This window comes from Janthinobacterium sp. GW822-FHT07A03, from assembly GCF_058798815.1.
In genome coordinates this window covers 810,955-926,297 of sequence record NZ_JBXAKW010000001.1, presented here as the reverse complement: position 1 = coordinate 926,297, position 115,343 = coordinate 810,955, and the positions used below count along the sequence as shown (strand labels likewise).

83 protein-coding genes and 2 tRNA genes (1 of these 85 running past the window's edge) are annotated in these 115,343 nt (G+C 64.7%); 34 read left to right on the top strand and 51 right to left on the bottom strand.

All coding sequences use genetic code 11. From position 1 onward, the window contains the following. On the top strand, positions 1 to 521 hold the 3' portion of the coding sequence (locus AC1RJW_RS04195; protein WP_493043680.1) for a cysteine hydrolase family protein. 121 nt of this gene lie to the left of the window's left edge; the window shows 521 of its 642 coding nt (coding positions 122–642); the start codon falls outside the window, past its left edge; its stop codon occupies positions 519 to 521. Positions 522 to 530: 9 nt separating this feature from the next. Here AC1RJW_RS04195 and AC1RJW_RS04190 read toward each other — a convergent pair whose 3' ends face one another. Then, positions 531 to 1,022 carry a hypothetical protein gene (locus AC1RJW_RS04190; RefSeq protein WP_092794470.1) on the bottom strand — a complete coding sequence of 164 codons (492 nt, stop codon included), beginning with the start codon at positions 1,020 to 1,022 and terminating at the stop codon, positions 531 to 533. Between the two features lie 150 nt (positions 1,023 to 1,172). On the opposite strand from AC1RJW_RS04190, the gene AC1RJW_RS04185 reads away from it, so the two are divergent. Both AC1RJW_RS04185 and AC1RJW_RS04180 read left to right on the top strand, forming a co-directional pair. Then, on the top strand, positions 1,173 to 1,736 hold the full coding sequence (locus AC1RJW_RS04185) for a YdcF family protein (RefSeq protein ID WP_493043678.1): 564 nt from the start codon (positions 1,173 to 1,175) through the stop codon (positions 1,734 to 1,736). Positions 1,737 to 1,756: 20 nt separating this feature from the next. Further along, positions 1,757 to 2,932, top strand: a complete 1,176-nt coding sequence (locus AC1RJW_RS04180) for an alpha/beta hydrolase (protein WP_493043676.1) — start codon at positions 1,757 to 1,759, stop codon at positions 2,930 to 2,932. Positions 2,933 to 2,936: 4 nt separating this feature from the next. Here AC1RJW_RS04180 and glpK read toward each other — a convergent pair whose 3' ends face one another. The 8 genes from glpK to glpD all read right to left on the bottom strand — a co-directional run bounded on the left by glpK (position 2,937) and on the right by glpD (position 12,107). Beyond that, the gene (glpK, locus tag AC1RJW_RS04175) at positions 2,937 to 4,430 is read right to left on the bottom strand and encodes a glycerol kinase GlpK (protein WP_493043674.1); all 1,494 of its coding nucleotides are present in this window, start codon (positions 4,428 to 4,430) and stop codon (positions 2,937 to 2,939) included. A gap of 73 nt (positions 4,431 to 4,503) precedes the next feature. Then, a complete protein-coding gene (locus tag AC1RJW_RS04170; RefSeq protein WP_034779106.1) occupies positions 4,504 to 6,231 on the bottom strand; it encodes an ABC transporter substrate-binding protein in 1,728 nt (575 codons plus the stop codon). A 72-nt stretch (positions 6,232 to 6,303) separates the two neighbouring features. Next, positions 6,304 to 6,609: a DUF2160 domain-containing protein gene (locus AC1RJW_RS04165; RefSeq protein WP_493043672.1), complete on the bottom strand. Its 306-nt coding sequence runs from the start codon at positions 6,607 to 6,609 to the stop codon at positions 6,304 to 6,306. A gap of 1 nt (position 6,610) precedes the next feature. Continuing rightward, on the bottom strand, positions 6,611 to 7,417 hold the full coding sequence (locus tag AC1RJW_RS04160) for a carbohydrate ABC transporter permease (RefSeq protein WP_414654679.1): 807 nt from the start codon (positions 7,415 to 7,417) through the stop codon (positions 6,611 to 6,613). Beyond that, a complete protein-coding gene (locus AC1RJW_RS04155) occupies positions 7,414 to 8,298 on the bottom strand; it encodes a carbohydrate ABC transporter permease (RefSeq protein WP_034754965.1) in 885 nt (294 codons plus the stop codon). Before AC1RJW_RS04155 ends, AC1RJW_RS04160 begins: the two co-directional genes overlap by 4 nt. Beyond that, positions 8,298 to 9,398, bottom strand: a complete 1,101-nt coding sequence (locus AC1RJW_RS04150; protein ID WP_493043669.1) for an ABC transporter ATP-binding protein — start codon at positions 9,396 to 9,398, stop codon at positions 8,298 to 8,300. The genes AC1RJW_RS04155 and AC1RJW_RS04150 overlap by 1 nt, the downstream gene beginning before the upstream one ends. 1 nt (position 9,399) lies before the next feature. Next, a complete protein-coding gene (locus AC1RJW_RS04145) occupies positions 9,400 to 10,494 on the bottom strand; it encodes an ABC transporter ATP-binding protein (protein ID WP_493043667.1) in 1,095 nt (364 codons plus the stop codon). A 74-nt stretch (positions 10,495 to 10,568) separates the two neighbouring features. Further along, positions 10,569 to 12,107, bottom strand: a complete 1,539-nt coding sequence (glpD, locus tag AC1RJW_RS04140; RefSeq protein WP_493043665.1) for a glycerol-3-phosphate dehydrogenase — start codon at positions 12,105 to 12,107, stop codon at positions 10,569 to 10,571. A 226-nt stretch (positions 12,108 to 12,333) separates the two neighbouring features. Here glpD and AC1RJW_RS04135 point away from each other — a divergent pair, with 226 nt between their 5' ends. From AC1RJW_RS04135 to AC1RJW_RS04125, 3 genes are all read left to right on the top strand, one after another. Further along, a complete protein-coding gene (locus AC1RJW_RS04135) occupies positions 12,334 to 13,092 on the top strand; it encodes a DeoR/GlpR family DNA-binding transcription regulator (protein ID WP_193316641.1) in 759 nt (252 codons plus the stop codon). A gap of 356 nt (positions 13,093 to 13,448) precedes the next feature. Continuing rightward, a complete protein-coding gene (locus tag AC1RJW_RS04130; protein WP_046684031.1) occupies positions 13,449 to 13,952 on the top strand; it encodes a MarR family winged helix-turn-helix transcriptional regulator in 504 nt (167 codons plus the stop codon). 85 nt (positions 13,953 to 14,037) lie between these two features. Further along, entirely contained in the window at positions 14,038 to 14,955 is a 918-nt protein-coding gene (locus AC1RJW_RS04125) for a pyridoxal-phosphate dependent enzyme (protein WP_493043662.1), read from the top strand. Between the two features lie 3 nt (positions 14,956 to 14,958). On the opposite strand, the gene AC1RJW_RS04120 is transcribed toward AC1RJW_RS04125, so the two are convergent. The 7 genes from AC1RJW_RS04120 to AC1RJW_RS04090 form a co-directional block, all read right to left on the bottom strand. After that, entirely contained in the window at positions 14,959 to 16,962 is a 2,004-nt protein-coding gene (locus AC1RJW_RS04120) for a diguanylate cyclase domain-containing protein (RefSeq protein ID WP_493043660.1), read from the bottom strand. Continuing rightward, on the bottom strand, positions 16,959 to 17,489 hold the full coding sequence (gene cysC, locus AC1RJW_RS04115; RefSeq protein ID WP_493043658.1) for an adenylyl-sulfate kinase: 531 nt from the start codon (positions 17,487 to 17,489) through the stop codon (positions 16,959 to 16,961). The genes AC1RJW_RS04120 and cysC overlap by 4 nt, the downstream gene beginning before the upstream one ends. A 63-nt stretch (positions 17,490 to 17,552) precedes the next feature. Then, on the bottom strand, positions 17,553 to 20,222 hold the full coding sequence (locus tag AC1RJW_RS04110) for a molybdopterin-dependent oxidoreductase (protein ID WP_493043656.1): 2,670 nt from the start codon (positions 20,220 to 20,222) through the stop codon (positions 17,553 to 17,555). A gap of 22 nt (positions 20,223 to 20,244) precedes the next feature. After that, positions 20,245 to 21,471 carry an NAD(P)/FAD-dependent oxidoreductase gene (locus tag AC1RJW_RS04105; protein ID WP_493043655.1) on the bottom strand — a complete coding sequence of 409 codons (1,227 nt, stop codon included), beginning with the start codon at positions 21,469 to 21,471 and terminating at the stop codon, positions 20,245 to 20,247. Then, complete coding sequence (gene nirD, locus AC1RJW_RS04100; protein ID WP_493043654.1) at positions 21,468 to 21,830, bottom strand: nitrite reductase small subunit NirD; 363 nt, start codon at positions 21,828 to 21,830, stop codon at positions 21,468 to 21,470. The genes AC1RJW_RS04105 and nirD overlap by 4 nt, the downstream gene beginning before the upstream one ends. Before the next feature lie 3 nt (positions 21,831 to 21,833). Next, positions 21,834 to 24,398 (bottom strand): nitrite reductase large subunit NirB, encoded by a 2,565-nt coding sequence (gene nirB / locus AC1RJW_RS04095; protein ID WP_493043653.1) that lies wholly within the window; start codon positions 24,396 to 24,398, stop codon positions 21,834 to 21,836. A gap of 10 nt (positions 24,399 to 24,408) precedes the next feature. Further along, positions 24,409 to 25,701, bottom strand: coding sequence for an MFS transporter (locus tag AC1RJW_RS04090; protein WP_493043651.1), 1,293 nt, complete (start codon positions 25,699 to 25,701; stop codon positions 24,409 to 24,411). A 337-nt stretch (positions 25,702 to 26,038) separates the two neighbouring features. Between AC1RJW_RS04090 and AC1RJW_RS04085 the strand changes: the two genes are divergently transcribed. From AC1RJW_RS04085 to AC1RJW_RS04075, 3 genes are all read left to right on the top strand, one after another. Continuing rightward, positions 26,039 to 27,760: a CehA/McbA family metallohydrolase gene (locus AC1RJW_RS04085; protein WP_493043649.1), complete on the top strand. Its 1,722-nt coding sequence runs from the start codon at positions 26,039 to 26,041 to the stop codon at positions 27,758 to 27,760. A gap of 129 nt (positions 27,761 to 27,889) precedes the next feature. Continuing rightward, complete coding sequence (locus AC1RJW_RS04080; protein ID WP_493043647.1) at positions 27,890 to 28,318, top strand: RcnB family protein; 429 nt, start codon at positions 27,890 to 27,892, stop codon at positions 28,316 to 28,318. 204 nt (positions 28,319 to 28,522) lie between these two features. Continuing rightward, positions 28,523 to 30,628, top strand: coding sequence for a prolyl oligopeptidase family serine peptidase (locus AC1RJW_RS04075; protein ID WP_493043645.1), 2,106 nt, complete (start codon positions 28,523 to 28,525; stop codon positions 30,626 to 30,628). Between the two features lie 130 nt (positions 30,629 to 30,758). Here the strand turns inward: AC1RJW_RS04075 and AC1RJW_RS04070 are convergent, their stop codons facing one another. Continuing rightward, complete coding sequence (locus tag AC1RJW_RS04070) at positions 30,759 to 31,382, bottom strand: glutathione S-transferase family protein (RefSeq protein WP_493043643.1); 624 nt, start codon at positions 31,380 to 31,382, stop codon at positions 30,759 to 30,761. 254 nt (positions 31,383 to 31,636) lie between these two features. Between AC1RJW_RS04070 and AC1RJW_RS04065 the strand changes: the two genes are divergently transcribed. Beyond that, on the top strand, positions 31,637 to 34,330 hold the full coding sequence (locus AC1RJW_RS04065) for a M1 family metallopeptidase (RefSeq protein WP_493043641.1): 2,694 nt from the start codon (positions 31,637 to 31,639) through the stop codon (positions 34,328 to 34,330). Between the two features lie 502 nt (positions 34,331 to 34,832). On the opposite strand, the gene AC1RJW_RS04060 is transcribed toward AC1RJW_RS04065, so the two are convergent. Next, positions 34,833 to 35,711, bottom strand: coding sequence for a LysR substrate-binding domain-containing protein (locus AC1RJW_RS04060; protein WP_493043639.1), 879 nt, complete (start codon positions 35,709 to 35,711; stop codon positions 34,833 to 34,835). A gap of 111 nt (positions 35,712 to 35,822) precedes the next feature. Between AC1RJW_RS04060 and AC1RJW_RS04055 the strand changes: the two genes are divergently transcribed. Then, entirely contained in the window at positions 35,823 to 36,725 is a 903-nt protein-coding gene (locus AC1RJW_RS04055; RefSeq protein ID WP_493043637.1) for an alpha/beta fold hydrolase, read from the top strand. On the opposite strand, the gene AC1RJW_RS04050 is transcribed toward AC1RJW_RS04055, so the two are convergent. Genes AC1RJW_RS04050 through AC1RJW_RS04040 form a run of 3 tightly spaced genes read right to left on the bottom strand, consistent with a single transcriptional unit; the run spans position 36,722 to position 52,792 of the window. Further along, positions 36,722 to 37,759: an OmpA family protein gene (locus AC1RJW_RS04050; protein ID WP_493043635.1), complete on the bottom strand. Its 1,038-nt coding sequence runs from the start codon at positions 37,757 to 37,759 to the stop codon at positions 36,722 to 36,724. The two genes, AC1RJW_RS04055 and AC1RJW_RS04050, sit on opposite strands and share 4 nt — an antisense overlap. 41 nt (positions 37,760 to 37,800) lie before the next feature. Beyond that, entirely contained in the window at positions 37,801 to 41,106 is a 3,306-nt protein-coding gene (locus AC1RJW_RS04045; RefSeq protein ID WP_493043633.1) for a hypothetical protein, read from the bottom strand. Between the two features lie 52 nt (positions 41,107 to 41,158). Continuing rightward, positions 41,159 to 52,792 (bottom strand): hypothetical protein, encoded by an 11,634-nt coding sequence (locus tag AC1RJW_RS04040; protein WP_493043631.1) that lies wholly within the window; start codon positions 52,790 to 52,792, stop codon positions 41,159 to 41,161. A gap of 589 nt (positions 52,793 to 53,381) precedes the next feature. On the opposite strand from AC1RJW_RS04040, the gene AC1RJW_RS04035 reads away from it, so the two are divergent. Further along, positions 53,382 to 54,119 (top strand): YceI family protein, encoded by a 738-nt coding sequence (locus AC1RJW_RS04035; protein WP_493043629.1) that lies wholly within the window; start codon positions 53,382 to 53,384, stop codon positions 54,117 to 54,119. Here AC1RJW_RS04035 and AC1RJW_RS04030 read toward each other — a convergent pair. Then, entirely contained in the window at positions 54,082 to 54,711 is a 630-nt protein-coding gene (locus AC1RJW_RS04030) for a LysE family translocator (protein WP_493044202.1), read from the bottom strand. The two genes, AC1RJW_RS04035 and AC1RJW_RS04030, sit on opposite strands and share 38 nt — an antisense overlap. A gap of 94 nt (positions 54,712 to 54,805) precedes the next feature. On the opposite strand from AC1RJW_RS04030, the gene AC1RJW_RS04025 reads away from it, so the two are divergent. Then, complete coding sequence (locus AC1RJW_RS04025; RefSeq protein ID WP_493043627.1) at positions 54,806 to 57,769, top strand: hybrid sensor histidine kinase/response regulator; 2,964 nt, start codon at positions 54,806 to 54,808, stop codon at positions 57,767 to 57,769. On the opposite strand, the gene AC1RJW_RS04020 is transcribed toward AC1RJW_RS04025, so the two are convergent. After that, complete coding sequence (locus tag AC1RJW_RS04020) at positions 57,754 to 58,665, bottom strand: alpha/beta hydrolase (RefSeq protein WP_493043625.1); 912 nt, start codon at positions 58,663 to 58,665, stop codon at positions 57,754 to 57,756. The genes AC1RJW_RS04025 and AC1RJW_RS04020 overlap by 16 nt on opposite strands. 2 nt (positions 58,666 to 58,667) lie before the next feature. Beyond that, positions 58,668 to 61,805, bottom strand: coding sequence for an NAD(P)-binding protein (locus tag AC1RJW_RS04015; RefSeq protein WP_493043623.1), 3,138 nt, complete (start codon positions 61,803 to 61,805; stop codon positions 58,668 to 58,670). A gap of 200 nt (positions 61,806 to 62,005) precedes the next feature. On the opposite strand from AC1RJW_RS04015, the gene AC1RJW_RS04010 reads away from it, so the two are divergent. Beyond that, a complete protein-coding gene (locus tag AC1RJW_RS04010) occupies positions 62,006 to 62,554 on the top strand; it encodes a phosphohydrolase (RefSeq protein ID WP_099411896.1) in 549 nt (182 codons plus the stop codon). 362 nt (positions 62,555 to 62,916) lie between these two features. Beyond that, entirely contained in the window at positions 62,917 to 63,516 is a 600-nt protein-coding gene (locus tag AC1RJW_RS04005) for a response regulator (protein WP_493043622.1), read from the top strand. 416 nt (positions 63,517 to 63,932) lie between these two features. Here the strand turns inward: AC1RJW_RS04005 and AC1RJW_RS04000 are convergent, their stop codons facing one another. Then, positions 63,933 to 64,154: a hypothetical protein gene (locus tag AC1RJW_RS04000; protein ID WP_493043620.1), complete on the bottom strand. Its 222-nt coding sequence runs from the start codon at positions 64,152 to 64,154 to the stop codon at positions 63,933 to 63,935. A gap of 219 nt (positions 64,155 to 64,373) precedes the next feature. Between AC1RJW_RS04000 and AC1RJW_RS03995 the strand changes: the two genes are divergently transcribed. Next, a complete protein-coding gene (locus AC1RJW_RS03995) occupies positions 64,374 to 64,961 on the top strand; it encodes a chromate transporter (RefSeq protein ID WP_493043618.1) in 588 nt (195 codons plus the stop codon). Beyond that, positions 64,958 to 65,542, top strand: a complete 585-nt coding sequence (locus tag AC1RJW_RS03990; RefSeq protein WP_493043616.1) for a chromate transporter — start codon at positions 64,958 to 64,960, stop codon at positions 65,540 to 65,542. Before AC1RJW_RS03995 ends, AC1RJW_RS03990 begins: the two co-directional genes overlap by 4 nt. Before the next feature lie 2 nt (positions 65,543 to 65,544). Here the strand turns inward: AC1RJW_RS03990 and urtE are convergent, their stop codons facing one another. From urtE to AC1RJW_RS03955, 7 genes are all read right to left on the bottom strand, one after another. Next, complete coding sequence (gene urtE / locus AC1RJW_RS03985; RefSeq protein WP_493043614.1) at positions 65,545 to 66,243, bottom strand: urea ABC transporter ATP-binding subunit UrtE; 699 nt, start codon at positions 66,241 to 66,243, stop codon at positions 65,545 to 65,547. 2 nt (positions 66,244 to 66,245) lie between these two features. Beyond that, positions 66,246 to 67,076 carry an urea ABC transporter ATP-binding protein UrtD gene (urtD, locus tag AC1RJW_RS03980; protein ID WP_493043612.1) on the bottom strand — a complete coding sequence of 277 codons (831 nt, stop codon included), beginning with the start codon at positions 67,074 to 67,076 and terminating at the stop codon, positions 66,246 to 66,248. Further along, positions 67,073 to 68,194, bottom strand: coding sequence for an urea ABC transporter permease subunit UrtC (gene urtC / locus AC1RJW_RS03975; RefSeq protein ID WP_493043610.1), 1,122 nt, complete (start codon positions 68,192 to 68,194; stop codon positions 67,073 to 67,075). The genes urtD and urtC overlap by 4 nt, the downstream gene beginning before the upstream one ends. Next, positions 68,191 to 69,777, bottom strand: coding sequence for an urea ABC transporter permease subunit UrtB (gene urtB, locus AC1RJW_RS03970; RefSeq protein WP_493043608.1), 1,587 nt, complete (start codon positions 69,775 to 69,777; stop codon positions 68,191 to 68,193). Before urtB ends, urtC begins: the two co-directional genes overlap by 4 nt. A 122-nt stretch (positions 69,778 to 69,899) precedes the next feature. Beyond that, positions 69,900 to 71,153, bottom strand: coding sequence for an urea ABC transporter substrate-binding protein (gene urtA / locus AC1RJW_RS03965; RefSeq protein ID WP_493043606.1), 1,254 nt, complete (start codon positions 71,151 to 71,153; stop codon positions 69,900 to 69,902). A 186-nt stretch (positions 71,154 to 71,339) separates the two neighbouring features. Then, positions 71,340 to 72,128, bottom strand: a complete 789-nt coding sequence (locus AC1RJW_RS03960) for a DUF4349 domain-containing protein (protein WP_493043604.1) — start codon at positions 72,126 to 72,128, stop codon at positions 71,340 to 71,342. A gap of 16 nt (positions 72,129 to 72,144) precedes the next feature. Beyond that, complete coding sequence (locus AC1RJW_RS03955) at positions 72,145 to 72,744, bottom strand: transglutaminase-like domain-containing protein (protein ID WP_493043602.1); 600 nt, start codon at positions 72,742 to 72,744, stop codon at positions 72,145 to 72,147. A 263-nt stretch (positions 72,745 to 73,007) separates the two neighbouring features. Here AC1RJW_RS03955 and AC1RJW_RS03950 point away from each other — a divergent pair, with 263 nt between their 5' ends. From AC1RJW_RS03950 to AC1RJW_RS03940, 3 genes are read left to right on the top strand one after another with little or no spacing between them, the layout of a single operon-like run. Beyond that, positions 73,008 to 73,595 (top strand): DUF2760 domain-containing protein, encoded by a 588-nt coding sequence (locus tag AC1RJW_RS03950; protein ID WP_493043600.1) that lies wholly within the window; start codon positions 73,008 to 73,010, stop codon positions 73,593 to 73,595. Next, positions 73,592 to 75,460: an Hsp70 family protein gene (locus AC1RJW_RS03945; protein ID WP_493043598.1), complete on the top strand. Its 1,869-nt coding sequence runs from the start codon at positions 73,592 to 73,594 to the stop codon at positions 75,458 to 75,460. Before AC1RJW_RS03950 ends, AC1RJW_RS03945 begins: the two co-directional genes overlap by 4 nt. Before the next feature lie 5 nt (positions 75,461 to 75,465). Next, positions 75,466 to 78,231 carry an Hsp70 family protein gene (locus tag AC1RJW_RS03940; RefSeq protein ID WP_493043596.1) on the top strand — a complete coding sequence of 922 codons (2,766 nt, stop codon included), beginning with the start codon at positions 75,466 to 75,468 and terminating at the stop codon, positions 78,229 to 78,231. Position 78,232: 1 nt separating this feature from the next. Here AC1RJW_RS03940 and AC1RJW_RS03935 read toward each other — a convergent pair whose 3' ends face one another. The 4 genes from AC1RJW_RS03935 to AC1RJW_RS03920 form a co-directional block, all read right to left on the bottom strand. After that, positions 78,233 to 78,916, bottom strand: coding sequence for a PEP-CTERM sorting domain-containing protein (locus AC1RJW_RS03935; RefSeq protein WP_493043594.1), 684 nt, complete (start codon positions 78,914 to 78,916; stop codon positions 78,233 to 78,235). A 295-nt stretch (positions 78,917 to 79,211) separates the two neighbouring features. Next, positions 79,212 to 80,753 carry a CHASE2 domain-containing protein gene (locus tag AC1RJW_RS03930; RefSeq protein WP_493043592.1) on the bottom strand — a complete coding sequence of 514 codons (1,542 nt, stop codon included), beginning with the start codon at positions 80,751 to 80,753 and terminating at the stop codon, positions 79,212 to 79,214. Between the two features lie 120 nt (positions 80,754 to 80,873). Next, positions 80,874 to 82,202, bottom strand: a complete 1,329-nt coding sequence (locus tag AC1RJW_RS03925; RefSeq protein WP_493043590.1) for a serine hydrolase domain-containing protein — start codon at positions 82,200 to 82,202, stop codon at positions 80,874 to 80,876. A gap of 28 nt (positions 82,203 to 82,230) precedes the next feature. Beyond that, positions 82,231 to 83,703: an alginate export family protein gene (locus AC1RJW_RS03920; protein ID WP_493043588.1), complete on the bottom strand. Its 1,473-nt coding sequence runs from the start codon at positions 83,701 to 83,703 to the stop codon at positions 82,231 to 82,233. A 225-nt stretch (positions 83,704 to 83,928) separates the two neighbouring features. Between AC1RJW_RS03920 and AC1RJW_RS03915 the strand changes: the two genes are divergently transcribed. Beyond that, entirely contained in the window at positions 83,929 to 85,071 is a 1,143-nt protein-coding gene (locus AC1RJW_RS03915) for a sigma-54-dependent Fis family transcriptional regulator (protein WP_493043586.1), read from the top strand. 143 nt (positions 85,072 to 85,214) lie between these two features. After that, complete coding sequence (locus AC1RJW_RS03910; RefSeq protein WP_493043584.1) at positions 85,215 to 87,023, top strand: NAD(P)-binding domain-containing protein; 1,809 nt, start codon at positions 85,215 to 85,217, stop codon at positions 87,021 to 87,023. Between the two features lie 176 nt (positions 87,024 to 87,199). Here AC1RJW_RS03910 and AC1RJW_RS03905 read toward each other — a convergent pair whose 3' ends face one another. Beyond that, the gene (locus AC1RJW_RS03905) at positions 87,200 to 87,766 is read right to left on the bottom strand and encodes a YceI family protein (protein ID WP_493043582.1); all 567 of its coding nucleotides are present in this window, start codon (positions 87,764 to 87,766) and stop codon (positions 87,200 to 87,202) included. A gap of 472 nt (positions 87,767 to 88,238) precedes the next feature. Between AC1RJW_RS03905 and AC1RJW_RS03900 the strand changes: the two genes are divergently transcribed. From AC1RJW_RS03900 to AC1RJW_RS03885, 4 genes are all read left to right on the top strand, one after another. Next, positions 88,239 to 88,697, top strand: a complete 459-nt coding sequence (locus AC1RJW_RS03900) for a YbaN family protein (protein ID WP_493043580.1) — start codon at positions 88,239 to 88,241, stop codon at positions 88,695 to 88,697. Positions 88,698 to 89,021: 324 nt separating this feature from the next. After that, on the top strand, positions 89,022 to 89,831 hold the full coding sequence (locus AC1RJW_RS03895) for a methionine ABC transporter ATP-binding protein (RefSeq protein ID WP_219134546.1): 810 nt from the start codon (positions 89,022 to 89,024) through the stop codon (positions 89,829 to 89,831). After that, the gene (locus AC1RJW_RS03890; RefSeq protein ID WP_493043577.1) at positions 89,824 to 90,498 is read left to right on the top strand and encodes a methionine ABC transporter permease; all 675 of its coding nucleotides are present in this window, start codon (positions 89,824 to 89,826) and stop codon (positions 90,496 to 90,498) included. The genes AC1RJW_RS03895 and AC1RJW_RS03890 overlap by 8 nt, the downstream gene beginning before the upstream one ends. 25 nt (positions 90,499 to 90,523) lie before the next feature. Next, positions 90,524 to 91,351, top strand: a complete 828-nt coding sequence (locus tag AC1RJW_RS03885) for a MetQ/NlpA family ABC transporter substrate-binding protein (protein WP_219888994.1) — start codon at positions 90,524 to 90,526, stop codon at positions 91,349 to 91,351. A 76-nt stretch (positions 91,352 to 91,427) separates the two neighbouring features. On the opposite strand, the gene AC1RJW_RS03880 is transcribed toward AC1RJW_RS03885, so the two are convergent. Together AC1RJW_RS03880 and AC1RJW_RS03875 are read right to left on the bottom strand one after the other, a co-directional pair. After that, complete coding sequence (locus tag AC1RJW_RS03880) at positions 91,428 to 92,045, bottom strand: OmpW/AlkL family protein (protein ID WP_493043575.1); 618 nt, start codon at positions 92,043 to 92,045, stop codon at positions 91,428 to 91,430. Between the two features lie 145 nt (positions 92,046 to 92,190). Further along, on the bottom strand, positions 92,191 to 93,087 hold the full coding sequence (locus AC1RJW_RS03875) for a LysR family transcriptional regulator (protein WP_493043572.1): 897 nt from the start codon (positions 93,085 to 93,087) through the stop codon (positions 92,191 to 92,193). A 251-nt stretch (positions 93,088 to 93,338) separates the two neighbouring features. On the opposite strand from AC1RJW_RS03875, the gene fur reads away from it, so the two are divergent. The 7 genes from fur (at position 93,339) to AC1RJW_RS03840 (ending at position 98,045) form a co-directional block, all read left to right on the top strand. Beyond that, positions 93,339 to 93,776 (top strand): ferric iron uptake transcriptional regulator, encoded by a 438-nt coding sequence (gene fur, locus AC1RJW_RS03870; RefSeq protein ID WP_475415326.1) that lies wholly within the window; start codon positions 93,339 to 93,341, stop codon positions 93,774 to 93,776. Positions 93,777 to 93,845: 69 nt separating this feature from the next. Then, on the top strand, positions 93,846 to 94,208 hold the full coding sequence (locus AC1RJW_RS03865; protein WP_493043570.1) for a MerR family transcriptional regulator: 363 nt from the start codon (positions 93,846 to 93,848) through the stop codon (positions 94,206 to 94,208). Between the two features lie 73 nt (positions 94,209 to 94,281). Next, complete coding sequence (locus AC1RJW_RS03860; RefSeq protein WP_493043568.1) at positions 94,282 to 94,872, top strand: NAD(P)H-dependent oxidoreductase; 591 nt, start codon at positions 94,282 to 94,284, stop codon at positions 94,870 to 94,872. Positions 94,873 to 95,052: 180 nt separating this feature from the next. Further along, positions 95,053 to 96,258 carry a SpoIIE family protein phosphatase gene (locus AC1RJW_RS03855; protein WP_493043566.1) on the top strand — a complete coding sequence of 402 codons (1,206 nt, stop codon included), beginning with the start codon at positions 95,053 to 95,055 and terminating at the stop codon, positions 96,256 to 96,258. Positions 96,259 to 96,322: 64 nt separating this feature from the next. After that, positions 96,323 to 96,880 carry a SiaB family protein kinase gene (locus AC1RJW_RS03850; protein ID WP_070222302.1) on the top strand — a complete coding sequence of 186 codons (558 nt, stop codon included), beginning with the start codon at positions 96,323 to 96,325 and terminating at the stop codon, positions 96,878 to 96,880. Positions 96,881 to 96,902: 22 nt separating this feature from the next. Then, a complete protein-coding gene (locus AC1RJW_RS03845; RefSeq protein ID WP_475415322.1) occupies positions 96,903 to 97,301 on the top strand; it encodes a DUF1987 domain-containing protein in 399 nt (132 codons plus the stop codon). Between the two features lie 3 nt (positions 97,302 to 97,304). Further along, positions 97,305 to 98,045, top strand: coding sequence for a GGDEF domain-containing protein (locus AC1RJW_RS03840; RefSeq protein WP_493043563.1), 741 nt, complete (start codon positions 97,305 to 97,307; stop codon positions 98,043 to 98,045). A gap of 14 nt (positions 98,046 to 98,059) precedes the next feature. Here the strand turns inward: AC1RJW_RS03840 and AC1RJW_RS03835 are convergent, their stop codons facing one another. The 9 genes from AC1RJW_RS03835 to AC1RJW_RS03795 form a co-directional block, all read right to left on the bottom strand. Beyond that, complete coding sequence (locus AC1RJW_RS03835) at positions 98,060 to 98,770, bottom strand: substrate-binding periplasmic protein (protein ID WP_493043561.1); 711 nt, start codon at positions 98,768 to 98,770, stop codon at positions 98,060 to 98,062. Positions 98,771 to 98,942: 172 nt separating this feature from the next. Then, positions 98,943 to 99,038 (bottom strand) — tRNA-Sec (locus tag AC1RJW_RS03830). Positions 99,039 to 99,058: 20 nt separating this feature from the next. Then, positions 99,059 to 101,014, bottom strand: coding sequence for a selenocysteine-specific translation elongation factor (gene selB, locus AC1RJW_RS03825; protein WP_493043559.1), 1,956 nt, complete (start codon positions 101,012 to 101,014; stop codon positions 99,059 to 99,061). Beyond that, on the bottom strand, positions 101,011 to 102,420 hold the full coding sequence (gene selA / locus AC1RJW_RS03820; RefSeq protein ID WP_493043557.1) for an L-seryl-tRNA(Sec) selenium transferase: 1,410 nt from the start codon (positions 102,418 to 102,420) through the stop codon (positions 101,011 to 101,013). The genes selB and selA overlap by 4 nt, the downstream gene beginning before the upstream one ends. Continuing rightward, positions 102,417 to 103,472 (bottom strand): formate dehydrogenase accessory protein FdhE, encoded by a 1,056-nt coding sequence (gene fdhE / locus AC1RJW_RS03815; protein WP_493043555.1) that lies wholly within the window; start codon positions 103,470 to 103,472, stop codon positions 102,417 to 102,419. The genes selA and fdhE overlap by 4 nt, the downstream gene beginning before the upstream one ends. A 140-nt stretch (positions 103,473 to 103,612) precedes the next feature. Then, positions 103,613 to 104,284, bottom strand: coding sequence for a formate dehydrogenase subunit gamma (locus tag AC1RJW_RS03810; RefSeq protein ID WP_493043553.1), 672 nt, complete (start codon positions 104,282 to 104,284; stop codon positions 103,613 to 103,615). Then, on the bottom strand, positions 104,274 to 105,194 hold the full coding sequence (gene fdxH, locus AC1RJW_RS03805) for a formate dehydrogenase subunit beta (RefSeq protein ID WP_070313216.1): 921 nt from the start codon (positions 105,192 to 105,194) through the stop codon (positions 104,274 to 104,276). The genes AC1RJW_RS03810 and fdxH overlap by 11 nt, the downstream gene beginning before the upstream one ends. 13 nt (positions 105,195 to 105,207) lie before the next feature. Continuing rightward, entirely contained in the window at positions 105,208 to 108,279 is a 3,072-nt protein-coding gene (gene fdnG, locus AC1RJW_RS03800; RefSeq protein WP_493043551.1) for a formate dehydrogenase-N subunit alpha, read from the bottom strand. Between the two features lie 294 nt (positions 108,280 to 108,573). After that, positions 108,574 to 110,724, bottom strand: a complete 2,151-nt coding sequence (locus tag AC1RJW_RS03795) for a TonB-dependent receptor (RefSeq protein WP_493043549.1) — start codon at positions 110,722 to 110,724, stop codon at positions 108,574 to 108,576. Between the two features lie 382 nt (positions 110,725 to 111,106). Here AC1RJW_RS03795 and AC1RJW_RS03790 point away from each other — a divergent pair, with 382 nt between their 5' ends. After that, positions 111,107 to 112,816, top strand: coding sequence for a methyl-accepting chemotaxis protein (locus tag AC1RJW_RS03790; RefSeq protein WP_493043547.1), 1,710 nt, complete (start codon positions 111,107 to 111,109; stop codon positions 112,814 to 112,816). A gap of 54 nt (positions 112,817 to 112,870) precedes the next feature. Here the strand turns inward: AC1RJW_RS03790 and AC1RJW_RS03785 are convergent, their stop codons facing one another. From AC1RJW_RS03785 to AC1RJW_RS03775, 3 genes are all read right to left on the bottom strand, one after another. Further along, the gene (locus AC1RJW_RS03785; protein ID WP_493043545.1) at positions 112,871 to 113,323 is read right to left on the bottom strand and encodes a hypothetical protein; all 453 of its coding nucleotides are present in this window, start codon (positions 113,321 to 113,323) and stop codon (positions 112,871 to 112,873) included. 67 nt (positions 113,324 to 113,390) lie between these two features. After that, positions 113,391 to 114,878 carry a SulP family inorganic anion transporter gene (locus tag AC1RJW_RS03780; protein ID WP_493043543.1) on the bottom strand — a complete coding sequence of 496 codons (1,488 nt, stop codon included), beginning with the start codon at positions 114,876 to 114,878 and terminating at the stop codon, positions 113,391 to 113,393. 276 nt (positions 114,879 to 115,154) lie between these two features. Continuing rightward, a tRNA-Cys gene (locus AC1RJW_RS03775) sits at positions 115,155 to 115,228 on the bottom strand. Positions 115,229 to 115,343: the final 115 nt, after the last annotated feature.

Genomic DNA, 115,343 nt, shown 5'->3' with positions numbered 1-115,343 from the left:
CCGCCATGGCCGCCGCCCGCGCCGCCGGCGTGCCCGTCATCGTCGTCCAGCACGATGCGCCGGAAGCTTCTCCCATCTTTGCAAAAGGCAGCGACGGCTGGCAGCTGCATCCGCAAGTGGCCGCCTTTGCCGCCGACCACCGCATCAACAAGAGCATGGGCAGCGCGTTTGCGGGCACGGACTTGCGCGCATGGCTGGAGAGCCACGGCATCGACACCCTGACGGTGATCGGCTACATGACGCACAACTGCGACGCCGCCACCATCTACCACGCCGCGCACGACGGCTTGCAAGTCGAGTTCCTGCAGGACGCCACCGGCACCCTGCCCTACGCCAATGCGGGCGGCACGGCCAGCGCCGAGGAAATCCACCGCGTCTTCAGCAGCGTGTTCCACTCGAATTTCGCCGCCGTCGCCAGCACGCAGGACTGGCTCGACGCCGTGCGCGAAGGCAAGCCGCTGGAAAAGGACAATATTTATCTGTCGAACCAGCGCGCGCGCAAGGCGGCTGTCGCCGCCTGAGTTGGCTTCTTAAAAGCGCCGGTGCCCGTCATCGGCGTCGCAGCGGCCGCTGAACTTGATCATGCCGTCGACCGTGATCACGCCGCTGCGGCGGTTGATCACCACGGTGGGGCGGTTCAGGGCGTTCAGACGGAAACGGCCGCGGATTTCATCGTGGCCCACGATCAAATCCATCAGATCCCACCAGCCGTCGTTGCTGTCGCCATGAATCGGTGGAATCAGCTGCTTCGGCAAACGGATTTGCGCCGCGCTGCCCTGGATACTGACGTTGACGGCCGTATCGAAACGGCTCTTGCCCGTTTCCACGGTGGATTTCTGCACATATTGATGCTTGTCATTGTCCCATTCCATGCCGGAACGATTTTCCATGACGGTTTTTTCTGCCTCGCCATAGCAGACGAGCTGGATATCATCTCCGCGCCCGGCACGTTCGGCATGCTCATACTGGTCCGCCTGGGCGGCGAAAGCGATGGCAATCAGGATGCTGGATACGGCTGTCATGCTGGTTCTCCAATGCAAGTAAGGGGATCAGGTTGCCAGATCACCAAGCTTAGCATAGGCGAAAATCCACCTGCGTCGGCTTGCGAATGGTCAATTCGCGGCGCGATCTGCTACAGTCGCGCTCACGAAAAACCTGCCGGATGCCTGACGATGCGAAGATTGACACTGACCGCCCTGCTGGCGCTGATAACGTTCCTGCTGGCCACGGCCGCCCTGGTGCTGGAGGGCCTCGACGACAAGCTGGCCCCGGCCGACGTGATCGTCGTGCCTGGCAACACGATCCTGCCCGACGGCACGCCCAGCCCCCGCCTGCAGGCGCGGCTCGACGCGGCGCTGACGCAATTCCAGGCAGGCCGGGCGCCGCACATCCTCGTCAGCGGGGCGACGGGCAAGGAAGGGTTCGACGAGGCCGCGGCTATGGCCCGCTACCTGCTCAAGCACGGCGTGCCCGCCGGCGCCATCCTTGAGGATAATCAAGGCTGGACCACGGATGCCACGGCCCGCAACGCGGCGGCATTGATGCGCGCACGCGGCTGGAAGACAGCCATGGTCGCCACGCAATACTTTCACGTGCCCCGCTTCCGGCTGGCGTTGGAACGGGCCGGCATCACCGTCAGCGGCAACGTGCACGCGCCCTATTTCGAGTTGCGCGACTTTTATTCCACTCCCCGGGAAACTGTCGGTTATGCGGTGTACTATACATTTCACCATTAATTAAAAACAGGATGGAATGCATGCAGAAGTTGCTGATGGTTTTGATTGCCGTTTTCGGCCTCGTTAATTCCAGCTTCTCTCAAAACAAAGAAGAGTTTCCTCTGCGCGATTTCACGAAATGCAGCGTACAGAATAAAGAGGCTGGATATACAAAAGCATGCAAGGATGAATTAAGCAGCACGGACATCGAGAAATCTCGGGAATCCGCCGCAAAAAAGCCCTTTTCCATTGCAGTACAAGGCGATACGCTAACAGTCACGGCCAGGGTTGCCGCTAGCGATATCACGTTCGCGCGCAAACCTTATCTCTGCTGCGACATACAGGCTTATCTCGATCCGCTTGGCGATGATCTCTATGCGGCGAAATTTCGCTGGCATGACATGGATAAATCGCTGCTGGAATTGCGCTTGTTTAATGTAGCTCAACCATCGAATGGTAACGCCACTTACCATGGCAGCAAGGAATTCCTTGCCCCACGCAACGATATCGATCAATCCGTACTGCAAAATGCCGGCATGGCACTGACTGAACGCGCATTTAAAATCAGCCAAGAATTTGGCGTGCGCAAGGTCACTGTCATCAAGGGCCGCGCTTGCCTGCAGAACTTAACGGTTTGCCAGGTGATTTACATGGCCGATGGCCAGTCGCTGGTTTTTCTGGTCAAGAACGCCTTGCTCGACCAGCGCGATTTGAGCCACTTTGTTTTCGTGGGTATCTATAACGCGGAAGCCAAGGAAAATACCAATAACATCCGAATCGATGAGCTGTTATTTGGCTACCATCCGGCACGCTATGACGCTTTCATGCATTTTTCCACTGTAACCCTCATACAGGAAATAGAAGGAGAAGACCTTCCGTTGGCGCGCTACAGTGCTGGCTATTCGAATGGCGGCGCCTGGGCGTACGATATGCTGCTGGCCAGGCCCGACGTATTTTCAGGCGCGATTATCATGTCGCCCGCCGAATGGAAGTCACGAGCGGATACCCGTCTAACGGAGCGCCGCGTCTTCATCGGCGCCGGCCACCTGGAAAGCGGGTTCCTTGCCAATGCGCGCGCGATGGCGCCGGATGTGCGTTCCCGTGGCGCCCTGGTGCAGGAAATCTACGTGCCGAGCGGCCACGGCATGAATACATGGACGAATATCTGGAGCCGCTCACTGCTGGCCCTTTCGGAAGCGGCAAGATACGGTCAATAAGGAGTCACTCGCTCCAGTCGCGCGAGCGCTCCACCGCGCGCTGCCATTTATGCAAGCGCGTCAGCCGTTCGTCGGCCGCCATGGCCGGCTCGAATCGGCGCCCCACCTGCCATTGGGCGGCGATTTCTTCCTGCGAGGCCCAGAAGCCCACGGCCAGGCCCGCCAGGTAGGCGGCGCCCAGGGCCGTCGTTTCCGTCACCACGGGGCGCACCACGGGCACATTCAAGATGTCGGCCTGGAACTGCATCAGCATGTCGTTGCGGGCCGCGCCGCCGTCCACGCGCAACTCGGATAGCGCAATGCCCGCGTCGTCCTGCATGGCGGACAACACATCGACGTTCTGGTAAGCCACGCCCTCCAATGCCGCGCGCGCGATGTGCGCCTTGCCCGTGCCGCGCGTGATGCCGATCAGGGTGCCGCGCGCGTACGGGTCCCAGTACGGCGCGCCGAGTCCCGCGAACGCGGGCACGAAGACCAGGCCGCCCGAATCGGGCACGCTGGTGGCCAGCGCTTCCACTTCGGACGAGTCGCGGATGATGCCGATGCCGTCGCGCATCCATTGCACGGCCGCGCCCGCGATGAAGGCGCTGCCTTCGAGCAAATAATCGGTTTGATTTGCATCAGGTCCCAGGCTCCAGCCCACCGTCGTCAGCAGCCGGTTTTTCGATGGCAGGGGGCGCTTGCCCACGTTCATCAGCATGAAGCAGCCCGTGCCGTAGGTATTCTTCGCCATGCCCGGTTTCAGACAGGCCTGGCCGAAGGTGGCGGCCTGCTGGTCGCCCGCGATGCCGGCGATCGGCACGGACACGCCCAGCAGGTCCACGCGCGTGTGCGCGGCCACGCCGCTCGATGGCACGACGTCGGGCAGCAGCGAGGCGGGAATGTCCAGCAGCGCCAGCAGGTCCGTGTCCCATTGCAGGGTATGGATATTGAACAGCATGGTGCGCGCCGCGTTGCTCGTGTCCGTCAAGTGGGCGCCGCTCATCTTGTAGATCAGCCAGCTGTCGACCGTGCCGAAGGCCAGCTCTCCCCGCTCGGCGCGCGCGCGGGCGCCGGCCACGTTGTCGAGCAGCCATTTCAATTTAGTTGCGGAAAAATACGCATCGAGCACGAGACCCGTCTTGCGCTGGATCACGTCCGCCTTGCCCTGTTCAACCAGCTGCTCGCAGTAGGCCGCGTTTCTCCGGTCTTGCCAGACGATGGCGTTGGCGACGGGTTCGCCCGTGGCGCGGTCCCACAGCACCGTCGTTTCGCGCTGGTTGGTCACGCCGATGGCGGCCACGTCGGATGCCGCCACGCCGCTGTCGCGCAGCACCTGCTGCAGCACACCCTCTTGCGAGGCCCAGATTTCGCCGGCGTCATGCTCGACCCAGCCCGGCTGGGGAAAAATCTGGCGAAATTCCCGCTGCGCGCTGGCGTGCGGCCGGCCCGCATGGTCGAACAGGATGGCGCGCGAACTGGTGGTGCCCTGGTCTAAAGCAAGTATGTATTTGGTCATGGTCGCTACTACATCAATACAGTGAAAAAAGGGCACGGACAAGCGCCCGTGCCCCGGGGACAGCGGCGGCAGTTTACCTTACCTTGCCTTCTTTCCAAGCCTGCAATAATTTATCGTAGGCAATCGTTTCACCCTTCGGCTTTTCATTCGCCAGCTTTTTCCAAGGGGCATGCTGGTCCGACAGATACTGGTTCGGATCGACCTTCGGATTGAGCTTGGGCGCGCACGCCTTCATGCCGGCCCGCTGCAGGCGCGCCATGACCTGGTCCATTTCCTCGGCCAGGTTATCCATGGCGGCTTGCGGCGTTTTTTCCGCCGTGATGGCCGTGGCCACGTTCTTCCACCACAACTGGGCCAGCTTCGGATAGTCGGGCACGTTGTTGCCGGTCGGCGTCCACGCCACGCGGGCGGGGCTGCGGTAGAACTCGATCAAGCCGCCGTATTCATTCGCGTGCTTGGTAAAATAATCATGGCGGATGTCGGAATCGCGAATAAAGGTCAGGCCGACGATGGATTTCTTCAGCGACACGGTTTTCGACGTGACGAATTGCGCGTACAGCCAGGCGGCCGCCTTGCGGTCATCGGGCGTGGACTTGAACAGGAACCAGGAACCGACGTCCTGGTAGCCGTTCTGCATGCCCTCTTTCCAGTACGGACCATGCGGCGACGGCGCCATGCGCCATTTCGGCGTGCCGTCCTTGTTGACCACCGGCAAGCCCGGTTTCGTCATGCCGGCCGTAAATGCCGTGTACCAGAAGATTTGCTGGGCGATTTCGCCCTGCGCCGGCACGGGACCCGATTCCGAGAAATTCATGCCGTTCGCCTGCGGCGGCGCGTATTTCTTCATCCAGTCGATATATTTCGTCAGCGCAAAGACGGCGGCCGGCGAATTGGTGGCGCCGCCGCGTGACATCGAGGCGCCTACGGGCGTGCACTTGTCGGCCGCCACCTTGATGCCCCACTCGTCGACGGGCATGCCGTTCGGAATGCCCTTGTCGGCCGCGCCAGCCATCGACAGCCAGGCATCGGTAAAGCGCCAGCCCAGGGACGGATCTTTCTTGCCGTAATCCATGTGGCCGTAGACTTTCTTGCCGTCCAGTTCCTTCACGTCATTGGTAAAGAAGTCGGCGATGTCTTCATACGCGGACCAGTTCTGCGGCACGCCCAGCTCGTAGCCATACTTGGCCTTGAACTTGGCTTGCAAATCCTTGCGCGCGAACCAGTCGGCGCGGAACCAGTACAGGTTGGCGAATTGCTGGTCGGGCAGCTGGTACACCTTGCCGTCCGGCGCCGTGGTAAAGCTGATGCCGATGAAATCTTTCAGGTCCAGGCCCGGATTCGTGAATTCCTTGCCCTTGGCGGCCATGTAGTCGGACAGCGGTTCCACGGCGCCATAGCGGTAGTGCGTACCGATCAGGTCGGAATCGGAAATCCAGCCGTCATAGATGCTCTTGCCGGACTGCATCGAGGTTTGCAGCTTTTCCACCACATCGCCTTCCTGGATGATGTCGTGGCGCACCTTGATGCCCGTGATTTCCTCGAAGGCCTTGGCCAGGGTCTTCGATTCGTAGACGTGGGTGTCGATGGTTTCCGAGACCACGGAAATTTCCTTGATGCCCTTGGCTTTCAGCTTGGCCGCCGCATCGATGAACCATTTCATTTCAGCAAGCTGTTGCTGCTTGCTCAGGCTGGATGGCTGGAATTCCTTGTCGATCCAGGTTTGCGCCTGCTTGGCGTCGGCCAGGGCCGCGTTCGACACGAGCATGGCCGCAGCCGCGAAGACCGTGAACTTCAATTTCATCGTGAATCTCCTTTTATAGTTTTTACCGGCCGCCTGCTGGCGGTACGGCATCCATCAACACCGGCAAGCCGGTCATCCCCAACGCATAACAATCAACAACACCACAAAACTGATGGCAGCCCCGATGGCCTGCTGCATTTCCGTGAACCCTGCCCACGCCAGGTTCACGTAGGCCGCCGTAAGCAAGCCGATGAACAGGCGGTCGCCGCGCGTCGTCGGCATGGGCAAAAAGCCCTTGCGTTCGATGCTGGGCGAGCGGATTTGCCACACCGTCATGCCGGCCAGCATCAAGCCGATGCAGATGAAGAAGATGGCCACTTCCGGCGTCCACGCCATCCAGCCGAACAGGCTGGCCGTGCTATCGCTTGTATTTTCCATGTCACACCCTCCCCATCGCAAAACCCTTGGCGATGTAATGCCGCACGAACCAGATCACCAGCGCGCCGGGCACGATGGTCAGCACGCCCGCCGCCGCCAGCACGCCCCAGTCCATGCCGGCCGCCGACACGGTGCGCGTCATGGTGGCGGCAATGGGCTTGGCATTGACGGAAGTCAAGGTGCGCGCCAGCAGCAGTTCCACCCAGCTGAACATGAAGCAGAAGAACGCCGTCACGCCCACGCCCGACTTGATCATCGGCAAGAAGATGCGGATGAAGAAGCGGGGAAAGCTGTAGCCGTCGATATACGCCGTCTCGTCGATTTCCTTCGGCACGCCGGACATGAAACCTTCCAGTATCCACACGGCCAGCGGCACGTTGAAGACCATGTGCGCCAGCGCCACGGCCAGATGCGTATCCATCAGGCCCACCGTCGAATACAGCTGGAAGAACGGCACGAGGAAGACGGCGGGCGGCGTCATGCGATTGGTCAACAACCAGAAGAATAAATGCTTGTCGCCGACAAAGTTGTAGCGGGAAAAAGCGTAGGCTGCCGGCAAGGCGACCGTGACCGACATGACCATGTTCAAGGCCACGTAGATCATGGAATTGATGTAGCCGCTGTACCAGGAACGGTCGGTAAAAATCGTGTGGTAGTTGGCGAACGTCCATTGCTGGGGCCACAGGCTCAAGACCCCCACGATTTCCTCGTTGGTCTTGAGCGACATGTTGAGCATCCAGTAGATGGGCAACAATGACGCCAGCAAAAAGACCACGAGGATGGTGCTGCTCATTTTCTTGTGCATCATTTCTGGTCTCCCGTGCCGACGCGCTGCATCCACGTGTACAGCACAAAGCAGAACAGCAGGATGATGAGGAAATAGATCAGTGAGAAGGCCGAGGCCGGTCCCAGGTCGAACTGGCCCACGGCCTTTTGCGTCAGGTATTGCGACAAAAAGGTGGTCGCATTGCCCGGCCCGCCGCCCGTCAGCACGAACGGTTCCGTGTAGATCATGAAACTGTCCATGAAGCGCAGCAAGACGGCGATCATCAGCACATTGCGCAGTTTCGGCAGCTGGATGTAGCGGAACACGGCCAGGCGCGAGGCGCCGTCGATGCGCGCCGCCTGGTAGTACGCGTCGGGAATGGCGCGCAAGCCCGCATAGCACAGCAGCACGACCAGGGGCGTCCAATGCCAGATATCCATCACCATCACCGTCAGCCAGGCGTCGAGCGAATTGCCGTTGTAATTGTAGTCAAAACCCAATTGATTCAGGGTATAGCCCATCAGGCCGATGTCGCCGCGGCCGAAGATTTGCCAGATGGTGCCCACCACGTTCCAGGGAATCAGCAAGGGCAGCGCGATCAGCACCAGCGCCAGCGACGCCTTCCAGCCATCGGCCGGCATGCACAGGGCAATCAAGATGCCGAGCGGAATCTGGATGGCCAGCACGGAGCCGGAAAACAGCAGCTGGCGCAGCAAGGCGCTGTGCAGGTCGCCGTCGAGCATGACCATGCGGAACCACTCGGTGCCCACGAAGACCTTTTGCGTGGGACTCAGAATGTCCTGCACGGAATAATTGACCACCGTCATCAGGGGCAGGATGGCGGAAAAGGCCACGCACAGCAGCACGGGCAAGATCAGTAGCCAGGCGCGGCGGTTGTTATCGGTTTTACCGTTATGTATCATCAGGCCACCCGCTTATCGTTGACATAGAACAAGGTACGCTGCGGCGGAAAGCGCAGCCGCACGGCATCTCCCGCGACGGCATCGATGGCGCGCAGCTTGGCCGCCACCGTGGCGCCGCCCAGCTGGAATTCCGCCAGGTAATGCGTGCCCATGTTGCGCACGGCCGTCACCGTGGCGTCCAGGCAATGATCGCTCCCCGCGCCGCCCTCGCCCGCCTTCAGGCATGCGACGAATTCCGGCCGCACGCCCAGCGTGATCCTGCCTCGTGCGCCAGCCAGGGCCGCGCGGGCGGCGGTGGACACGGCCAGCGGCTGTCCCGCCACCCTCGCCCCGCCATCATCCAGCGTGCAATCGAGCAAATTCATGCCCGGATTGCCGATGAAATAGCCGACAAACGTGTGTTCCGGTTCCTCGAACAGCGCCTGCGCGCTGCCCGTCTGCACCACCTCGCCCTGCGTCATGACGACCACCTGGTCGGCAAAGGTCAAGGCTTCCACCTGGTCGTGCGTGACGTAGATCAAGGACAATTTCAGTTCGTGGTGGATTTCCTTGAGTTTTCGGCGCAGCAGCCATTTCAAATGCGGGTCGATCACCGTCAGCGGTTCGTCGAACAGCACGGCCGCCACGTCGGGGCGCACGAGCCCCCGTCCAAGCGAAATCTTTTGCTTGGCGTCCACGGACAAGCCGCTGGCGCGCAGTTTCAGGTCGCCCGTCAGCTCCAGCATCTGCGCCACCTGCTGCACGCGCTTTTTCACCTCGCTCTCTTTCCAGCCGCGATTACGCAGCGGAAACGCCAGGTTGTCGTGCACGGTCATGGTGTCGTAGATGACGGGAAACTGGAATACTTGCGCGATATTCCTCGCCTCGGTCGGCAACTGCGTCACATCCTTGCCGTCGAACAGCACCTTGCCATGCGACGGCTTCACGAGGCCGGAGATGATATTGAGCAAGGTCGTCTTGCCGCAGCCGGACGGTCCCAGCAAGGCGTAGGCGCCGCCGTCGTGCCACTCCATGCTCATGGGCCGCAGCGCATAGTCGGCGGGCGCCGCCGGGTTCGGTTTGTAGGCGTGGGCCAGGTCCACCAGTTCGATGCGCGCCATGTCAAGCTCCTCCTTGCGCAGGAGCAAACAGCAGCCCGCCGTCGTCGGCGAAGATCAGCAAGGCGTGCGGCTGGCAATACACGGTGCAGGCGCTGCCGATCTCCAGGTTGTGCACGCCGCCCAGCTGGGCCACCAGGGCCAGCTCGCCCCGGCGCGCATGCACATAGGTTTCCGAGCCGCTGATTTCCGCCAGGTCCACCGTAGCTGCGATGGCCACGTCGCCCTCGGACTGCGGCGACAGATGCAGGCTGTGCGCACGCACGCCGAGGATCACCTCCGTGCGGCCCGCCAGGCGCGCGCGCTGTGCGCTGCTCAGGTGGATGGCCAGGCCGTCCGCCGCCTGCGCCACGCCGTGACCATCCACGCGGGCGGGAATCAGGTTGATCGGCGGATCGCTGAAGGTGCGCGCCACGGCTATGGAATTGGGCGCGTTGAAGACGTCCAGGGTCGGCCCCTGCTGCAACAGGCGTCCTTCGTGCAGCACGGCCACGTGACCGCCCAGCTGCAGCGCTTCCAGCGGTTCCGTGGTCGCGTACACGACCGTCGTGCTGCCGCTGGAAAACAGTTCCGTCAATTCGCGGCGCAATTCCTCGCGCAATTTGTAGTCGAGGTTGACTAGGGGCTCGTCGAGCAGCAGCAGCGACGCATCCTTGATCAGCGCGCGCCCCAGCGCCGTGCGCTGCTGCTGGCCGCCCGACAGTTCGCCGGGCGTGCGCTGCAGATACGGCGTGATATGCAGGCGCTCGGCCAGCGCCAGCACTTTCGCTCGGATCTGCTCCTCGGGCACCTTGCGCAAGCGCAAGGGCGAAGCGATATTGTCGTAGACGGTGAAGGCCGGATAATTGATGAATTGCTGGTACACCATGGCCAGGTTACGTTTGCTGACGGGCACGCCCGTCACGTCGACGCCGTCGGCCGTCACCGTGCCCCCGCTGGGCTTGTCCAGGCCCGCCATCACGCGCATCAGGGTCGTCTTGCCGGCACGCGTGGTGCCCAGCAAGACGTTGATGGCGCCCGGCACCAATGCCAGCGACATCGGATATAAAAAGTCGTCAGCCCCCTGCTTCCTGCTGATCTTGTCCAGTACCAGTTGCACGCGCTTCTCCTCCAGTGATGTGTTCTTATTCTTCGCCGCGCCCTCTGCGGGGTGCGGTCGCTTACGTGTGCTGCCTACGACGTCAACGGATGCTGCAACAGCCAGGCGTCGAGCCTGCCCGCCGTCTCGCGCGGCAGGTGCAGGCCCAGCTTGGAACGCCGCCACAGGATGTCGGCCGCGCTGACGGCCCATTCATGGCGCCGCAGATAATCGACTTCCGCCGCATACAGGCCGGCGGCGATTTCCTCGCCCATGGCCGCCATATCCGTCCGCCCGGCCAGCAGCACGTGGATACGCGTGCCATAGGTGCGTGCATAGCGCGCCACCAGTGCCGCCGGCAGCCACGCATAGTCGCGCTGCAAGCCCTGCACGAACTGGCCGAACTCGCGCACGGACCGGTTCTGCGGCGTGCTGCCGAACACATCGCCGCCGGGCAGGCAGGCGTTCGCCGTCCAGGCCGGCCGCGCATTGCCAAGCACCGGCGCCAACAACGGTGCGAGCACATCGAGCGCTTCCTCCGCCAGCTTGCGGAACGTGGTGATCTTGCCGCCGAAAATACTCAGCAGCGGCGCCCCTTCCTGGTCCAGCTCGAAGCGGTAATCACGCGTGACGGCCTTGGCGTCGGCCGCCGCGTCTTCCACCAACGGGCGCACGCCGGAATACGTCCACACCACGTCGGCCGGCACAATGGGCTTGCTGAAATAGTAACTGGAAAGCTCGCACAAGTAACGAATTTCCTCGTCATCGATTTCCACCTTGCCGCTGTCGCCGTGGTAGTCGAGATCGGTAGTGCCGATCAGGGTGAAATCGTGCTCATACGGAATGGCAAACACGATGCGCCCGTCCGGATGCTGGAAGATATACGCGTGATCATGCTCGAACAATCGCCTGACGACGATATGGCTGCCCTTGATCAGGCGCAAATGCCGGCCCTGTCCGCCGGGCGCCGCCTGCTGCAGGAATTCTGCCGTCCACGGCCCGGCCGCATTGACGACGCTGCGCGCGCGCACGGAAAGCTCGCGCCCGTCGCCTTGCAGCAGGGTCGCCAGCCAGGAAGCGTCCGCACCCGCGCCATCGCGCCGCAGCGCCGTGCAGCGCGTCTGCGTCAGGATGGTCGCGCCCTTGTCCGCCGCGTCGATGGCGTTCAGCACCACCAGGCGCGCATCGTCGACCCAGCCGTCGGAATACACGAAGCCACGCTTGAACTGGGGTTTTAACGGTTTGCCGGCCGCGTGGCGCGTCAGGTCGATGCCCTGCGAGCCAGGCAGGATTTCCCGCTTGGCCAGCATATCGTACAGAAACAGGCCGGCGCGTATCAGCCAGGCCGGGCGCTGGCCCTGGGCGTGCGGCATGACGAAGCGCAAGGGCCACATGATGTGCGGCGCCGAGCGCAGCAGCACTTCGCGCTCGATCAGCGCCTTGCGCACGAGGCCGAATTCATAGTATTCGAGGTAGCGCAGGCCGCCGTGTATCAACTTGGTGGAAGCGGACGAGGTATGGGCGGCCAGGTCATCCTTTTCGCACAGCACCACGGACAAGCCCCGTCCGGCCGCGTCGCGCGCGATGCCGGCGCCATTGATGCCGCCGCCGACCACCAGCACGTCGCATGCCATCGTTGTCTCCACACCTTGCTGTGCTGCGGCCATCGGAACTCCGTGCATGTCAGGGAAAGGCCGGCGAGGAAAGACTAGGCATCGCCGGCGACTGTCGTTAAGATCAATACAGATGCATTTCGAATGCAATATGGATAAGATACGCCAGATTTCGAATCGATAGCAACATATTTTTATCACTATTTGTTCGTTTCTGTTCGTTTGTGATTTCTAAAGAGACAAGCCCATGATTTTGAATCCCCGCCAGCGCCGCCTGCTCGAAGTGGTGCGCCAGAAGGTCACCATGTCCGTCGAGGAGCTGGCGCAGCAGCTGGACGTGACGCCGCAAACCGTGCGCCGCGACGTCAAGCAGATGGAAGAAGCGCGCCTGCTGGCCCGTTATCACGGCGGGGTCGGCTTGCCCTCGTCCGTGGAAAACATCGATTACAGCCAGCGGCAAGTGTTCAACAGCGACGCCAAGCGGCGCATCGCCGCCGCCGTCGCCGCGCAGGTGCCGCACGGCTGTTCGCTGCTGATCAATATCGGCACGACGACCGAGGAAGTGGCGCGCGCGCTGGGCCGCCACACGGGCTTGCACGTGGTGACGAACAACCTGAACGTGGCCGCCATCCTGGCCGACAACGCCGCCTGCGAAGTCATCGTGGCCGGCGGCGTGGTGCGCGGGCGCGACCGCGGCATCGTCGGCGAAGCCACCATCGACTTCATCCGCCAGTTCAAGGTCGACATCGGCATCATCGGCATTTCCAGCATCGACGAGGACGGCAGCCTGCGCGACTTCGACGCGCGCGAGGTCAAAGTGGCGCAGGCCATCATCGAACAGTCGCGCGAAGTATGGCTGGTGGCCGACCAGCATAAATTCGGCCGCAAGGCGCTGGTGCGCCTGGCCGACCTGGCGCAAGTCGACATCCTGTTCACGGATGCGCCGCCGCCGCCCCGCTTTGCCGAAGTATTGCGCGAGGCGGGCGTGAAGGTGGTGCTGGCCTGAACGGACCGCCATTTCTGCAGGAAAACCTCACGCTGTCGCGTGGGCAATACGTCGTGTGTGGGGCAGCAAACAGAATGATATGAAATATTTATCAATTCGGCAAAAATGCTGTTACCATTGATACAACATGAGTTATTTTTTTAATCTTCCTCTCTAGCAATACGATTATTTGCTTGATATTGCTTTTTATCCATTTAGAGCAAGAAAAAAGGAAAAAATTTTTGCCGGTAAGTGATTTCCTGTGAAAACAGTGTTAGAAATACCTCAAGCACGACGATTGTTCCCCAACAAACCACTCGACAGCAAGCGTGAAGGCCTTAACCATGCCGGCAACGCCGCCCAGTGAAGGAAGAGAAATGAGCCATAATTTTGAATCGGCCGCCATGCCGCAAGCCGCCCATCCCAACAGCGTCCCCGTCAGCGAGCTGGAAGCCCATCTCGGTTACTGGCTGCGTTTCGTTTCCAACCACGTTTCCCACAGCTTCCAGAAAAAAGCCGAAGCCAATGGCGTGACGGTGTCCGAATGGGTGGTGCTGCGCGAAATGTTCCGCCTGGGCTGCACCTCGCCCACGGTGCTGGCGCAAGTGTCCGGCATGAGCAAGGGCGCCGTGTCGAAACTGATCGACCGCCTGGAAAGCAAGGGCATGGTCAGCAAATCCATCCTGCTGGCCGACCGCCGCCAGCACTCGATCGAACTGACCACGGAAGGCGAGGCGCTGGTGCCCGTGCTGGCCGAGATGGCCGACCAGAACGACGAGGAATTCTTCGGCAAGCTGCCGCGCCAGCTGCGCGACGACCTGCTCGAGGCGATGAAGGAAGTGGCGCGCACGCACCAGCTCAAGAGCGCTCCGCTGAACTAGCTGCAGCCATATTCCGGGCAAGGGTGACACGCTGGCGCGGGCGCTTCGGCTATGATGCAGGCCTGACTGTTTACCAGGAACACGCATGGCCCTGCACATCGAAACTCCCTTGCTCAACTCGCGCGCCCTGAGCCTGCACAGCGAACGCGCCATCTGGCTCAAGCTCGAAGCCTTGCAGCCGCCCGGCTCCTTCAAGATCCGCGGCATCGGCCTCGCCTGCGAAGAATATGCGCGGCGCGGCGCCAGCCGCTTCATTTCCTCTTCCGGCGGCAATGCCGGCATCGCCGTCGCCTATGCGGGACGCCAGCTGGGCATTCCCGTCATCGTCGTCGTGCCGGAAACGACGAGCGAACGGGCCAAGGCCCTGATCGCCCAGGAAGGCGCCGAAGTCATCGTGCACGGCGCCGCCTGGCAGGAAGCCAACGCGCTGGCGCAATCGATGCTCACGCCGCAAGACGCCTTTCTGCACCCGTTCGACGACCCGCTGCTGTGGCAAGGCCATGCCGGCATGATCGATGAAGTGGCCCGCGCGGGCCTGAAACCGGACGCCGTCGTGCTGTCGGTGGGCGGCGGCGGCCTGCTGGCCGGCGTGGCCGAGGGCTTGCAGCGCAACGGCTGGGACGACGTGGCCCTGGTAGCCGTGGAAACCGCAGGCGCCGCTTCGCTGGCAGCCGCCGTGGCCGCGCGCGAACACGTGGCCCTGCCGGCCGTGAGCAGCATCGCCACCTCGCTGGCCGCGCGCCAGGTCTGCGCGCAGGCCTACGCCATCAGCCAGACGCGCCTGCTGCACAGCGTGGTGGTGTCGGACCGTGCCGCCGTCGACGCCTGCCAGCGGTTTATTGCCGACCAGCGCCTGGTGGTGGAACCGGCCTGCGGCGCGGCGCTGGCAGCCGTCTACGGCAAGGCGCCGGAACTGGCGCCCTACCGCAATGTGCTCGTCATCGTCTGCGGCGGCGTGACGGCCACCACGCAGCAGCTCGACCACTGGAGCGCCACCCTGTAGTCGCTACGGCGCCGCCTCGAGCAGCGCCACGCCGTCGCGGCCCTGCCCCTTGGCGGCGTACAGGGCCTGGTCGGCCAGGTCCAGCAGCTGCGCCGGCGTCAGCGCGCCTTCGCGGAAGATGGCCATGCCGACGCTGGTCGTCACCGGCAGCGGGCCGCCGGCCAGCGCAAACGGCTGGCGGATGGCCTCGACGATCTTGGCGCCGACCTGGCGCACTTCGGCCGCGCCGTTCACGCCTTCGAGAATGATCACGAATTCATCGCCGGCCAGGCGCGCCACCAGGTCGCTGGCGCGCACGCTGCGCACCAGGCGCGCGGCAAATTCCTTCAGCACCTCGTCGCCCGCCTTGTGCCCCAGGCTGTCGTTGATGGCCTTGAAACGGTCGATATCGAGATACGCCAGCGCCATCGGCGCGCGCGCTGCCCGCGTGCGCTGCATGCTCAATTCCAGCTGCTCGTCGAAACGGCGCCGGTTGGCGATGCCCGTCAGGATATCCGTGGCGGCGGCGAACTGCAGCGCCGTATGCACGGCCCTGGTCTTGGTGATTTCGTGGATCAGGCCATACACGCCTTCCACCGCGCCGCTCTCGCCCACATCGGGCACGTAGCTGGTCTGGAAGGCGCGCTGGCCGGCGTCGCCGTCGCCGCCGATGGTAAATTCATAGTCGACCTCCTCGCCCGCGAAGGCGCGCCGCAGGTATTGCTCGCGCAGCTGGTAGGCTTCCTCGCCCAGCACCTCGCGGATCGACTGCATCATGCTTTCCCGCCGCGACCTGCCGAACCATTTTTCAAACGTCGCGTTGATGAACTGGTAGCGGTGCTCGCGGTCGATGTAGACGATCACCACGGGGACGTGGTCCGTCAGCAGTTTCAGGCGCCGCTCGCTGTCGCGCGTCTGCGCCTCGGCGATTTCGCGCTCGGCCACCAGCGAGTAAAAATCGCGGCTCAAGTCGCCGATCTCGTCGCGCCGCCCGATCTGCAGCGCCTCGATGCCCAGGCGCTGGCGGCGGATTTCATGCACATGGCGGCGCAGCCGCTCCAGAGGCTGCAACAGGCGCAGCACCACGCGCCAGCCGGCCAGGCCCGCCAGCGCCGCCAGCAGCACGGCGGCCAGCAGGATCTTGCTGCGGATGGCGTGCAGCGGCGCGAACGCGTCGCGCATGGGATACACGGACGCCAGTATCCAGCCCGTCGAGGCGATGCGATGGTAGGCAAACAGCGCATCGACGCCTTGCGTGGTGGTGCCCGTCAGCCAACCCTCGAAACCCTGCATGGCGCGCCGCGTGGGCACGCTGATGGGGCCATGCGCTTCGATATGCTGCATGATGCGCGACTTGTCGGGATGCTCGACGATGATGCCTTCGCCGGTCATGATGTACAGGTAGCCGCCCGTGCCGGGCTTGAGGGCGCCCAGGCGGCCCAGGAAATCGGGCTGGCGCAGGTTGACGCTGGCCGCCAGCACATAGCGCATGGCGCCCTGCGCGTCGAACACGGGCTGCGTCACCACGACGATGGGCATGCCGGAAATGCTGCCGTTGAGCGGCGCCGAGATCACCGAGCGCCGGGTCGCCAGCGTCTGTTCAAAGTAAGGTCGCCCCTTCACGTTCAGCGCCGCCTGCGGCTTGAAGGGACCCACGCTGGCCAGCACGGCTCCGTCGATGCCGAGCACGCCGGCCGTATAGAATTCCTTGCCCAGCACCGTTTGCGCGGCCAGGAAACGCTGCAGGCTGGCGCCGTCGTGCGCGCCGCTGGCCGCCAGGCTGTCGGCGATGGCGCGCAGCACGTTGCGCTTCGCGTCGAGTTCCTCGTCGATGAAGACGGCGGCACTGGCCAGCGAGACGTACTGCTGGCGTCCCGTCACGTCGCGCATGCCGCGCTCGGCCACGGACAGGGTGGCCAGCGCCAGCGAAGCGACGGCAGCGAGCACGAGCAGGAAGACGACCACGCTCATGCGCGCCTTCAGGCTGGCCGGCAGGCGCCGGCGCAGCCGAATTCGCCAGTTCCTCACTGGCGCTGCTGCAAAAGCCGGCAAATGCGTCCGACCGACTCGTCCAGCGCCAGGGCGCCCGTGTCCAGGGTCAGCGCGGCCGCCAGCGGCGCTTCATACGGCGCGGAAATGCCCGTGAACTGCGCCAGCTGCCCCGCCCGCGCCTTTTCATACAGGCCCTTGGGATCGCGCGCCTCGCACACGGCCAGCGGCGTGCTGACGTGGACTTCAATGAAATGCGCGGCGCCGATGATGGCGGCGGCCATGGCCCGGTCGGCGCGGTAGGGCGAAATGAAGGCGGCGATGACGGTCAATCCCGCCTCGTTCATCAGGCGCGCCACTTCGGCCACGCGGCGGATGTTTTCATGCCGGTCTGCCGGCGTAAAACCCAGGTCGCGGTTCAAGCCATGGCGCAGCTGGTCGCCGTCGAGCACCGCCACGGCGCGGCCCTGCGCCTTGAGCTGGCGCGCCAGCGCGTCCGCGATGCTGGACTTGCCGGCGCCGCTCAAGCCCGTCAGCCAGACCGTGTCGTATTGTCCTGCCGTCATCACATTGCCTCCCTTCTTGTAGAGCTGGCAATATAACAAAGCCGCGCGGGAAAGGACAGATTATCAGGCCGCGCTGCGCGCTTCGACCAGCAACTGTCGTATCTCCGGCACGCAGGAGCCGCAATTGCCGCCCGCCTTGACGCAGGCCGTCACCTGCGCCGCCGTCGTCAGCTTCTGCTCCACGATGGCGGCGCAAATGGTGTTGCGCCCCACGCCAAAGCACGAGCACACGGTAGGCCCCGCGTCGACGCCCTTGCCGATGGGCTGGCCCAGCAGTACGCCGGCGCGATCAAGCGCATCCATCTGCGCATGCGCAAACAGGCTGGCCAGCCAGCTGCGCGACGGCAGGTCGGGGCGCGGCGAGACATACACGCATTGCGCGATGCGCCCCTCCTCCAGGTGCACGGCGCGGTACACGCCGGCGCTGGCATCCGCATAATCGAGCCAGTCGGCATCCGGGTCGGTGACGCCGAGCAGCGCGCGCGCCCAGGCGCCCAGGTCGGCGATGCGCTGGCGGCCCGCCAGTTCGTAGCGCAGGAATTGCTCGCCCTGGATGCGCGTCCAGTGCGCCACGCCGTCCAGGTTCAGGGGCGTGCGGCTCAGGACAAACGCATGCCACTGCACCCGGAACTGCTCGATGCGCACGGGCGTGTGCTTGAATTCCGGTTCGCCCGAGACGGGATCGACGACCGGGTTGACGACGGCGCCCACGCGCGCGTCGGACGCATTCGCGTCGCTCCAGTGGATGGGCACGAAGACCTGGCCGCGCGCGATGCCGCCGCCGTGCACGACGCGCGCCACCATCGCGCCCCAGGCGCTGGAGACGCGCGCCAGTTCGCCCTCGCGCACGCTGTACAGCAGCGCATCCTGCGGGTGGATATCGATGAACGCTTCGGCGACATGGCCCGACAGTTTCGCCGCCTTGCCCGTGCGCGTCATCGTATGCCACTGGTCGCGCACCCGGCCCGTGTTCAGGATCAGCGGATAATCCTCGTCCGGCATGTTGCGCGGCGCGCGCGGCGCCGTGGGCACGAAGCGGGCGCGCCCGTCCGCATGCGCGAAGCGGCCGTCGCCGAACAGGCGCGCCCGGCCCTGCGGCCATTGCTGCGGCGCCAGGGCGTCGTATTGCGCCGCATCAAGGTTCTCCAGGCCCGCCAGGTTGAACAGCCGCGCCGTTTCCGCCCCGTTGCGGAAGGCGGACAGCCGTGCATGCTCGGCAAAAATGGCTTGCGGCGACGCGAAATCGAAACCCGCGTAGCCCATGCGCCGCGCCACGTCGCACAGCACGTCCCAGTCGGCGCGCGCCTCGCCCGGCACCGGCAGAAACGCGCGCTGGCGCGAGATGCGGCGCTCCGAGTTCGTCACCGTGCCATCCTTTTCGCCCCAGCCCAGCGCGGGCAGCAGCACGTCGGCATGCGCGTTGCTATCCGACTGCGCGCTGATATCCGACACCACCACCAGCGCGCACCTGGCCAGCGCGCGGCGCACCTGGTCGGCGTCCGGCATGCTCACCAGCGGGTTGGTGGCGATGATCCACACGGCCTTGACCTTGCCCGCTTCGATCGCGTGGAACAGTTCCACGGCTTTCAGGCCCGGCTTGTTCGCCATGCGCGGCGAGTCCCAGAAGGTTTGCACGGTGTCGCGGTGCAGCGGGTTGTCGAGATCGAGATGCGCCGCCAGCATGTTGGCCAGGCCCCCTACTTCGCGCCCGCCCATGGCGTTCGGCTGGCCCGTGAGCGAAAACGGTCCCATGCCGGGCTGGCCGATGCGCCCCGTCGCCAGGTGGCAGTTGATGATGCTGTTGACCTTGTCCGTGCCGGAGGACGACTGGTTCACGCCCTGCGAAAAGGCCGTGACGACCTTGCGCGTGGCGGCAAACGCCTGGTAAAACGCCAGCAAGGCTTGCGGGTCGACCTTGCACACTTTCGCCACCTGCAGCGGGTCGCCGCAGTCCACATGCGCCGCTGCCAGCGCTTCGTCGAGGCCGCGGCTGTGGCGCGTGACGAAATCGCCGGCGATCGCGCCCTCCTTCGCCAGGTAGCACAGCAAGCCGTTGAATAGCCACACGTCGGTGCCTGGTTTCACGGGCAGGTGCAGGTCGGCCAGCTCGCAGGTGGCCGTGCGGCGCGGGTCGATCACCACCAGTTTTACCTCCGGCCGGGTTTCGCGGATGCGGGCGATGCGCTGGAACAGGATCGGGTGGCACCAGGCCGTGTTCGAGCCCACCAGCACGACCATGTCGGCCAGCTCCAGGTCTTCATAGCAGCCGGGCACGATGTCTTCGCCGAACGCACGCTTGTGGCCGGCCACGGCCGACGACATGCACAGGCGCGAATTGGTGTCGATATTCGCGCTGCCCACGTAGCCCTTCATGAACTTGTTGGCCACATAATAATCTTCCGTCAGCAGCTGGCCCGAGACATACAGGGCCACGGCGTCCGGACCGTGCTCGGCTATGATGGCGCGCAAGCCGCCGGCGACTTGATCCAGCGCAATATCCCAGGACGTGCGCTGCAGCACGCCGTCGACGCGCACCTGCGGCTGCAGCAGACGGTTTTCCAGGCCCAGGGTATCGCCCAGGGCCGAGCCTTTCACGCACAGCTTGCCCAGGTTGGCCGGATGGCTGACGTCGCCGGCAATGCGGATGGCGCCGTCGGGCAGGCGAGTCGCTTCCACGCCGCAGCCGACGCCGCAATACGGGCAAGTGGTTTTCACGGGCATGCAAGTGGTCATGGAGGTATCCTGTTGGTCGCTGTCAGGCGGCCTGGGCGCACATCGCCTGGCCAAACAATAAATGGGCGCGCAGCTGGCTGATGTCGCGGCGCTGCTGGATCAGGTCGAAATACCAGGGACCGTCCTGCACGTCGCCATACAGCACGGCGCCGGCCAGGCGGCTGCCCTGCACCACGAGGCGCTTGTAGACGCCGCGGCGCGGATCGCGCAGCACCAGGTCTTCGCTGCCCTCGCCGCCGATGATGTCGCCGGCCGAATACAGGTCGATGCCCGTCACTTTCAACTTGGTGGCGCTGGCTTGCTGCACGTAGCGGCGGTGCCCGGCGCCGGCCAGGTGCGCGCCGCACACGCGCGCCTGCTCCCAGATGGGTGCGACCAGGCCGAAGGTGGCGCGCCGGTGCTGCACGCATTCGCCCACCGCGTACACGCGCGGGTCGTAGCTTTGCAGGCAGTCGTCGACGACGATGGCCCGTTCGCAGTGCAGGCCAGCCGCTTGCGCCAGCGCGATGTTCGGGCGCACGCCGGCCGTCATCACCACCAGGTCGGCGGGGATCGAGGTACCATCGGCAAAGCGGACTGCCTGCACGCGGTCGGTGCCGAGGATTTCCGCCGTTTGCGCCTGCATCAAAAACCGCAGGCCGCGCGCTTCCAGCGCCGATTTCAGCAGCATCGACGCGGGTGCGTCGAGCTGCTGGTTCATCAGGGCGCCGCTCATGTGCACCACGGTGACGTCCATGCCCTGGCGCTGCAAGCCGTTGGCCGCCTCCAGGCCCAGCAAGCCGCCGCCGATGACGACCGCGTGGCGGTGCTGGCGCGCCGCCCGCAGCATGGTGTCGACGTCGTCGATGTCGCGAAAACCGATCACGCCCGGCAGTTCATGGCCCGGCACGGGCACGATGAAGGGCGTCGAACCCGTGGCCAGCAGCAGGCGGTCATAGCGCACCTCGATGCCCGACAGCGCCTGCACGGTGCGCGCCTGGCGGTCGATGCGCACCACGGGGTCGCCCGCGTGCAGGGTGATGCCGTGCTGCGCATACCAGTCGCGCGCGTGCAGCATGATGTCGTCCACCGTCTTTTCGCCGGCCAGCACGGGAGACAGCAGGATGCGGTTGTAATTGCCGTGCGGTTCGGCGCCGAAGACGGTGATGTCGTACAGGTCCGGCGCGAGTGTCAAGAGTTCCTCGACCGTGCGCATGCCGGCCATGCCGTTGCCGACCACGACTAAAGACGGCCGTGCGGCGCTGTTCACAGGGCCACCCACACCATGCCGCCGAACACGCGCGCCGGCCAGGCGGCGACGGAATGCTCGGGCGCTTCGATGCACTCGCCGCTGGCCAGGTCGAAATGCTGCTTGTAGATGGGCGACGCCACCACGACGCGTTCGCCGATGCTGCCCACCAGCCCGCGCGACAGCACGGAAGCGCCCGCGTTCGGGTCGACATTGTCGATGGCGTACACGCGCGGCGCGGCATCGCCGACGCGGAACACGGCCACGTGGCGGCCCCCCAGCAGCGCGCATACGCCCGTGTCGGGCACGATGTCGGTCAAAGGGCAGATCGCCGTCCAGTTGTCGGCGCTGGCGCTGTTCAATTCATTCATCGCATTCATGGCTCAAGCCTCCACGGCAAGGATGGGGATCACGGTGCTGCGCCGTTCAAGGGGCGTGGCGGGCCGGATCTGGCCCCGCTCCTCGACGAACACCACGTTTTCATCGTTTTTTTCGCTGTTGACGAAGTGGCGGAAGCGCTGGCGCACGGCGGGGTCGGTGACGGCTTCCTTCCACTCGCAGGCATAGGTATCGACCACGTGCTGCATGTCCGCTTCCAGTTCGGCACCCAGGCCCAGGCTGTCGTCGAGGATGACGCGCTTGAGGTAATCGAGGCCCCCTTCCAGGTTGTCGCGCCACACGCTGGTGCGCTGCAGGCGGTCGGCCGTGCGCACGTAGAACATCAGGAAGCGGTCGACATAGCGCACCAGGGTCGCTTCATCGAGGTCGGACGCCAGCAATTCCGCGTGGCGCGGCTTCATGCCGCCGTTGCCGCACACGTACAGGTTCCAGCCCTTTTCCGTGGCGATCAGGCCGATGTCCTTGCCCTGCGCCTCGGCACATTCGCGCGTGCAGCCGGAAACGCCGAACTTGATCTTGTGCGGCGTGCGCAAGCCCTTGTAGCGGTTTTCCAGTTGAATGGCGAAGCCCACGCTGTCGGCCACGCCATAGCGGCACCAGGTGGAGCCGACGCAGGATTTGACCGTGCGCAAGGATTTTCCGTAGGCGTGGCCCGATTCGAAGCCGGCCGCGATCAGCTCTTCCCAGATGGCCGGCAACTGGTCGACGCGGGCGCCGAACAGGTCGACCCGCTGGCCGCCCGTGATCTTCGTATAGAGACCGTATTTTTTCGCCACCATGCCGACGGCGATCAAGCCATCGGCCGTCACCTCGCCGCCTGGCATGCGGGGCACGACGGAATACGTGCCATCCTTCTGGATATTGCCAAGGAAGTAATCGTTGCTGTCCTGCAGGCTGGCGTGCACGGGCGACAGCACGAAATCGTTCCAGCAAGACGCCAGGATATTCGCCGCCACGGGCTTGCACACGTCGCAGCCCAGGCCCTGACCATGCGCGCCCAAGAGTTCGCCGAAGCTGCGGATCTTGCCCACGCGGACCATGTGGTGCAATTCCTGGCGCGAGTACGCAAAGTGTTCGCACACGTGGTTGTTCACCATCATGCCCTGCTTCTGCATTTCCGCCTTCATGATCTGCGTCACCAGGGGCACGCAGCCGCCACACGCCGTGCCGGCCTTTGTGCAGCTCTTGAGGGCACCGATGGTGGTGGCGCCATCGGCGACGGCCGCGCACAGCGCGCCTTTCGAGACGTCGTTGCACGAGCAGATTTGCGCCGACTCGGGCAAGGCGTCCACGCCCAGTCCAGCCTTTTGCTGGCCGTCCGCCTGCGGCAGGATCAGGAATTCCGGCGATGCCGGCAGCTCGATCTTGTTCAGCATCATCTGCAGCAGGGTGCCGTATTCGCTGGCGTCGCCCACCATCACGCCGCCCAGCAGGTATTTGCCGCAATCGGAAACGACGATCTTCTTGTAGATCTGCTTGCGCTCATCCATGAACTGGTAGGAGCGGCTGCCCGGCGCATTGCCGTGCGGGTCGCCCAGGCTGGCCACGTCCACGCCCATCAGTTTGAGCTTGGTGCTCATGTCGGCGCCCTTGAACGAGGCTTCGCCCGCTCCTCCTTCTTCCTCCTGCAGCAGGTGGCGCGCAGCGATGCGCGCCATCTCGTAGCCGGGCGCCACCAGGCCGAACACCAGACCGCCCCACAACGCGCATTCGCCGATGGCGTAGATGTCCGGGTCGGAGGTGACGCAGCGGTCATCGATGGCGATGCCGCCGCGCGGTCCCACCTCCAGGCCGCAGGCGCGCGCCAGCTCGTCGCGCGGGCGGATGCCGGCCGAGAAGACGATCATGTCCGCTTCCAGGTGGCTGCCGTCGGCGAACTGCATGCGGTGCGTGGCCGTTTCTCCGTCAAGGATGGCCAGCGTATTCTTTTGCGTGTGCACGGTCACGCCCAGTTCCTCGATCTTGCGGCGCAGGACGCGCGCGCCGCCCTCGTCCACCTGCACGGCCATCAGGCGCGGCGCGAATTCCACCACGTGGGTGTCTAGCTGCAAATCGCGCAAGGCCTTCGCGCATTCGAGGCCCAGCAGCCCGCCGCCGATGACCACGCCCGTACGGGACTTGGCGCCCCAGGCCAGCATGGCTTCCAGGTCTTCGATGGTGCGGTAGACGAAGCAGCCGTCCCTCTCCTTGCCCGGCAGCGGCGGCACGAACGGCGTCGAACCGGTGGCGAACACGAGTTTGTCGTAGATCAAGACTTCGCCCGTGCTGGCCGTGACGGTTTTCGCCGCGCGGTCGATGGACACGGCCCGCGCATTGAGCTTCAACACGACGTTGCCCTTGTCGAAGAAGCCGGGCGCCACCAGCGACAGGTCGTCCGCCGACTTGCCGCTGAAAAATTCGGACAGGTGCACCCGGTCGTAGGCGGGGCGCGGTTCTTCGCACAGCACGGTGACGTGCAGGTGCGGCGCCGTGTCCAGCGCCAGCCGTTCGAGGAATTTATGCCCGACCATGCCATGGCCCAGGACGACGATGTTCAGGGGATGGTTCATTGCGCTCTCCTCAGGCCGCGGCCATGTTCGGTTCGGCCGCCAGGCCCGTGAAACGGGCGGCGATGGCGCACAGGGCCGAGATCACCACCAGCGCGCTGAGGATGATCAGGGTCTGGCGGATGTCGCCCGTGCCCTTCATCAGGAAACCGGCCGCCACGGCGCCCACGTTGCCGCCCGCGCCGATGATGCCGGCCACGCCGCCGAGGGCGCGGCTGTCGATGAAGGGCACCAGCGCGTAGGTGGCGCCGCACGCCATGTGGGTGAACAGGCCGAAGACCAGCATGGCGATGACGGCCCAGGTGACGCTGTCGACCTTGGCAAACCACAGCAGGCCCACGCCTTCGCCGATCATCAGCATGAACAGCAGGGTCACGCGGCTGTTCAGGTTGCCGCGCAGGGCCAGCTTGTCGGACAGCCAGCCACCGAGAGCGCGGGCGAACAGGGCTAGCAAGCCGAAGCTGCCGGCGGCCAGGCCGGCCGATTTCAGGGACAGGCCGAAATGGTCGACGTAGTACACGGCGGCGATGTTGTGGATGAAGATTTCGATGCCGAAGCAGGCGCCGTAGGTGACGAACAGCAGCCACACGCGGTAGTTGCTGCTGGCAGCCTTGAAGCTGGCCCAGCCGCCCTTTTTTCCTTCGACGGCAATGCCGGCGGCGCGCAGGTCCGAATAATTGCCTTCCGGGCAATCCTGCGTATAGCGCCAGTACAGCGCGGCCATGACCAGCATCAGCACGCCCGGCACCAGCAGGGCGATGCGCCAGCCCAGCGATTCGGACACGCCCAGCATCAGCACGGCGCCGAGCAGCAGCGGCATCAGCGCCTGCGCCGCGCCGCCGCCCGCATTGCCCCAGCCGGCGGCAGCCGCATTCGCCGTGCCCACGACGCGGGGCGCGAACATCACGGACGTGTGATATTGCGTAATGACAAAGCTGGCGCCCACGGCGCCGATGCCCAGGCGGAAGAACAGAAAGCTTTCATAGCTTTGCGACGCGGCCACGCCCAGCACGGGGATGGCGCCCAGCAGCAGCAAGCCCGTGTACGTCTTGCGGGGGCCGTAGCGGTCGCACAAGGGCCCGACGATCAGGCGCACGAGGATGGTGATGGCGACGGCGGCGATATTGATGTTCGCCACTTGCGCCAGGGAAAGGCCGAACTCGCCCTTGATGACCGGCATCAAGGGCGCGCAGGCGAACCAGGCGAAGAAACACACGAAAAATGCCATCCACGTCAGGTGGAATGCGCGCATGGGCGGCGTGGCGAGGGAGAAGAGCGCGATGCGCGTTGCTTTTTGGCTGGCCATGATAGGTTCCCGAAGTATCCCGAAAATAACAAAGATGCAAACAAAAACGGCGCCCGCCCCCGCCGATGAAAAAAATCAGCCAGAGCGGACGCCGTTGTCCAGGTGGTCCGTCGTTGGACCGTTGTGCGTTTATTCAGGGGATCGCCGTTGATCCGTATCTCCTGTTTAGCAAGCGCCGTGCCAGGCCCGCCTCAGGGGGCAGCCATCCTATTTGTACGGACTTTGCGCCAGATCATGGCACCTGGCAGTGCAGCCACGCCTCTTCTTGGTGCGCCAAGGAACTCGAACGTGGCAATGATTGTCTAATTATTATTGAGTTCATGAAGCGGAGGCCGGCATGCTCGGGCAACTGCAGCAATGGCAGCGGCGGCGCGGCATGGCGCGCGCGCTGGCATGCGTCTGCGTGGGTGCGCTCCTGATCGCCTGGAGTAACACTGCCGCAGCGCAAGATCGCTCCCCTGCGCCGAGAGAGCACAGCGAACTGGACGCGACCGTCTTCGCGCCGTTCCACGCCGCGCGCGGCGAGCGGGTCACGCAGGCGCGCACATTTGTCGTGCGGCTCGCCTATCCGGACGAAGGGCGCGCGCATGCCGTGCACTGGACCTTGACCTTGTCCGGCCCCGGCCCGCAAGGCGCCGTGCTGCGGCGCTGGTCGGGCACGGAACAGGTCGATGCGGGCGGCAAGAGCGTGAACTTGCCCTGGGATGGCCGCGCCGACGCCGATGCGCGCGAACGGCGCATGCTGGCGCCGCACGGCTTGTACCAACTGCGCCTGCTGGCCGTGGCCGATGCCGGCACGCCGCAAGAGGCGCAGGTGGAGCAGCAATGGCAAATCCAGGTACAGCGGGGCGCCAGCACGGCGCCCAGGGTGCCCGCCTTCCAGGCTGGCCTGCAGCAGCTGCCCAGCCTGGAAGGCCAGCCCGGCTACCGCATCGTCTACGCCAACCTGCACAGCCAAACGCGCCACAGCGACGGCGGCGCCCCGCTCGACGCCTGCCACGGCGCGCAGGAGCCGCAAACGGCGCCGTTCGGCCCCATCGATGCCTATAAATATGCGCAGGATCACGGCCTGGACACCCTGCTGACGTCCGAGCACAACCATATGTATGACGGCTCGGACGGCACCAACAGCGCGGCCGTGCCGGCCGAAGCGAAGGCCCTGTACCAGACAGGGCTGGCCGAAGCGGCCGCCTATACAAACGCCCACCCGGGCTTCCTGGCCCTGTACGGCATGGAATGGGGCGTCATCAACAAGGGCGGCCACCTGAACATCTTCAACAGCGACCAGTTGCTGGGCTGGGAAAGGAATGCCCAGGGCGAGTTGCTGGCCGACGTGGAAACGCCGAAAAGCAACTACGCCGCCCTGTACGCGCTGATGCGCGAACGGGGCTGGATCGGCCAGTTCAACCACCCCGCCTACGCGGGCCAGTTTCTCGTCGATGGCCAGCCGCTCGGCTACACGCCGGACGGCGACGCGGCCATGGTGCTGTGCGAAGTGATGAACACGTCCGCCTTTTCCACCAACGACCAGGAAACGGAAACGCGGCGCAGCAACTACGAAGCCGCCTGCAACCGGGCCCTGGCAGCCGGCTACCACGTGGCCTTCAGCAGCAACCAGGACAACCACTGCGCCAACTGGGGCGCATCGTACGGCAACCGCACGGCCGTGCTGGTGATCACCGATGCAGCGAATGCACCACTTTCACGCGAGCAACTCTTTGAAGCCCTGCGCGCGCGCCGCGTGTTTGCCACCATGGACAAGCACGCGCAGCTGCTGTTCACGGCAAATGGCAAGCTGATGGGCGAGCGTTTCGAGAATCGCGGGCCGCTGCACCTGGCCACCAGCTTCAGCAACAGCGCTGGGCAGCAAGCTGCCGCCATCGCCATCGTCCACGGCGTGCCGGGCGGCAACGGTTCCGTCACGCAAGTATCGGACCAGGCCGAGGTCACCGTCACGCCGGCGCCCGGCCCCCATTTCTATTACGCGCGGCTGACGCAGGACGACGGCAACATCGTCTGGTCGGCGCCCGTGTGGGTGATGCAGGGTCCGGAATCCTGAGCGCATGGCGCCGTGCCGGCAATCCGGGCCCATCCGTACGCCAGCGAACTGACGGAAAGGCGATAAGCATGTTCTTATCAGTAATGGTCAGGCCATTCGTGTCGGCCCATACTGAAAGAGGAGTCTCTGATGAACAAGCAAATCGTCGTATCCGCACTGATCGCGGCCCTGGCAGCAGGCAGCGCGTCGGTATCGGCCCAGGATCGCCATGACCAGAATGACCACGGACCGCAACGGCAAGAGCAACGCGGCGATGCCGCGCGCGACCACATGGACAACGGCGGCCAGCGTGGCGACAACGGCCGCGGGCATGCCAACGGGCACCAGAACAATGGCGCCAAGCATGCCGGCAATCGCGGCGTCGGCCCACGGCATGACCTGTACAAGGGCAACCGCCTGCCGGCCCAGTACCGCAGCAAGCAGCATGTCGTCAGCGACTGGCGCGGCCGCCACCTCAGCGCCCCGCCGCGCGGCCACCAGTGGGTACAGGTCGACGGCGACTATGTGCTGATGGCCGTGGCCACGGGCGTGATCGCGCAAATCATCCTCGGCAATTAAGCGCGGCATGTAATAGCCGCTCTTGACGCCCGCCAGCGCCGCAGAAAATACGGCCTGGCGATCCAGCAGCGAACATTATAGGAAATACATGCCAAAGCTACACTAATATCTACGTCACACTGGTTCCTCAAAGCAATCCATGGCACCATGAGCACGCCGTTTTGCCTGCAACGCGGCCTCCATCGGACCAACCAGGAACCCTATATGTCGTCATATCGCACCTTCGCCGGCAGCATGCTGCTCGGCCTGGCCGCAGCGGGCATTGCTCATGCGCAAGCCCCCGCCCCTGCCGCCGCCAATACCGATCCCCACCTGTGGCTGGAAGACGTCCTCGGCGACAAGCCGCTGGCCTGGGTCAAGCAGCACAACGCCGTCGCCACCAAGGAACTGGAAGCCCGGCCCGGCTTCCCCGCCCTGCAGGCGCGCCTGAAAACCATCCTCAATTCCAAGGAACGCATTCCCTCCGTCAGCAAGGAAGGCGAGTATTACTACAATTTCTGGCGCGACGCCCAGCACGTGCGCGGCATCTGGCGCCGCACCACCCTGGCACAGTACCAGTTGGCGGAACCGACGTGGGAAACCGTGATCGATCTCGACCAGCTGGCCGCCGGCGAGAACGAAAACTGGGTCTGGGGCGGCGCCTCCTGCCTGTATCCGAAAGGCGAACGTTGCCTCATTTCCCTGTCGCGCGGCGGCGGCGACGCCAAGGTGGTGCGCGAATACGACGTGGCCAGGCGCGCCTTCGTCGACGGCGGCTTCAGCCTGCCCGAAGCGAAGGGCAGCGCCAGCTGGATCGACCAGGATACCCTGTTCGTCTCCACCGATTTCGGCCCCGGCTCGATGACCAGCTCCGGCTACCCGCGCATCATCAAAGAGTGGCAGCGCGGCACGCCGCTGGCACAGGCGCACACCTTGTATGAAGCCAGGCCCGACGACCTGAGCGCGGGCGCCTACAAGGACTTCACGCCCGGCCACGAACACCAGTTCATCGAGCGGCAAATCGATTTCTACAGCGGCGAAACCTTCTTGCGCGACGGTGCGGATCTGAAAAAAGTGCCGAAGCCGGACGACGCGACGGCCTTCACCGTGCGCGATCAATTGATCATCACCCTGCGCTCGGACTGGAAAGTCAACGGCAAGACCTACCTGCAAGGCTCGCTGCTGGCCACGGATTTCAAGGCCTTCATGCAGGGCGGGCAGGCGCTGGAAGTGCTGTACGCGCCCACGGCCACGTCGTCGCTGGACAATGTCACGGCGACGAAGTCGGCCATCCTCGTGACCACCCTGGACAAAGTGAAGAACCGCCTGACGGAACTGCGCCACGTGAACGGCAAGTGGCAGCGCCGCGCCGTCGATGCGCCGAAGCTGGGCACCCTGGCCGTCAGCGCGCTCGACTCCGTCGACTCGGATCAGTATTTCCTGACGGTAACGGACTTCCTCAATCCGACCACCCTGTACCTGGGCACGGCGCAGAGCGACAAGCGCACGAAAATCAAGTCGCTGCCCGCCTTCTTCGACTCCGCGCCGTACAAGGTGGAGCAGTTCGAGTCGACGTCGAAGGACGGCACCAGGGTGCCCTACTTCGCCATCATGGGCAAGAAGACGAAATTCGACGGCCGCAACCCCACCGTGCTGTATGGCTATGGCGGCTTCGAAGTGTCGCTGAAACCGAGCTACAGCGGCACCACGGGCGTGGCCTGGCTGGAAAAGGGCGGCGTGTATGTGCTGGCGAATATCCGCGGCGGCGGCGAATTCGGTCCCCGCTGGCACCAGGCGGCGCTGAAGGAAAACCGCCAGCGCGCGTATGACGATTTCATCTCGGTGGCGCAGGATTTGATCAAGCGCAAGATCACCAGTCCGCGCCACCTGGGCATCATGGGCGGCAGCAATGGCGGCCTGCTGACGGGCGCCGTGCTGGTGCAGCGTCCCGACCTGTTCAACGCCGTCGTCAGCCAGGTGCCGCTGCTCGACATGCGCCGCTATAACAAGATGCTGGCCGGCGCCTCGTGGATGGGAGAATACGGCGACCCGGACGTGCCGGAACAATGGGCTTACATCAGCAAGTACTCGCCGTACCAGAACGTCTTCAAGGACAAGCAATATCCGCGCGTGCTGTTTACCACTTCGACGCGCGACGACCGGGTCCACCCTGGCCATGCGCGCAAGATGGTGGCGAAGATGGAAGAGCAAGGCCACGATGTGCTGTACTGGGAAAACACGGAAGGCGGCCACGCGGGCGCCGCCAACAACGACCAGCAGGCGCTGATGTGGGCGCTGACCTATACCTTCCTGCACGAGCAGCTGAAGTAAGTGGTGATGTCGGATTACGCGTTCCGCTAATCCGACCTACCGGGCTGTCGGTAGACGTAGGCCGGCGTAGGTCGGCTTAGCCCAACGGGCGTAAGCCGACAACATCGTTGAAGCGGCCCGCACGCATGGCCTACTTCGCCTGCGCGCTGGGGCGCTCGGCGATACGGTCGCGGTAGGCTTGCAAATTCTGCAATCCTTCCGCGCCGGGACGGTACTTCATCAGGCCGCGCGCAAATTCCAGCGCGCAAAAGGCCGTGATGTCGGCAATCGTAAAGCGTTCGCCGGCGATGTAGGGCTGCTGGGCCAGCACCTGGTCCAGCCATTGCGCCGTCTCGCGCAGCTTGCCCGCCTGCGCCGCAGCGAAATCGGGAAACTGCGGGTTTTCCAGCGCCACCAGGGCCGGATGGCCATGGCGTACCCAGTTGGCGGCGGCGCTGAACAGGTGCAGTTCCACGCGGCGGTCGGCCATTTCAATAAAGGCGCGTTCCTCGAATCCCTCGCCCATCAGGTTCGGCTGCGGCTGCAAGCCTTCCAGGTAGGTGCAGATGGCGCGCGTCTCGGTCAGCACGCGCCCGTCGTCCAGTTCCAGCACGGGCACGCGTCCCAGCGGGTTTTTCGCCAGGAAGGCGGGATCGCGGTGCTGGCCCGCCATCAGGTCGAGCGCCACTTCCTCGATGCCGGTGATGCCCTTCTCGGCGATGAACATGGTGACGCGACGCGGATTGGGCGTGCGGGGGCTGATAGTCAGTTTCATGTGCTTGGGTCTCGTCTCGTTATGGTGGCAGCCAATCCGCTGCGGGAATGGCCTGTGGCAGTACGGTCAGGCGTCCATCATACCAGCGCACCGGCATGGTGCGGCGCCTGTGGCGCGTTGACTTTGCCCCCGTTTCGCCTTAGATTGCTGTACGGGAACGCTGGCCGCCAGTTCCAGCGATGTCCCCCACACGTCATCGACGCCCGCAGCCTATCCGGCTGGCGGGCGTTTTATCCATGAACCAAGGGCATACCATGCATCGCACACCGACTCCGCGCTTCCGGCGCAGCCAACTGGCCGCCGCCGTCCTGGCACTGGCTTCCCTCACCGCAGCCCATGCGGACAACGCCGCTCCCGCCGCCAGGTACGTCTCGGCCAGCCATGCGCCCGGCACCACCACGCAGCTGCCGCGCGGCGTCACTCCCCTGCACTATATCGTGTCGATCACGCCGGACGCCGCCGCCTCTACCTTCAAGGGCGAGGTGGCCATCAAGGTGGCCGTCGACGCGCCGACCGCCAGCATCACCTTCAATGCCTTGAACCTGGCGTTTGCGGCCGCCGCCATCGAAGGCAAGGGCGGCAGCAAGCAGGTGACGCGCAAGATCGAGTTCGATGCGGACAAGCAGACGGCCACCGTGCACTTTGCCGAGCCCGTGGCCAGGGGCGAGTACCTGCTGCGCATCGATTACAGCGGCAAGATCGGCACGCAGGCCACGGGCCTGTTCTCGCTCGACTACGACACGCCGCAGGGCCGCCAGCGCGCGCTGTACACGCAATTCGAAAATTCCGATGCGCGCAGCATGCTGCCGTCGTGGGATGAACCGGACTACAAGGCCACCTTCGATCTCAACGTGGTCGTGCCGAGCGGCCAGATGGCCGTCGGCAACATGCCGATCATCAGCAGCGAGGAACTGGGCAATGGCATGAAGCACGTGTACTTCGCCACCACGCCGCGCATGTCGACGTATCTGCTGTTCTTCGGCCTGGGCGACTTCGAGCGGGCGACAACGATGGCCGACGGCACGGAGATCGGCGTCATCACCAAGAAAGGCGCGCTGGCGCAAAGCCGCTTCGCGCTCGACGAGTCAAGCGCCCTGCTGCGCGAATACAACGATTATTTCGGCGTGCGCTATCCGCTGCCCAAGCTCGACAACATCGCCGCGCCGGGCCGCAGCCAGTTCTTCGGCGCCATGGAAAACTGGGGCGCCGTCTTCACCTTCGAATACGGCCTGCTGCTCGACCCGGCCATCTCGACCCAGGCCGACAAGGAAAACATCTACACCACCCTGTCGCATGAAATGGCGCACCAGTGGTTCGGCGACCTGGTCACCATGCGCTGGTGGGACGACCTGTGGCTCAACGAAGGTTTTGCGTCGTGGATGGAAAGCCGTACCACGGAGCGTCTGCACCCCGAGTGGAACACGGCCCTGTCCAACGTGGGCGGGCGCGAGTCGGCCATGAGCCAGGACGCGCTGCGCACCACGCACCCGGTGGTGCAGCGCATCGCCACCGTGGAGCAGGCCAGCCAGGCTTTCGACGGCATCACCTATCAAAAGGGCGAAGCGGTGATCCGCATGCTCGAAGCGTACGTGGGCGCCGACACCTGGCGCACGGCCGTGCGCAGCTACATGCGCAAGCATGCGTATGGCAATACGGTGTCGGACGACCTGTGGCGCGAAGTCGATGCGGCCGCCGGCAAGCCTGTCAGCGCCATCGCCCATGATTTCACCTTGCAGCCGGGCGTGCCGATGATCACCGTGGGCGAGGCCGTGTGCAGGAGCGGCAATACGCGCGTGCGCCTGACGCAGACGGAATTTTCCAAGGACCAGCCGAACAAGAAACCGCTGTCGTGGAAAGTGCCCGTGATCGCCTCGACGGTCGGCAACGGCAAGCTGGCCACGGTGCTGGTCAGGAATGGCAAGGCGACCCTGAACGTGCCCGGCTGCGGCGCCCTGCTGGTGAACGCGGGCCAGAGCGGCTACTACCGCACCGTGTACGCGCCTTCCAACACGCGCGCGCTGGCGCGCAGCTTCGCGCGCCTGGCGCCGATCGACCAATTGGGCTTGCTGGCGGACAGCCAGTCGCTGGGCCTGGCGGGCGCGCAAAACCTGGGCGATTTCCTGGAACTGGTGAAAGCGACGCCCCTGTCGGCCGATCCGCAGGTGCTGGGCAAGGTGGCCGCCTCGCTGAACGGCCTGTATGAGCAGTACGCCGGCGCCCCCGCGCGCCAGCAGGCCTTCGGCCGCTTTGCCATGGCGCGCCTGGCGCCGATGATGGCGCAGACGGGCTGGGAAGCGCGCGCGGGCGAAGCCTCGAGCGTGGCGACCCTGCGCGGCCAGCTGATCGCCATCCTCGGCGACATGGGCGAGCCGGGCGTGCTGGCCGAGGCGCGCCGCCGCCATGCGGCCAGCGAGCAAGACCCCGCCGCCATGCCCGCGCCGCTGCGCCGCACCATCCTGGGCGTGGTGGCGCAGCATGCGGACGCCGCCACGTGGGAGCAGCTGCACGCCAGGGCGCAGCAGGAAAAGACGCCGCTGGTGAAGAACCAGCTGTACGACCTGCTGGCCTCGAGCGACGATCCCGCGCTGGCGCAGCGCGCGCTGGCGCTGGCGCTGACGGATGAACCGGGCGTGACGAACAGCCCGGCCATGATCTCGCGCGTATCGCGCACGCATCCGGAACTGGCCTTCGACTTCGCGCTGGCGCACCTGGAGCAAGTCAATGCGCGCATCGACGCCAGCTCGCGCAGCCGTTACTTCCCGCGCCTGGCGGCCGCGTCGGCGCAGCCGGACATGATCGCCAAGCTGGAAGCGTACGCGCAGGCGCACCTGCCGGCCGGCGCGCGCGGCGACGCCGACAGCTCCGTGGCCGGCATCAAGTACCGCATCAAGCTGCGCGCCGAGCGGCTGCCGGCCGTCGATGCATGGCTGGCGAAACAGGCGGGCTGATTGGCTTTCCCGGCGCCGCGGCGCCGGGAGCTGATGAAAACGCAGGCAAAAAAAACCGGCTTCGCAAAGTGCGGTAGCCGGTTGAAACGCTGTTTCAGAGCGCAGGGATAAAACGGAAAACACATGAAAAAGTGGAAATCGTGCCGGTCATTGAGGTGTCCGGCAACCTTGCGCCCGGGGTTTCCGTGCGCCATGTATCCACTATGCCAGCCCTGCACTGAGACAGGCTTAGGACTTCATTAAATCCCCGGCCGATTCCTGCATTTCCCCTGCCCCGCCCTGCGGATATTGCAATAAAACAAGTTTTACATGTCTGGTGCCGATGGTTGAGCTCACCGGCTAAGCTGTTGAGTCATGCCTGCATCCTATCGCTCCCGGAGCGTAGTGATCTGCGCAATGCATGCTGTGTGCCAACGAAAGCATCATAACAGCGGCATATGACCGCCTTATGACGCAGGCTAAACTTTCACGCTTTCATCGGCATTTTCCAGCGCCGACGGCATCACGCGCGAAACTGCTGCCGCTGTCCCGCGCCGCGCACGGCGTCCACCAGCGCCAGCACGGCCGGCGTATTGTTGCGTGGAAAGGCGTAAAAACGGGCATCGGGTAATGGCGGCAAGCCCTCTTCCGCTCCCAGGATACGCAAGCCGTCGCGCAGCTGGCTGCGCGCCACGGGCGTCACGGCAAAGCCGGCCAGCGCCGCCGCCACGCAGCCGGCCATGCTGCCGCTGTCAAACGCCAGCCGCCAGGCGCGGCCCGCCTGCGCCAAGGCGGCCAGCGCCGCTTCGCGGTACACGCACGGCGCGGGAAACAGCGCCAGCGGCACGGGCAGTTGCGCATCGGGCAGACGGCCGGCCGCATACGCCCAGACCAGCGGCTCAGCCCACAGCAATTCGCCGGCCCCTTCCGTGCGGCTGCATTGCTTGCCGAAAATGACATCGATCTGTTCGTGCGCCTGGCGCCGCAGCAGGTCGGCCGTGATGCCCACCTTCAATTCGATCGACGCTTGCGGATGCCAGCGCTGGAACGTCTGCAGCACTTGCGGCAGCCACGTGCCCGCGAAGTCTTCCGACGCGCCGAGGACCAGCCGCCCCTGCACCGATGCACCGCTGAGCCTGGCCCGCGCCTCGCGTTCCAGGTCGACGATATTGCGCGCATACATGTACAGCAGTTCGCCGGCCGCCGTCAGCTCCAGGCTGCGCGTCGTGCGCGCCAGCAACTGTTTGCCGGCGCTGTGTTCCAGGCGCTTGATATGCCCGCTGACAGCCGACGGCGTCAGCGCCAGGTTTTGCGCGGCCAGCGCGAAGCCGCCCGTATCGACCACTTCCAGCAGGCTGCGCAGGAGGACGATGTCCAGGGTCATTGCCGGCAAGGCGTGCATGGTACGCTCCAATTCATCAAGATATGCTCATAATATCGATGAATTCCTCACGAATCAAATGCATTGCCGGCGCTACCATGACGTTCTCCCCTCACCTTCGTCAGGAATGCCATGCAAGACTATCACTACATCGCCACCCCGCTGCTGGACGTGGCCTACCTGGAATGGAACGCCGCCGGCAGCCGCTGCGCCGTGCTGGTGCACGGCTGGCCCGACAGCCCGGAAAGCTGGGCCGGCACGGCGGCAGCGCTGGCCGCCGCTGGCTACCGCGTGCTGGCGCCTGCCCTGCGCGGCTTCGCGCCCACGCGCTTTCGCCATGCGGACACGCCGCGCAGCGGCCAGCTGGCCGCGCTGGGACGCGACTTGCTCGACTTTATCGATGCGATGCAACTGGACCGGCCCTTGCTGGTCGGCCACGACTGGGGCGCGCGCGCCGTCGCCAATGCCTGCGGCTTGCGCCACGATGCGGCGTCCGGCCTCGTCATGCTGTCGGTCGGCTATGGCACGAATGACCCGCGGCAGGAACTGTCTTACCAGCAGGCGCGCAACTACTGGTACCACTGGTTCATGGCCACGCCGCGGGGCCAGCATGCCGTCGAGCATGACCGGCACGCGTTTGCCCGCATGATGTGGGACAGCTGGTCGCCCGCCGGCTGGTATGGCGAAGCCGATTTCGCGCAGGCCAGCCGCGCTTTCGACGGTCCCGACTGGGCCGAAGTGGTGCTGCATTCCTACCGTCACCGCTGGGCGTTTGCCGAGGGCGACCCCGCGTACGCGACCGACGAAGCGCTGCTGCATCCGGCGCCCGTGCTGCACCTTCCCACCCTGGTGCTGCACGGCGCGGCCGACACCTGCAACCACCCGGACAGCTCGGCCGGGCGCGAACGCCATTTCAGCGGCGCCTACCAGCGCGTGCTGCTCGAAGGCATCGGCCACTTCCCGCAGCGCGAGGCGCCGCAGGCCGTGGCTGGCGCCATCCTGCTGTTTGTCGACGGACAGATAGAATCGCTCTAATCCTTGCCCACGCGCTTGATGCCCGTCAACTCGATCTCCACGCGGCGGTTCGGCTGCAAACAGGCAATCAGGGCCGCGCGCGGCGCCACCTTGTCGCAGGCGGCGACGGGCTCGGCCTTGCCCTTGCCATACGCGTTGATGACGTTGGCGATGCCTTGCTCGCGCAACAACTGTTTCACCGTCAGCGCGCGCTTCTCGGACAGGGCCTGGTTGTAGCTGTCACTGCCAAGCCGGTCCGTGTGGCCCGTCACGGACAGCGTATCGATCTGCACATAGCCCTGCTTCAGGCGCGCCGCCAGTTCGCGGATCCTGTCGAGGCCCTGCGGCAGCACGTCGGCCGGACCGGCCTTGTCGAAGCGGAACAAGGCGTCCATGTCGAGCGTGATGCGTTCGTGCTCGATGCGCGGCGGCGGAATGTCCGGCGGCGGTTCCCGCTTCGGCTGGTCGGCCGGACAAGATGCTGCAGCGGACTGGGCCGCCGCCTGCGCATCCTCGGCCAGCTGCACGTACGGGTTCGCGTGACGCCAGCCCAGCTGCTTGTATTCGTTGCCCGCATGCACCAGTTCCACTTCGCCGCACGCCACCTTTTGCGCCGCGCAGGCGAAACCGGGCGATGCGCGCAGTTTGCCAAAGCTGGCCCATAGATCGTCGCGCAGGCGCGTGGCGTCGTTCACCAGCGGCGTGGCGTCGCCGGGATTGGGCGTGCTGCCGTCTTCCAGCGCGGCAACGATCTTCGCCGATTCCTGCAAGGCTTGCAGGGGAAAGGCCGAGCGGTCGTTGCGCGTGTACTCGTGGAAGGACACGTCGAGCCAGCATTGCGCCTTGGACAAATAGTAATCGCCCACGCGCACGCCGCCGTCGTTGAGCTTCTTGATGCGTTCCTGCAGCAGGCGGTAGGCTTGCTGGTCGGCGGAAACGGCCTGGTCGCTGATGCGCAGCTGGGGCATGGCCAGCGGCGCCGTTGGCAGGGTCGGCGTGGCCGCCTGGGCCAGGCCCATGGCCAGCAGGCTGGCCAGCGGCAGGAGTGTCATCATCGGTTTCATCATCGTTGTCATTGTGGGTGTCATGGTAGTTTTCATGGCCGGGCCAGGGTACGGTTGATGGTGGCGTCTTTGCCTTTGAACAAGTTTTCATCGAACTTGAAGCGCAGGCGCAGATACGGGCCGCGCGCCGTGTAGTCGGCGCCCGTCAGGTCGCGGTCGGAAAAGCCCGACCAGTTGTGGCCGGCCGACAGCCACAGGTTTTGCGCCAGCAGATAGCCCACTTCGACGCCATTCGCCCACTGGCGGCTGCCCCCTTGCGGGCTGCCCATCACGGCCGCCAGCACGCCGATGTCCCAGTTCTTGCTGATGTCATACACGGTGCGCCCGGAAAACAGCCACGCCGTGTATTTCTCTTGCCCCGCAGGCAGGTTCTTGTCGTTGTTGTGCTTGGCGGCGACCCGGCCCGTGAACCACCAGGGACGGCTGGGGTGGTAGTCGAGGTGCGTGGAAACGATGTGCTCGCGGTAATTGTCGCCATCGATCTGCGACTGGTCGCGCACCGTCTTGTACTCGTAGCGGGCCAGGCCGTTGAACCGGTTGTCGTCCACGGGGCGCCAGGCAAAGCCCAGCTGTGCCCGGTCCTGCAGCACGTTGCCGACAGGCGCGCCGCTGGCGTCGTCGTGGTTGCGCGTGTACAGCAAATAATTGCGCGCGAGCAAAGTCCAGTCGCGGCTCAGCTTGCGCGCCCAGGCGATGGTATTGAGCCATTGATCCTGGCGCTGGTCGCCCGGCGCGATTTTGCTGTCGAACAGGCGCCGGTACTCGAGCTTGACGGAGCCGCGCCACAGCGGATTGACCGAGTAGTCGAAGCCTGCCGCCACGGCCACGGCTTGCTGTTGCTGGCCGTTCATGACTTTCAGGTACTCGACATTCGTGTTCGCCGCCAGCCCCTCGCCCAGGTTCCACGTGTTGCGCAAGCCGGACGCCAGCTGCAAGTCGCGCTGGTTGCTCAGGCTGTAATCCATGGCGTCGCGCATGCGGTACTCGCCAAACACGGTGCCGCCCGGCATGTAGCCCGTATCCGCGCCCGCGACAAAGCTGGTGCTGCGGTCGGCCGGATTGAGCGAATATGCGGATGCCAGCCCCGATTGGTTTTCATAGCGCGCATACAGCCGGCTGCGTTCGGCCAGCTGGTATTGCGCACCCAGGCCGTAGCGGTGCTGGTCCGCGTCGGCGATGCTTTTTTCCACGTCGCCATTCAGGGTCCAGCGGTCCGTGGCCTTGTATTGCACGCCCAGCCGGACGGTGGTGGCGTCCAGCGGCACCGTCGTGCCCGCGCCCGCGCCCGGATTGACGGGCGCAAACGTGGTGATGCTGCCGCCCGTGACGGGGTCGATGGCCGTGTTCGCCGTGCCGTTGCCGAAGAAGCCGCCCGTGGGATTGAGGCCCGTGCCCAGCGGCGAGGTATTCGGCGCGATGCCGGCCGTCGACGGCATGCCGCCGCTCTCCTTCATGTGCTGCACGGACACGTCAAGCAGCCAGCGTTCGCTGGCGTTCCACGCCACGCCAAGCCGGGCCGCTTCGCGCCGCGCATCCGTGCTGCGCTCGTCGCTGCGGATGGCTTCGCCATACACGGTGATGGCGGGACTGAGCTTGTAGCCCGCCTTCAGTCCCGCTTCACCGCGCCCGCCCGTGATGCCGGCCGCCGTGTTGTTGAAATCCTGGTCCGAGCGGCTCCAAAAGGCTTTCGCGTCGAGCCTGTCATCCTTGTGCTGCAGCTCGACCCGCGCCGCGTTGCCGCTCACTTCATCGCGCAGCTCGCCCGCCTGGCCGGACGGCGTCGTGTAGATATTGCCGCCCGCGCTGTAGCTGGTGGACGTGGTGCGCGCCACCTCGAACACGAGCAAGCTGTGCTCGCCCAGGCGCAAGCCAGCGTTGACGCTGTGCAATTTGTACGGCGACAAGGGATTCCGGTCTTCCACGGCCGAGCCGCCGAGCGAGACCATCTTGCCCAGCTGCACTTGCCCATCCACGCCCACGGTCCAGAATTTCTCGCCGCCCTGGTCCACCTCGTAGCTGATGCGGATCGATTGCGGGTCGCCATTCGGCGTCAGCGCGGGAATCGCCTGCTTGAACAGGATGCGCCCGCTGAACGGCTCGAAACTGTAATCCTCGAAACGGCGCAGCTGCGTCACTTGTACGATATTGCCGTTCTGGTTCTTGTCGCGCACCACGATCTCGATCTTTTCCGAGTTTTCGATGGCGTTGTTGTTGCGCACGGCAAACGGTCCCGAAGTGCCATTCGCCCGGTATTCCTCGACGACCTGCTTCAGGCTGTCGTTGATGGCGAAGGCATTGGCGACGATGCCGTCTTTTTCGTAATGGCCGCGCCCACCCGTCGCTGTGCGGTTGTACTGGCCCAATTTTCGCTGCTGCAAATTGGCCACGGCGCCGCCGCCCGTCATCTGGCTGAAGCCGTCGCCGGTGGCAAAGTCACCGTACAGCACATAGCTTTTCTGCTGGTCGATGCGCACGTACAGGCGGTCGCTGGAGCGGGCATCGAAATTGCGCACGGAACTGTCACCGTACACGGGATAGAACTCTTCCGGATTGACGTCGCGCAAGAGACGCGCGCGCGTATCCTTGTCCGAATCGTAGGCGGCCGTCAGCAAGGCGTCGCCACGGATCGTGCCTTTCAGGAACATGGCCGCGCGGCCCGCCACGTTGGCCTTGCCGTTGTTGAAGGCCCGGCTCCAGCGCTGGATATCGCGTTCGAAGCCGTCATTGAAGCGCGACGGCGCAATGTCGCTGCTCGACAGGCTGCGCTTGCTGATGATGCCGTCGATCAAGCCCACGGCCAGCATGTCGCGCAGTTCCGGCAGGAAACTGATCGTGCCCTGCGCGGCCACGGCACCGGCCGACACGCGCAGCAGCACGTCCTGCGGCGTGGCCGGGGCCAGCAGGCTGAAGCTCGCCTCGCCGTTTTCCACCGTCAGCTGCGTGCCGGGCGTGACCTTGTCGACGTCGCGCCGCTCCGGGCCCAGTTCATCGGTGCGGGCGCCGGGCAGCAGGATGCGCCCGCCGCTGGCCTCGATGGTGAGCAGGGCCGTGCCCGTCAGCGGCTTGCCGTGCTCGTCAAACAATGTCACCGTCACCTTGACGGGGCTCTGGCCATCGGCCGGCGCGTCGCTGCGGTCCGTTGCGACGACGATGCGCGCCACGCCCCGGTTGATGGCGTAGTCGGCGGCGCCCACCTTGCCAGCAAAGAACGATGGCGCCGCCACGGCGGAACCTGCCGCACGGTCCGGCAAGGGCAGTTGCGCCAGGCCGGCCGCCGGGAATGCCAGCAGCGCCAGCGCGGCGGCCATGCGCCGCGGCGCGGGGAGATGTTTCTTCATGACCTGTTTCTCTTTGGCTGCAATGGCTGGCGGCAAGTGATTGAAAGGAGGCTTATTGCGCATGGCTGCCTCCTGCGGCTGGCGTAACCACGCGGGGTGCGACGACAGGCTGGTTGGCGCTGTCCGTCGCCTGGGCCGGTGCGGCGGCCGGCTGGCTGCTGAAACTCAGTCCCGCACCCCTGCCCTCCGTTTCCACGCTGCGCACTTCGCCCTGGGCACGGCGCGCCTTGACTTGCTCGAGGACGGGATTCGAGCACGAACCCTCGATGAAGTCGGCGCGCAGCAGTTCGCCGTTCTTGGTATCGAGGAACAGGCTGTGCGGATCGCCCAGGTTGCGGTTCGACGCTTCCATCATGCGGCTGGCGCGCGGCAAGGTTGCGCCATCGACCTTGATCACATGGCTGTTCGGCGTGATGCCGCAATAGCTGTACTTGCCTTCCACGTCGGTGGTGAAGTTCGTGCCATCCTCCATGTACAGGCGCACGCCCGGGATACCCAGTTCCTCGTCATCCTGCACGTGGTTGTTGTTGCAGTCGACGAAGACCTTGCCGGCGATGCAGGCATCCGTGGTGAACACGCCGCCCGTCACTTTCACCTTGGCGCGCGCCTCGTTCGAAGGCGGGCCGTTGGTAGTCGTTGCCTGGGCGCGGTTGACGCCGTCGCCCTGCAGCGAACCGACGCCCACGCGCAGGCGGTAGCGGAAGCTGGCGCTGGCGTTTGGCGCCAGCGATTCCAGCTTGAAGCTCAGCTGCGGCCCCGGCTTGCCGGACGGATCGGGCTGCACCACGTTGTTGCGCGTGGTGGTGCCGTCGATGTAGCGGAAACCGGCCGGCAGTTTATCGAGCACGCTGACGCCGAATGCCGTCGCCACGCCCGTGTTCTTCACCTCGATCGTGTACTGCAGGCTGTCGCCGATCTCGGCCTGGGCCTTGTTGACACTCTTGCTGATCAACAACATCGGCTTGTCCGTCGTGTTGAACACGACGGGCGTAAAGCTGGGCGGCGTGGCGCCCGGCGTGGCCGGCAGCAGCAAGGTATCGGCCGAGCTGGCCAGGGCCAGCACGCTGGCGGGCGCCACCGGCGTCGTCGACGTGCCCGTGCCGCTGTAGCTGTGGCCGACGTTCATTCCGCCCCCGTCCGTGCCCAGCATGGTGCTGGCGTAGACCTGGTTCAGTTGCGGCACGGTGGGAATCGCCGCCACGCTGCCGAAGTCGACCAGCACCGTGAAGACGATGTTGCAGCTTTCCTGCGGCTGCAAGTCACCCTTGCCGTTCAGCAAGCCAAACACCGTGACGCCGTTGAAATCGGCATTCGCGATGCAGGCCGTGGCGCCGGCAGGCCGCGCCGTGACGGCCAGGCTGCCCGGCTTGAAGGTGACGCTGGCGGCCGTCGGGAAGACGGCCTTCAGGTTTTCCGCCACCTGCACCATGGTCGAGGTCGGATAACCGGCGGGATAGCGGTTGGCCGCCTGCACCGTGTAGCTGATCTCGAACTTGCTGGCATCGACCTGCTGCTGGGCCGAAACAGCCTTGATGACATCGACCACCTGGCGCAGCAAGACCACGGGCGTGGGTGTGTCTTCGCCCGTGAACGGCACGCCGCCCACGGTCTCCGACGCGTTGCCGTTGTGGTTAGGGTCGGCCTTTTCCGCCAGCGCGGCCACCTCGGCCGCCGTCGCCACGGCGCCCGCATATGCGCCGCCATTATTCGACGCGTCAAACACCAGGCTGCCCGCCGGCGGCGTGTAGCCCGGGTTGGCGGCAATGGCGCCGGCGCTTGGTGCCGGCGGCACGCTGATGCTGCCGCCCGCATTGGCGATGTTGCCGCCCAGCACGCTGGCAAACACGCTGTTGTTGTACTGCGGCGCGCTGCTGTCTTGCACGGTGATTTCCACAGTGAACGTAATGACGCTCAGTTCGCCTTCGGCCAGGGCCGCATCACCGTTGAGCAAACGCAGGTCGCTGCCGCCGCAACCGCCCGTGAAGCCCGGGTTGACGGCCAGCTGCTTGCTGCCGGCTATGGCTGGCGCGGCCGGCGGCGTGACGATGCGGCACGTCACCGGCTCGGGGAAGGCGGCGCGCAGGCTGTCGAGCGCCTGCACGTTCGATGCCGTGCCCTTGCCCACATTCCTGATCACCACCGTATATGGCACGGTGAACACCCTGGCAGACAGCTGCGTCACCTTGCCCACGCCCAGCGCGGCGCCGATGGCCGGATTCGCCACTTCCGTGACGGCCGTGCAATCGGAGGCTTGCGCACAACGCGGCAAGTCGGGACCGGTCGGCACGATGATATTGCTCAAGGTTCCGCTGGCGGCCACCTTGGCGCTGACGGTGACGGCGGCCACGGCATTGGGCGCCAGGCCGGCCGGCACCGTGCACACCAGTTTATTGGCCGCCAGCGGTGCGCACACGGTGGGGGCCGCCGGCGTGACGGCGATGTCCGTCAGGCTGGCGGCCAGGTCATCCGTCAGGACGATGGCCGCCGTGGTGGCGCCGCTGCCGCTGTTGGTGGCCGTGATGGTCCAGCTGACGGTGTCGCCGATGCTGGCATTGGCCTTGTCCGCCACCTTTTTGACCATCACGCTGGGGCTGGTGACGTTGGTGGTGGTCTGGCAATCGGCTGGCGCCAGGCACAGCGGCGCATCGGGACCCGATGGCACGACGCTGTTGCGCGCGCTGCCTGCCTGGGTGACGGTGGCCGACACTTCCACGCTGGCTTCACCGCCATTGCCGATCAGTCCGGCAGGCACGCTGCAGGTGAGCACATTGCCGGCCACGGGCGCGCAGGTGGCGCGCAGCGGCGTCACCACCACATTCGTCAGGCCGGCCGGCAAGGTGTCGACCAGGGTCATGGCGGCGCGCGTGGGACCGCTGCCCGTATTGCTGGCCGTGATGGTCCACGCCACGGTGTCGCCCACGTTGGCGCTGGCGCGGTTGGCGATTTTCTTCACAGCCACTTTCGGCCCCGTCAGCACCACGCCCGATTCGCAGCTGCTGGCCTGCGCGCAGGCCGGATTGTCGGGACCGCTCGGCATGACCCGGTTCGACAGATTGCCTTCCAGGGTACCGGTGGCGGTGACGCGCACGCTGCGCGTGCCATTCCCGGCAGCCAATTGACCTGCCGCAATACGGCAGCTTTGCACGCTGTTCGCCACCCAGCTGGCCAGCGGCGGACAGGTCACGCCCGCGTCGGCATTGACCGCCAGTACCGTCAGGTTACCCGGCAGGATATCGGCCAGGGTCACGATGCCCGCGTTGGCCACGCCGCCGCTGTTGACGGCCGTGATGGTCCAGACGATGCTGTCGCCCACGTTGGCGTTGACCGTGCTGGTGCTCTTGCTGACGCGGATCACGGGACCCGGCATGGTCACCGTTGCCGTATTCGGCAAGTCATTCGCCACTTCCGTGGAACTGGTGGCGATGATGCTGACGATGGTCGACACATTGCTGGCCGGCTGGATATATGACAAGCCAAAGCTGTGCACCTCGTTTGGCGCCAGGCTGGACGGCAAACCCTGCACCGTCAGCATGCCGCTGACGGCGTCATAGTTGCCCACGGCGCCGCTCAAGGTCACGCCCATCAGGCCCTGCGCCAGTTTCAGGCTGTAGCTCACGTTTTCGGCGGTGCCCGGGCCCGCATTGCTGAAGCTCACGATACCGTTGATCTGGTCGCCCGCATTGGTGGTGCCGGGGAAACCGTTCAAGGTGGTGGTCACGTCGACCAGCAGCTTGATGGCCGTGGTGCTGGTGCTGCAATCGGCCGCCTGGACGCATACAGGATTGTCGGGACCGGCTGGCAGCACCGTGTTTTGCAGCACGCCGGCGGCAGCTGCCGTGGCGCGCAGCACGACTTGCGCCTGCCCGCCCGGCGCCAGGCCGGCCGTCACGCTGCACGTGACGATATTGCCGGCCACGGGCGCGCAGGTGGCCAATTGTGTCGACAGCACTTGCACGCCGCTCACGCCCGCAGGCAGGTTGTCCGTCAATACGATGGCGGACTTGGTGGCGCCCGTGCCGCCATTGCTGGCGGTAATGCTCCAGGTCAGCAAGTCGCCCACGCTGACGTTGCTCTTGTCGACACTCTTGCGTACCGTCACCTGCGGCGCCACCAGGGTGGTGGTGGCCTGGCAGGCGCCGGCCGTGTCGCAGGCGGGATTGTCGGCGCCGCCGGGTACGACACGATTGGACAGGTTGCCGCCCAACGCACCCCGGCCCGTGACGACGATCTTGCGGCTGCCATTGCCGGCGGCCAATTGACCTGCCGCAATCGTGCACGCCTGCACGCTGCCGGCAGTCCAGTTGGCGGCCGGCGGACAGGTCACGCCCGCATCGGGCGTCACGCCGAGAATGACTATATTGGCGGGCAACACGTCGGAGATGACGACAGGATGTTGATTCGGCAAGTTGCCCGTATTTACCGCCGTGATGGTCCAGGTCAGGATATCGCCCACGGCCGCATTGCTCTTGTCGACCGTCTTGCCGGCGCGGATCACGGGACCCGGCAAATTCGTCGTCGCCGTGTTCGGCAAGTCATTGGCGATTTCCGTGGAACTGGTGCCCACCATGCTGACGATGCGCGAACTGTTGCTGGCCGGCTGCGTGTAGAACAGGTTGAAGCTGGCGCTTTGCCCGCTGATCAGGGTGGCCGGCAAGCCGCTCAGCACGAACTGGCCCGTGGCGCTGTTGTAGGCGCCGCTGATGCCTGGCGCGCCGCTGACGGGGCTCAGCGACACGCCGGCCAGGCCCCCTTCCAGCTGCAGGCTGTAGCTGACGTTCTCGGCCACGCCCGGACCCGAGTTGGCAAACGTCACCACGCCACGGATGGCGTCGCCCGCATTGCTGCTGGCGGGGAAACCGTTCAAGGTGGTGGTCACGTCGACCAGCAATTTCGACACCACCGTGGTGGTCTGGCAATCGCCGGGCACGGCGCAGGCGGGATTGTCCGGCCCGCCGGGGACCAGCGCGTTGACGAGGCTGCCCGACAGGGTGGCCGTGGCGCTCAGTTTGACGCTGGCGGCGCTGCCTGCCGCCAGGCCTGCCGGTACGCTGCAGGTGACGACATTGCCCACCGGTACCGCGCAGGTGGCGGGCGCCACCGGCGTGACCAGCACGTTCGCCAGTCCCGCAGGCAAGGTATCGCCGAGGGTGGCGATGGCCGTGCTGGGTCCCGTGCCGGTATTGCGCAAGGTCAAGCTCCATGTCAGGGTGTCGCCCACGTTGGCCGCCGTCTTGTCGACGGTTTTACTGGCCGTCAGCAGGGGCGAACTGACCGTGCTGGTGGTGCCGCAATCGCCCGCCTGCAGGCAAACGGGGGTATCCGGACCGCTGACGCTGACGCTGTTGGCCAGACTGCCTGCGGCGACGGCGCGCGCCGTCACCTGCACCGTGGCGGCGCTGCCTGCGGCCAGGCCGGCCGGCACGCTGCATGTCAGGACATTGCCGGCCAGCGGCGCGCAAGTGACGGGCGCGGCGGGCGTGACGACGATATTCGCCAGGCCAGCCGGCAAGGTGTCGGTGATGGTGGCAACGGCCGTGCTGGCGCCCGTGCCCGTGTTGGCCAGGGTGATGGTCCAGCTCAGGCTATCGCCGATATTCAGCGCCGTCTTGTCGACGGTCTTCTTCAGCGCCAGGGCCGGGCTGGTGATGGTCGTCGTGGTCTGGCAAGTGCTGGCCTGGAAACAGGCGGGATTGTCCGGCCCGCTCGGCATGAGCTGGTTGGCCAGGGTGCCGCCCGCGCTGGCCTTGCCGGTCAGCACGATCTGGCGCTGGCCATTGCCCGCCGCCAGCTGGCCGATGGCCACGCTGCAGCTCTGGCTGCTGTTGGCGACCCAGCTGGCCAGCGGCGGGCACGTCACGCCGCTGTCGGGCGTCACGGCCGTGATGACGATATTTGGCGGCAGCAAGTCCGTCAGCACCACGGCGCCCTGGTTGGCCAGGCTGCCCGTGTTGCTGGCCGTAATGGTCCAGATGATTTCCTCGCCCACGTTCGCCACGGCCTTGTTGGCCGTCTTGCTGACGCGGATGATGGAGCCGGGCATGGTGACGGTCGCCACGTTCGGCTGGTCGTTCGCCACTTCCGTCGAGGTGGTGGCGATGCGGCTGACCACGGTCGACAGATTGCTGGCCGGCTGGATATAGCCGAGCTGGAAGCTGAAGCCCTGCCCCGGCGCCAGGGTGGCGGGCACGCCGGTGAATGTCGCCAGTCCGGTGCCCGCATTGTAGCTGCCCGTTACGCCATTGAAGGTGACGCCGGCCAGGCCGGGCGCCAGTTGCAAACTGTAGGTCACGCCTTCGGCCGCGCCGGGGCCGATATTGCTGAAGGTCACCGTGCCGCTGATATTGTCGCCCGCATGCGTGCTGCCGGGGAAACCGTTCAGCGTGGTGGTCACGTCGACCAGCAGCTTGACGGCCGTGCTGGTGGTGCTGCAATCGCCGGCCTGCAGGCAAGCCGGGTTGTCCGGACCGCTCGGCACCACCGTGTTGACGAAGGCGCCGGCCGCGTTGGCCACGCCCTTGACGATGATATTCAAGGTGGAACCTGCCGCCATGCCGGCGGGAATCGCGCAGACGAGCTGGTTGCCATTCGGCACGGCGCAGGTGGCGGGCGCCGACGGCAGCACCTGCCATACGGTCAGGTTGGCCGGCAAGGTATCGGTCAGGGTGATGACGCCGCGCGTCGCCCCCGTGCCCGTATTGGCCACGGCAATGGTCCAGGTCAGCGCATCGCCGACATTGATGCTGCTCTTGTCGACCGTCTTGCGCACGGCCACTTGCGGGCTGAGGATGGTGGTGGTGGTCTGGCACGAAGCGGCCTGCGCGCAGGCGGGATGATCGGGGCCGCCCGGCAGCACTTTATTGCCCAGGCTGCCGCCTGCCGTGCCCGCGGCGCTGATGGTGATGCTGCGGCTGCCATTCACGGCGGCCAATTGGCCAGGGGCAATGGTGCACGCTTGGGCGCTGTTGGCCAGCCAGCTGGCCAGCGGCGGACAGGTCACGCCCGCGCCCGGCGTCACGGACAGTACCGTCACGTTGGCGGGCAGGATATCCGTCAGGGTCACCACGCCCAGGTTGCCCAGGCTGCCCGTGTTGGTTGCCGTGATGGTCCACGTCACCGTCTCGCCCACGTTGGCCGTCGTCTTGTCGGCCAGTTTCGTCACGCGGATGATGGGACCGGGCACCGTCGCCATGGCCGTGTTCGGCAAGTCGTTCGCCACTTCCACCGAGGTGGTGGCGATCGTCGACGTCACCATCGACAGGTTGTCGGCCGGCTGCGTGTAGCCGATATTGAAACTCGTGCTCTGGCCATTCGCCAGGGTCACGGGCAAGCCGGACAGCGTCACCAGGCCCGTGGCCGGATTGTAGCTGCCGACGGCGCCCGTCAAGGTGACGTTCGCCAGGCCCGGCGTCAGTTGCAGGGTGTAGGTCACGCCTTCGGCGGGACCGGGCCCGACATTGGCATACGTGACGATGCCGGAAATGCTGTCGCCGGCCAGGGTATTCGGCGGGAAATTGTTCAAGGTGGTGGTGACGTCGACCAGCAGCTTGACCACCGTGGTGGTGGTGCCGCAATCGCCGGGCAGCACGCAGGCGGGATTGTCGGGACCGCCCGGCACCACGCTGTTGACGGCGGCGCCGGCCAGGGTCGCCGTGGCGCTGACGAAGACGCGCGCGGAAGCGCCGGCGGCCAGGCCGGCCGGCACGCTGCAGGTCAGGGTCGCGCCGGCCAGCGGCGCGCAGGTAGCGGGCGACTGCGGGCTGATCACGACATTCGTCAAGCCGGCCGGCAAGGTATCGCTCAGGGTCACGCTGCCCGTGCTGGCGCCCGTGCCGCTATTGCTGACGCTCAAGGTCCAGGTGATCGTCTCGCCCACGTTGACCGTGGCCTTGTCGACGCTTTTCTTCACCGCCACGTTCGGGCTGGTGACGGTGGTCGTCGTCTGGCACGCGCCCGGCGTGGCGCAGACGGGATTGTCGGGGCCGGACGGCAGCAGGCTGTTGGCCACCGTGCCCGGCGCATTGGCGACGGCTTTCACGACGATGCTCGCTTCCGCGTTGGCGGCCAGGCCGGCCGGCACGCTGCACGTCAAGGTGGTGCCTGCCGGCACGCCGCACGAGGCTGGCGCGACGGGCAATATCTGCAGCGCGCCCACGTTGGCGGGCAGGCTGTCCGTCAGGGTGATGACGGCATTCGTCGGACCGCTGCCGTTGTTGCGCGCCTTCAAGGTCCAGGTGATGGTGTCGCCCAGGTTGACGGTGGTCTTGTCGACGCTTTTCGTCACGGCCACGCTGGGGCTGGTCACCGTGCTGGTGGTGGCGCAATCGCCGGCGGTGGCGCACGCCGGGTTGTCGGGGCCGGACGGCACGACGCTATTGGCATAGGTGCCGGCAGCGGCGGGCTGGGCCGTGACGGTAAAACCGGCCACGCCGCCGTTCGCGGCCAGGCCGGCCGGCACGGTGCAGGTGAGGATATTGCCCACCGGTACGGCGCACGTGGCACCGCCGACCAGCACCACGTTCAGATTCAGCAGATTGGCCGGCAAGGTATCGGTGAGGGTGATGGCCGCCGTGGTGGCGCCGTCGCCGCTGTTCGTCGCCGTCACGCTCCAGCTCAGGGTGGCGCCAATATTGATGCTGGCATGGTCGACGGTTTTCTTCACCGCCACTTTCGGGCTGGTGATGGTGCTGGTGGTCTGGCACACGCTGGCCGAGCTGCAGGCCGGATTGTCCGGACCGCCGGGCATGATGCGGTTCGACAGGCTGCCGCCCGCCGTCGCGTGCGCGGTGATGGTGACCGTGCGGCTGCCGTTCACGGCCGCCAGCTGGCCGGCGGCAACGGTACACGTCTGCGTGCTCGACGCCACCCAGCTGGCCAGCGGCGGGCACGTCACGCCCGGTGCGGCGACCACGTTCGTCACCACCAGGTTTGGCGGCAGCAAGTCGGCCAGGGTCACGACGCCCTGGTTGGCGATATTGCCCGTGTTGCTGGCCGTGATCGTCCAGACGATACTCTCGCCCACGTTGGCGACGGCCTTGTCGACCGTCTTGGTGACGCGCACGTTCGGCCCCGGCACCGTCACCATGGCCATGTTCGGATGATCGTTCGCCACCTCCGTCGAGGTGGTGGCGATGACGCTGGTCACCGAAGAAACATTGCTGCCAGGCTGGGTGTATGACAAGTTGAAACTGAAGCTCTGCCCGGACGCCAGGGTCGCGGGCAAGCCCGTAAACGTGATCAGGCCCGTGCCCGCGTCATAGCTGCCGCTCACGCCCGTGACCGACACGCCTGCCAGGCCCGGGGCCAGTTGCAGGCTGTACGTGACGCCTTCGGCCGCGCCTGGGCCCAGGTTGGCGTAGGTCACCACGCCGCTGATGGCATCGCCCGCGTTCGAGGTGCCGGGAAAACCGTTCAAGGTGGTGGTCACGTCGACCAGCGGCTTGCTGACGACGGTGGTGGTCTGGCAGGCGGCCGGCGTGGCGCAGCTGGCGCCATTGCCGCCCGACGGCAGTACGCTGTTGACAAAGTTGCCCGATGCGGTGGGGCTGGCGCTGATGCTCACCTGGGCGCTGGCGCCCGGCGCCAGGCCGGCCGGCACCGTGCAGGTCAGCGTATTGCCGGCCAGCGCTGCGCAGGTGGCGGGCGCCGTCGGCGTGACGACGATGCCCGCCAGATTGGCCGGCAAGGTATCGGTCAGGGTCAGCGCCGCCGTGGTGGCGCCCGTGCCGGTGTTCGCGGCGCTCAAGGTCCATTGCACCGTGTCGCCCACCGTGGCGGCCGCCTTGTCGACGGCTTTCTGCACGCGCACGAGGGGGCTGACGATGCCCAGCGGTTCGCTGTCGACGTTATTCGCGGGCACCGGGTCCAGGGTGGTGCTGCCCGCCGTGGTAGTGACCGTCAAGCTGCCGCTGGCGGGCAGGTTGAAGGTGGCACTGCAATTGATGCGCGAGCCGGGAATGAACGGCGAGACGGGCGCGCTGCAGCTGGGCGTGGTACCGGCCGGCAAGCCGCTCATGACGCAGGTGGGCGCGGCCGCGTTGTCGGGGCCATTATTCGTGCACACGCCCGTGACGGTGATGGCACTGCCCGCAGTGTAGGGGCCGGGCGGCACCGTGGTGACTGCCTGCATGTCCGCCTGCAGGCGGCGGTTGCTGATGGTGCACGTGACAGGTGCGTCGGGCATGGTGACATTGCCCGAAGTGGCCGTGCCGCTGGCGACGACGGCCGCCGTATCCGTGCGCACGCAACTGTAGCTGCTCTGGTACTGCGCCAGGACGGTGCCCGTGCCCGCGCTTTCCGCAAACGTCACGAGGTTGCCCACGCGCGCCACCGCGCTGGCCGTGGCGCCGTTGCCGCCCTGCACTCCAGCCGTGCCGTTGGCATTCATGATGAACAGGCCGCTGTCGCTGGCGGGCGACAGTGTCTTGAGCACCGTCAAGGTATTCGTCCTGGCCGTGGCCGTGGTGCTGCTGCTGTTGTTGCTGAGATCGCTATCCGTTTCGTTGGGCGAGACGGTCACCGTGGCCGTATTCACGATGCTGGCAGCGTCGCCCGGCGTGGCCGTGACCGTCACTGTCAGGTAGGAGCCCGTGGTGGGATCGCTGACGGCCGTATTCACGGGCAGGTTGCCCATGACAATACTCACACTGTTGCTGCCAGCACCCGAGGTTTTCGTGCCGCAGGACGCGCTGCCGCTGGCGGCGCAAGTCCAGCTGACATTGCTCAGGCTGGCCGGCAGCACGTCGCCGAAGGTGGCGCCCGCGCTGAGAGCCGGGCCCCGGTTCCAGACCTTCATGGTGTAGCTCAAGGGCTTGCCCACGGAAAACTGCGCTGGCCCCAGCTTGCTGACGGCCAGGTCCGTCTTGCTGTTGGTGCAATCGGCATAGGAACTGGCCAGGCTGGGGTTGCGCAATTGCGCAGCGGGAATAATTTCCGTCACATTATCGGGACGCGTCCAGCGCATGTGCAAATAATTGATGCCGCCCACGTTATTCCACAGCACGCGGGCCAGATAACAGCCGCCCGGCGTGGCGCTATTGAAATTACCGGCCAAATTCTGGAAATCCGTTTCATTGTTCGAATATTCGGCCACGCTGCCGACGGCCACGTTGTACACGGTATTGCGGTAATTGGTCGAATACTGGGTCGAGAAATCCACCTTCACATCGTCATCGTGCGCGACGCTGAATTTGTAATTGCCCGCCTGGGGAAAGACCACCAGCGTGTACATCACGCGGCCCATGATCCACGCCCGGCAGGCAGCCGATGTCTGCTGCGTATCGAAGTTGCATAACTGCGCGGGATTGGCGGCCGTGCCGTCGGCCCAGTCCAGCTGCCCCGACGTGCCCGTGCGCGCCGCGTTGGCGGCGGGATTGGCAGCCAGCGCCGCCAAACTGGCGAGCCGGGCCGTACTTCCGGCGTTGAAACTGTTGTCGTAATTGGGCGTCGCCGGATTGGCCGGCACCCGCGAAATACCGCGGTAATCCTCCCACAACACCTGTGCAGTGGCGGGCGCGGCAATGCCCAGCAGCAGGAAAGCAAGCGCCAGCGGCGCAACATGAGACCTGGAAAGATGAGGTAAACGGGCGCGGCCGACAATCGCGGCCAGCATCCCCATGTAGCGTCCGGCGGACGAAAAAGCTGCATGGCGGCCGGAACGGCCTGCCGTTTCCTGTAGTGTTTTGATCATGTTGTTCGCTAAGAAATGTACCGCTGCAAGATGCAGACAAATATAAAAATGACATTTATTTGTCATGATTATATGAACAAGTAACAGTTCAAGAGTACGACAACAGTGGTTTTTTCGTTACCAACAAAGAAATTAAATTATCTCGTTGATATTTAGCAACACATTCATCAAATTAATCAGGCAATACCGCTGGAGTTCTATCTTCTACCGCATACTGATTAGCTGCACATAATCTTTAAATTATCATTTACATAATCATGCGAAACTATCAAACACATAGTTTGTTTTTTAAAAGAAATTATTAATGCTCATTATCAGCATTTATTTCGGCATGCATTTTCATTTCATCGCCAGCGATCCCGCAATACGATTCTGCGCCGCAGCATATTGATTTTCCAGCGCCTGCCTGAATACCAATTTCATGCCATTCACGTGTCCCGCCCTGCAGGACATGGCGCGCGGCAGGCTGAATTGGTCTGGCAAAACAGGGGGCCGCACGCGAACTGGCTATCGCGCCGGTGCCCGGATCGCTTACTATCGCCCCATCGCGCCCCGCGCCACCGCCATCCCTATGCCAGAGGAGTCCTCATTGACGCCACACGCCCACCGCCGCACGCTGCTGGCCTGCGCCTGCGCCTTGCTCGCGGCCTGCACCCCGTTTGCTCCGCCGCCCGCCGCCTCGCTCCCGGCCGCGCCGGCAGCGGCGCCAGCCATGCAGGCGCCGCCGTGGCAACAGGCGGGCGTGCACCTGCTGCACATCGCGCCCGACGAATCCCTGCTGACCATCACCGTGCGCCGTGGCGGCGCGCTGGCGCGGCTGGGGCATGACCATGTGGTGGCCAGCCGCAGCCTGCAGGGCGTGGTGGCGCCCGCGCTGGGACGCGCGCAGTTCCGCTTCCGGCTCGACGAGATGAGTGTGGATGAAGAAAGCTTGCGGCGGGAGGCCGGCTTGACGACGACGCCGTCGGCCGACGCCATCGCCGGCACGCGCCACAACATGCTGGTGCGCGTGCTGGAGGCGGAACGCTATCCGTATGTCAGCATCGAGGCGCGCCGCACGGGCAACAGGCAGGTGTTTGATGCGGACATCACCCTGCATGGCGTGACGCGCGCGGTGCAGCTGCCCGTACGGATCGAGGAAGCGGCCGACGGGCGCCGCCTGCAGGCCAGCGGCAGCCTGCTGCTGAAGCAGAGCGACTTCGGCATCGTGCCGTTCGCCGTCCTGGGCGGCGCCATGGCCGTGCAGGACCAGATGGAACTGGCGTTCCGCATCACCGCCCGGCAGGACGTCAGCGCGCCAGGATCAGGCGCAAGCCCAGGCCGATGAAGATGGTGCCGGCCACGCGGTCGAGCCACAGGCCGGCGCGCGGGCGGCGGTTCAGCCACAGGCCGACGGCGCCGGAAAAATAGCCGAGCAGGCCGAACAGCACGCACGCCTGCGCCGTGAAGACCAGGCCCAGCTGCGCCGTCTGCCAGCTGGCATTGCCCTGGCCCGCGACGATGAACTGCGGCAGGAACGAGAGGAAAAACAGCACGACTTTCGGATTGATACTGTTGGCAAACAAGCCCTTGCCGAACAGGCGCAGCAAGGACTCGTCGGGCAAGGCGGCCGCGCCATCGGCTCTGGCGCCGCCACGGCTGCGCAGGGCGCCGATGCCCAGCCACACGAGATACAGCCCGCCGGCCACTTTCAGCGCCGTAAAGGCCGTGGGCGAGGCAGCCAGCAGGGCCGACACGCCGATGGTCGCCAGCACGGTGTGCGTGAGGCAGCCGAGGGCGCAGCCCAGGCCGAACGCCATGCCCTGGCGGCGCCCGCGCGACATGCCCACGCCCAGCACCATCAGGTTGTCGGGGCCGGGACTGGCGGTGATCAAAACGGCGGCGGCCAGGAAGGCCAGGAACTGGTCGGGACTGAGCATGAAGATCTCGCGGGCAAAAAGCGCCATGATACCGGAGCGGGCGCCATGCGGACAGGACATGAAATTGCCCGTGCGTCACCGAGAGTCGATTAAAATGAGTACTCCACAGCAAACGGCGCTGCCGCCCTTTCCCGCGCGACCATCACCCAACCCATCGATGCCAGCCCACCCGCCCCCCTCCCGCCACCGCGCTTCCAGCGCCCGCGTCTGCGCCTGGCTATGCGGCTGGCCGCTCCTGCTCGGCCTGCTGTTCGGCCTGCTGGTCCTGGCGGGCGCGGCACAGGCGGCACCCATGCCCCTGAGCAAGCAAGGCATCGCTCACCTGGGCAACGGCGGGCAACTATTTCTCGCTGGAAACGATGCCGCGCCTGCCGATGCCGCCGCCCTGCCCGCCTGGCTGGCGCGCCAGCACCCGGCCGGCCAGGTCGACCTGTTCGGCGGCGCCTACTGGCTGCATGCGCAGGTACGCAACGAGAGCAGCGAAACGGCCTGGGTCATCGACCCGAACGACACCCTGATCGACCTGGTCGACGTCTACGTGTATGGCCCGGGGCCGCACGCGGCGCCGCAGACCTTGCTGACGGGCTACCAGCGCCCGCACGAATATTTGCTGCACTACGGCCGCAACGTGCAGCTGGCGCCGGGCGCCACGTACGACATCCTGATCCGCTTTTCCAGCCCCTACTACGCGCGCGCGCCCCTGTTCGGCGTGCAGACGCAGCACGATTACCGCAAGCTGGTGGGCAAGGAAAACTTCCTGATGGTGGCGTCCATCGGCGCCCTGCTGGCGCTGGGCCTGTTCAATTTCTTCATCTTTTCCATCACCCTGGAAAAGGCTTCGGCGTATTACGCGCTGTACGTGCTGACCTATGGCCTGGCCTGGGCCATGACTTTCCACGTCTTTGCCGACCTGTTCGACTGGCACCAGCTGCAGCTGCATTACGTGCCGTTTTTCCTGCTGCCCGTCTTCAGCACCCTGTTCTACATGCATTTCCTGCGCCTGCGCGACTACTCGCCCCTGCTGTACCGCCTCAGCAAGGTCAATCTGGCGCTGCCCCTGCTGCTGCTGCCCAGCTGTTTCGTCGCCCTGTCGTATGCGCACACCCTGGCCACCATCGCCATCAGCATCTGGATGCTGCTGGCGCTGGTCTGCGGCATCGTCGTCTGGTGCCGCGGCTACCAGCCGGCGCGCTTCTTCGTGCTGGCCTTCGTCGCGCTGATGCTGCCCGGCTTTCTGATCCTGCCGGCCAACCTGGGCCTGATGCCGGCCATGGTGGCCAACGCCCAGCTGGTGACCCTGCTGGGCGGCACCTTCGACGGCTTGCTGCTGGCCTTTGCCCTGGCCGACCAGATCCGCCTGCTGCGCAACAACCTGGAACAGCGGGTGCAGGAACGCACCCTGGCGCTCACCCTCAGCAACGACGCCCTGCTGAAGGCCAAGGAGCACGCGGAAGTGGTCAGCCGCCACCGCATCGATTTTCTGTCCGCCATGAGCCACGACATCCGCACGCCGCTGGCCGGCGTGATCGGCATGCTGAAATTTGCCCTGCGCGACCAGTCCGTCAAGGGCCGCACGCAGGAATACCTGCGCATCGGCCTGCACAATGGCGTCTCGCTGTTGACCATTCTCAATGATATTCTCGATTTCTCGAAGATCGACGCGGGCAAGCTGACCCTGGAAACGGTGGACTTCGACCTGCTGGCGCTGATCGGCGACGCGGCCGGCATCGTGCAGGGCCAGGCCGACGCCAAGAGCCTGCTGCTGCGCCGCGAACTGGCGCTGGACCTGCCCCGCTACGTGCGCGCCGACCCCACGCGCCTGCGGCAGATCCTCATCAACCTGCTGGGCAACGCGCTGAAATTCACGGCGAATGGCGAAGTGCTGCTGGAAGTGCGGCGCGCCCGCACGCCGCCGCGCGGCGACGGCCGCAGCGAGATCGAATTCATCATCAGCGACACGGGTCCCGGCATCGACGCGGACACCTTGCCGCGCCTGTTCCAGAAATTCGAGCAGGCCGACCACTCCACCACGCGCCGCTACGGCGGCACGGGCCTGGGCCTGGCCATCTGCAAGGAACTGGTCGAACTGATGCAGGGCACGATCGGCGTGGAAAGCCGGGTCGGCATCGGCTCGCGCTTCCACTTCACCTTGCCGCTGCAAGACGGCAGCGCGCCGGCGGCCGACGCGCGCCGGCCGGCACGCCAGGCGCGCCATGCCTGCCGCCTGCGCATCCTGTGCGCCGAAGACGTGCGCACCAACCAGATCATCATCGGCACCCTGCTCGAAAGCATGGGCCATGACGTGACCATCGTGGAAAACGGCGAACAGGCGCTGCGCGCGCTGGGATCCGGCCCCTACGACTGCGTGCTGATGGATGGCCGCATGCCGGAGATGGATGGCGAACAGGCCGCGCGCCTGATCCGCGACGGCGGCAACGCCCAGTTCCCCATTCCCGACGCGCACATTCCCATCCTCGCGCTGACGGCCAACGCCAGCGAACATGACCGGCAACGCTATCTGGCCGCCGGCATGGACGATTTCCTCAGCAAGCCCGTCGACGAAGCGCTGCTGTTCGAGAAAATCGACGCCATCATCGACCTGCTGCTGGCGCGCGGCCACGCGCTGCCGCAGGCCGCGCCCATCGACGACGATGCCATGGCGCGCCAGTTCGGCCTGGACGACGCCGGCGACGCGCGGGCGGAAACGCCGGCGCCGGCCGATCCCATGACGGCGCCCGTGCACATCCTGCCGCTGACAGGCTTGTCGCCGCAGCACTTGCAGCGCATCGCGCAAGCGTTCTTGACGGAAGCGCCGCGGCGCCTGGACCTGGCTTGCCACGCCGTGCGCGATGGCAATGCCAGCGCCGCGGCCGCCGCCTTCCACGCCTTGAAAGGCAGCGCCGGCTACCTGAGCCGTCCCACCCTGCACGGCTTGTGCCACCAGATGGAAACCCTGGCGTCGAACGGCCAGCTCGATAACGTGGAGCAATTCCTGCCGCAGCTGCAGGCGGCGCTGGACGTGGCGCGGCGCGACCTGGAAGATCAGCCCGCAGGCTGAGGCATCCAGCCATGCGATTGCAGCCACGCCAGCAGCAGTTGCGGCCATGCGGCCGGCTCGCTGCCCGGCTTGCCCAGGCCCCAGCCATGGCCGCCGTGCCGGAACTGGTGCAGTTCAAACGGCACGCCCGCGCGGTCCAGGGCGGCACCCATCAAGCGGCTGTTGTCGGGCGGTGAAATCGGGTCGTCCAGCGCCTGCGCGATGAACATCGGCGGCGTGCGCGCATCGACGTGGCGTTCCACCGACAGCGCGTCGCGCGCCGCCTGCGCGGGATGCGCGCCCAGCAGCTGCCTCTTCGCGTGCGTCGTGTCGAACGGCGGCTGCATGGTCAGCACGGGGTACAGCAGCACGGCGAAATCGGGCCGCGCGGAGACGCCATCGATCGCATCGGCGGGCGCATACAGGGCGGCGTCCGGCTGGACGGCCGTCATGCCGGCCAGGTGCGCGCCGGCGGAAAAACCCAGCATGCCGATGCGCGCCGGGTCGATGCGCCACTCGGCGGCGCGCGCGCGGATCAGGCGCATGGCCCGCTGGCCATCCTGGAACGGCGCGCCGACGCCACCGCCTTCCTGCGGCAGACGGTACACGAGTTCAAACGCCGTGACGCCCTGCGCTTGCAGCCAGGCGGCGGCCGGACCGCTTTCCTTGCCCGCCTCGATATGCGCATAGCCGCCGCCGCTGACCAGCAGGATCGCCGTGCCGTTCGGCTGCGCCGGGCGGTGCACGAGCAGGTAAGGCCGATCGACCTGCGTGATGGAACCCTTGGCGCTGGCGCGCTGCGGGCCGGGCGCCGCGCCGCCGGGCGGCGCGCCCGGCCACAGGAAAATCGCCGCGGCGGGCGCGGCGCCCGCGTGCAGGTGGAGCAGGACAAGGCACAACAGCATCAGGCGGTGCATGCCTAGAAATCCGTCTCGCCCTGGATCACGGCCGGATAGCCCGTCATGGCGCGCGAGGTCTGCATGCCGGCCATCACGGCCGCCTCCACGCAGCCCGCGTTCAAGCCCGTCCTGATCCAGTCGCCCGTGAGGAACAGGTTGCTGAAACCCGACTGGTCGGTCGCCAGCCGGTACTGGGTGCTGCCCACCACCGACATCACGTAGCGCTCGGACGGATCGACGTTGGCGCGCCAGTACTGGCTGTCGAAACGCGCCGGTCCCGTGCCGGCCTTCGCATCGACCAGCCATTGCCACGGGAACGCGCCGGGCGCGCCCGCCTCGGGCCACAGCGCGCCGATCTCGCGCTCCAGCTGGTGCAGCGCGCCCTGCTTCGCCTTGGCCGCGCAGCGGGCGGGAAAGCCCGTGTCGGTGACGGGCGGGTAGCTGTCGACGGGGAAGGCGCTGCAGAAATACGAGACGTTTTTCGGTTCCAGCCCCGCCGGCCAGTCCTCGTGCGCCAATAGTTGATCCATCGGCGCCCACGTGTCATACGGCTCCGTGAAGGCCGACAGCACGGGCTGCTGGCCTTTCGGCTGCGTGGTCCAGCCCATCTGCGCCAGGTTCTTGTTGAGCCACACCTGATAAGCCTGCGTGGCCACCGTTTTCACCTTGTCGGCCGTCAGCTGCAGGGCCGGGCTTTGCGCCAGCAGTTGCGGGCACAGGGCCGGCAGCGAGCCGATGGAAATGCCGAACACCACCTTGTCGAAATCGACGCCCTTCTTCAATACCGTGGCGGGCAGCGCACGGCCGAACGCCTGCTGGTACTGCTGCGGCCAATCGCTCCAGTACGATTCCAGGTTGACTTCCTGCGCTTGCAGCAGCGACGCTTGCGCCGGATCAAGCTGCGCATAGTCGGGCGCACTGGGCCAGCACGCCAGGCCCTTCACGTCCACCAGCGGCGCATAGCCGGCGCCCGGGTCCTTCAATTGCACCTGCTGCGTGATGCGGATGCTGTCGATGTCGCCCGCGCCCGGCACCAGCTCTTCCACGCGCTGAAAGAATTTGAATTCCACGCCGCGCTTGCGCAGCACCTCGTACAGCGGTGTAAAAATCGTGTCGCCCATGCCGGCCTGCATCTTGAACATGATGCCGCCCTTGTAGGCCAGGCCGATGCGCGCCATCGAACGCAGCAAGGTTCCCGCCTCGATGTTCGGCTTGGCGAAATCGCCGCCCTCGTAGGCGAACACCAGGTCGTAAAAGCCCCGCACGGGGGCAGAATTGACGCTGAACTGCTCGTCGCCGCCATGCTTGCGCAGCCAGGCGCGGAAATCGATGTCGTTGATGACGTCAAAGCCGTTCTTGAACACGCCATCCTCGAACATGCCCTTCATGACCGTGATGCCCAGGTCCAGGCAGGTGAACAGGCGGCGCAATTCATCATCGCCATCGATCAGGGCGCGGTAGCGCAGGCGCAGCCAGGCGCGGATGCCGTTCAAGGTGCTGGCCAGCAGCTGGTGGCGGGCCTGGTCGTGGCGCGAGGAGTCCGGTGCCAAATCGGCCACCAGGGCCGCCAGCGCGCCCACGGACAGGCCCACGTCCAGCCCCAGCTCATCGGCCTGCCCCACCACTTCGTCGGCCAGGCGGCGCAGCCAGCCCGGCCACACGCCTTCGCCTTGCGATGCACTGGCGCGCACGATGCGCGCGTCGGCGTCCGCCACCTGCCGGATCTGGCGGATCCACTGCTCGATCCAGCCCACCATGGCGATGGCCATCTGCCACAGGGTGATGTCTTCGCCGCCCTCGCCCGGCTCGCCCGGCAAGGTGGGAAAGACGATGGACCAGTTGCGCCATTGTCCCTTGACGTCTTCCGACAGGGCCACGTAATCGTGCTGCTTGAAAGCGTCGCGCCAGGTGGCCAGCGGCGCGCCAGGCGGACGCTCCAGGCTGGCGTAGGCTTCCTTGATCATCCTGAAGGCGTTCGCATAGAAGCCGAACCAGATGTGCAGGCCGTGCTCCTCGATGCGCTGGCCCGCCTGCGCATTGCGCCCGCTGGCGCCCTTGCCGCCCAGGCGCCAGCCCAGCTGGTAGACGGTGATGGCATGCCGGTTTTGCCAGCCCGGCTGGTTCGTCAAATAATACGCGGTGGTCATGGCCGCCACGCCGCCGCCGAGGATGGCGATCTTTTCCGGCGCGATGCGGGAATTGTCGACCAGTTCCTCGCCCGGCATGGCCGTGAAGTCGAAATTCACATTGAAGGGCAATATCGCCGCCTGCGGTCCCAGCTGCAAGCCCAGGGTCTGGTCCAGCGGGAAGCTGTCGAAGGCGTGCACCGTGCATTCGTATTCATAGCCGAGCAGGCGCGCGCTGTGCAGGCGGTTGATTTCGGCCGGCGCGGCCACCAGGGCCTGGTACACGGCTTTCACGCCCGCGCTGTCGGGGAATTGCTTGAGGAAGATCTGGTCGATGCGCGGGTTGCGCAGCAGCGACAGGATGTCGGCCCAGCCGGCTTGATCCATGTCAAAGAAATCGGGGATGGAAAGGAAAATCTTGAACGCCTGCTCGATGAGTTCAAGGAAACTGTTGACGCTCTTGTGCTGCCCCGTCTGCACGGTGGCATTGACTTCGAGCAACGGGTGCAGGGCCAGTTTCGTTTCCGGCGAAAAATGCTGGAAACCCTTGGCAGCCACGGAACAGCGCAGCGGCTCGCTGCCGGCAGCGGGAATCTCGTAGTCGCACAGGTATTTCGGATAGCCGAACAATTCGCGCCCGTTGATCAGGGCCATGGCGTCATCCACAAAAATATGGCACGGATACCAGTAGATATGCGCGAGCTTGCCGTGTTCATCCATCTGGCCGACCATGATCCAGGTGACGATGTCGACTTCCGTGATCCAGCCCTTGGCCTGGTCGACGGGGTTGGCCGAATCCGCATGGTTGACGCGTGTAAACGTCAGCATCACGTACGGCGACAGGGCTTTCAGGGTCATCTTGCTGCCCGCCACCTGGTTCAGGGTGGTATTCACGGTGGCCTGCAGCTTGGCCAGGTCGCCCCTGACGAAATAGCCGTACATTTCCGACTGTTTCAATTGCAGCGGCGAGTGCATCATCACCGAACCGCCCTGATAGATATACGAAGGTCTTGCCGAAGGTATCGCCGTCATTGCCCTGCCCCTAATTGAAGTTTCAGACAAACAAGATTGCTATAGTGTATTTGAGAAAGAACAATGAATGATATGAAATAAATTAAAGGATTTGCCAAGATGCATAGGCTCAACAGCCCGCCGCTTGCGCACGGCAGCCGGGGCAAGCCCATGCCATCGGGTGTACGATGAAGTATCTTGAGCGTTCCGAGCACCATGCCATGGCAATGATTACCACCGACTACGTTTCCACCTATTCAGGCAACCGTTTTTATCCCTTGCGTCCGCATATCGACAAGGTAGTCATTGAAGACATTGCCCACGGCCTCGCTTACCAGTGCCGCTTCAATGGACAGACGCAAGTGTTCTACTCGGTCGCCCAGCACAGCCTGATCGTTGCCGAACTGGTGCCGCCCCATTTGCGCCTGGCCGCCCTGTTGCACGACGCAGCCGAAGCCTACCTGGGCGACATGGTGAAGCCCCTGAAAGTGTTGCTGCCGGAATTTGCCGTGCTGGAAGACAAGGTCAGCGCCATCATCGCCGCCACGTATGGCCTGGATTTTTCCGATTACGCGCCCATCAAGCGGGCCGACCTGATCGCGCTGGCCACGGAAAAGCGCGACCTGATGCCGCACTCGGCCGAACGCTGGGCTTACCTTGACGGCATCGCCCCCCTGCCCGGTATAATCGAAGCCATGGGCCCGGCCGAAGCCAAGCAGCGCTTCCTGCATGCCTTTGCCCAGCTGAGCGGGCTTGGGCTGGCCGCATGAATGCTGTCACCTTGCCGCATGAACGGGCGCTAAGCCCCGGTTTTTGCACGGCTTTTTTAGATATCCACAGCAACTGTGGATAAAGTTGTTGATAAGCCCCTCTTGACAAGCCGCAACACCAGTATTGATGCGGGTTTCAACAATTTGCTGATTTCACAGGCAATTTTTTACCCCAATGAAATCAATGACTTAGAATCACGGATTTGCGCTTGCGCAAAGTTATTCGGCCACCATGAAAATATATTTTGCTGTGCATAAGCAATCCTGGCGCCAGGCTGTCTTGCTTGAACAGCATTGTTTTGACAAACCCCGCAGACTGGCATAGTGTGGAGTGGCGAGCACGATCAACGGTGGAAAAACGCATGAACATGGATAGCGACAGCGCCGCCAAGGGGGCGGACGAACCGGACTGGCTGGTCGATGAGCCGCTGGCACGGACAGACGCGGCGGCAGAAACTGCCAATGCGGCGCCATGGCGCGTGCTGATCGTCGATGACGATGTCGACGTGCACGTGGTGACCAAGTTCGCCCTCAGCCAGGCCAGCTTCCAGGGCCGCAGGCTGAGCTTTCTGCACGCGTATTCGGGCGCCGAGGCGCTGGCCTTGCTGCGCGGCACCCCCGATATCGCCGTGGTGCTGCTCGATGTGATCATGGAAACCCAGGATGCCGGGCTGCATGTGGCGCGCCAGATCCGCGAAGACCTGCACAACAGTGCCGTGCGCATCATCCTGCGCACGGGCCAGCCGGGCCAGGCGCTGGAACACCGCATCATCATCGACTACGACATCAACGATTTCTGGTGCAAGACCGACCTCACCACGCGCAAGCTGTTTACCACCGTGATCGCCTCACTGCGCACCTACGCCACCCTGCGCGAAGCGGAGCAACAAGTCGCCGAACTGGCCGCCGCCCTGGCCCAGTGCGGCGACGCGCCAGCGGCGCCGGCCGGCGGCACGCCCTGAACGCGGCCGCTACTTTCAGTCATAAAAACAGGAGCACTGGATAGGCATACAGGCTTGTGCCATGCTCCATTTTGGCCCATCTTGCGCACCGATGGCGGGCGCTGGCCGGCCCCATTTTCCTAAGTGGCGGATTGTTAAGCGCTTTTTCAGATATCCACACGGACTGTGGATATCTTTGTGGATAAGGGCCTATTGACAGCCTTCAAAGCCACAGCCCGTGCGGCTTTCAATAAACTGCTCAATCAAACAGCAAAAATAAAAACCATTAAAATCAAAGACTTAGAAACTCACACATAATCACGAGAAAATTATTTCACCAATTTCGTTAGCCCATCATTTGTGCATAACTGAGCCGTAATGAACAATCCGACAACACCAGGCTGACGCTGCCGGCAACACAGTTGCCGCGAGGATACTCAGTGCACGGCCTGGCGGCGCTGCTCCGGATGCAGCAGCACGCGCTCGATCAGTTCAGGGGCGACATTGTATGACTTCAGGTATTCCAGCGCGCACAAGGTACTGAAGGCAGCCTGCACGGCAATACCCAGGTTGACGATATCGCACATCTTCTGGTCGACCCGCGTATGCAGCACCACGGTTTTGACGGGCATATGCAGCGTTTCTGTGGAATGAGGCATGATAGACAACTCCTGCGAAGGGGACGGAGGGATGAGAGGGCGTAGCGGGGCGAGCCACGCCAGCGCGGACAGGGACAGCGGTCATGTTGCCGCTAAAAGTATTGCCGATAAACTCTCGATGTCAATGGCAGGGAAACATGAGCCACGGTTTTTTTCTTGCAAGCACAAGCAGAGCCGAAAGCAATGGACAAGCGCGATCGGCCACGGCGATAATCAGCCATGCCCTCGCCTTCCACGCCCCAGCCTGACCAGCCCCGCCCGCAACCCGCCTCGCTTGCCGACCTGTTCTTCTCGTTCACCTGGCTGGCCCTGCAAGGCTTTGGCGGCGTGCTGGCCGTGATCCAGCGCGAAATGGTGGAGCGCAAGCGCTGGCTGACGCAGGAGGAATTCCTGGAAGACTGGGCCGTGGCGCAGATCATGCCCGGGCCGAATGTCGTCAACCTGTCGCTGATGGTGGGCGGGCGCTATTTCGGCTTGCGGGGTGCGCTGACGGCGCTGGCCGGCATGCTGGCCGTGCCCCTCGTCATCGTCCTGCTGCTGGGCGTGCTGTACACGCGCTTTGGCGACAACCCGCAGATGGCGGGCGCCCTGCGCGGCATGGCCGCCGTCTCGGCCGGCATGATCGCCGCCACGGGCGTGAAGCTGGCGGCCGCGCTGGCCAAGCATCCGCTGCCCCTGTGGCTGACCTTGCCCATCTCCGTGCTGGGCGTACTGATGGTGGCGGTCTTCCGCTGGCCCCTGCTGTACGTCCTGCTGGGACTGGGCGGCATCGGCTGCCTGCTGACATACCGGAAGCTGTCCTCATGAATCCGCCCCTGCAACTGGCCTTGAGCGCGGGCGACTGGCTGAACCTGTTCGGCCACTACCTGATGCTGTCGCTGATGTCGATCGGCGGCGCCATTTCCACCACCTCCGAAATGCACCGTTTCCTCGTCGAACAGCATGGCTGGCTGACCCAGGCGCAATTCAATGAGTCGATTGCCATCGCGCAAGCAGCTCCCGGCCCCAACGTGCTGTTCGTGGCCCTGATGGGCTGGAACGTGGGCATGAATGCGGGCAGCTACGCGGCCGCGTATCTTGGCGTATTCATCACGATGGTAGGCATCATGCTGCCCAGCACCACCCTCACCTATGTGGCGGCCCAGTGGGGCTACCGCAACCGCGAACTGCGCCCCGTGCGCGCCTTCAAGCAGGGCATGGCGCCCATCGTCGTCGCCCTCCTGATTTCCACCGGCATGATCCTGGGCGGCGCCAACCACGACATCCGCACGGACTGGCCCCTGTGGAGCTTGTCCATCGTGGCCGGCCTGATCATCTGGCGCACGAAGATCCATTTATTGTGGCTGCTGGCGGGCGGCGCCGTGCTGGGCTGGTTCCAGCTCGTCTGACCTTACACGGCCAGGTGCCGCTTCACGTCCTCGCCATCCATCTGCGCCGCCAGTCCGCTGGCCACCACGCTGCCGCGCGACAGCACGATGAACTCGTCGGCCAGTTCGCGGGCGAAATCAAAATACTGTTCGCACAGCACGATGGCCATGTCGCCCCGTTGTTTCAACAAGGAAATGACCCTGCCGATATCCTTGATGACGGAAGGCTGGATACCCTCCGTCGGCTCGTCGAAGATGATCAATTGCGGCTCGGCCAGCAGGGCGCGCGCGATGGCCAGCTGCTGCTGTTGTCCGCCGGACAAATCGCCGCCGCGCCGCTGCAGCATCTCTTTTAGTACGGGAAACAGCTCATACACGTGGGGATCGATGCGCGAGGCCAGCCTGCCCCGCTTCACCGCCATGCCCATCAGCAAGTTTTCCTCGACCGTCAGGCGCGCAAAGATGTCGCGCCCCTGCGGCACGTAGGCCATGCCCAGCCTGGCGCGCGCATGCGGCGCCAGCCCGGTGATGTCGCGGCCATCGAGCACGACCTTGCCCTGCGCCACGGGCAGCACGCCCATCAGGCACTTCAGCAAGGTTGTCTTGCCTACGCCATTGCGCCCCAGCAAGGCCAGGCATTCGCCCTTGCGCGCCGACAGGCTGATGCCGCGCAAGGTGTGCGAGGAGCCATAGTATTGATTTAATTCTTGCACTTCGAGCATGGTTACCTTCCCAGATAGACTTCGATGACGCGCTCGTCGGCTTGCACTTCGTCCATGCGGCCCTGCGCCAGCACGGCCCCTTCATGCAGCACGGTGACGATGCCTTGCTGGGCAATGTCCGTAACAAAACCCATGTCGTGCTCGACCACCATGATGGAATGCTTGCCGCGCAATTCATTGAGGAGTTCCGCCGTGCGCGCCGTTTCCGCGTCGGACATGCCGGCCACGGGTTCGTCCAGCAGGATCAGCTGCGGCTCCTGCATCAGCAGCATGCCGATTTCCAGCCACTGCTTTTGCCCGTGCGACAGCAAGCCCGCCGGCCGCGCCTCGTGGCCGTTGAGGCGGATCAAGCGCAAGATCGCTTCGATCCTGCCCGCCTGCTCGGACGTCAGGCGCGCAAACAGGGTGGGCGCCACGCGCTTGTCCATCTTCATCGCCAGTTCCAGGTTGTCGAACACCGTGTGCTGCTCGAACACGGTGGGGCGCTGGAACTTGCGGCCGATGCCCGCGTGGGCGATTTGCGCTTCCGTCATGGTGGCCAGATTCATGGTCTGACCGAACCAGGCCGTGCCGGACGTGGGCCGCGTCTTGCCGGTGATGACATCCATCATCGTCGTCTTGCCGGCGCCGTTCGGGCCGATAATGCAGCGCAACTCGCCCACGGAAATATCGAGGCTCAGCTTGTTGATGGCCTTGAAGCCGTCAAACGACACGCTGATGTCTTCCAGATACAGGATGGCGCCATGCGTCGTATCGACGCCCTCGCCTTTTACGCGCGAATATGTCGGCCCCGCTTCCGCGCTGGCCATGCCGGGCAACATGCGGATACTCATGCGGCCTCCTCTGCCACGGCGGCGGTCTTCCTGGATTTGATCTTGCGCAATACACCGAGCATGCCTTGCTGCATGAACAGGGTGACGCCGATGAACAGCAGGCCCAGCGCGAACAGCCACAGTTCCGGCAAAGCGGCCGTGAACCAGCTTTTCAGACCGTTGACGGTGAAGGCGCCCAAAATCGGGCCGAGCAGAGTGCCGCGCCCGCCCACCGCCACCCACACGACCATCTCGATGGAATTCGCTGGCGACATTTCGGACGGGTTGATGATGCCCACTTGCGGCACGTACAGGGCGCCGGCGATGCCGCACAGCACGGCCGACAAGGTCCACACGAACAGCTTGAACCACAGCGGGTTGTAGCCAAGGAACATCAGCCGCGCTTCGCTGTCGCGCACGCCCTGCAGCACGCGGCCCAGCTTCGAGCGGACGATGGCGCGCCCACCCACCAGGGCCGCCAGCAGGAAGGCCAGGGTCAGCAGGAACAGCACGGCCCGGGTGGCGGGCGCCGTGATGCTGTGCCCCAGTATCGTCTTGAAATCCGTGAAGCCGTTGTTGCCGCCAAAGCCAGTGTCATTGCGGAAGAACAAGAGCATGAAGGCATACGTCATCGCTTGCGTGATGATGGAAAAATACACGCCCTTGATGCGCGAGCGAAAGGCAAAGTAACCAAACACGAAGGCCAGCACCCCCGGCACCAGCACGACGAGGGCCATGCAGTACCAGAAATGTTCCGTGAAGGCCCAGTACCAGGGGTAAGTCTTCCAGTCGAGAAAGACCATGAAATCGGGCAAGCTGCTGTGGTACTGGCCCTGGTCACCGATGGCGCGCATCAGATACATGCCGTGCGCATACGCGCCCAGGGCAAAGAACACGCCGTGTCCCAGCGACAGGATGCCCGTGTAGCCCCAGACGAGGTCCAGCGCCAGCGCGGCCAGCGCATAGCACATGAACTTGCCCACCAGCGCCACCGTGTAGGCGGACACGTGCAGCGCATGCCCTTCGGCAAACGCCAGGTTAAAAATCGGCAACAGCGCCGCCAGCAGCGTAAATGCTGCGATGGCCAGCCAGACGGGCCGCGTAAACAGGCCCTGTTTGATCGGGTAGGAAGTAGTCATTCGACGCTGCGTCCCTTCATGGCAAACAGGCCCTGCGGCCGGCGCTGGATGAAAATGATGATGAATACCAAGATGGCGATCTTCGCCAGCACGGCGCCCGCCACCGGTTCGAGGAATTTGTTGACTTCGCCCAGGCCCAGCGCGGCGATCACGGTGCCGGCCAGCTGGCCCACGCCGCCCAGCACCACCACCATGAAGGAGTCGACGATGTAGCTTTGACCCAGGTCCGGGCCCACGTTGCCCAGCTGCGACAGGGCAACGCCGCCGAGCCCCGCGATGCCGGAACCGAGGCCGAAGGTCAGCATGTCGACCTTGCCCGTGGCCACGCCCACGCAATCGGCCATGCGGCGGTTTTGCGTGACGGCCCGCACGAACAGGCCCAGCCTTGTCTTGTTCAAGATCAACCATACGGCCGCCACGACGACGATGGCAAAGACGATGATGGCCAGGCGGTTGTACGGCAGCACGAGGCCGCCCAGCACGGTGACGCCGCCCGACATCCACGCCGGGTTGGCCACTTCCACGTTTTGCGCGCCAAAGATCGTGCGGACCAGCTGCATCAGGATCAGGCTGATGCCCCAGGTGGCCAGCAGGGTTTCCAGCGGCCGCCCGTACAGCCAGCGGATCACCGTGCGCTCGAGCGCCACGCCCACCAGTCCGGCAACAAAAAAGGCGGCCGGCAAGGCGGCCAGCAGATACGCATCCTGCATGCCGGGGAAATAGTTGCGGAAAAACAGCTGGCACAGATAAGTCGTGTAAGCGCCTATCATCAGCAATTCGCCATGCGCCATATTGATGATGCCCATCAAGCCGAAGGTGATGGCCAGGCCCAGCGCGGCCAGCAGCAGCACGCTGCCCAGAGAGATGCCGTAAAACACATTGCCGGCGAATTCCATGCGCGCCACCCTGCCCTTGATCTGGCGCATCGTCTCGATGGCGGCCAGCTGCACGGCTTCATCCGGTTCACCGCCCCGCTCCAGCATGGCTTGCAGCACGGGCAGCAGACGCGCATCGCTGCTGCCGGCCAGCGCCTGCACGGCGGCCTTGCGCGTGGCGGCATCGGGCGCATGCAGGTTGGCGCTGGCGATCAGCACCTGTAATATCTGCTGGATCTCGCCATCGCTTTCCCGCGCCAGCGCGGTGCGGATCAGGGGGAGCTGCGCGGGATCAACAGCCTTTTGCAAGGCTTGCGCGGCGGCCAGGCGGGCGCTGCGCTCCGGCGCCAGCAGCTGCAAGCCCGACAAGGCGCCTGCCACGGCCGCGCGCAAGCGGTTGTTGACCATCACGCCATCGATGCCGTCGGGCAATGCACCCAGCTGGCCCGTGGCGGGATCGTAGGCGTGCTCGCCATCGACGACATACACCTTGCCGTCGGACGCGGCGTACAAAGCGTCGTCCTGCAGCGCTTGCAGCACCTTGGCGGCCTCGGGCGTGGCCAGGGCGGCGATCCGCGCCACGGCGGCGACCCTGGCGTCGGGATCGTCGCCGGACAGCGGCTTGAGCAGGTCGGGAGGGATGGCGGCCTGCGCCAGCGAGGATAGCAACAGGCAGGCGAGGACCAGCAGTTTGGGGATGAACCTCATTGTAAGTTCCATGGAAAAACTGCACGGGGCGAATGCTTACCCCAAAGGCGAGGACTGGGGTCGGATGGGGACGCCTAGTCCCAGAGGGTCCGACCCCGGCATTTGCTGGTGGGTGATAGCTCTTACAACTTCTGCTTGCCCTCATTGCCCTTGATATACGGACTCCACGGCTGGGCGCGTATCGGTTCCTTGGTTTTCCACACGACATTGAATTGCCCATCAGCCTTGATTTCGCCGATCATCACGGGCTTGTGCAAGTGGTGGTTCGTTGCATCCATGGTCAGGGTGAAGCCCGATGGCGCTTTCACGCTCTGGCCCGCCATGGCGGCGATCACCTTGTCCGTGTCCGTCGATTTCGCCTTTTCCACGGCTTGCGCCCACATGTGGATGCCCACATAGGTCGCTTCCATCGGGTCGTTCGTCACCACCGAACCGGCGTTCGGCAGCTTTTGCGCCACGGCATACGCCTTCCACTGCTTGATGAAGGCGGTATTTACCGGATTCTTGACGGATTCAAAGTAATTCCACGCCGCCAGATGACCGAGCAAGGGCTTGGTATCGATGCCGCGCAGCTCTTCTTCGCCCACGGAAAACGCGACGACGGGCACGTCCGTGGCTTTCAGGCCCGCATTGCCCAGTTCCTTGTAGAACGGCACGTTCGAGTCGCCATTGATGGTGGAAATGACGGCCGTCTTGCCGCCGGCGGAAAACTTCTTGATGTTGGCGACGATGGTTTGATAATCGGCGTGGCCGAACGGCGTGTAGACCTCGCTGATGTCGCTGTCCTTGACTCCCTTGCTTTTCAGAAAGGCGCGCAGGATCTTGTTGGTGGTGCGCGGATACACATAATCCGTCCCCAGCAGCACGAAGCGCTTGGCCCCGCCGCCATCTGTGCTCATCAGGTATTCGACGGCGGGAATCGCCTGCTGGTTGGGCGCAGCGCCCGTATAAAACACATTCTTTTCCAGCTCCTCGCCCTCGTATTGCACGGGGTAGAACAGCAGGCTGTTGAGTTCCTTGAAGACGGGCAAAACCGACTTGCGCGAGACAGACGTCCAGCAGCCGAACACCACGGCCACCTTGTCCTGCGCCACCAATTGTCTCGCTTTTTCCGCGAACAGGGGCCAGTTCGAGGCCGGGTCGACGACGACCGGCTCCAGCTTCTTGCCCAGCACGCCGCCCTTGGCATTGATTTCCGCGATCGTCATCAGCGCCACGTCCTTCAGCGACGTTTCGGAAATGGCCATGGTGCCCGACAGGGAGTGCAAGATGCCTACCTTGATCGTATCGGCGGCCCAGGCTGCCTGCGTATAAGTGGACGTGGCCAGGGCGAATGCGCCGGCGGCAGCCGCTTTCAGGATGATGCGTCGTGACATGGGGACTCCTGTGATGGGTTCGTGGGGATCGAGCTGGGTCTGCGTTGTTGTTAAAGCAGAATGCATGCCAGCGCCAGCAGGTGTCCGCCATGGTGCACGCGGCTCTCGCCGCACGAAAAAAAACCTGGCTGCACAAGGACTGTGCAGCCAGGTTTCAAATTGCCGTAAAACGGTGCGCCGGAGGCTTTAATCCTTGCGCGGCGCGCCACGAAGACGGCGCCAGCCCTTGCGGCCCAGCGGGAACAGCAGCACGAAAGCCACCAGCCACGGCAGGATGTAGGCCATGGCCGTGATGGCGTTGGCCACGCCTTCCGACAGGTTGTCCGTGAAATTGCCCAGCGCCCGCTTGACGGGGCGCCAGAACGATTGCTTGCCTTCGGCGCTGATGGCCACGTTCAGCAAGTCCGTGTCGATGCGCTGCATCAACAGCGCATTGGCCGCCGTCGCCTGCTCCAGCTCCACTTGCACGGTGGCCAGTTCCTTGGTCACCTTGATCAGCGCATCGACATTCGCGCCCGAGCGCTTTTCCAGGTCCTGCAATTGCGCCTGGTACTGTTTCAGCATCTCCAGGCGCTTCTTGCTGTCAAGCACGGGGCGGCCCAGGTCTTCCACCTTCGTGCCCTGGCTGGTGACGTCGCCTTCGGCCGCGACCAGCGCGACGAGCTTCTTGATGCCGGCCGGCTTGGCGCGCATGCTGATGCGCGCGTGCACATAGCGGCCGCCGTCGATGCTGGAATCGAGCAACAGACAGCCGTTTTCCGTGTCGGCCTTGCAGGCAGCGACCACTTTTTCATACAGGGGCCGCACTTGCGCCTCGTTCGTATCGACGCTGACATTGTGTTCATAGGCAAGAAACTCGCTTCCTTTTTCCTTGCCGTCGAGACGCGCGGCGCTCGATTGCCCGCCGCTCTCGCCCTTGCCGCCGCAACCGGCCAGCAACATCAGGCCCAGCAGGCCAAGATACACTTTTTTCATGATTTCTTTCTTCGAGTTATTTGTGCTGCGGCAGCAATTCAATATCGGGCAAATGCGCCGCCACGTCCTGCACCGTGGCATATTGCGTCAGCGCGGCCACCACCTGGGGCAGCGGCTCCGCCCAGATTTCCGGCAAATCGCGCTCTTCCGGCGCCAGCACGGGGAACGCCAGTTGCTCCTGCGGCGGCGTAAAGGCGGCATTGACCCCGGGCTTGTTGCCGCGCGCATCGATGCGGTACCAGCCAACATCGTGCAGATACACGGCATTCAAGCCATGCAGGCAAAACGGCGGGCCCGCCTCGCCCACGGCCAGGCGCTGGTAGCACAGGCCAGCGGGGATGCCATTGGCGCGCAGCAGCGCGGCCAGCAGATGGCTTTTTGCATAACAGTATCCGGTACCATGCTGCAACACGTCGGACGCGCGGCAGGTGACGGGATTGCGCCGGCAATCCCAGCTGTGGGCGATCTCGTCGCGCACGAAGGCAAAGCAGCGGGCCGCGATGGCAGCGTCGCCCACGGCGCCGGCAGCCAGTTCGGCCGCCCGGGCGCGCACGGCCGGATGGTCGCTGTCGATATACGTGCTGCTGGCCAGGTATATGGAAAAGTCGATGGACATGGCGTCAGGGTCATGCAAAAAGATAATGCGCGATTCTAGTCGAAACGGCCCGAAATCGAGCGTTTCCTTGCGCAAAATCAAAGAAAATGCACACCTCAGGTCGGCTGGACGGCGGGCGGCGGCTTTGGCCGAGGCGCCGTAGCTGGTATCATGCGGGCAAACGCCAGCCGGCCCGACATGCATGACGGGGCCGGCGCATGCACCACCTTGCGAAGCGGCCCCCGCCGCCGCCGCCACCCTACAGATCAGAGAAACGAGTTCCCATGAGCACATCATCGTCCCACCCATCGTTCTGGCGCAGAGTCCCGCTGGCCTTCGGCGCCTTCTTCAGCACCCTGTCGGACGCCGCCTATGCGGCCCGCGTGGAAAAGCTGTCACTGCCCGAAGCCGCCCCGGTAGCGCCGGTGCCCCCTGCTCCGGCGCCTGCTCCCGTGCCGACGCCGGCAGCCGCCCCCGTCATCTTGAAAGAAGCGACGCCGGACGCGGCCCTGCAACTGCTGGCGCTGCTGCAGCGCGAAGCGCGCCTGATCGACTTCACCCAGGAAAACCTGGGCAGCCATGCCGATGCCGACATCGGCGCGGCCGCCCGCGTCGTGCATGAAGGCTGCGCCAAAGTCATGCGCGAATATTTCACCATCGAGGCCGTGCGCCAGGAAGCCGAGGGCAGCCGCATCGTGCTGCAGGAAGGTTTTGATTCCGCGCAAGTACGCCTGACGGGCAACGTCGTCGGTTCCGCGCCGTTCACGGGCACCCTCAGCCACCGCGGCTGGCGCGCCTCCAGCGTGCGCCTGCCGAAACTGAGCGGGCAGCACGACGCCGCCATCCTGGCGCCAGCCGAGGTGGAACTGTGAGCGATCAAGCCAACAACACCCCGCGCTACGCCATCGGCATCGACCTGGGCACCACCCACAGCGCCCTGTCGTATGTGAACCTGGTCGAGAGCGACGGCGAAAAGTCCAGCCACGGCGTGCTGAAAGTGCCGCAGCTGTCGGCACCGGGCACCGTCGAGGAATTGCCGCTGCTGCCCTCGTTCGTCTACCTGCCGCACGCCGAAGAAGTGACGGCGGGCGACCTGGCCCTGCCCTGGGTCACCGAGGAAGCCGAAGCGCCGTTCGTCGTCGGCGAAATGGCCCGCAGCCGCGGCGCCACCACGCCGATCCGCCTCGTCTCCAGCGCGAAAAGCTGGCTGTGCCACCCGGGCGTGGACCGCCGCGCAGCGATCCTGCCGAACGACGCGCCGGCGGAAGTAGCGCGCATCTCGCCGATCACGGCCGCCACGCGCTACCTGACGCACTTGCGCCAGGCCTGGGACAACGCCCACCCGCAAGCGCCGTTCGCCGAGCAGGAAATCACGGTGACGATACCCGCCTCGTTCGACCCGGCCGCGCGCGAGCTGACGATGGAAGCGGCGCAGGCGGCCGGCTACACCTCATTGACCCTGCTGGAAGAGCCGCAGGCGGCCCTGTACAGCTGGATCCAGACCAGCGAAGGCCGCTGGCGCAAGGAAGTCAAGCCGGGCGACATCATCCTGGTCGTCGACGTGGGCGGCGGCACCAGCGACTTTTCGCTGATCGCCGTGCTGGAGCGCGACGGTGTGCTGGAACCGCACCGCGTGGCAGTCGGCGAGCACATCCTGCTCGGCGGCGACAATATGGACCTGGCCCTGGCCCACCTGGTGGCGCGCAAGCTCGCCGCCAACGGCACCCAGCTGGACGCCTGGCAGATGCGCGCGCTCACGTATGGCTGCCGCAGCGCCAAGGAAAGCCTGCTGGCCGACAGCGGCCTCGATGTGGCACCGATCGTCGTGCCGAGCCGCGGCTCGAAACTGATCGGCGGCTCCATCCGCACGGAACTGACGCGCGCGGAAGTGTCCACCTTCATTCTCGACGGCTTCTTCCCGCAGGTGGAAGCGTCGAGCCGCCCCGCCGTGCGCACGCGCGCCGGCCTGACGCAACTGGGCTTGCCGTATGCGCAGGACGCGGCCATCACGCGCCACCTGGCCGCCTTCCTGGGCCGCCAAGTGGCGGCGACCAGCGAACTGGAAGGCTTCGCGGGCCGCCAGGCGGAAGGCGCCAGCTTCCTGCACCCGACGGCCGTGCTGTTCAACGGCGGCGTCTTCAAGTCGGACTTGCTGGTGCAGCGCATCATGAGCACCGTCAACGACTGGCTGTACATGGAAGGCGCGGAGCCGGCGCGCATGCTGGCCGGGGCCGACCTGGACCTGGCCGTCGCCCGTGGCGCCGCCTACTACAGCTACGTGCGGCGCGGCCATGGCGTGCGCATCCGCGGCGGCACGGCCAGCGCCTTTTATGTGGCCATCGAATCGGCCATGCCCGCCATCCCCGGCATGGAACCGCCGATCCAGGCTCTGTGCGTGGCGCCGTTCGGCATGGAAGAAGGCAGCGAGCTGGAACTGCCGGGCCAGCAATTCGGCCTCGTCGTGGGCGAACCCGTGCACTTCCGCTTCTTCGCCTCGTCCACGCGCCGCAACGACCAGATCGGCGATTTGCTCGACTTCTGGGGCCCCGATGAATTGCAGGAGCTGAGCGAAATCCAGGCGACCCTGTCCGCCGAAGGCCGTCAGGCCGGCGACGTCGTGCAAGTCAAGCTGCACGCCAGAGTGACGGAAGCGGGCACCCTGGAACTGCTGGCCGTTTCCCCTGACGGCGCCGAGCGCTGGAAGGTGGAATTCGACGTGCGCGGCACGCCGCAATAAGCGCCATGGGCAGCACTGCGGGCAAGCCGGCCTTCCTGGTCGGCATCGACCTGGGCACCACCAATACGGTGGTGGCGTATGCGGCGGCCGGCGATGCGCAGGCAGGAATCAACCTGTTCGCCATCGAGCAGCTGCTCGCTCCCGGCGAAGTGGGCGCACGCGCCCTGCTGCCCTCCTTGCGCTACCACCCCGCCGCCGGCGAACTGGCGGCGGGCGACTTGCAGCTGCCGTGGCCGCAGCAGGACGCTGAGCATGCCGTGCTGGGCGCGTTCGCGCGCCAGCTCGGCGCCCAGGTGCCGGGCCGGCTCGTTTCCAGTGCGAAGAGCTGGCTGTCGCATGCCAGCGTGGACCGCCAGGCGCCCATTTTGCCGTGGGGCGCCGAAGCCGACGTGGCCAAGGTGTCGCCCGTGGCAGCCAGCGCCAGCTACCTGGCCTACGTGCGCGCCGCGTGGAATCACCGCTTCCCCGCCGCCCCCCTGGAAGAGCAGGAACTGGTGCTGACCATCCCCGCCTCGTTCGACGAGGGTGCGCGCGCACTCACCTTGGCAGCGGCGCGCATGGCGGGCCTGCCCACGCTGCGGCTGGTGGAAGAACCGCAAGCCGCCTTTTATGACTACCTGCACCGCCGGCGCGACACCTTGCGCGCAGACCTGGCGCAAACGCGCCGCATTTTGGTCTGCGACGTGGGCGGCGGCACCACGGATTTCAGCCTGATCGACGTGGCCTTCGATGACGACGGCGCACCGCAGCTCACGCGCAGCAGCGTGGGCAACCACCTGATCCTCGGCGGCGACAATATGGACCTGGCGCTGGCCCACCTGGTGGAAACGCGCATGGCGGCAGGCAGCGAAGGCGGCATGAAGCTGTCCGCCGCGCGCTTGTCGCAGCTGATGGAGCGCTGCCGCGCGGCCAAGGAACTGCTGCTGTCACAGGATGCGCCCGACAAGGCCACCGTCACCCTGCTGGGCGGGGGCTCGCGCCTGATAGGCGGCAGCCGTTCCGCCGACGTCACGCGCGAGGAAGTGGCGGCCCTGGTGGTCGACGGCTTCTTCCCGAGCGTGGAATTGAGCGAGGTGGCCAGAAAGGGCCGTGCCGGCATCGTCGAATTCGGCCTGCCGTATGCGCAGGACGCGGCCATCACGCGCCACCTGGCCAGCTTTTTGCAACAGCACCAGGGCGAGCTGCCAGATACCCTGCTGCTGAATGGCGGCGTGTTCCGCGCCGACGCGCTGGCGCGCCGCCTGGCCGAGACGCTGGCGCACTGGCGGGGCCAGCCCCTCACCATCCTGCATAACGATAACCCCGACGTGGCCGTGGCCCGTGGCGCCGTCGCCTACGCACTGGCGCGACGGGGCCGGGCGCCGCGCATCGGCGGCGGTTCGCCGCGCAGCTATTTCCTCGTGCTGGGCGAGGCGGGCAAGGATCAGCGCGCCGTCTGCATCCTGCCCCGTGGCAGCGCCAGCGGTGAGGAAATCCGCCTGACGCAGCGCCTGTTCGCGCTGCGCCTGGGCCGGCCCGTGCGCTTCCACCTGGCCTCGTCCATTGCGGAAACGGGCGCGCCGCCGCAACTGGGCGACATCGTCGATTTGAGCGCGGGCGAGTACCTGCGCCTGCCGCCGCTGGCCAGCGTGCTGCACGCCAGCGACGGCAATGACAAGCGCGAAATCACCGTGCAGCTGGCCACCGTGATGACGGAAGTGGGCACCCTGGAAGTACACTGCGTGGCCGAAGCCGATGCGGGCCAGCGCTGGCTGCTGGAATTCCAGTTACGGGGCGAAGAGGAAACGCAGGCCGAAACGTCCAGCGTGCCGCCACGCGTGAAGGAAGCCGTCGAGAAGATCGAGCGCATCTTCGGCGGCAAGGCGCAAAAGGTCGAGACCAAGGAAGTACGCCAGCTGCGCCAGCACCTGGAACGGGGACTGGGCGGGCGCGAAAGCTGGGACACGCCCTTGCTGCGCCAGCTGTTCGACGCCCTGATGCTGCGCGCGCGTGGCCGGCGCCGCTCCGCCGAGCATGAGCGGGTGTGGCTGAACCTGGCCGGCTACTGTCTGCGGCCCGGCTATGGCGATGCGCTCGATCCGTGGCGCATCGAGCAGCTGTGGGCCATGTTCGACGCGGGCGTCCAGCATCACAAGGACAACCAGGTGTGCGCCGAATGGTGGACCCTGTGGCGCCGCGTGGCCGGTGGCTTGAGTGCGGCGCAGCAATTGCGCCTGCTCGACGACTTCGCCTTCAACCTGCAGGCCGATGCGGCCCAGCGCGGCAGCCGCCCCGTCACTCTGGTGAACGGCAGCGACGACGACATGCTGCGCCTGGGCGCCTCGCTCGAGCGCATCCCCGGCGCCTACAAGGCGGAAGTGGGCGCCTGGCTGCTGAAACGCCTGCAAAAGGCCGGCAAGAAGGAGGAAGCGGCGGACACGAACACGCTGTGGGCGCTGGCCAGGGTCGGCGCGCGCCAGCCCTTCCACGGCAGCGCGCACGAAGTGGTCGACAGCGCCACCGTGGCCGAATGGCTGCACGTGCTGCTGGCGCTGGACTGGAAAAAGGTGGAGCCGGCGGCGTTTGCCGCCGCCCACCTGGCGCGCATGACGGGCGACCGCTCGCGCGACATCGCCGATGCGCTGCGGTCCACCATCCTCGCCCGCCTGAAAGCCGTCGGCGCGCCACCCCTGTGGCAGGCGATGGTCAGCGAAGTGACGCAGCTGGATGAAACGGCTACCCGGCGCATGCTGGGCGAAGCCCTGCCGCCGGGCTTGAAGCTGATCAGCTGAATCAGGCTGGCGCGCCGCTGCGCGCCCCACGGCGGCGGCGCAAGCCGGCTGCGCCGCACAGGACCAGGCCGGCCAGCAGCATCGCGTAGGTGCCGGGTTCCGGTACGGGCGACGTGAAAATGGTCAGGGTCGGATTGACGAAGCGGTAACTCGCATAGGCAGGAAGGCTCGCTTCAAAGCTGTAGTCAGGGCCGTTCACGTGATATTGACCCAGCTGTGCATTGACATAGCTTATACCGCTGATAAACATCGTGAACGGGTCCGTCAACGACAAGCCGACTCCTTGCAGCAATATGTTCTGCGTGCCGTCCAGGCTTTCCTGACGGAATGACTCTCCCGCGATGCGCTGCCCATGCGGCCCGGTCAAAGCGCTGGCTTCCATCGATCCACTGTTGCGCGCGTTGCCAGGCTGAACCATGCTGGCGCCAGGGGGCGCCTCGGCGACCTGCAGCACGCCTACCAGCGTGGCGGCAAAGGAAAAGCCCGTCACGCGATACCCGTTACGCACGCTGATATCAAACACGCCCGTGTACAGATCGCCATTCGACGTGCTGACTCCCTGGGTATCCATGCTGAGGCTGCTGGCCAGGCTCGTCATGCCCAGTTTCGTCACGCCACCGGCATCGGACAACAGGGTCACCTTCTGTGCCTGCGTATTGCCATTGTACTCAGGATACTCCGTCATCAAAAAATTGCTGGTTTGTAAAGGTTGCATCGTTGCCTGGGCGTGCGCCGCGTGCATCGATGCAGCGGCCAGCATCACGCTCAAAAAACACAGCTGTTTTCGTATCAGGTTCATTTGTCGGCTTTCGCGGAAAAGGAAGTGAGCACCTGCGGCGCAGATGATGCCTCACATGAAATTATCAAAAAATCATTTTAAATTAGCAAATAAATAAAAACAACAGTGTTTTTAAAATTTACTTAAAGATAATTCCATCTTCCTGCCCGGCCCTGCCCGACCCGCGCCATTTCCCGGGGATTTACAGCAGCGCCACCACCAACAGCACCACCGCCAGCGGCGCCTGCACCAGCACGATGCCGGGATGCGTGCGGCGCAGCTGGGCCCACACGGACAGGCCCGGCACTTCCTCGTGCGGGTGGTGGGCTTCGTCGCGCAGCGACATCGCGTGCAGGAACATGCCGGCGATCAGGGGGCCGGGATTGACCCACCAGCCCTGCTCGAGCAAGCCGCGCGACAGGTAGATGGCCAGCGCGCCGATGACGAACGGCGAAGCCCACACCAGCACCAGCATCAGGCGGATGCCATAGAATTCGGCCAGGGTGCCCATGCGGTGCAGGCGGCTGAAATCGTGGTCTTCCATGCGCTTGTCGATGGCAAGCTCCGCGCGGCCATACAGGGTCCACAGGCCGCCGAACAGGCAGCCCAGCAGCACGCCGATGACGATGTCGGCCGCGAACACCGCATATTTATTCACGTCGGCCGTGCCGATGCCCAGCGAGGTGTGGGCGGCCGCGTGCAGGTGCAGGCCCGCCTGCTCGCCTTCTGCCGTCGTATAGCGGTCGCGCACATCATAGGTGCTGCCGATGTACACGACGTGCTTGCGCAGCGCCCCGGCATCCACGCCGGCCTGGCCCTCGAACAGTTTGACGCGCGTGCGCGTGGGGTTCAGGAATGCCGGCGCCACGGCGGCCGGGTGAAACGGCGCCGTGACGGCGTTCTGCTCGGCCGCATCCTTGGCGTCGCCGTGGATGACAGGTTCGAACGCCCAGCGCGCCAGCTCCTTTTCGCTGCCCGTGCGCCGCGCCAGCTGGCACACGCGGCCGGCCAGCGCCAGCCCTTCCTTTTGCTCGGACAGGACGGCCGGCATGGGCTGCTGCTGCTCCTGCTCGTCGGCGCCATGCGCCAGTTCGAAGGCCACGGCCGCCAGCACGGGACTTTTCAGCTCGATGCGCGTGACGGCGCCCATGCGCTCGCGGATACGCGGGCTGGCGAAGTGGATGCCGGCCGCGCAGCGCGCGCGTATCCACGGCAGATTCGCGTTGCGGTCCGACTGCTCGGGCAGGATCAGCACCAGTTGCCGGCCATCGGCGGCCAGCCGGTCGAGCAGGCTGTCGAGCGGCCGTTCGCCCGCCTTGTGCTGTTCATACACGGCCGGCGCCAGGTCCAGGTCGATGGCCAGCACCTTGCTGCCGCGCGCGGCGGCGCTGGCGATCACTTGCTCCAGGCGCGTGCGTTCCAGCGGTTCGCGCTCGTCGAACACCTGTTCGAACGCGGGCTGGTCGATTTCGATGATGCCGGGCCGGTAGGCGGCGCCCGGGTCCTTGCCCCGGTTCAATAGCTGCCCCTGTTCCGCGCTGGCGCGCAGCATGGCCGCATCGAGCCATTCGAGCACGTGAAAACCTTCCAGCACCAGCATCAGCGCGGCGATCAGGCTGGCGCCGATCACGTGGTGCAGCAGATGCGTGCCCGTCAGCTTGAAGGCCGAGCCCAGCTGGGCGACCGGCCACAGCAGGCGCCGCCAGAGCGGCGGGCGCGGTTGTTCCGGCTGGCTGGTTTCCACGGCGATTCCCCTTGCGTGCGCTGCATGAATTATCATTCAAGCAATAAATAATGACGAAAGGATAGTGTATTGCAGTTGTGCCCGTTCCGCCGCACGGCTGGCACGGGCCCGCCGGCCAGCTTATTTCGGCTTGGCCAGCAGCAGCTTGCCCAGCGCTTCGAAGGCCGGCGTGGTGGTCGGGTCATTGGCCGCATTGGCCGCCGTCGGCGTCGAGGCGAAGCGCACGATCACCATTTCCGCCTTCGGATCGACATAGATGCGCTGGCCGTACACGCCGCGCGCCATGTAGGCGCCATGGTCGTTATGCGTGACCCACCACATGTCGCGGTAGCTCCAGCCCTTGAGCAAATCGTAGCCGCCCTTGGCGAACAGCTGCTTGTCGCCGCCGCGGCGGATATCGTCGACGGCCGCCTTGGGCAGAATCTGCTGGCCGTTGTAGCGGCCATCGTTGCGCAGCATCTCGCCGAAGCGGGCCAGGTCGCGCAAGCCCGCATTCAGGCCGCCGCCGGCAAACGGCGTGCCCGTCGAATCGACCGTCATATAGGCATCCTGCTCGGCGCCCAGCTTCTGCCAGACATGCTCGGACAGGTAGTCGTTGACGCTCTGCCCCGTGACACGGGCGATGATCCAGCCCAGCACGTCGGAGTTGACCGTGCGGTAGCCGAACGCTTCGCCATGCCGGCCCTCGTGCCGCACCGTTTGCAGGTACTCGAAATAGCTGCGCGGCCCCGTGTAATCCTTCGGCTTGGGCAGCGGGCTGCCGGCCGCCGCATGCTGCCATACTTCCGCTTTCGGGTCCGCGTAATCTTCGCTGAATTTCAGGCCCGTGGTCATGTCGAGCACCTGGCGCACGGTGGCGTCGCCAAACGCGGATTTGGCCAGTTCCGGCACGTACTCGGCCACTTTCTTGTCCGCATCGAGCTTGCCTTCGGCCACCAGCGCCGCGCCGATGGTGCCCATCACGGACTTCGTCACGGACATGGCGCCGTGCTGGCCGCCTTCCTTGAGCACGCCGAGGTAACGTTCATACACGATGCGCCCCCGGTGCAGCACCACGATGCCGTCCGTGTAGTTGGCCCCCAGCGACTGCTCCCAGGTCATCGTGTCCTTCGCCCCCAGCGGGGTAAAGCGCAGGCTGTCGATATCCGTGCGCAGCGCGCGTTTCAAGGGCACGGGCGCCTTCAAGCCGCGCGAAACGTCCACCGTCGGCATCAGCTGGCGGAAGTGCGACACGCTCCAGCGCAGCTGCGGGAAGTTGAAATAGCTGCCATCGTCAAAACGGATGATCTTGTCGGCCGGCGGCGGCGCGCCCACCATCCATTGCAATGCGGCCGGGTCGCTGGCGGCGGCTGACAGCGGCGCCGTCGCCTCGGCCGCGTGGGCACCGGCGGACAGCGCCAGGCAGGCGGCGGCCAGGGCCAGGCGTTTCATGCTGGGAAAATCGTTCATGCGATGCTCTCCTTGATAGACAGAATATTTAATAAACCCATACCACGTTCGCCAGCCATCCCGTCCAGGTCCTGGCCTGCCCGTTCACCAGCTGGTTCACGCCCGACTGCGCGAATGAGGCGCTGAAGCCCAGGGTCAGGTAGGTATTCGGGTTCACCACGCGCACGTACTTGACGAAGACATCGTTGGCCAGCATCGGGCGCAGCACGCCGGCGATCACCACGGGCGCATCGCCCGGCACGTCGAGGCGCGTAGCCTGACCGAACTGCAGCGGGCTGCCCATCTGGTTGGCCCGCACCTGGGCCAGGTAGGCGGTCACGGTGTCCTTCGGCGTCGGGTGCAGCTCGATGGTGGCCTGCAGCGCATTCACGTTGGCATTCACGAAAACCCAGGTCGCCTTGCTGCCCGACGCCCAGGCCCCCGGCGTGCCTTCGAAGAACAGCGGGTCGAAGCGCTCGTTGCGCGCCGTGCGCGGATCGTCGCCGGAAAAGCTCTGGTAGCCCAGCGTGAACTTCGGCGTCCACGCCACGCCGGGCAGCGAAAAGCCCCCTTCCGTGCGCCAGCCCCAGGCCCGCATCGGCTCGCGCGTATTCCACTCGCGCGCGGCGTCGATGCCGAACCAGCCTTTCGACAGCACGCCGGGCAGCACCGGGATGCGCGCGTAGCCATACACGAACTGCAGATCCTTGCGGCCGTCAGGCACGGCCAGCGGCGCGCCGATGCCGCCCGGCGCCGCCTGCGGATACGCGGCATGCGAACGGGGCACCTTGCCATACGCGATGCCGGCCTTGCGGTCGTTCGCGGGCGCGTAGCTGACGTCAACGCCGACGACGCGCGTGCCGCTATCGTTGTCGGGGTTTTCATTCGGGTCGAGGTAAAACGCCTGGGCGCTGAACGCGCCCTGGCTTATCTTGGCCACCACGGAATTCTGGAAGGCCTTGCGCGGCCCCAGTTTCAGCGCGCCACGGTCAAAGCCGTTCGAACCGCCATTGGCAATCAGCATGCCGGTGCCCAGCGTGAAATTCTGCGCGCCGGCCGACACATCGACCATGGCGCGCGTGCCGCCGAGTGGCATGCGGATGCCGGCGACGAATTCCTCGATCGAGATGCGGCCCGTGTCGCCCGCGCCAAACGGATCGTGGCGCAAGGTACCCGAGCCGACGGCGGACACGCGCGCATACAGCTGCTTGCCGTCGCCCAGATTGCGCTTGAAGCCGAGCGCCGGCTTGACATAGAACTCGTACCAGTAGGGATTGAAATCGAAGCCGGGACTGCGCGCCGGCGTATTCGACAGCTTCCAGAACAGATTGCTCTCGCCGGCCACCTGCACGCCCGCTTCCACGGAACGCGTCATGTGCCAGCCGGCGGCCATGGCCGGTTCGACGGCGGCGCGCCGGGCCACTTCTTTTTCCAGGCTGCTCTGGCCATCGGGATCGAGCTGGCCGGCGGCGCCGCAGGCGGCGCTCCAGCCCAGCAGGGCCAGGATGAGTGAGCTGCGCACCGGGAATATCGCTTGCGTTGCCATAGGTATCCCTTGCGATAGCTGACTGTCGATTTGGACGAATGTTATCAGAGATGCTCTTGTTGTAAAGCATCCTATTGTGCGGGGCCAAACCTTGAGACGAACGTCTCACGGCAGCCGATGCTGCAGCGCAGAATGCGCCGCCCCGGCCTTCATGCTACAAACGGGCATACCATCAAAAATACCGAGACACCGGAGAGCGCCATGCCCTACGTCCGCCAGACCAGCCATATCGACCGCGTGCGCGACCTGATCGCCGGCCGGATTGTCAATCCGGGGGCCGATACGGCCAGGCTGGCGTCGTCGTACCGGCGCTCGCTGGATGACTACCGGCTCGACCCCGCCTCCACCACGGGGCCGCGTATCCTCACAGGCGCCGAACTGCGCGCCATCCAGCAGTCCGAGGAAAATTTTCTGCGCTCCACGGGCCAGTGCCTGCCGCGCCTGCACGCCATGGTGCGCGAAGCGGGCTACTGCGTCATCCTGGCCAACGCGCGCGGCGTGACCATCGACTACGCGGCCGACACGCACCAGCGCAAGGATTTCAAGAAGGCGGGCCTGTACCCGGGCTCGTGCTGGTCGGAAGAGGAAGAAGGCACGTGCGGCATCGCCTCCGTGCTGCTCGACCAGGAAGCGATCACCGTGCACAAGACCGACCATTTCCGCGCCGCCTTCACGGGCCTCACGTGCAGCGCCGCCCCCATCTTTTCGCCGCACGGCGACTTGATCGGCGTGCTCGATGCCTCGGCCTTGAATTCGCCCGACGCGCGCGACAGCCAGCGCCTGGTCAAACAGCTGGTGCGGCAAGGCGCAACCCTGATCGAGGACGGCTTTTTTCTCAAGTCCTACGGCCATTGCTGCATCCTGCTGGCGCACCGCAACCGCCATTTCGTGGAAGTCCAGCCCGAGATGCTGCTCGCCATCGACGAGCATGGGGACATCGTCGCCGCCAACCGCTGCGCGCGCGACGTCATCGGGGGGCTCGATAGCCTGCCGCGCCCCGTCGCCGAGGTGCTGGAAGTACGCGCCGAACGGCTGTTCGATGCGCGCGCGGGACATAGTCTGCTGTCGCTGCGCCTGGCCGGCGGCAGCACCTGGCTGCATGCCCGCGTACGGGCGCCGCTGCGCCAGGCCAGCGCGCGGGCACGCGTCAGGAACGCGGCCCCCGTGGCGCAGGACGCGCCGGCCTGCACGCCGCCGGAACTGGCCGAGCGCACGCGCATCGTCAACGCCATGAGCGCCGCCAAATGGCGCCCGCTGCAGGCGGCCGCCATGCTGGGCGTCTCGCGCGCCACCCTGTACCGGCGCCTCAAGCAGCTGCACATCGTGCCGCCGCACCGCCAGTAAGGCTTCCGGCAAGCTGAGATTTCCGTCTCACATTCCGCCATGCTGCGCTGCGGGATGCGGGGCCAGAACGCCAGTGTTACAACATCGTCAGCGGCAACACAGCCGCATCCCATCATAAAGTCAGCAGACTTGGAGGAGACACGATGCAAACCGAAATCAACCCGCACGACCTGGCCGTGGCCGGCATCCTGGAGCAGCTCGAAGGCGCGCTGCGCGCCAGCGACGGCACGGGCGCCGCGCAACTGTTCGAACAGGATGGCTACTGGCGCGACCTGGTGCTGTTTACCTGGAACCTGAAAACCCTGGAAGGCCGCGGGCAGATCGCCGCCATGCTGGCCGCCCAGCTGGGCGCCGTGCAGCCGGTTGCCATCCGCATCGCCGACGGCGAGCATGCGGTGGAAGCGGGCGGCGTGCTGCAAAGCTGGATCACGGTGGAAACAAACGCGGCCCGCGGCGTGGGCTTCATCCGCATCCGCGACGGCAAGATCTGGACCCTGCTCACCACCATGAGCGAATTGAAGGGTTTCGAGGAAGCCAAGGGCGGCCGGCGGCCCATGGGCGCCGAACACGGCGCGCGCACGGACCGCAGCAGCTGGCTGGAAAACCGCGAACAGGAAGCCAAAGAACTCGGTTACGCGCGCCAGCCCTATTGCGTCATCATCGGCGGCGGCCAGGGCGGCATCGCGCTGGGGGCGCGGCTGCGCCAGCTCAATGTGCCCACCATCATCATCGAGAAAAACGCCCGTCCCGGCGACAGCTGGCGCAAGCGCTACAAGTCCTTGTGCCTGCACGACCCCGTCTGGTACGACCACATGCCGTACATCCCTTTCCCGGATAACTGGCCCGTCTTCACGCCCAAGGACAAGGTCGGCGACTGGCTGGAGATGTACACCAAGGTGATGGAGCTCAATTACTGGGGTTCGACGTCATGCGAATCGGCCAGCTTCGACGAAGCCACGGGCGAGTGGACGGTGCAGGTGCTGCGCGACGGCCAGCCCGTCACCCTGAAGCCGCAGCAGCTGGTGCTGGCCACGGGCATGTCGGGCAAGGCGAACATGCCGAAGTTCAAGGGCATGGACGTGTTCCAGGGCGAGCAGCAGCACTCGTCGCAGCATCCGGGGCCGGACGCGTATGCGGGCAAGAAGGTGGTGGTCATCGGCGCGAACAATTCCGCGCACGATATCTGCGCCGCCCTGTGGGAAGCGGGCGTGGACGTGACCATGGTGCAGCGCTCGTCGACGCACATCGTCAAGTCCGATTCCTTGATGGACCTGGCCTTGGGCGACCTGTATTCGGAACGGGCGCTGGCGGCCGGCATGACCACAAACAAGGCCGACCTCACGTTCGCCTCGATCCCGTACAAGATCCTCGCCGACTTCCAGAAACCCGTCTTCCAGGCCATCCGCGAACGCGACGCGGATTTTTATGCGCGTCTGGAAGAACGGGGCTTCATGCTCGATTTCGGCGACGACGATTCCGGCCTGTTCATGAAATACCTGCGCCGCGGCTCCGGCTACTACATCGACGTGGGCGCCTCGGAGCTGGTCGCCGAGGGCAAGATCAAGCTGAAAAGCGGGGTCGGCGTGCAGGAACTGAAGGCCCATTCCATCGTGCTGTCCGACGGCACGGAACTGCCGGCCGACCTGGTGGTGTACGCCACCGGCTACGGCTCCATGAATGGCTGGGCGGCAGACCTGATCTCGCCCGAGGTAGCGAATAAAGTGGGCAAGGTGTGGGGCCTCGGTTCCGCCACGACGAAGGACCCGGGTCCGTGGGAGGGCGAGCAGCGCAATATGTGGAAACCCACGCAGCAGCAAGCGCTGTGGTTCCACGGCGGTAACCTGCACCAGTCGCGCCATTATTCGCAATACCTGTCGCTGCAGCTGAAGGCGCGCATGGAGGGGTTGAACACGCCCGTGTATGGGCAGCAGGAGGTGCATCACCTGGCGTGATCGTAGCCAGCAACCCGTGTAGGTCGGATTAGCGGCACGCCGCGTTATCCGACACCTTGTTGGCGGCTCATGTCGGATTACGCGCGGCCTTGCCGCGCTAATCCGACCTACCGCCACTCAAAAAAAATGGCGGCGGACCGAAGTCCGCCGCCATTTTTACGTCATGCAGCCAACGATTACTGCTTGATGGCTTCGATCGCAAACGTCAGGGTCACGTCATCGCTGACGGCTGGCGCATATTTGCCGGCGTTGAATTCCGAGCGCTTGATCTTGGCCGTGGCGTTGGCGCCGCAGGCGTCTTTCTTCAGCATCGGGTGCGGGGCGCAGGTAAACGAGGTGACGGTCAGGGTGACTGGCTTGGTCACGCCTTTCAGGGTCAGGTTGCCGTCGACCGATGCCAGCTTGTCGCCGTCGAAATTGAACTTGGTCGACTTGTAGGTGGCGACCGGGTATTTGGCCGTGTCGAGGAAGTCTTCGCCCTGGATGTGCGTGTTGAACAGGGTCGAACCCGTGTCGACGGATTTGGTGTCGATCAGCACCTCGACGGCGCCCGTCTTGGCGGCGCGGTCCAGCGTGACCTTGCCGGTGGTGTTATTGAAACGGCTTTGCTGCGTCGAGAAGCCCATATGGGTGTACTCGAAACGGGGGAAAGTGTGGCTGCCATCGATGACATAGACTTCAGGAGCGGCAAAGGCGGACAGCGAGAAACCGGCGGCGGCGATAAAAGCGAGCAGTTTTTTCATGATGGATTCCTGACAGGAGTGGTGGATGTCAAAACCGCAAGCAACTGCAGGCGAACGGCGCCTGCAGCTGATTGTCTGGCTTCAGTTGTAATGAATTATGCATGGCATGAAGATCGATGTAAAACGGAAAATATACCTAGTTAGCATCGATAAAATCGATAATAGGACAGCTTAGGTCCGTCACAACGCCTTCTGCTGCCGATTATTGTCTGCATTACAAAAAATATCCAGCGTTATCCAGCACCGCAGACATGGCATCAAATGAGAATGATTCTTGTTATTATTCCTTGGGGTTGCTATCATCGCGGCCGGGGCAGGCGGTGCCGCCCTGATTCATCCATAATAGAGAAAAAACAGAGCAGAAAACCATGACGGCCACCCGCCACACCCGCCTCGATATGCGCACCTTGAACGCCCATCCTGCCGCCCCGCCGCTCCGCAGCCAGGGCCTGATAGCCGGCGCCTTCGCCTGATGCGGGAGCCGCGCGTCCACGCTCCCCTGCGCGAAGCGCACGGCGTGCGCCTGCGCCGCTGGGCCTGGACGGCCGCCGGCGCACTGATGGTGTTGCTGGGAATCATCGGCGCCATGCTGCCCGTCATGCCGACGACCATCTTCCTGATCCTCGCCCTGGCCTGCTTCAGCCGCGCCTCGCCGCGCCTCGAGCTTTGGCTGCTGCAGCATCCCCGCTTCGGCCCCTCGCTGCGCAAGTGGCGCGAACACCGTGCCGTGTCGCGGCGCGGCAAGGCCATGGCCTGCCTGGGCATGGCCATCGGCTTCATCGCCATGTGCCTGGGCCATCCGCCGTGGTGGGTCATCGCCATGGTGGGCGCCATGGAAATCGCCGTCCTCATCTACCTGTTGCGCCGCCCCGAAGGCCCTGCGGCCAGCGGAGCAGAATCTGCCCCTGAAGAGGGCAATCGCAGGCAGTAAACGGCCCTGCCCGCATCAAAAAAACAGCAACTACGCCGAACCGCACATAAAAGCACCATGAGGCGTCCGCAGCGCGCGTCGAACTTTTCACCAAGATGCGGCGCCGCCACGCCCATCGGCGCGATTAAATTCGGCAAGAACGCTGCTTTCCCGCTTTTTCAACTTGAAAACAGTCTCATAGACATTATTTGCATATTCAAAGCAAGATTCTGTCGTAGGAGTAATAACACGATCGGAGGTATACTACGCAACCGACGTAACAGGCTGGGCGATTTGGCCCCTGCAAGCACGCCTGTCACGGTCCAATAAAAAAGGAAACACTGCATGACCACACCACACCGTACGCCGGTGATTCGCATCGATGGCGCAAACAAGACCTTCGCGCTGCCCAAAGGCGAACAATTCCACGCGGTCAAATCGGTCACGCTGGAAGTCTATCCCGGTGATATTTTCGGCCTGATCGGCAAGAGCGGCGCCGGCAAATCGACCCTGCTGCGCCTGATTAACCTGCTCGAACGTCCCGACAGCGGCACCATTACCGTGGCCGGGCGCGAACTGACGCGCCTGGGCAAGAGCGCATTGCGCGACGCGCGCCAGAACATCGGCATGATTTTCCAGCAATTCAACCTGCTGCAAAACGCCAGCGTCTTCGACAACGTCGCCTTCCCCCTGAAAATCCATGGCACGACCAAGGGCGAGCAGATCGCCGCCAGGGTCGAGGAATGCCTGGCGCTGGTGGGCCTGTCCGACAAGCTGCACAGCTATCCGGCGCAATTGTCCGGCGGACAGAAGCAGCGCGTGGCAATCGCCCGCGCCCTGGCCAGCCACCCCGACGTGCTGCTGTGCGACGAGCCGACATCCGCGCTGGATGCGGAAACGACGCGCGCCCTGCTCGACACTTTGCGCGACATCAATGCGCGCCTGGGCGTGACCATCGTCATCGTCAGCCATGAGTTGTCGGTACTGGGCGCCATCTGCAACCGCGTCGCCGTCGTGGAAAACGGCGCCATCGCCGAACAATTCGATCTGAGCGACACGGCCACCCCGCGCAAGACGGCGCTGGGACGCGAGCTGGCGTATTACGGCACCGAGGCGTTTGAAGCCACCGCATGGAAGGATGCAACACATGTTTGAAGAATCGATCAATAACGTCGTCAACCTGCTGCCGGAAATCTGGGTAGCGCTGGGCCAGACCATGACCATGCTGGGCATCGGCCTCACGGCCGCCATCCTGATCGGCGGCCCGCTGGGCATTTTGCTGTTCCTCGTCTCGGAAGGCCAGTCGCTGGAAAACCGTCCCCTGTCGACGATCCTCGGCTGGCTGGTGAATACCGTGCGCAGCTTCCCCTTCATCATCCTGCTGGTCGCCCTGACGCCGTTTACGCGCATCATCGCGGGCACCTCGATCGGCCCGCTGGCGGCCAGCGTGCCGCTGTCGTTCGCCGCCATTCCCTACCTGGCGCGCCTGGTGGAACAGAATCTGCGCGAAGTGCCGCGCGGCGTGATCGAGGCGGCGCACGCCATGGGCGCGTCGGAAATGCAGATCATCTTCCGCGTGCTGCTGGTGGAAGCGCGCTCCGGCCTGGTACTGGCGCTGACCGTGCTGTCGATCAGCTTCCTGTCGTATTCGGCCGTGGCCGGCGTGGTGGGCGGCGGCGGCATCGGCGACCTGGCCATCCGCTACGGCTATTACCGCTTCGAGACGGACATCATGGTCGCTACAGTCGCCATCCTGATCGTGCTGGTGCAAACCATCCAGTTCGCCGGCACGCGCATCGCCAAGCGCCTCGACAAACGTTAATTCATATTCAGAAACAAGGACCTGCATGAACCACCTTCGCCGTAATTTACTCCTGGCCGCCGCCAGCCTGGCCTTCGCCACCGCCGCCCACGCCAAGGACCCGAAAGAACTCGTCATCGGCACCAGCTCCGGCCCCTACTCCGACCAGCTGAAGCTGGGCATCAAGCCTATCCTGGAAAAACAGGGCTACAAGGTCAGGATCGTCGAATTCAACGACTACGTGCAGCCGAACTACGCGCTGGCCGAAGGCTCGCTGGACGCCAACGTGTTCCAGCACATCGTCTACCTGACCAAATTTGCCACCGATAACAAGCTGCCATTGAGCTCCCTGATCACCGTGCCGACCATGCCGATCGGCCTGTACGGCGGCAAGCAGAAAACCCTGGCCGAAGTGAAGAACGGCGCCACCATCACCATGCCGAACGACCCGACCAACCAGGCGCGCGCGCTGGTCATGCTGGCCAAGATGGGCTGGATCAAGCTCAAACCGAACGTCGACCCGCTGCGCGCGTCCGAGCGCGACGTGCTGGACAACCCGAAGAAGCTGAAACTGGTGCCGCTGGAAGCGGCGCAGCTGCCACGTTCGCTGGCCGATGCCGACTACGCTTTCGTCAACGGCAACTTCGCCCTGGCCGCCGGCATGAAGCTGACCTCGGCCCTTAGCGTGGAAAAGATCTCGGACAGCTACATCAACCTGGTCGCCATCCGCACGGCCGACAAGGCCAAGCCATGGGTCAAGGACCTGGAAGCGGCCTACCGCTCGCGCGCCTTCCTCGACGCGACGAACAAGTATTTGGCTGGCTACGAAAAGACGGACTACCAGCTGGCGCTGGAAAAGACGCTGAAAAAATAAACGGCGCATGCAATGCAAAAAGGACGGCCAAGGCCGTCCTTTTTTATTGTCCGCGCCTTGCGGGCGCTATTGCGACTTAGAAGCGGTAGCCGACGCCGACACCGATCAGGATAGGATCGACCTTGACTTCGCTGGCCTTGGCGCCACCGATGAACACATCGCTGCGGATCTGCACTTTCTTGATGTCGAAGTTCAGGGACCAGTTTTTGTCCAGCTTGTAGTCGACACCGGCTTGCAGCGAGTAGCCCCAGCTGTCATGCTCGAGGCGGCCGGCGCCGTTCAGCAATTTCACGTCCGAGATATTCGTGTAGTTGATGCCGGCACCCACGTAAGGGCTGAACTGTTTTTCCGGCATGAAGTGGTATTGCAGCGACAGGGTGGGCGGCAGGTGCTTGAAGGTACCGATATTGTTGCCGTCGAGCTTGACGTCATGCTTTTGCGGGTAAGTCAGGATCAGCTCGGCAGCGATATTCGGGGTAAAGAAGTACGAAATATCGATTTCAGGAATCGTCTTGCTGCTGACCGTCAAACGGTCGGATGCGCCGACGCCACCAACAGGAGCAGATTTATCGGCCGGATCGATGTGCACGGCGCGCGCACGGACCAGCCATGGGCCTTCCTGTGCCATTGCGTTGCCGGCGAATGCGCCGATGGCGGCCAAAACGATTGCTGCTGCAGTTGCGGACTTTTTCATTTTATTTTCCTCTGTCGTTAAGTAACGCTGCGAAGTCTAAGAGTGCAGTGCAACAAAAACTTTGATCCACATCAAATAGTGCTAGATGGCATCACCAGAGGGATTTTTTCCTTTGCCCAGGTCAAGAAAATGCGGCATTGCAAAATCAAGCCGCCTCGGCGAACAGGCCGGCGACCCATTCCGTGAACACGCGCACGCGCGGCGACAATTGCCGGTGGTGGGGATACAGCACGGACACGGGCAGCGGGTCGGGACGCGAATCCCGCAGCACTTCCACCAGTTCGCCGGCGGACAGCGCCCGCTCCAGGTGATAGCGGGGCGCCTGGATCAAGCCCATGCCCGCGCGGCAGCAGGCGTGATACGCGTCCGCGTTGTTGACGGACACGCTGCCCGGCAAGGCCACGCTGTGCCGCTGCCCATCCGCCTTGAAATCGAAGGGCCAGACCTTGCCTGTCTGGGCGGAAAAGAAATTGACGGCGCGGTGGCCCGCCAGCTGCGCCAGGTTTTCCGGCGTGCCGTGCGCGGCCAGGTAGGCCGGGCTGGCGCAGGTCACCTGCTCCAGCAGCGCCACCCTGCGCGCCACCATCGACGAGTCGCTCAGTTCGCCCACGCGCAGCACGCAATCGACGCCTTCGCGCACCAGGTCGACGAGGCGGTCGCCCATGCCGATTTCCAGTTCGATCAAGGGATAGCGGGCGCAGAACTGGTCCAGCACGGGCATGACGAAATGCATGGCCAGGGTCGCGTGCAAGTCGATGCGCAGCTTGCCGGCCGGCTGCTGCGCCGCCGAGGAAAACACGGCTTCCGTTTCTTCCAGGTCCGCCAGCAGGCGCGCGCAGCGCTGGTAATACGCCTCGCCATCGGGCGTGGGCGTCACTTGCCGCGTGGTCCGCTGCAGCAGGCGCACGCGCAGCCGCGCTTCGAGCTGCTTGATCGCATGCGTGACGGTCGCCTTCGGATAGCCGAGGTCATGCGCCGCCTGCGTGAAACTGCGCAGCTCGACGATGCGCGTGAAGATGCGCATCGCATCGAATCGGTCCATGGCCCCTCCATTGTTATTGTCTGCTGGACAGTGTAGCGATTTGTGCGCCACTTTTCCATTCTTGACCATGACTGCGGTACGGTTGCCCGCCACGCAATCGCCACTTGCGCCGATGTCACTGGATTACCGCCTGCCCGTCCGGCATACTATTTCCAGCGCACACATGAGAATGGTAATGATTATCATTTGCGATATAATGCAGGTTCACGCTTAAGCGCTCGCTCAGGCGATAATAAAAAGGAATGGGAGACATGGATATATTGAGGGAACTGCGTGAATCGGGCTTGAAAGTGACCATCCCCCGCCTGCGGATTCTGCAGCTGTTCCAGGAAGGCACGATCAAGCACCTGAGTGCGGACGATGTCTACAAACTCTTGCTGGCCGAAAAGATCGACGTGGGCCTGGCCACCATCTACCGCGTGCTGATGCAGTTTGCCGAAGCGGGCATTTTGTTTCGCCGGCACTTCGAATCGGGCCATGCCGTCTTCGAACTCAATGAAGGCCAGCACCACGACCACCTGGTCTGCACGGGTTGCGGCAAGGTCGATGAATTCGTCGACGAAGGCATCGAACTGCGCCAGAACGAGATCGCCGCCGAGCGGGGCTTCGTGCTGCACGAGCACGCGCTGTCGCTGTACGGCACCTGCGCCGAGTGCACGGCGAAGAAAATCCCGCCGCGCCGGGTCTGACGATGCCTGGGCCGCCTGGGCGCCACTGCCTTGCGGTAAGATTCGCTCACGCTCGAGAAAGGATCACCCATGTACATCGGAGAAATCGCCCGCCTGGCGGGCACCTCGCCCAAGGCCTTGCGCCACTATGAAGCGCTGGGCTTGCTGGGCGACGTGCGCCGTTCCGGCGCCTACCGAATCTACACGCAGCAGGACCTGGCGCAAGTCAAACTGATACGCCGGGCGCAGGTCCTGGGCTTCCGCCTGGCCGAACTGCTGCCCGTCCTGGCCGGCGACGATACGGACTGGGCCGCGCTGTCGCAGCACATCGCCGCCAAGCGCGCGCAGGTGCGGCAGGATATCGCCCGCCTGCGCCAGCTCGATGCGCAACTGGCCGACATCGACACGGAAATCCGCGACTGCCTGGCGCGCCAGCAACTGCAGGCAGCCTGACACTTCGCGCTTGACTCTGCCACTAGGGGCAGACTTTAGCATGCAAGCTCTTCTTTAACGGACAGCCTGCATCATGACCAAGACGACACCCAAGCGCATATTGATTCTCCTCGGCCACCCGTCCAGCGACAGTTTCTGCGCCGCCCTGGCCGAAGCCTACGCCGCCACGGCCCGCAGCGCAGGCCATACCGTGCGCGAACTGCGCCTGGGCCAGCTGGACTTCGACCAGAACCTGCATGAAGGCTACCGCCAGGTGCAGCCGCTGGAGCCGGACCTGCTGGCGGCGCAGGAAGCCATCAGCTGGGCCGAACACCTGGTGTTCGCCTACCCGATCTGGTGGGGCGGCGCGCCGGCCCTGCTGAAAGGCTTTGTCGACCGCATCTTCCTGCCCGGCTTTGCCTTCAAATACCGCCCGGGCAAGGCTTTCCCGGCACAGCTGCTGAAGGGCCGCACGGCGCAGCTGCTGGTAGCGATGGATACGCCACCCTGGTATTTCCGCTGGGTCTACCACATGCCCGGCATCCACCAGCTGCGCAAGACGACCCTGGAATTTTGCGGCGTCAAGCCCGTCAAGGTGGCCAGCTTCGGCCCCATGATCGATTCCACCGAAGCGCAGCGCACACGCTGGCTGGAGCAGGCGCAGGCGCTGGCCCGGCGCCTGTAGGGCCGGCAATGGCTTGCCATGCAGCCATCTTGCATACGGTTTTGACAAGCCGGTAATCAAGACGTCATATTCCAAGGCTACCATGATGATATTGCCTGTTTGTCAGTCGCCTTGCTCTCGCGACAACAAGGGTCCGATCGTCATGTAAAGGTAGCCGCTGTGGAGTTCAACGCTTCTCGATTGCATCTTCCCCGTTATCGCACGTCCGTGGCGCTTGACCTGTGCATTCCCACGGAATCCGTGCAGGCCGACGCCAGCAACTTCGCCGTGCTGGAACTGTTCACGGAGCGGCGCGACATGATGAGCCTGCCCGTCACGGAGCAGCAAAAGCCCATTGGCTTGATCAGCCGCAATATCTTCATGTCGCAGATGTCCAAGCCCTTTTATCACGAGGTGTACGGCAAGAAGAGCTGCATCGCCTTCATGGACAAGGAACCGCTGATCGTCGATGGCGCCATGAGCATCGAAGACCTCACCTTCCGCGCCGTGGAAGCGGGAGAGAAGGCGCTGGCCGACGGCTTCATCATCACCGAAGACGGCGCGCTGGCCGGCGTGGGCTTCGGCTTGCAGCTGATGAACGTGGTGGCCACCATGCAGGCGGAAAAGAACCGGCAAATCATGCACAGCATCGATTACGCCAGCGTGATCCAGCGCGCGCTGCTGCGCACCTCCGATGCGGAATTGCGCGCCACCCTGCCCGACGCCCACCTGGAATGGCAGCCGCGCGACGTGGTCGGCGGCGACTTCTACTTTTTCGAACGCCACGAAGGGGGCTGGTTCGCCGCCATCGCCGACTGCACCGGCCACGGCGTGCCGGGCGCCTTCATGACCCTGATCGCCTCGTCGGCCCTGAGCCAGGCCTTGCGCGAACGGGGGCCGCGCGATCCCGCCGCCCTGATCGGCGCCGTCAGCCGCGCCATCAAGACCCTGCTGGGCCAGGACGGCGCCGACAGCGGCCACGCCGGCTCGAACGACGGCATGGATTGCGCCTTTTTATGCTACGACACGGCCAGCGCCAGCCTGCGTTTCGCGGGGGCGAAACTGGCGCTGCACGTGGTGGCCCCGGGCGAAGAGGCCGTGCGCGCCATCGATGGCGCGCGCATGGGCGTCGGCTATGTCGACACTCCGGCCGGCTACTGCTGGCACAACGAGACGCCCGACATTCCCGCCGGCAGCCTGCTGTTCATCACCACCGACGGCTTGCTCGACCAGATCGGCGGCGCACGCGACATCGCCTATGGCAAGCGGCGCATGCGCGAGCAGCTGCTGGTGCGGCGCGACGCACCAGCCGGCGACGTGGCGGCGGCGCTGCTGCAGGACAGCGCCGCCTGGCAGGGAAAACAGCCGCGCCGCGACGACCTGACCTTTTTCTGTTTCCGCCTGTAGTCGGGCGCCATCGAACCACCTTATCAACAAGAAACCGGGTCACCGGCTAGCCAGGAGCACGGACGTGCTGTACGAAGAATTCAACGAGTTTTGGGACGTGGCGCGCAAGCGCAACATCATCTTTTTTTACGTGGGCTATTTCTCGCAGCACGTGGTCAGCGCCATTTCCGAAACCATCAAGGCGCGCCTCGATACGGCCGGCGCGGCCGGACCCACGCGGCGGCGCATTTTCTCCTCGTTCATTGAGATGTCGCAAAACATCATGCATTATTCGGCCGACAGCCTGACGCCCGACGCGCAGCTGGACCAGCAGATGCGGCGCGGCTCGTTCTGTATCGGCACGCGCGGCGACAGTTTTTTTCTGCTGTGCGCCAATCCCGTCTCGACCGACAACGTGGCGCAGATCCGCGCCCGCCTGGAGCCGCTGCACACGATGACGATGGAAGAAATCCGCCTCGCCTACAAGAAGGCACTGCGCGAAGAAGCGCCGTCCGACAGCAAGGGCGCGGGCCTGGGTTTTCTCACCATGGCGCGCGACGCCAGCGAACCGCTGGAATTCGAATTCGTCCAGGACCCACAGGAACCTGGCCACACCATCTTCTGCATCAAAGCCATCATTTGAAAGAGCCGACTCAGGAAAGCATATGCAATTACCGTCACCACTGTTCATCGCCGCGACCCCGAGTTCGCCCGAAATCGATTTCCGTTTCGAGCAGCACACCCTGTCGATCAAGGGCGAGTCGTACCCGGAAAACGCGGCCGCCTTCTATGGCCCGCTGATCGCCGCCGTGCGCGCCTACCTGGAAGACTGCCGCGCAGCAGCCATCACCGTCAACGTCTCGCTGGCCTACTTCAACAGCTCCAGCACGAAGATGCTGTTTACCCTGTTCGACACCCTGAACCAGGCGGCCGTGGACGGCAACCAGGTGCGCCTGAACTGGTATCACGACGAGGACGACGACACCATCCTGGAATTCGGCCAGGAGCTGCAGCAGGACTTCACGGCGCTGGATTTCCACGACCATCCCGTGCAGGGCAGCTAGAACATGCGCGCCGCCATCTCCGAGGCCGGACCGGAGCCCGACCTGTTCACCGTGGAAGCGGCGGCGCTGGCCGCAGCGCGCCGCATGCACGCCGACCTTCACGCCAGCGGCGAAGCGCAGCGCCGCGTGCTCGGTGAACTGATCGTTCACTACGAGCGGCTGATGCGCGAGACGCGCCGCCTGATCGGCCGCAGCGACCGCGCCGAGCGCGACATGCATCTGCTGAACCGCCAGTTGCAGACGCTGGCCGGCCAGCTCGAATACCGCGCCACGCACGACCCGCTGACGGGCGCCCTGAACCGCGGCGCCGTGATCGACCATGCGTCGCGCTGCCTGGCGCAGGGCGACATGGCGCTGATCGTGCTCGATATCGATCTGTTCAAGCAAGTCAACGACGACTTCGGCCACCCGGCCGGCGACGGCGTGATCCAGGCCGTGGTCGACTGTTTAAAAGGGTTGTTGGGACAGGAAACGGCCATCGGCCGGGTCGGCGGCGAAGAATTTTCCGTGGTCTGGCCCACCTCCTCGCGCGACGAGGCGGCGCACATCGCGCAGCGCATCTGCGAGACGGTCGGCCGCCAGCGCCATGCGGCACCCATCACGCGCGCCATCACCGTCAGCGTGGGCCTGAGCTGGAACCGCGCCGGCACCGCCTTCGAAACGGCCTACAGCCATGCCGACCAGGCCCTGTACCAGGCCAAGCGCGAGGGACGCAACTGCGTGCGCCAGTGGCTGGAGAGCTGAGTCAGCGCGTGGAATCAGCGCAGCTGTTCGCGCGCCATGCTGCCGTCGCGGCGCATGGCCGCTGCCGCGCGCTGCATGGCCGCCACCTGCGCCTCGGGCACCTTGAGGTTACAGGCCAGGTAAGTCTGCACGCGGTTGAAGGTCAGCAGGGGCACCACCTTGCCCTCCCATTCCTTGCCGACGAAAGGCTTGCTGCCCGCGGCCAGCCCGACGGCCCACAGGTCGATGCGCCCCAGCAGAAGCTTTTGCGGATTGAGCCACTCCTGCGTGACGGGCGCCACGTTCATGCCGTGCTGGCGCAGGTAGTCGTCGCGCGCGTCGCCCAGCACCGTGCCGATCACCAGGCCGCGCGCATCGGCCAGGGTGCGCAGCGCCAGATGCCGCTCGGCCAGGCCATACAGTATCCATTCCGCTTCGTTGAGGGGGCCGATCCAGCGAAACTGCGCTTCGCGCTCTTGCGTGCGCGTGGTGGAAAAGATGCAGGTGTCAGGCTCGCGCAGCGCCTGCGCATATGCGCGCTTCCACGGCAGCAGTTCCATCGTATAGCCGATGCCGGCGCGCGCCATGATCTCGCGCACCTTCAGCGTTTCGCGTCCCACGACAGTATTGCCTTCCATCATGCTCGACGGCGGCAAGTGCTCGCCCACGATGCGCAGGCCCGCCGCCCCGGCCGCCGCCGGCAGCAACAGCGCTGCCAGCAGCCATGCCATGCTTGCTTGTTTCATGCTTGCCTTCTTCTACCACAGGGGATACGCATCCCTGCCACCTGCCCGATGGTACCATCGGCCCCCGTCGGCCATGGCTGAACATTATCAATTAAATCATTATTTTTCCGTAACGTGGCTCAGGGCCAACGCCGGGATCAGCATGCAAGGGGAAGATGGCGAGAAAGACAACTGGCGGAAAACAGTAGGAGTCGAACCTACGGGAGAACGTCTGACGCCCTCCACCGGGTTTGAAGCCCGGCCACATCACCGGATGAGTGTGCTTTCCGCGGTGCCTGAGCTAAGTACTTAGCTGTTGGGCAAGGCTGCGGTGTAGGACCATAGCGCCTGCGGGCGTAATAGATGCCCATTGCCAACACGGCGAGTATAACCGACGCGGTCGAAGAATTCCAAGACCTGGATCGCCCGCTTGCGGCCCAGGCCGCTGGCGTCGCGGAAAGTGGCCGCGCCCACGGCGCCATTGCCAGCTGGCAAGCCTGCCTCCTCTTCCGCCTTGCGCGCCAGCTCCCGCACCAGTTGCGCCAGCCCGGCCAGCGCCGCCTGGTGATAAAACAGGTCGTGCACGACCTGGCTGATCTGCCCTGCCTTGGCAAGCTTGCGCAACAGCCGGCGCGTTTCATCCTCGGCCAGGCCGAAGTCGCGCGCCAGGTCGCGCGTCCAGGGAGGATCGGCACGCCCCTGCTCCAACGCGGCCAGCAAGGACTCGGCCATCGCCTGCTCCTGCGGCGTGAGTTCCACGCTGTGCGTCGGCAAGTGCAGGCTGGCGCCGCGCGCCAGGATCTCGCCGCGCGCCAGCAAGCCTTCGACCAGCTGGCTCCACAAGGCGTCTTCCATCTCCGCGTCGACGATGCGCTTCAGGCGCCACAGTTCCGGTCCCGCCTCGTCGGGCGCGCGCGCATGGAACACCGCCAGGGCGGCCAGCACCCGCTCTTCCAGCGCCAGCAACGCCGCCGGCGCCAGCAGCAGGGCGTCGTCGCCGCGCAGGGCGATGCGCCGCGTGTCGGGTGGCAGCGCCAGGGCGTTCGCCGGCAGCAGCGACAGGCGCACCAGCAGCGACTCGCGCAGCCCCAGCGGGCTTTGCGCCAGCAGGGCCGCATAGTCGCCGTGCGCGACAAACGCCGCCAGCGCATCGAGCCACGCCAGCCTGGCCGGGCTGCGGCGCTTGCGCGCGGGGCCGAACGGGTCGAGCACCATGCCGCCGCCCACCGTCTGCGTCGCTTGCGCATTGCGCACGACGAAACGGTCGCCCGGCACGCCGTGCATGGGAGCGTCGAACACCAGCTGTACCCTGCCCGTCTGCCCCGGCGAGAGGGTTTCGCCATCGAGCATGACGGCGCGCGCCAGCTGGTGCGCCGCGCCCAGGTGCACGTGCAGCGGCGACCAGGCTTTCAGCTGCACGCCGGCGTCGGGCAATAGCGTCAGTTCCACGTCGAGGCGCTCGGAGCATTGCGCCAGTGCCGGCGCGACGATCCAGTTGCCCCGCTCGATGCGCTCGCGGTCGATGCCGGCCAGGTTCAGCGCCAGGCGCTGGCCCGCCATGCCCGTCTCGGCCGCGCGGTTCTGCGCATGGATGCTGCGCACGCGCGCCGGCGCGCCGCCGGGCGCCAGCTGCAGCATGTCGCCCACCTGCGCGCGTCCCGCCAGCGCCGTGCCGGTGACGATGGTGCCCTGCCCCGACAAGGTGAACACGCGGTCCACGCCGAGGCGGAACAGCCGGCGCTCGTCGCGTTGCGGCAGGCTGCGCGCCGCCTGCGTCAGGTGCGCCAGCAAGGCGGCCACGCCGGCATCGCTGTCGCGATTGGCGGCGGTGGGGAAGATCGGGCTGCCCGCCAGCGGCGTGCCGGCCAGCAGCGCCTCGATGTCCGCCTCCACCTGCGCCACGCGGGCGCTGTCGGCGCGGTCGATCTTGGTCAGCGCCACGGCGCCGCGCGCCACGCCCAGCAGCTGCAGGATGGCCAGGTGCTCGTGCGTCTGCGGCATGATGCCATCGTCGGCCGCCACCACCAGCAGGGCGAAGTCGATGCCCGTCACGCCGGACGCCATGGTGCGGATGAATTTTTCGTGGCCCGGCACGTCGATCACGCCCAGCACCGTGCCGTCCGCCAGCGGCAGGTAGGCATAACCGAGCTCGATCGAGATGCCGCGCGCCTGCTCTTCCTTCAGGCGGTCCGTGTGCACGCCCGTCAGCGCGCGGGTGAGGGTCGTCTTGCCATGGTCGATATGGCCTGCGGTGCCGACGATCATGCGGACAACTCGTCGAGCTGCGCGATGAAAGCCGTCTCGTGCGCCGCTTCCAGGCAGCGCAAATCGAGCCACAGCGTGTCCTGGCCGATGCGGCCGATCACGGGACACGGCAAGGCGCGCAAACGCTGTTCCAGCACGCCCAGCGGATTGCTCAGGCGCGAACCGGGGGCGCTGCGGACGGCCAGGCCAAAGCTGGGCAGCTGGCCGACGGGCAAGGCGCCGCTGCCGATCTGGCTTGTCACCGCTTCGGCGGTGACCACATAGGCGGCGCCCAGCGCCGCCTGCAGCAGCGGCAGCAGGGTATGCCCCTGCGCGCGCATGGCGGCGGCCGGGCGCGTCAAGAGGCGCAAGGTGGTCAGGCGTTCGGCCAGCAAATCGGGCGCGCGGTACAGCTGCAGCACCGGCTCCAGGGCCGCCAGAGTGAGTTTGCCCACGCGCAAGGCGCGCTTCAGCGGGTTGCGCTTGATCTTCGCGATCAGGTCGGCGCGCCCGACGATGACGCCGCATTGGGGGCCACCGAGCAGCTTGTCGCCGCTGAAGGTCACCAGGTCGGCGCCCGCCTCGATGGTTTCACGCACCGTCGTTTCATGCGGCAAGCCGTATTGCGCCAGATCAAGCAAAGTGCCGCTGCCCAGGTCCACGGCCGTGGGCACGCCATGTTGTGCCGCCAGCGGCACCAGTTCGTCGAGTTCCACGCTTTTCGTGAAACCGGTAATCGCGTAATTGCTGCAATGGACCTTCATCAGCAAGGCCGTGTGTTCATTCACGCTATTCGCGTAATCGGCCAGGTGCGTGCGGTTGGTGCTGCCCACTTCGCGCAGCACGGCGCCCGCGCGCGTCATCACGTCGGGGATGCGGAAGGCGCCGCCGATTTCCACCAGTTCGCCGCGCGAGACGACGACCTCTTTGTTCTGCGCCAGGGTATTCAACATCAGCAGCACGGCGGCCGCATTGTTGTTGACGATGGTGGCCGCTTCGGCCCCCGTCAGTTCGCGCAGCAATTCCTCGACCAGGTCGTCGCGGTCGCCCCGCTTGCCCGTTTCCAGGTCGAATTCCAGGTTCATCGGCCACTGCAGCGCTTCCACCACGGCTTGCACGGAGGCATCGGGCAGCAGCGCCCGGCCCAGGTTCGTGTGCAGCACGGTGCCCGTCAGGTTGAACACGGCCCGCAGCTGCGAGCGCGATTGCGCCTGCAGGCGTTCCGCCATTTGCGCGACGATGGCGGCGATCGATGCCCCCTCCTCGCACACTGCCCCCGCCAGCATGGCGGTGCGCAGGTCGGCCAGCACGGCGCGCGCGCAGGCCAGGGTCTGCACGCGGCCGTAGTGCGCAATCAGCTCAAGGCAAGCCGCGTCGCCCAGGATGCGGTCGACCGACGGCAGGCGCACGGTCTGCCCCGTCGTCATGCTTGCTGGCCCTCGCCGCTTTCGCTCTTCCCCAGCCACAGCAGCGGATTGCCGCTGGCGCGCTGGTAGCCCGCTTCGCCCACCAACAGGTCGAGCATCAGGCTGGCCAGGTCGTCGGCCAGGGGCTCGACGTTGTAATCGTGTTCCTGGTTGAAGACTTTTCGATAAGTATGGCAATCGTCGCAGGTTTCCGCGCGCGCCACCTTTTTCGGATCATTCGCCTTGTTGGGCAATTTGTCGTCCTTCGCCGTCACGGGGTCGAACGGCGCGGCGTCGGCCGCATCGAGGCCCTGGTAGGCGATCTTGCCATTTTGTTCGCAGGTCGAACATTTCACGCGCACCATATGCCATTCGCTTTCGCAAATGCCGCAATGCAGGTAGCGGTAACCCTGCGACTGGCCGCCGATGCGGATCACGCTGGCGACGGGGTGCGAACCGCAGACGGGGCACAAGGTGCCCGTTTCCAGGTCCGGCACGCGCGCGGCGCGCAGTTCGCTGGCCGACACCGACCACAGGATTTGCAGCGCGGCCGCGACGAACGGCGCGTGCATGGGATTGAGGTTGTCGCCGTTTTCATCGAGCACGGCATCGGCGCAGGCATCGAGCGCTGGCGCGTCGAGCGCGCGCAATTGCGCCAGCACCTGCGTCAGACCGCCGGACAGGGCCGGCTGGCGTGCCGCCGTGGCGGCCAGTTCATCGAGCAGGCTAGCGAAGATGTCGCGCCAGACGGGCGGACGGGCGCCGCTGACGGGCAGCACGGGCATGCGGTGCTGGATCGCGCGGCGCAGCGCATCGGGGTCGGCGGCAGGCACGGCGCCGGGCGCCAGTTTTCCCACCACGGCGGCCTGCGCATCGGCCAGCGCGGCCATCAGCACCAGGTAGCCCTGCATGCCCGCGTCGACGGGGATGCCCTTGATATTGCCTTGCGCCAACTCTCGCAAGCGCAGGGCGCGCGCCTTGAACAGGCTGTCAGGCTGCGGCAGCAGCAGGCGCGGAATCGCGTTGTGGTCCAGGCCTTCGATTTCGCCTGGCTGAAGAATACGTTGTACCAATGGAGTTTTCCCATCAAAAAAGGCAAGGCAAAGCCAGCGGATACGGCTGTGCTATAAAAGTATTTTAATCGATAAAGAGAAAGGGGCCGATCCTGTGGGACCGGCCCCGGCTCTTGCAGCAGGGTGTCGCTTGCGTCAGCTTAATCCTTGCTGTTGCGCATCACCGCCTCAAACCACTTCGGATGGTGCTTGCGCGCCCAGCCGTAGGTGACGGTACCGCGCATCATGGCGCCGATCGAGCCCTTGACCCAGATCGCCGCATAGATGTGCACGATGATGGCGCAGATGATGCCGAACGCACACACGGCATGCAGCAAGGCGGCGGCGCGGATGACGGGGATCGGGAAATAGAACGCGAAATACGCGCGCCAGATCACGATGCCCGACAGCAGCAAGCCCACCATGCAAGCCAGCAACACGAAGAACAGCATCTTCTGGCCGGCATTGTATTTGCCGATCTTCGGAAGTTTTTCCTCGCGGTTGTTGAGCACGTCGTCCATCTGTTTCAGCCACTGCTTGTCGCCGTCTTCGAACTTGTTGTGGTGCCAGAAGCGCACCACGAGGATCGCGAACGAGACGAACATCACCAGGCCGGCAAACGGATGCAGAATGCGCGTCCATTGCCCGCCGCCGAACAGGTTGGCCAGCCACGCCATCGAGGGATGGAACATGGCCAGGCCGGACAGGGCCAGCATGACGAAGGTGATGGCCGTCACCCAGTGATTCGTGCGCTCGTTCGGGTTGTAGCGTTCGATCAAGGGATTGCCATCCTTGTCGCGCAGCTTGCCATCGTGAAGTTCACTATGCTTCATGCTGTTCCTCCCGGATGCGCTTGGCCTCTTCCAGCGCCTCGTGCTCTTCGTCCTTGCTCACTTCGTTCGGACCGACACGCGTGTAATGGAAGAAGCCTGCCAGTGCCGTGGCGGCCATGCCGGCCACCGCCAGCGGCTTGGACCAGCCCTTCCAGAAGCCCACCATCGGGCTGATGCGCGGGCGTTCCGGCAGGTTCGAATACAGCTTCGGCTTGTCGGCATGGTGCAGCACGTACATCACGTGCGTGCCGCCCACGCCCAGCGGATCGTACAGGCCCGCGTTTTCGAAACCGCGCGACTTCAGGTCGACGATGCGCTCTTCCGCATGCACCTTCATGTCTTCCTTGGTGCCGAACACGATGGCGCCCGTCGGACAGGTTTTCACGCAGGCCGGTTCCTGGCCCACGGCAACGCGGTCCGAACACAAGGTGCACTTGTAGGCGCGGTCGTCCTTTTTCGAAATGCGGGGCACGTCGAAAGGACAGCCGGCCACGCAGTAGCCGCAGCCGATGCAGTTTTCTTGATGAAAATCAACGATGCCATTCGTGTATTGCACGATGGCGCCCGGCGCCGGACAGGCTTTCAGGCAGCCCGGGTCCTCGCAGTGCATGCAGCCATCCTTGCGGATCAGCCACTCGAGGTTGCCGTCGTTGTTTTCGTGTTCGGCAAAACGCATCACCGTCCACGATTGCGGCGTCAGGTCCGTCGGATTGTCATAGGTGCCATGGTTTTCGCCGACTTCGTCACGCAAGTCGTTCCATTCCATGCACGCCGTCTGGCAAGCCTTGCAGCCGATGCATTTCGACACATCGATCAGCTTGGCCACGGTGCCCGTCACCGGGCTGCGCCCTTGCGGCGGCGTTACCGTGGTGGCCGACAGGCGCCGGATATCTAAGGATTGCAGTGCCATTATTGAGCTCCCATCATGCTTTTTCCACCTTCACGAGGAAGGACTTGAATTCCGGCGTTTGCGAATTCGCATCCCCCACGCCCGGCGTCAGGGTATTGATCAGATACCCCGGCTTGGCCACGCCCGTAAAGCCCCAGTGCAGCGGCAGGCCCACGGTATGCACCGGCTTGCCTTCGATCATCAAAGCCTTGATGCGCTTGGTGACGACGGCCTTGGCGATGATGTGCCCCCGCTTGGAACTGACGCGCACTTCGCCGCCAGCCACCACGCCGATGCTCTTGGCCAGCTCTTCGCCGATTTCGACGAATTGCTGCGGCTGGATGATGGCGTTCAGGCGCGCATGCTTGGTCCAGTAATGGAAATGCTCGGTCAAACGGTAGCTGGTCGCCACATGCGGATATTCCTCATGCGTGCCGAACATCTTCCGGTCATCGGCGAACACGCGCGCGGCCGGATTGCTGGTCGCCTGCGGGTTTTTCGGATGCATGGGGTTGTAGCCCAGCGGATTTTCGAACGGCTCGTAATGCTCGGGGAACGGTCCTTCGGCCATGGCGCCGCGCGCAAAGAAGCGCGCCACGCCCTCGCCCAGCATGATGAACGGCCCCATGCCGTTTTCCGGCGGTTCGTCGACCTTGAAGTCGGGAATGTCGGCCCCGCTCCAGTTCGTGCCATTCCATTCGATCAACTTGCGGGTCGGATCGAAGGCCTTGCCCTTCAGGTCGCACGAGGCGCGGTTGTACAGCACGCGGCGATTCGCCGGCCACGCCCAGGCCCAGCCCAGGGTCTGGCCGATGCCGGTCGGGTCGCTATTGTCGCGCCGTCCCATCTGGTTGCCCGCCTGCGTCCAGCTGCCGGCGAAGATCCAGCAACCGCTGGTGGTGGTGCCGTCGTCGCGCAATTGCGCAAACGAAGCCAGCTGTTCGCCCTTTTTCACCAGCAGCTTGGTCGGATCTTTCGGATCGTACAAGTCGGCCAGCGCCTTGCCGTTGAATTCGCGGGCGATTTCTTCCGGTTGCGGGTTATGCGGCTGCGCATAATTCCACGTCAGGTTGACGATAGGATCGGGGAACTTGCCGCCCTCTTTCTTGTACATGTTGCGCATGCGCAAGAACAGGCCCGACATGATCTCCAGGTCGCTGCGCGCCTGGCCCGGCGGTTCGGCCGCCTGCCAGTGCCACTGCAGCACGCGCGAGGAACTCACCAGCGAACCGCGTTCCTCGGCGAAGCAGCTGGTCGGCAAGCGGAACACTTCCGTCATGATCTTGGTGGGATCGACTTCGTGGTATTGCCCGTGCGCCTTCCAGAATTCGCCCGTTTCCACGGCCAGCGGATCCATGATGACGAGGAACTTCAGCTTCGACAGCGCTTCCGTGACCTTCTGCTTGTTCGGCGCGGATGCCAGCACGTTGAAGCCCTGGCAGATATAGCCCGTCATCTTGCCTTGGTGCATGTTCTCGATGGCTTGCATCAAGTCATACGGCTTGTCGAGTTTCGGCAGGTAGTCGAAGGCGTAGTTATTGTCCGCGGTGGCAAAGTCGCCCCACCACGTCTTCATGAAGCTGACGTGGAATTTGCGGTAATTGCTCCAGTAGCTTAGCTGGTTCGGCCGCAGCGGCTTGGTAGCGCGCGCGGCGATATAGGCGTCGAAATCCTGCTCGCCCTCGTTCGGCAAGGTCATGTAGCCTGGCAACAGGTTCGACATCAGGCCCAGATCGGTCAAGCCCTGGATGTTCGAGTGGCCGCGCAAGGCGTTCATGCCGCCGCCCGCGATACCCATGTTACCCAGCAGCAACTGCACCATGGCGCCCGTGCGGATGGTCTGCGCGCCCGTCGAGTGGTGCGTCCAGCCCAGCGCGTACAGGATGGTCCCGGCGCGTCCCGGCACGGCGGTCGAAGCCAAAGCTTCCGCCACCTTGTGGAACTTGTCGGCCGACACGCCGCACGTCCGTTCGACCATCTCGGTCGTGTAACGTGAGTAGTGCTTTTTCATCATCTGGTAGACGCAGCGCGGGTGTTCCAGGGTCGGGTCGACCTTGGCGTAGCCGTCGTCGCCGATCTCGTAATCCCAGGTGGCCTTGTTGGTGTACTTGCCTTTTTCCTTGTCGAAACCCGAGAACAGGCCGTCCTCGAACGCATAGTCTTCGCGCACGATAAAAGGCATGTCCGTGTAGTTGCGCACGTACTCATGCTGGATCTTGTCGTTCGTCAGCAGATAATTGATGATCGCGCCGAGGAAGACGATGTCCGTGCCGGTACGCGTGGCGCAGTAGTAATCTGCCACGGATGCGGTACGGGTAAAACGCGGATCGACAACGATCAGCTTGGCCTTGTTATGCGCCTTCGCTTCCGTTACCCATTTGAATCCGCAAGGATGTGCTTCTGCTGCATTGCCGCCCATGACCAGGATCACGTCGGCATTCTTGATATCGACCCAATGATTCGTCATCGCGCCACGGCCAAACGTCGGGGCAAGACCTGCCACCGTCGGTCCGTGTCATACACGCGCCTGATTATCAAAGGTCAGCATCCCCATGCTGCGCACTGTCTTGTGGGTCAGATACCCGACCTCATTGCTGCCGGCGGACGCGGCCAGCATGCCGGTGGAGAGCCAGCGGTTGACGGTCTTGCCGTCGGCATTCTTTTCGATCAGGTTGGCATCGCGGTCATCCTTCATCAGGCGCGCGATCTTGTCGAGCGCCACATCCCAGGAGATCGGCTGCCATTCCGTGCCGCCCGGTGCGCGGTATTCGGGCACTTTCAGGCGGTTCGGGCTGTGGATGAAGTCGACCAGGCTGGCGCCTTTCGGGCACAGCGTGCCGCGGTTCACCGGGTGATCGGCATCGCCTTCCACGTGGATGATGCTGGAGACGGCATTTTTCGCGCCATCGCCCAGTCCATACAGCAGGACGCCGCAGCCAACGGAACAGTAAGGACAGGTATTGCGGGTCTCGGTCGTGCGAGCCAGCTTGTATTGCCGTACCTCTGCCAACGCCTGTCCCGGCGCGAAACCGAGCAAGGCGAGGCTGGAGCCAGCAATCGTGGCGCCAGTTACCCGAAGGAACTGGCGCCTGGATATCTGAACCATATCAGACCTCTATGATGTGAGTAAATAAAAAGTCATACGGCGTCATCGCAGTGTCATATCACTAAGATATAAGCACCATGCCTGTGCCGCATGACCCCATTTTACCCCTCAAACCTCATCAAGGCTTAGTCCGCCGGAAAAAATTGCACATAGTCAACATTATTTTATCGGTACCGAACAATTCCTCTAAACAATGCCAGCCTGCCGGTCCCGCTCCTGCGCAGCGCCCGCCAATGAAAAAACCCGCTCGCGAGCGGGTTTTTTTTATGGATGGGACCGAACTTGCAAGCTAATTTACAGGCTGTAGCGCAAGGTCAGCGCCACGTTGCGCGGCGCACCCGGCAAGCTCAGGTTCGGGCTGGAACCGTGGCCCGACACGATGTAGCGCGTGTCGCCGAGATTGTTGACGTTCAGCTGCACTTCATAGCGGCCCGTGCGGTACGCGGCCATGGCGTCGGCCGTCACATAGCCGGGCAGCACGACCGTGTTGCCCGGATTGGCGAAACGGCTGCCGACGGCATTCGCGCCGCCGCCCACCGTGAAGCCGTGGCCCAGGTCCTTCGTCAGCCACAGGTTGGCCGTATTGCGCGCGGTCAAGGTAGCGCGCTTGCCCTTGATGGCGACGGAGCTGGCCGTCGTCGTGCCCGGCGCATTCACGCTGCGGTCGACGGCGATGGAATCGGTGATGGTGGCGTCCAGATAGGCATAGCCGGCCATCATTTTCCAGCCATCGTGCAAGTCCGCGTTGAAGGTCAGCTCCAGGCCATCCGTGCGCTGCGTGCCGACGGGCACGATGCGGTTCGTGATCGGGTCGCTGGTCTTGATATTGTCGCGCTCCAGGCGGAACAGCGACACGGTGGCGTTAGCGCGGCCGCCCCACAGGTCATACTTGGCGCCCACTTCCGTGTTGCGCGTGGTTTCCGGCGCCAGGTCGGCATTGTTGGCGGCCAAGGCGAAGTTCTCGCCGCTGGGCTGGAAGGAACGGCTCCACGACGCATAGTACGATTGCACCGCGCCCGGTTGCCAGACGAGGCCGGCGCGGGGGCTGTAGGCCGAATCCGTGCGCGACAGGTCCGCCGTCGTCACGCCAAGCGCATTGGCCAGGCGCGACTGCTGCTGGTAGCGGTCGTAGCGCAGGCCGGCCAGCGCCTTCCACTCGTCGCTGAAGCTGATGGCGTCCTGCACGTAGGCGGCGGCCGTGTCATAGGTGCCGAAGGTATCGCTGCGCGCGCCCAGCTTGCTGCGGTCGACCTGCGGCAGGACGGGATGGAAGATCGACACATTCGTCGCCACCACGGTCGAGGCCCAGCTGCTGGCATCCTTGTTCTGCTTGCCGAACTCGGCGCCGTACAGCACTTCGTGGCGCAGGCTGCCCGTGACCAGCTTTTGCGTCAGTTCCGTCTGGTTGAACCAGCCGCTCTCGTCACGGTTCAGCTTCGCGTGACCGAGGCTCATCGTGCCTTTGACTTCGTTGACGTTGCCGGAAATATTCGTGTTGTTGCGGTCCAGGTGGTAATCGTAGTAACGGAAGGCATTGCGCAGCGACAAACTATCGCTGAACTTGTGCGTCAGGGTGGCGGCCGTGGAGACCACGCGCGACTGGCTGAAATCGGCGTCGCGGGCATTCGCGGCGCCATAATAGGTGCCCGCATCGACGGCGACGGGACGGCCCTGGTAGGACGGGATGCCGAAGTCCGTCAGGCGGCGGTCTTCCAGGTAATCGCCCTGCAGCAGCAGTTTCGTCGCGTTTGAGAGGCGGATAGCCACGGTTGGCGCCAGCGCCGTGCGGTTGATGAATTGCTGGTCGCGGTAGCTGTCGGACAATTCGCGCGCGCCCGTGACACGCCAGTCCACCGTCTCGCCGACACGGCCCACGTCGACTTCGCCGCGGCGCCCTGCCGTGTTGCTCAGGCTCAAGGCCACGTCCGTGATATCAATACCCGGCTTCTTGGTGATGCGGTTGACCAGGCCGCCCGAGGAACCGCGGCCGTACAGCACGGCGGCCGGCCCCTTGATCACTTCCAGGCGCTCGACGTTCGACAGGTCGCGGAAATACAGGGCGTCATCGCGGAAGCCGTCGACGAACTGGTCGCCGATGGCCGTGAAACCGCGGATGAACACCTGGTCGCGCTGGCCGTCGCCCGTGGACAGACCCACGCCGGGGATATTCTTCATGATGTCCTGGATCGACATGGCGTTCTGGTCGCGGATGACGGCGGCCGGCACCACGTTGATCGTCTGCGGCACGTCGCGCAGGGCCATTTCCGTCTTGGTGCCGCTGGCGGAGGTGGCGGCGACATAACCGTCCTTGTCCTTGGCCGCCGTCACGGTGACGGCGGGCAAGCTTTCCTGCGCCCAGGCTGCCAATGGCGTGGCGCCCAAGGTCAGGGCGCCCAGTACGGCGATGGTGATCGGTTTACATCCTGGCTTGCGACGTTGCTGCATACAATTCCCTGGTCGATGTTTTAATACGAATGATTATCATTAGTATTTTATCAGTCAGTGCGGGGAAAAGTAAGGCGGAATGTAAGTGATAGTACTTATAGACGAGGGACTTGATGTAAAAAAGCAACAGGAAATCAATATCAAAAAATAATTAAAATTGCCGTAAGAAACTATTTCCGTGTGTCAATGCTATACTTACGGCTTGCTGGGCAACGGTCAGCCTGACCGGCATGCCCCCTGCTTCACCTCCAACGCCACGCTCAGCGCGGCGCGCCGCACAGCCATCACGCGGCACCCGAAGACCCCGATCCCCTGCGCCTTGCGGCGCCTGTCCGCCCCTGCTGGCGGCGGCGATCATGACTATTAAACTGTTAGGAATTACATGAAAAACCTGAACATCGGCAGCCGCCTTGGCGTCGGCTTTGCTGTCGTATTGCTGTTGCTTGCCGCCTTGACCGTTACCGCCCTCGTGCGCATGCAAACGGCCAGCGACCTGACTTACCGCCTGATCAATACCAGCATCAAGAACCAGCGCATGGTGGCCGAATGGTCGAAGATCATTGAACTCAACAGCGTGCGCGGCGTCGCCTCGTTCGAGATCACCGATCCCGTCGTGCGCGCCAAGATCGAGGAAGACCTGAAGGTCGATGCGGACCGCTCCAGCAAGCTGCAGGACGACATCATCGCCTCCTTGCTCAACCCGGCCGTGATCGAGCAGTTCAAGGTCGTGCGCAAGGTGCGCACCGACTACGTGACGACGCGCGCGCGCGCCTTCAAGATGAAGGCCGACGGCGACGTGGCCGGTGCCAAGGAAGTGTTCGAGAAGGAAGTCGCACCGATCACCGTGGCCTACCTGGCCGAAGTGAAACGCTTTGCCGGCATGCAGATCAAGGCGGCCGACGGCGTCGGCGCCAGCATCATCGAGGCTTACAGCGGCACGCGCATCTTCCTGATCACCATGGGCGTGCTGGCCGTGCTGATGGGCATCGGTTTTGCGTGGTGGATCACGCGCTCGATCACCGGCCCCATCCGCGACGCCGTGAAAGTGGCGGAAACCGTGGCAGCTGGCGACCTGAGCAGCACCATCACGGTGCAGGGCCGCGATGAAACGGCCCAGCTGATGCACGCCCTGAAAACCATGAACGACAGCCTCGTCGGCATCGTGGGCCAGGTGCGCAGCGGCACCGACACCATCGCCACGGCGTCCGCGGAAATCGCCGCCGGCAACCAGGACCTGTCCTCGCGCACGGAACAGCAAGCCAGCTCGCTGGAAGAAACGGCCTCGTCGATGGAAGAACTGACCTCGACCGTGAAACAGAATGCCGACAACGCGCGCCAGGCAAATAAACTGGCCGGCGACGCGGCCGGCATCGCCAGCCGCGGCGGCGCCGTGGTGGCAGAAGTGGTCGCCACCATGGGCGAGATCAATACCTCGTCGAAGAAAATCGTCGATATTATCTCTGTCATCGACGGCATCGCCTTCCAGACCAACATCCTGGCCTTGAACGCGGCCGTGGAAGCGGCGCGCGCCGGCGAACAGGGCCGCGGCTTCGCCGTCGTGGCAACCGAGGTGCGCAATCTGGCGCAGCGCTCGGCAGCGGCGGCGAAAGAAATCAAGGGCTTGATCGACGATTCCGTGCAAAAAGTCGACGTGGGCACGGACCTGGTCGACAAGGCGGGCAAGACGATGGAAGAAATCGTGCAAAGCATCGGCTTCGTCACGTCCATCATGAGCGAAATCAGCAACGCCAGCGAAGAGCAAAGCGCCGGCATCGAGCAAGTCAACCAGGCCATTTCCGAAATGGACCAGGTGACGCAGCAGAATGCGGCCCTGGTGGAAGAAGCCTCGGCAGCGGCCGAAGCGATGCAGGAACAGGCGAGCGAACTGGCGCAGGTGGTCAGCGTCTTCCGCCTGGACGCCAACGCGGCGGCCACCGACCGCTTCAGCGCCAAGGCGGCGCAGCGCAGCGCGCCGGCCGCGCCGACAACGGCGGCCGCGCCAGCCCGCAAGGCCCCTGCCCTGCACCTGCCCGCGACGCGCGTCAGCAGCAAGGCAACGGCACCTGCCGAAGGCGAGTGGGAAGAGTTTTAAGGTGTGAAGTTCAATGCGTGGCAATGACTGTCACGCATGCCGAACGGCCAGGCATCAGCACAGCCTGGCTTGCGCATCCTCAATCAGTTTCGCCAGCTCGCGCGGCACCGATTGCCCCAGGAATGCCAGCGCCAGCGCCTCCGGATCGACGGCGGCATCCATCGGCAAGCCATGCTCGAAACCGCCCACCATGGTGCGGCAGAAATGCGGCGATTCGGCCCGCGTTTCCACATACCAGCAACCCGCATGCCCCTGCACGAAGTATTCGCCGATAAAGTAGCCGAGCATGGTTTTTACCCATTGCCAGCTCTCGTCGCGGATGACGATGGTGCGCATGGCCGCATCGATGTACGGCAGGTACTCGGCCGCGTTGGTCAGCACTTCGTGCGCGGGCTGGATGCCCAGGCGCTCGACAAAATTGACCAGCGACGCGCCCAGCGCGTCATAGTAGGCATCAAAAGCCGTCTGGCTTTGCTGCAATAATTGTTCTTGTTCGTTCGACAGCATTCACACTCCACAGACATTCAACAATTCCGCACTTTTCGAGCACCGTGCGGATCAGACTCCCCCTATTTTACGCCACGCTCACATCCACGCCTGCGCGCTGCAGCAAGGCCTGGTTGCGGCTGGACAGGTGCGTCACCTGCAGGTGCTTGCCCGCCTTGTCATAGCGCTCATACAAGGCTTCGATGGCGGCGATGGCCGAGTGGTCGGCCATGTGCAGATGCCGGCAATCGAGGATGACGCGGGCCGGATCGGTCGCCGCCTGGAACAGTTCCAGGAAATGCGTGGTCGAGGCGAAAAACAGGGTGCCGTGCGGCAGGTACACGCGCACGCCGGAGCTGCCATCATCGATGTCGGTGCGCATCTCGCGTGCATGTTGCCAGGCAAAATTCAAGGCGGCAATCACGATGCCGCACAGCACGGCCATCGCCAGGTCCGTGAACACGGTGATCACGGTCACGGCGACGATCACCAGCGCATCCTGCAGCGGTACCTTGCCCAGCACGCGCAGGGAACCCCAGGCAAACGTCTGCTGCGCCACGACGAACATCACCCCCACCAGCGCGGCCAGCGGGATGCGTTCGATCAGCGGCGAGAGGAACAGGATGAACAATAAAATCATCACGCCAGCCGTGACGCCGGACAAGCGCGAGCGGCCGCCCGAACTCAGGTTGATCATGGTCTGCCCGATCATGGCGCAGCCGCCCATGCCGCCAAACAGGCCCGAGACGACGTTCGAGGCACCGAGCGCGATGCATTCGCGGTTCGGCTGGCCCCGCGTTTCCGTCATCTCATCGGTGAGATTAAATGTGAGCAAGGTTTCCAGCAGCCCCACCATGGCCATCAGCGCCGCGTACGGGAAGATGATGTGCAAGGTGGCCATGTCCAGCGGCACGGTGGGCCAATGCAGGGCCGGCAAGCCGCCGGCAATATGCGCGAGGTCGCCCAGGGTGCGCGTGGGCAGGTGCAGAAAATGGCTGAGCACGCCCACGCCCAGGATGGCCACCAGCGCGGGCGGCACGGCTTTTGTCAGGCGCGGCAGCACGTAGACGATGGCCATGGTCAGCGCCACCAGGGCGACCATCACGTACAAGGACGTGCCTTGCAGCCAGGTTTCGCCTTGCGGCGTGGCCAGGCGAAAATGTTCCAGCTGGGACATGGCGATGACGATGGCCAGGCCATTCACAAAACCCAGCATCACCGGGTGCGGCACCATGCGGATCAATTTACCCAGGCGCAAGATACCAAACAGCGCCATCAGGATGCCGCTCAGCACCACGGTCGCCAGCAGATACTGCACGCCATGCTGGGCGACCAGCGCCACGATGACGACGGCCATGGAACCGGCCGCGCCCGAAATCATGCCGGGGCGCCCGCCAAAGATGGCCGTCAATGCGCAAATGATGAAGGCGCCATACAGGCCCATCAGGGGATTCAACTGTGCCACCAGGGCAAAGGCGATGCATTCCGGCACCAGGGCGAACGAGGTGGTCAGGCCCGCCAGGACATTTTTTTGTATGTTCGAGAACCACTCTACCCGAAAAGTTGCGTTGATCATTGATGCGTATCCAAAGTCGGAACAGGGAAATGCCGGCCTGATGGAACCAATCAGGCGCAGCCATGCCAGCGGGCGTCACAGAAAGCTGCGCGGAGGTTGAACGGAGCAGGAAAGTCGTCAGTGACTACATCGGTATGGCGGAAAGGGGAAGTTTCATCAAGGCGCCAGGCGGCGCCGCTGAGCTTGCTGGCATTATACAAGATGCACAGCGGGCAAAGCCTGGCGAAAACGCAGACAAAAAAATAGCCCACTCGAAAGTGGGCTATTTTTTTCATCTGGAGGCGAGGACGGGAATCGAACCCGTCTAAACGGCTTTGCAGGCCGCTGCATAACCTCTTTGCTACCTCGCCAGAGGAACTGCTTGGATGCGCCTTGCGGCCCACCTTGAAAACTGGAGCGGGAGAAGAGTCTCGAACTCTCGACCTCAACCTTGGCAAGGTTGCGCTCTACCAACTGAGCTACTCC

Bases quoted from the DNA above. Each gene is read 5' to 3' on its own strand.
- AC1RJW_RS03865 (WP_493043570.1), top strand. From the start codon at position 93,846: ATGTACATCGGAGAAATCGCCCGCCTGGCGGGCACCTCGCCCAAGGCC.
- AC1RJW_RS03990 (WP_493043616.1), top strand. From the start codon at position 64,958: ATGAATCCGCCCCTGCAACTGGCCTTGAGCGCGGGCGACTGGCTGAAC.
- AC1RJW_RS03845 (WP_475415322.1), top strand. From the start codon at position 96,903: ATGCAATTACCGTCACCACTGTTCATCGCCGCGACCCCGAGTTCGCCC.
- AC1RJW_RS03955 (WP_493043602.1), bottom strand. From the start codon at position 72,744: ATGTCCATCGACTTTTCCATATACCTGGCCAGCAGCACGTATATCGAC.
- fur (WP_475415326.1), top strand. From the start codon at position 93,339: ATGGATATATTGAGGGAACTGCGTGAATCGGGCTTGAAAGTGACCATC.
- AC1RJW_RS04005 (WP_493043622.1), top strand. From the start codon at position 62,917: ATGAACATGGATAGCGACAGCGCCGCCAAGGGGGCGGACGAACCGGAC.
- AC1RJW_RS04060 (WP_493043639.1), bottom strand. From the start codon at position 35,711: ATGCACGCCTTGCCGGCAATGACCCTGGACATCGTCCTCCTGCGCAGC.
- AC1RJW_RS03940 (WP_493043596.1), top strand. From the start codon at position 75,466: ATGGGCAGCACTGCGGGCAAGCCGGCCTTCCTGGTCGGCATCGACCTG.
- AC1RJW_RS04165 (WP_493043672.1), bottom strand. From the start codon at position 6,609: ATGGAAAATACAAGCGATAGCACGGCCAGCCTGTTCGGCTGGATGGCG.
- glpD (WP_493043665.1), bottom strand. From the start codon at position 12,107: ATGGCATGCGACGTGCTGGTGGTCGGCGGCGGCATCAATGGCGCCGGC.
- AC1RJW_RS03950 (WP_493043600.1), top strand. From the start codon at position 73,008: ATGAGCACATCATCGTCCCACCCATCGTTCTGGCGCAGAGTCCCGCTG.
- AC1RJW_RS04135 (WP_193316641.1), top strand. From the start codon at position 12,334: ATGATTTTGAATCCCCGCCAGCGCCGCCTGCTCGAAGTGGTGCGCCAG.
- AC1RJW_RS03925 (WP_493043590.1), bottom strand. From the start codon at position 82,202: ATGAACGATTTTCCCAGCATGAAACGCCTGGCCCTGGCCGCCGCCTGC.
- AC1RJW_RS04085 (WP_493043649.1), top strand. From the start codon at position 26,039: ATGCTCGGGCAACTGCAGCAATGGCAGCGGCGGCGCGGCATGGCGCGC.
- nirB (WP_493043653.1), bottom strand. From the start codon at position 24,398: ATGAACCATCCCCTGAACATCGTCGTCCTGGGCCATGGCATGGTCGGG.
- AC1RJW_RS04130 (WP_046684031.1), top strand. From the start codon at position 13,449: ATGAGCCATAATTTTGAATCGGCCGCCATGCCGCAAGCCGCCCATCCC.
- AC1RJW_RS03790 (WP_493043547.1), top strand. From the start codon at position 111,107: ATGAAAAACCTGAACATCGGCAGCCGCCTTGGCGTCGGCTTTGCTGTC.
- AC1RJW_RS04110 (WP_493043656.1), bottom strand. From the start codon at position 20,222: ATGACCACTTGCATGCCCGTGAAAACCACTTGCCCGTATTGCGGCGTC.
- AC1RJW_RS03895 (WP_219134546.1), top strand. From the start codon at position 89,022: ATGACCACACCACACCGTACGCCGGTGATTCGCATCGATGGCGCAAAC.
- AC1RJW_RS04170 (WP_034779106.1), bottom strand. From the start codon at position 6,231: ATGAAATTGAAGTTCACGGTCTTCGCGGCTGCGGCCATGCTCGTGTCG.
- urtB (WP_493043608.1), bottom strand. From the start codon at position 69,777: ATGAGGTTCATCCCCAAACTGCTGGTCCTCGCCTGCCTGTTGCTATCC.
- AC1RJW_RS04080 (WP_493043647.1), top strand. From the start codon at position 27,890: ATGAACAAGCAAATCGTCGTATCCGCACTGATCGCGGCCCTGGCAGCA.
- AC1RJW_RS04075 (WP_493043645.1), top strand. From the start codon at position 28,523: ATGTCGTCATATCGCACCTTCGCCGGCAGCATGCTGCTCGGCCTGGCC.
- AC1RJW_RS04010 (WP_099411896.1), top strand. From the start codon at position 62,006: ATGGCAATGATTACCACCGACTACGTTTCCACCTATTCAGGCAACCGT.
- AC1RJW_RS03880 (WP_493043575.1), bottom strand. From the start codon at position 92,045: ATGAAAAAGTCCGCAACTGCAGCAGCAATCGTTTTGGCCGCCATCGGC.
- AC1RJW_RS04020 (WP_493043625.1), bottom strand. From the start codon at position 58,665: ATGCACCGCCTGATGCTGTTGTGCCTTGTCCTGCTCCACCTGCACGCG.
- AC1RJW_RS04150 (WP_493043669.1), bottom strand. From the start codon at position 9,398: ATGGCGCGCATCGAACTGGTGGACCTGGCCCACGCCTACAAACCGAAC.
- AC1RJW_RS03915 (WP_493043586.1), top strand. From the start codon at position 83,929: ATGCCCTACGTCCGCCAGACCAGCCATATCGACCGCGTGCGCGACCTG.
- urtD (WP_493043612.1), bottom strand. From the start codon at position 67,076: ATGAGTATCCGCATGTTGCCCGGCATGGCCAGCGCGGAAGCGGGGCCG.
- AC1RJW_RS03885 (WP_219888994.1), top strand. From the start codon at position 90,524: ATGAACCACCTTCGCCGTAATTTACTCCTGGCCGCCGCCAGCCTGGCC.
- AC1RJW_RS04065 (WP_493043641.1), top strand. From the start codon at position 31,637: ATGCATCGCACACCGACTCCGCGCTTCCGGCGCAGCCAACTGGCCGCC.
- AC1RJW_RS04160 (WP_414654679.1), bottom strand. From the start codon at position 7,417: ATGATGCACAAGAAAATGAGCAGCACCATCCTCGTGGTCTTTTTGCTG.
- AC1RJW_RS04155 (WP_034754965.1), bottom strand. From the start codon at position 8,298: ATGATACATAACGGTAAAACCGATAACAACCGCCGCGCCTGGCTACTG.
- AC1RJW_RS04090 (WP_493043651.1), bottom strand. From the start codon at position 25,701: ATGGCCAGCCAAAAAGCAACGCGCATCGCGCTCTTCTCCCTCGCCACG.
- AC1RJW_RS03935 (WP_493043594.1), bottom strand. From the start codon at position 78,916: ATGACGGAGTATCCTGAGTACAATGGCAATACGCAGGCACAGAAGGTG.
- AC1RJW_RS04025 (WP_493043627.1), top strand. From the start codon at position 54,806: ATGAGTACTCCACAGCAAACGGCGCTGCCGCCCTTTCCCGCGCGACCA.
- AC1RJW_RS03835 (WP_493043561.1), bottom strand. From the start codon at position 98,770: ATGAAACAAGCAAGCATGGCATGGCTGCTGGCAGCGCTGTTGCTGCCG.
- AC1RJW_RS03875 (WP_493043572.1), bottom strand. From the start codon at position 93,087: ATGGACCGATTCGATGCGATGCGCATCTTCACGCGCATCGTCGAGCTG.
- AC1RJW_RS04000 (WP_493043620.1), bottom strand. From the start codon at position 64,154: ATGCCTCATTCCACAGAAACGCTGCATATGCCCGTCAAAACCGTGGTG.
- AC1RJW_RS03910 (WP_493043584.1), top strand. From the start codon at position 85,215: ATGCAAACCGAAATCAACCCGCACGACCTGGCCGTGGCCGGCATCCTG.
- AC1RJW_RS03890 (WP_493043577.1), top strand. From the start codon at position 89,824: ATGTTTGAAGAATCGATCAATAACGTCGTCAACCTGCTGCCGGAAATC.
- AC1RJW_RS04040 (WP_493043631.1), bottom strand. From the start codon at position 52,792: ATGATCAAAACACTACAGGAAACGGCAGGCCGTTCCGGCCGCCATGCA.
- cysC (WP_493043658.1), bottom strand. From the start codon at position 17,489: ATGACGGCAGGACAATACGACACGGTCTGGCTGACGGGCTTGAGCGGC.
- urtA (WP_493043606.1), bottom strand. From the start codon at position 71,153: ATGTCACGACGCATCATCCTGAAAGCGGCTGCCGCCGGCGCATTCGCC.
- selB (WP_493043559.1), bottom strand. From the start codon at position 101,014: ATGATCGTCGGCACCGCAGGCCATATCGACCATGGCAAGACGACCCTC.
- AC1RJW_RS04015 (WP_493043623.1), bottom strand. From the start codon at position 61,805: ATGACGGCGATACCTTCGGCAAGACCTTCGTATATCTATCAGGGCGGT.
- AC1RJW_RS03900 (WP_493043580.1), top strand. From the start codon at position 88,239: ATGCGGGAGCCGCGCGTCCACGCTCCCCTGCGCGAAGCGCACGGCGTG.
- AC1RJW_RS03905 (WP_493043582.1), bottom strand. From the start codon at position 87,766: ATGAAAAAACTGCTCGCTTTTATCGCCGCCGCCGGTTTCTCGCTGTCC.
- AC1RJW_RS03960 (WP_493043604.1), bottom strand. From the start codon at position 72,128: ATGAAAAAAGTGTATCTTGGCCTGCTGGGCCTGATGTTGCTGGCCGGT.
- urtE (WP_493043614.1), bottom strand. From the start codon at position 66,243: ATGCTCGAAGTGCAAGAATTAAATCAATACTATGGCTCCTCGCACACC.
- AC1RJW_RS04045 (WP_493043633.1), bottom strand. From the start codon at position 41,106: ATGAAGAAACATCTCCCCGCGCCGCGGCGCATGGCCGCCGCGCTGGCG.
- AC1RJW_RS04125 (WP_493043662.1), top strand. From the start codon at position 14,038: ATGGCCCTGCACATCGAAACTCCCTTGCTCAACTCGCGCGCCCTGAGC.
- AC1RJW_RS03795 (WP_493043549.1), bottom strand. From the start codon at position 110,724: ATGCAGCAACGTCGCAAGCCAGGATGTAAACCGATCACCATCGCCGTA.
- AC1RJW_RS04055 (WP_493043637.1), top strand. From the start codon at position 35,823: ATGCAAGACTATCACTACATCGCCACCCCGCTGCTGGACGTGGCCTAC.
- urtC (WP_493043610.1), bottom strand. From the start codon at position 68,194: ATGACTACTTCCTACCCGATCAAACAGGGCCTGTTTACGCGGCCCGTC.
- AC1RJW_RS03780 (WP_493043543.1), bottom strand. From the start codon at position 114,878: ATGATCAACGCAACTTTTCGGGTAGAGTGGTTCTCGAACATACAAAAA.
- AC1RJW_RS04070 (WP_493043643.1), bottom strand. From the start codon at position 31,382: ATGAAACTGACTATCAGCCCCCGCACGCCCAATCCGCGTCGCGTCACC.
- AC1RJW_RS03840 (WP_493043563.1), top strand. From the start codon at position 97,305: ATGCGCGCCGCCATCTCCGAGGCCGGACCGGAGCCCGACCTGTTCACC.
- AC1RJW_RS04180 (WP_493043676.1), top strand. From the start codon at position 1,757: ATGCAGAAGTTGCTGATGGTTTTGATTGCCGTTTTCGGCCTCGTTAAT.
- AC1RJW_RS03860 (WP_493043568.1), top strand. From the start codon at position 94,282: ATGACCAAGACGACACCCAAGCGCATATTGATTCTCCTCGGCCACCCG.
- nirD (WP_493043654.1), bottom strand. From the start codon at position 21,830: ATGAATGCGATGAATGAATTGAACAGCGCCAGCGCCGACAACTGGACG.
- AC1RJW_RS04050 (WP_493043635.1), bottom strand. From the start codon at position 37,759: ATGATGACACTCCTGCCGCTGGCCAGCCTGCTGGCCATGGGCCTGGCC.
- AC1RJW_RS03810 (WP_493043553.1), bottom strand. From the start codon at position 104,284: ATGAAGCATAGTGAACTTCACGATGGCAAGCTGCGCGACAAGGATGGC.
- glpK (WP_493043674.1), bottom strand. From the start codon at position 4,430: ATGACCAAATACATACTTGCTTTAGACCAGGGCACCACCAGTTCGCGC.
- AC1RJW_RS04030 (WP_493044202.1), bottom strand. From the start codon at position 54,711: ATGCTCAGTCCCGACCAGTTCCTGGCCTTCCTGGCCGCCGCCGTTTTG.
- AC1RJW_RS04190 (WP_092794470.1), bottom strand. From the start codon at position 1,022: ATGACAGCCGTATCCAGCATCCTGATTGCCATCGCTTTCGCCGCCCAG.
- AC1RJW_RS03785 (WP_493043545.1), bottom strand. From the start codon at position 113,323: ATGCTGTCGAACGAACAAGAACAATTATTGCAGCAAAGCCAGACGGCT.
- fdxH (WP_070313216.1), bottom strand. From the start codon at position 105,194: ATGGCACTGCAATCCTTAGATATCCGGCGCCTGTCGGCCACCACGGTA.
- AC1RJW_RS04185 (WP_493043678.1), top strand. From the start codon at position 1,173: ATGCGAAGATTGACACTGACCGCCCTGCTGGCGCTGATAACGTTCCTG.
- AC1RJW_RS03995 (WP_493043618.1), top strand. From the start codon at position 64,374: ATGCCCTCGCCTTCCACGCCCCAGCCTGACCAGCCCCGCCCGCAACCC.
- selA (WP_493043557.1), bottom strand. From the start codon at position 102,420: ATGACGACGGGGCAGACCGTGCGCCTGCCGTCGGTCGACCGCATCCTG.